This is a genomic window from Acetobacter garciniae (assembly GCF_017377735.1).
Lineage (GTDB): Bacteria > Pseudomonadota > Alphaproteobacteria > Acetobacterales > Acetobacteraceae > Acetobacter > Acetobacter garciniae.
The window spans coordinates 1-98,301 of record NZ_JAFVMH010000009.1; the positions used below are offsets into that span (position 1 = coordinate 1).

Annotated in this window: 93 protein-coding genes and 3 pseudogenes; 25 read left to right on the forward strand and 71 right to left on the reverse strand. The window is 58.2% G+C overall.

Annotation, left to right across the window (positions count from 1 at the left end; all coding sequences use genetic code 11):
• The coding region (locus J2D77_RS14160; RefSeq protein ID WP_407927104.1) for an O-methyltransferase at window positions 1-382 on the reverse strand (382 nt) is incomplete at its 3' end.
• Window positions 383-486: 104 nt separating this feature from the next.
• Here J2D77_RS14160 and J2D77_RS14165 point away from each other — a divergent pair.
• The gene (locus tag J2D77_RS14165; RefSeq protein WP_207846968.1) at window positions 487-1,122 is read left to right on the forward strand and encodes a TetR family transcriptional regulator; all 636 of its coding nucleotides are present in this window, start codon (window positions 487-489) and stop codon (window positions 1,120-1,122) included.
• A gap of 382 nt (window positions 1,123-1,504) precedes the next feature.
• Here J2D77_RS14165 and J2D77_RS14170 read toward each other — a convergent pair.
• Window positions 1,505-2,002 (reverse strand): annotated as a pseudogene (locus J2D77_RS14170) (DDE-type integrase/transposase/recombinase); the annotation flags it as partial.
• A 105-nt stretch (window positions 2,003-2,107) separates the two neighbouring features.
• Here J2D77_RS14170 and J2D77_RS14175 point away from each other — a divergent pair.
• The gene (locus J2D77_RS14175) at window positions 2,108-2,320 is read left to right on the forward strand and encodes an STN domain-containing protein (RefSeq protein ID WP_207846970.1); all 213 of its coding nucleotides are present in this window, start codon (window positions 2,108-2,110) and stop codon (window positions 2,318-2,320) included.
• Window positions 2,321-2,631: 311 nt separating this feature from the next.
• Here J2D77_RS14175 and J2D77_RS14180 read toward each other — a convergent pair whose 3' ends face one another.
• From J2D77_RS14180 to J2D77_RS14220, 9 genes are read right to left on the reverse strand one after another with little or no spacing between them, the layout of a single operon-like run.
• Window positions 2,632-4,116, reverse strand: a complete 1,485-nt coding sequence (locus J2D77_RS14180; RefSeq protein WP_331000135.1) for a carboxylesterase/lipase family protein — start codon at window positions 4,114-4,116, stop codon at window positions 2,632-2,634.
• A 31-nt stretch (window positions 4,117-4,147) separates the two neighbouring features.
• Entirely contained in the window at window positions 4,148-4,942 is a 795-nt protein-coding gene (locus tag J2D77_RS14185) for an ABC transporter permease (RefSeq protein ID WP_230975826.1), read from the reverse strand.
• On the reverse strand, window positions 4,939-5,793 hold the full coding sequence (locus tag J2D77_RS14190) for an ABC transporter permease (protein ID WP_207846972.1): 855 nt from the start codon (window positions 5,791-5,793) through the stop codon (window positions 4,939-4,941). The genes J2D77_RS14185 and J2D77_RS14190 overlap by 4 nt, the downstream gene beginning before the upstream one ends.
• 8 nt (window positions 5,794-5,801) lie before the next feature.
• Entirely contained in the window at window positions 5,802-6,878 is a 1,077-nt protein-coding gene (locus J2D77_RS14195; RefSeq protein ID WP_331000134.1) for an ABC transporter ATP-binding protein, read from the reverse strand.
• The gene (locus tag J2D77_RS14200) at window positions 6,871-7,932 is read right to left on the reverse strand and encodes an extracellular solute-binding protein (protein ID WP_230975828.1); all 1,062 of its coding nucleotides are present in this window, start codon (window positions 7,930-7,932) and stop codon (window positions 6,871-6,873) included. The genes J2D77_RS14195 and J2D77_RS14200 overlap by 8 nt, the downstream gene beginning before the upstream one ends.
• Window positions 7,929-8,933 (reverse strand): membrane dipeptidase, encoded by a 1,005-nt coding sequence (locus tag J2D77_RS14205; protein WP_207846974.1) that lies wholly within the window; start codon window positions 8,931-8,933, stop codon window positions 7,929-7,931. The genes J2D77_RS14200 and J2D77_RS14205 overlap by 4 nt, the downstream gene beginning before the upstream one ends.
• Window positions 8,930-10,387: an NAD(P)-binding domain-containing protein gene (locus J2D77_RS14210; RefSeq protein ID WP_207846975.1), complete on the reverse strand. Its 1,458-nt coding sequence runs from the start codon at window positions 10,385-10,387 to the stop codon at window positions 8,930-8,932. The genes J2D77_RS14205 and J2D77_RS14210 overlap by 4 nt, the downstream gene beginning before the upstream one ends.
• Window positions 10,374-11,351, reverse strand: coding sequence for a LysR family transcriptional regulator (locus J2D77_RS14215; RefSeq protein WP_207846976.1), 978 nt, complete (start codon window positions 11,349-11,351; stop codon window positions 10,374-10,376). Before J2D77_RS14215 ends, J2D77_RS14210 begins: the two co-directional genes overlap by 14 nt.
• Before the next feature lie 6 nt (window positions 11,352-11,357).
• Window positions 11,358-13,718, reverse strand: coding sequence for a TonB-dependent receptor (locus J2D77_RS14220; protein ID WP_207846977.1), 2,361 nt, complete (start codon window positions 13,716-13,718; stop codon window positions 11,358-11,360).
• A gap of 455 nt (window positions 13,719-14,173) precedes the next feature.
• Between J2D77_RS14220 and J2D77_RS14225 the strand changes: the two genes are divergently transcribed.
• The gene (locus J2D77_RS14225; protein ID WP_331000133.1) at window positions 14,174-14,827 is read left to right on the forward strand and encodes a 2-hydroxychromene-2-carboxylate isomerase; all 654 of its coding nucleotides are present in this window, start codon (window positions 14,174-14,176) and stop codon (window positions 14,825-14,827) included.
• Here J2D77_RS14225 and J2D77_RS14230 read toward each other — a convergent pair.
• A protein-coding gene (locus J2D77_RS14230; RefSeq protein WP_207846978.1) for an IS3 family transposase occupies window positions 14,813-15,849 on the reverse strand; the annotation gives its coding sequence in 2 pieces (ribosomal slippage) (window positions 14,813-15,678 and window positions 15,678-15,849; 1,038 coding nt in all). The genes J2D77_RS14225 and J2D77_RS14230 overlap by 15 nt on opposite strands.
• A 73-nt stretch (window positions 15,850-15,922) precedes the next feature.
• On the opposite strand from J2D77_RS14230, the gene J2D77_RS14235 reads away from it, so the two are divergent.
• From J2D77_RS14235 to J2D77_RS14255, 5 genes are all read left to right on the forward strand, one after another.
• The gene (locus tag J2D77_RS14235; protein ID WP_061490032.1) at window positions 15,923-16,165 is read left to right on the forward strand and encodes a hypothetical protein; all 243 of its coding nucleotides are present in this window, start codon (window positions 15,923-15,925) and stop codon (window positions 16,163-16,165) included.
• 507 nt (window positions 16,166-16,672) lie between these two features.
• A complete protein-coding gene (locus J2D77_RS14240) occupies window positions 16,673-17,209 on the forward strand; it encodes a sigma-70 family RNA polymerase sigma factor (RefSeq protein ID WP_207846979.1) in 537 nt (178 codons plus the stop codon).
• A 78-nt stretch (window positions 17,210-17,287) separates the two neighbouring features.
• Complete coding sequence (locus tag J2D77_RS14245; protein ID WP_207846980.1) at window positions 17,288-18,286, forward strand: FecR family protein; 999 nt, start codon at window positions 17,288-17,290, stop codon at window positions 18,284-18,286.
• Between the two features lie 229 nt (window positions 18,287-18,515).
• Entirely contained in the window at window positions 18,516-20,987 is a 2,472-nt protein-coding gene (locus J2D77_RS14250) for a TonB-dependent siderophore receptor (RefSeq protein ID WP_230975831.1), read from the forward strand.
• Window positions 20,988-21,303: 316 nt separating this feature from the next.
• The gene (locus J2D77_RS14255) at window positions 21,304-22,305 is read left to right on the forward strand and encodes a LysR family transcriptional regulator (RefSeq protein ID WP_207846982.1); all 1,002 of its coding nucleotides are present in this window, start codon (window positions 21,304-21,306) and stop codon (window positions 22,303-22,305) included.
• Here the strand turns inward: J2D77_RS14255 and J2D77_RS14260 are convergent.
• From J2D77_RS14260 to J2D77_RS14290, 7 genes are all read right to left on the reverse strand, one after another.
• Window positions 22,244-22,732: a hypothetical protein gene (locus J2D77_RS14260; protein WP_207846983.1), complete on the reverse strand. Its 489-nt coding sequence runs from the start codon at window positions 22,730-22,732 to the stop codon at window positions 22,244-22,246. The genes J2D77_RS14255 and J2D77_RS14260 overlap by 62 nt on opposite strands.
• Before the next feature lie 127 nt (window positions 22,733-22,859).
• Entirely contained in the window at window positions 22,860-24,629 is a 1,770-nt protein-coding gene (locus J2D77_RS17550) for a relaxase/mobilization nuclease domain-containing protein (RefSeq protein WP_331000132.1), read from the reverse strand.
• 536 nt (window positions 24,630-25,165) lie between these two features.
• Window positions 25,166-25,894, reverse strand: a complete 729-nt coding sequence (locus J2D77_RS14270) for a lytic transglycosylase domain-containing protein (RefSeq protein WP_407927105.1) — start codon at window positions 25,892-25,894, stop codon at window positions 25,166-25,168.
• Window positions 25,830-26,168, reverse strand: a complete 339-nt coding sequence (locus J2D77_RS14275) for a DUF736 domain-containing protein (RefSeq protein ID WP_207846984.1) — start codon at window positions 26,166-26,168, stop codon at window positions 25,830-25,832. Before J2D77_RS14275 ends, J2D77_RS14270 begins: the two co-directional genes overlap by 65 nt.
• Window positions 26,165-26,704: a S26 family signal peptidase gene (locus tag J2D77_RS14280; protein WP_207846985.1), complete on the reverse strand. Its 540-nt coding sequence runs from the start codon at window positions 26,702-26,704 to the stop codon at window positions 26,165-26,167. The genes J2D77_RS14275 and J2D77_RS14280 overlap by 4 nt, the downstream gene beginning before the upstream one ends.
• A complete protein-coding gene (locus J2D77_RS14285; protein WP_207846986.1) occupies window positions 26,701-27,168 on the reverse strand; it encodes a DUF2840 domain-containing protein in 468 nt (155 codons plus the stop codon). The genes J2D77_RS14280 and J2D77_RS14285 overlap by 4 nt, the downstream gene beginning before the upstream one ends.
• Window positions 27,165-27,413 (reverse strand): helix-turn-helix transcriptional regulator, encoded by a 249-nt coding sequence (locus J2D77_RS14290; protein WP_062106304.1) that lies wholly within the window; start codon window positions 27,411-27,413, stop codon window positions 27,165-27,167. The genes J2D77_RS14285 and J2D77_RS14290 overlap by 4 nt, the downstream gene beginning before the upstream one ends.
• Window positions 27,414-27,483: 70 nt before the next feature.
• Between J2D77_RS14290 and J2D77_RS14295 the strand changes: the two genes are divergently transcribed.
• Window positions 27,484-27,678, forward strand: coding sequence for a hypothetical protein (locus J2D77_RS14295; protein WP_207846987.1), 195 nt, complete (start codon window positions 27,484-27,486; stop codon window positions 27,676-27,678).
• A gap of 7 nt (window positions 27,679-27,685) precedes the next feature.
• On the opposite strand, the gene J2D77_RS14300 is transcribed toward J2D77_RS14295, so the two are convergent.
• The 3 genes and pseudogenes from J2D77_RS14300 to J2D77_RS17355 all read right to left on the reverse strand — a co-directional run.
• A complete protein-coding gene (locus J2D77_RS14300) occupies window positions 27,686-28,321 on the reverse strand; it encodes a DNA -binding domain-containing protein (protein WP_207846988.1) in 636 nt (211 codons plus the stop codon).
• A complete protein-coding gene (locus tag J2D77_RS17635) occupies window positions 28,263-28,424 on the reverse strand; it encodes a transcriptional regulator domain-containing protein (RefSeq protein ID WP_220556089.1) in 162 nt (53 codons plus the stop codon). Before J2D77_RS17635 ends, J2D77_RS14300 begins: the two co-directional genes overlap by 59 nt.
• Before the next feature lie 382 nt (window positions 28,425-28,806).
• A pseudogene (locus J2D77_RS17355) lies at window positions 28,807-29,265 on the reverse strand (DNA methyltransferase); the annotation flags it as partial.
• Window positions 29,266-29,628: 363 nt separating this feature from the next.
• Between J2D77_RS17355 and J2D77_RS14310 the strand changes: the two are divergent.
• The 3 genes from J2D77_RS14310 to J2D77_RS14320 all read left to right on the forward strand — a co-directional run bounded on the left by J2D77_RS14310 (window position 29,629) and on the right by J2D77_RS14320 (window position 30,349).
• A complete protein-coding gene (locus tag J2D77_RS14310) occupies window positions 29,629-29,817 on the forward strand; it encodes a hypothetical protein (protein WP_207846989.1) in 189 nt (62 codons plus the stop codon).
• A 63-nt stretch (window positions 29,818-29,880) separates the two neighbouring features.
• A complete protein-coding gene (locus J2D77_RS14315) occupies window positions 29,881-30,066 on the forward strand; it encodes a type II toxin-antitoxin system prevent-host-death family antitoxin (RefSeq protein WP_457851410.1) in 186 nt (61 codons plus the stop codon).
• Between the two features lie 25 nt (window positions 30,067-30,091).
• Entirely contained in the window at window positions 30,092-30,349 is a 258-nt protein-coding gene (locus tag J2D77_RS14320) for a hypothetical protein (protein WP_230975834.1), read from the forward strand.
• Window positions 30,350-30,533: 184 nt separating this feature from the next.
• Here the strand turns inward: J2D77_RS14320 and J2D77_RS14325 are convergent, their stop codons facing one another.
• Both J2D77_RS14325 and J2D77_RS14330 read right to left on the reverse strand, forming a co-directional pair.
• On the reverse strand, window positions 30,534-30,914 hold the full coding sequence (locus J2D77_RS14325) for a hypothetical protein (protein ID WP_207846991.1): 381 nt from the start codon (window positions 30,912-30,914) through the stop codon (window positions 30,534-30,536).
• Window positions 30,915-30,961: 47 nt separating this feature from the next.
• Entirely contained in the window at window positions 30,962-31,180 is a 219-nt protein-coding gene (locus tag J2D77_RS14330; RefSeq protein WP_207846992.1) for a hypothetical protein, read from the reverse strand.
• 322 nt (window positions 31,181-31,502) lie between these two features.
• On the opposite strand from J2D77_RS14330, the gene J2D77_RS14335 reads away from it, so the two are divergent.
• From J2D77_RS14335 to J2D77_RS14345, 3 genes are read left to right on the forward strand one after another with little or no spacing between them, the layout of a single operon-like run.
• Window positions 31,503-31,766: a type II toxin-antitoxin system RelB/DinJ family antitoxin gene (locus tag J2D77_RS14335; protein WP_207846993.1), complete on the forward strand. Its 264-nt coding sequence runs from the start codon at window positions 31,503-31,505 to the stop codon at window positions 31,764-31,766.
• Complete coding sequence (locus tag J2D77_RS14340; RefSeq protein WP_207846994.1) at window positions 31,759-32,103, forward strand: type II toxin-antitoxin system RelE family toxin; 345 nt, start codon at window positions 31,759-31,761, stop codon at window positions 32,101-32,103. Before J2D77_RS14335 ends, J2D77_RS14340 begins: the two co-directional genes overlap by 8 nt.
• Before the next feature lie 32 nt (window positions 32,104-32,135).
• On the forward strand, window positions 32,136-33,887 hold the full coding sequence (locus tag J2D77_RS14345) for a recombinase family protein (RefSeq protein ID WP_230975835.1): 1,752 nt from the start codon (window positions 32,136-32,138) through the stop codon (window positions 33,885-33,887).
• Between the two features lie 403 nt (window positions 33,888-34,290).
• On the opposite strand, the gene J2D77_RS14350 is transcribed toward J2D77_RS14345, so the two are convergent.
• The 17 genes from J2D77_RS14350 to J2D77_RS14430 form a co-directional block, all read right to left on the reverse strand.
• A complete protein-coding gene (locus tag J2D77_RS14350) occupies window positions 34,291-35,427 on the reverse strand; it encodes a recombinase family protein (RefSeq protein WP_331000131.1) in 1,137 nt (378 codons plus the stop codon).
• Window position 35,428: 1 nt separating this feature from the next.
• Window positions 35,429-35,656: a hypothetical protein gene (locus J2D77_RS14355; RefSeq protein WP_207846995.1), complete on the reverse strand. Its 228-nt coding sequence runs from the start codon at window positions 35,654-35,656 to the stop codon at window positions 35,429-35,431.
• Window positions 35,657-36,287: 631 nt separating this feature from the next.
• Window positions 36,288-36,725 (reverse strand): Fur family transcriptional regulator, encoded by a 438-nt coding sequence (locus J2D77_RS14360; protein ID WP_207846996.1) that lies wholly within the window; start codon window positions 36,723-36,725, stop codon window positions 36,288-36,290.
• Window positions 36,726-37,313: 588 nt separating this feature from the next.
• Window positions 37,314-37,919, reverse strand: a complete 606-nt coding sequence (locus J2D77_RS17555; protein WP_207846997.1) for a DUF2285 domain-containing protein — start codon at window positions 37,917-37,919, stop codon at window positions 37,314-37,316.
• On the reverse strand, window positions 37,882-38,094 hold the full coding sequence (locus J2D77_RS14370) for a transcriptional regulator domain-containing protein (protein WP_207846998.1): 213 nt from the start codon (window positions 38,092-38,094) through the stop codon (window positions 37,882-37,884). Before J2D77_RS14370 ends, J2D77_RS17555 begins: the two co-directional genes overlap by 38 nt.
• A 222-nt stretch (window positions 38,095-38,316) precedes the next feature.
• A complete protein-coding gene (locus J2D77_RS14375) occupies window positions 38,317-40,866 on the reverse strand; it encodes a TonB-dependent siderophore receptor (protein WP_207846999.1) in 2,550 nt (849 codons plus the stop codon).
• Window positions 40,867-40,997: 131 nt separating this feature from the next.
• Window positions 40,998-41,960, reverse strand: coding sequence for a FecR family protein (locus J2D77_RS14380; protein ID WP_207847000.1), 963 nt, complete (start codon window positions 41,958-41,960; stop codon window positions 40,998-41,000).
• A 97-nt stretch (window positions 41,961-42,057) separates the two neighbouring features.
• Window positions 42,058-42,561: an RNA polymerase sigma factor gene (locus J2D77_RS14385; protein WP_207847001.1), complete on the reverse strand. Its 504-nt coding sequence runs from the start codon at window positions 42,559-42,561 to the stop codon at window positions 42,058-42,060.
• A gap of 894 nt (window positions 42,562-43,455) precedes the next feature.
• On the reverse strand, window positions 43,456-44,283 hold the full coding sequence (locus tag J2D77_RS14390) for a hypothetical protein (RefSeq protein WP_039905403.1): 828 nt from the start codon (window positions 44,281-44,283) through the stop codon (window positions 43,456-43,458).
• Between the two features lie 68 nt (window positions 44,284-44,351).
• On the reverse strand, window positions 44,352-46,667 hold the full coding sequence (locus J2D77_RS14395; RefSeq protein ID WP_006559854.1) for an AAA family ATPase: 2,316 nt from the start codon (window positions 46,665-46,667) through the stop codon (window positions 44,352-44,354).
• A 277-nt stretch (window positions 46,668-46,944) separates the two neighbouring features.
• Window positions 46,945-50,184: an efflux RND transporter permease subunit gene (locus tag J2D77_RS14400; RefSeq protein WP_207847002.1), complete on the reverse strand. Its 3,240-nt coding sequence runs from the start codon at window positions 50,182-50,184 to the stop codon at window positions 46,945-46,947.
• 92 nt (window positions 50,185-50,276) lie between these two features.
• Window positions 50,277-50,795 carry a hypothetical protein gene (locus J2D77_RS14405; RefSeq protein WP_006559851.1) on the reverse strand — a complete coding sequence of 173 codons (519 nt, stop codon included), beginning with the start codon at window positions 50,793-50,795 and terminating at the stop codon, window positions 50,277-50,279.
• Between the two features lie 56 nt (window positions 50,796-50,851).
• Entirely contained in the window at window positions 50,852-51,724 is an 873-nt protein-coding gene (locus J2D77_RS14410; protein ID WP_407927106.1) for an energy transducer TonB family protein, read from the reverse strand.
• Window positions 51,721-52,212, reverse strand: a complete 492-nt coding sequence (exbD, locus tag J2D77_RS14415; RefSeq protein ID WP_207847003.1) for a TonB system transport protein ExbD — start codon at window positions 52,210-52,212, stop codon at window positions 51,721-51,723. The genes J2D77_RS14410 and exbD overlap by 4 nt, the downstream gene beginning before the upstream one ends.
• 5 nt (window positions 52,213-52,217) lie before the next feature.
• A complete protein-coding gene (gene exbB, locus J2D77_RS14420; RefSeq protein ID WP_207847004.1) occupies window positions 52,218-52,964 on the reverse strand; it encodes a tonB-system energizer ExbB in 747 nt (248 codons plus the stop codon).
• Window positions 52,961-53,212, reverse strand: coding sequence for a hypothetical protein (locus tag J2D77_RS14425; protein WP_006560046.1), 252 nt, complete (start codon window positions 53,210-53,212; stop codon window positions 52,961-52,963). Before J2D77_RS14425 ends, exbB begins: the two co-directional genes overlap by 4 nt.
• On the reverse strand, window positions 53,209-54,456 hold the full coding sequence (locus J2D77_RS14430; protein ID WP_006560045.1) for a PepSY-associated TM helix domain-containing protein: 1,248 nt from the start codon (window positions 54,454-54,456) through the stop codon (window positions 53,209-53,211). Before J2D77_RS14430 ends, J2D77_RS14425 begins: the two co-directional genes overlap by 4 nt.
• A gap of 467 nt (window positions 54,457-54,923) precedes the next feature.
• Between J2D77_RS14430 and J2D77_RS14435 the strand changes: the two genes are divergently transcribed.
• The 4 genes from J2D77_RS14435 to J2D77_RS14450 all read left to right on the forward strand — a co-directional run bounded on the left by J2D77_RS14435 (window position 54,924) and on the right by J2D77_RS14450 (window position 60,475).
• Window positions 54,924-55,430, forward strand: a complete 507-nt coding sequence (locus J2D77_RS14435; RefSeq protein WP_006560043.1) for an RNA polymerase sigma factor — start codon at window positions 54,924-54,926, stop codon at window positions 55,428-55,430.
• 85 nt (window positions 55,431-55,515) lie between these two features.
• On the forward strand, window positions 55,516-56,505 hold the full coding sequence (locus J2D77_RS14440; protein WP_006560042.1) for a FecR family protein: 990 nt from the start codon (window positions 55,516-55,518) through the stop codon (window positions 56,503-56,505).
• Between the two features lie 276 nt (window positions 56,506-56,781).
• Window positions 56,782-59,304: a TonB-dependent siderophore receptor gene (locus J2D77_RS14445; protein WP_039905641.1), complete on the forward strand. Its 2,523-nt coding sequence runs from the start codon at window positions 56,782-56,784 to the stop codon at window positions 59,302-59,304.
• Window positions 59,305-59,530: 226 nt separating this feature from the next.
• Window positions 59,531-60,475 carry a LysR family transcriptional regulator gene (locus J2D77_RS14450; RefSeq protein ID WP_207847005.1) on the forward strand — a complete coding sequence of 315 codons (945 nt, stop codon included), beginning with the start codon at window positions 59,531-59,533 and terminating at the stop codon, window positions 60,473-60,475.
• Here the strand turns inward: J2D77_RS14450 and J2D77_RS14455 are convergent.
• The 13 genes from J2D77_RS14455 to J2D77_RS14515 all read right to left on the reverse strand — a co-directional run bounded on the left by J2D77_RS14455 (window position 60,426) and on the right by J2D77_RS14515 (window position 72,828).
• Window positions 60,426-60,668, reverse strand: coding sequence for a DUF2274 domain-containing protein (locus J2D77_RS14455; protein WP_207847006.1), 243 nt, complete (start codon window positions 60,666-60,668; stop codon window positions 60,426-60,428). The two genes, J2D77_RS14450 and J2D77_RS14455, sit on opposite strands and share 50 nt — an antisense overlap.
• Window positions 60,661-61,860, reverse strand: coding sequence for a TrbI/VirB10 family protein (locus tag J2D77_RS14460; protein ID WP_230975836.1), 1,200 nt, complete (start codon window positions 61,858-61,860; stop codon window positions 60,661-60,663). Before J2D77_RS14460 ends, J2D77_RS14455 begins: the two co-directional genes overlap by 8 nt.
• Window positions 61,857-62,858 carry a P-type conjugative transfer protein TrbG gene (gene trbG, locus J2D77_RS14465; protein ID WP_207847007.1) on the reverse strand — a complete coding sequence of 334 codons (1,002 nt, stop codon included), beginning with the start codon at window positions 62,856-62,858 and terminating at the stop codon, window positions 61,857-61,859. The genes J2D77_RS14460 and trbG overlap by 4 nt, the downstream gene beginning before the upstream one ends.
• Complete coding sequence (trbF, locus tag J2D77_RS14470) at window positions 62,855-63,538, reverse strand: conjugal transfer protein TrbF (RefSeq protein WP_207847065.1); 684 nt, start codon at window positions 63,536-63,538, stop codon at window positions 62,855-62,857. Before trbF ends, trbG begins: the two co-directional genes overlap by 4 nt.
• Window positions 63,538-64,965, reverse strand: a complete 1,428-nt coding sequence (gene trbL / locus J2D77_RS14475; protein ID WP_207847008.1) for a P-type conjugative transfer protein TrbL — start codon at window positions 64,963-64,965, stop codon at window positions 63,538-63,540. Before trbL ends, trbF begins: the two co-directional genes overlap by 1 nt.
• A 5-nt stretch (window positions 64,966-64,970) precedes the next feature.
• A complete protein-coding gene (gene trbJ, locus J2D77_RS14480; protein ID WP_207847009.1) occupies window positions 64,971-65,753 on the reverse strand; it encodes a P-type conjugative transfer protein TrbJ in 783 nt (260 codons plus the stop codon).
• Window positions 65,750-68,182 carry a conjugal transfer protein TrbE gene (trbE, locus tag J2D77_RS14485; RefSeq protein ID WP_207847010.1) on the reverse strand — a complete coding sequence of 811 codons (2,433 nt, stop codon included), beginning with the start codon at window positions 68,180-68,182 and terminating at the stop codon, window positions 65,750-65,752. Before trbE ends, trbJ begins: the two co-directional genes overlap by 4 nt.
• A 13-nt stretch (window positions 68,183-68,195) precedes the next feature.
• Window positions 68,196-68,471: a VirB3 family type IV secretion system protein gene (locus tag J2D77_RS14490; RefSeq protein ID WP_207847011.1), complete on the reverse strand. Its 276-nt coding sequence runs from the start codon at window positions 68,469-68,471 to the stop codon at window positions 68,196-68,198.
• Complete coding sequence (locus tag J2D77_RS14495; protein ID WP_207847012.1) at window positions 68,471-68,839, reverse strand: TrbC/VirB2 family protein; 369 nt, start codon at window positions 68,837-68,839, stop codon at window positions 68,471-68,473. Before J2D77_RS14495 ends, J2D77_RS14490 begins: the two co-directional genes overlap by 1 nt.
• On the reverse strand, window positions 68,836-69,840 hold the full coding sequence (gene trbB, locus J2D77_RS14500) for a P-type conjugative transfer ATPase TrbB (protein WP_207847013.1): 1,005 nt from the start codon (window positions 69,838-69,840) through the stop codon (window positions 68,836-68,838). Before trbB ends, J2D77_RS14495 begins: the two co-directional genes overlap by 4 nt.
• Window positions 69,841-69,970: 130 nt before the next feature.
• Window positions 69,971-70,414, reverse strand: coding sequence for a CopG family transcriptional regulator (locus J2D77_RS14505; protein WP_207847014.1), 444 nt, complete (start codon window positions 70,412-70,414; stop codon window positions 69,971-69,973).
• A 2-nt stretch (window positions 70,415-70,416) separates the two neighbouring features.
• Window positions 70,417-72,417, reverse strand: coding sequence for a conjugal transfer protein TraG (locus J2D77_RS14510; RefSeq protein ID WP_207847015.1), 2,001 nt, complete (start codon window positions 72,415-72,417; stop codon window positions 70,417-70,419).
• A 120-nt stretch (window positions 72,418-72,537) separates the two neighbouring features.
• Window positions 72,538-72,828, reverse strand: coding sequence for a DNA -binding domain-containing protein (locus tag J2D77_RS14515; protein WP_207847018.1), 291 nt, complete (start codon window positions 72,826-72,828; stop codon window positions 72,538-72,540).
• 104 nt (window positions 72,829-72,932) lie between these two features.
• Between J2D77_RS14515 and J2D77_RS14520 the strand changes: the two genes are divergently transcribed.
• The 3 genes from J2D77_RS14520 to J2D77_RS14530 all read left to right on the forward strand — a co-directional run bounded on the left by J2D77_RS14520 (window position 72,933) and on the right by J2D77_RS14530 (window position 74,986).
• Window positions 72,933-73,184 carry a helix-turn-helix domain-containing protein gene (locus tag J2D77_RS14520; protein ID WP_207847020.1) on the forward strand — a complete coding sequence of 84 codons (252 nt, stop codon included), beginning with the start codon at window positions 72,933-72,935 and terminating at the stop codon, window positions 73,182-73,184.
• Window positions 73,185-73,292: 108 nt separating this feature from the next.
• Window positions 73,293-74,501, forward strand: coding sequence for an XRE family transcriptional regulator (locus tag J2D77_RS14525; RefSeq protein ID WP_006560425.1), 1,209 nt, complete (start codon window positions 73,293-73,295; stop codon window positions 74,499-74,501).
• On the forward strand, window positions 74,498-74,986 hold the full coding sequence (locus J2D77_RS14530) for a DUF4411 family protein (protein WP_006560424.1): 489 nt from the start codon (window positions 74,498-74,500) through the stop codon (window positions 74,984-74,986). Before J2D77_RS14525 ends, J2D77_RS14530 begins: the two co-directional genes overlap by 4 nt.
• 33 nt (window positions 74,987-75,019) lie before the next feature.
• Here the strand turns inward: J2D77_RS14530 and J2D77_RS14535 are convergent, their stop codons facing one another.
• The 12 genes from J2D77_RS14535 to J2D77_RS14590 form a co-directional block, all read right to left on the reverse strand.
• The gene (locus tag J2D77_RS14535) at window positions 75,020-77,056 is read right to left on the reverse strand and encodes a DUF3363 domain-containing protein (RefSeq protein WP_207847022.1); all 2,037 of its coding nucleotides are present in this window, start codon (window positions 77,054-77,056) and stop codon (window positions 75,020-75,022) included.
• Window positions 77,057-77,281: 225 nt separating this feature from the next.
• The gene (locus tag J2D77_RS14540) at window positions 77,282-78,007 is read right to left on the reverse strand and encodes a lytic transglycosylase domain-containing protein (RefSeq protein WP_230975837.1); all 726 of its coding nucleotides are present in this window, start codon (window positions 78,005-78,007) and stop codon (window positions 77,282-77,284) included.
• A complete protein-coding gene (locus J2D77_RS14545; protein ID WP_207847024.1) occupies window positions 78,004-78,345 on the reverse strand; it encodes a DUF736 domain-containing protein in 342 nt (113 codons plus the stop codon). Before J2D77_RS14545 ends, J2D77_RS14540 begins: the two co-directional genes overlap by 4 nt.
• A gap of 58 nt (window positions 78,346-78,403) precedes the next feature.
• Entirely contained in the window at window positions 78,404-79,033 is a 630-nt protein-coding gene (locus J2D77_RS14550; RefSeq protein WP_207847025.1) for a S26 family signal peptidase, read from the reverse strand.
• Window positions 79,030-79,518: a DUF2840 domain-containing protein gene (locus tag J2D77_RS14555; RefSeq protein ID WP_207847027.1), complete on the reverse strand. Its 489-nt coding sequence runs from the start codon at window positions 79,516-79,518 to the stop codon at window positions 79,030-79,032. The genes J2D77_RS14550 and J2D77_RS14555 overlap by 4 nt, the downstream gene beginning before the upstream one ends.
• Window positions 79,515-80,585, reverse strand: coding sequence for a replication initiator protein A (locus J2D77_RS14560; protein WP_207847029.1), 1,071 nt, complete (start codon window positions 80,583-80,585; stop codon window positions 79,515-79,517). Before J2D77_RS14560 ends, J2D77_RS14555 begins: the two co-directional genes overlap by 4 nt.
• Window positions 80,585-80,845: a helix-turn-helix transcriptional regulator gene (locus tag J2D77_RS14565; protein ID WP_207847031.1), complete on the reverse strand. Its 261-nt coding sequence runs from the start codon at window positions 80,843-80,845 to the stop codon at window positions 80,585-80,587. Before J2D77_RS14565 ends, J2D77_RS14560 begins: the two co-directional genes overlap by 1 nt.
• Window positions 80,846-81,116: 271 nt before the next feature.
• A complete protein-coding gene (locus J2D77_RS14570) occupies window positions 81,117-81,623 on the reverse strand; it encodes a DUF2285 domain-containing protein (RefSeq protein ID WP_207847032.1) in 507 nt (168 codons plus the stop codon).
• Between the two features lie 70 nt (window positions 81,624-81,693).
• A complete protein-coding gene (locus J2D77_RS14575; protein WP_207847033.1) occupies window positions 81,694-81,894 on the reverse strand; it encodes a transcriptional regulator domain-containing protein in 201 nt (66 codons plus the stop codon).
• Window positions 81,895-82,088: 194 nt separating this feature from the next.
• On the reverse strand, window positions 82,089-82,406 hold the full coding sequence (locus J2D77_RS14580) for a DUF736 domain-containing protein (RefSeq protein WP_207847034.1): 318 nt from the start codon (window positions 82,404-82,406) through the stop codon (window positions 82,089-82,091).
• Window positions 82,407-83,054: 648 nt separating this feature from the next.
• Window positions 83,055-83,471 carry a hypothetical protein gene (locus tag J2D77_RS14585; RefSeq protein WP_207847035.1) on the reverse strand — a complete coding sequence of 139 codons (417 nt, stop codon included), beginning with the start codon at window positions 83,469-83,471 and terminating at the stop codon, window positions 83,055-83,057.
• Between the two features lie 361 nt (window positions 83,472-83,832).
• Entirely contained in the window at window positions 83,833-84,513 is a 681-nt protein-coding gene (locus tag J2D77_RS14590) for a DNA methyltransferase (RefSeq protein WP_207847037.1), read from the reverse strand.
• Between the two features lie 277 nt (window positions 84,514-84,790).
• Between J2D77_RS14590 and J2D77_RS14595 the strand changes: the two genes are divergently transcribed.
• The gene (locus J2D77_RS14595) at window positions 84,791-86,230 is read left to right on the forward strand and encodes a DUF6880 family protein (protein WP_207847039.1); all 1,440 of its coding nucleotides are present in this window, start codon (window positions 84,791-84,793) and stop codon (window positions 86,228-86,230) included.
• Window positions 86,231-86,499: 269 nt separating this feature from the next.
• On the opposite strand, the gene J2D77_RS14600 is transcribed toward J2D77_RS14595, so the two are convergent.
• The 5 genes and pseudogenes from J2D77_RS14600 to J2D77_RS17365 form a co-directional block, all read right to left on the reverse strand.
• Entirely contained in the window at window positions 86,500-87,420 is a 921-nt protein-coding gene (locus J2D77_RS14600) for an S-4TM family putative pore-forming effector (protein ID WP_207847041.1), read from the reverse strand.
• Window positions 87,417-88,862: an SMODS domain-containing nucleotidyltransferase gene (locus J2D77_RS14605; protein ID WP_207847042.1), complete on the reverse strand. Its 1,446-nt coding sequence runs from the start codon at window positions 88,860-88,862 to the stop codon at window positions 87,417-87,419. Before J2D77_RS14605 ends, J2D77_RS14600 begins: the two co-directional genes overlap by 4 nt.
• A gap of 266 nt (window positions 88,863-89,128) precedes the next feature.
• Entirely contained in the window at window positions 89,129-90,604 is a 1,476-nt protein-coding gene (locus J2D77_RS14610) for a hypothetical protein (protein ID WP_207847044.1), read from the reverse strand.
• The gene (locus tag J2D77_RS14615; RefSeq protein ID WP_207847049.1) at window positions 90,597-95,606 is read right to left on the reverse strand and encodes an AAA domain-containing protein; all 5,010 of its coding nucleotides are present in this window, start codon (window positions 95,604-95,606) and stop codon (window positions 90,597-90,599) included. Before J2D77_RS14615 ends, J2D77_RS14610 begins: the two co-directional genes overlap by 8 nt.
• A gap of 176 nt (window positions 95,607-95,782) precedes the next feature.
• Window positions 95,783-95,966, reverse strand: a pseudogene (locus J2D77_RS17365) (transposase); the annotation flags it as partial.
• Window positions 95,967-96,363: 397 nt separating this feature from the next.
• On the opposite strand from J2D77_RS17365, the gene J2D77_RS14620 reads away from it, so the two are divergent.
• Window positions 96,364-96,561 carry a hypothetical protein gene (locus J2D77_RS14620; RefSeq protein WP_207847051.1) on the forward strand — a complete coding sequence of 66 codons (198 nt, stop codon included), beginning with the start codon at window positions 96,364-96,366 and terminating at the stop codon, window positions 96,559-96,561.
• A 95-nt stretch (window positions 96,562-96,656) separates the two neighbouring features.
• On the forward strand, window positions 96,657-98,301 hold a 1,645-nt coding region (locus J2D77_RS14625), incomplete at its 3' end, for a recombinase family protein (RefSeq protein ID WP_230975838.1).

Consider the following 98,301-nt stretch of genomic DNA (forward strand, 5'->3'; position numbering starts at 1 on the left):
CATGCTGCCGCGCACGGACGATCTTGGAAGGTTCGAACTCTGTGGTGATCAGCCTGCCACCCCCATTGTCGCGCAGGGCCGCGGCAAGATGGATTGTCGAGATCCCGAAGGATGTCCCAAACTCCATAATGTGTTGCGCCTTCATAGTGCGGGCCAGCATGTACAGAAGCCTGCCTGTTTCGCGTGAGACAGGAAGCCACAGGTCTTTTGCAAGACCATAGAACTGCACGTAGTCATCCCTACTGCCGACCAGACGCTGCAATTCTTCTGGGGCCAGATTAGAGATGGCAGGGCTCGTGGCTGCGTCCGCCTCGGCGAACAGCCGGTCGAGCAGCGGAGCAACAGGTGAACTCCTCAGAATGGGAGCTTTATCAGGGGTCATAATGTAATCTCTGTTCAGTAACGGGATTGCTGCGCTTTACCTTGCGCACCCCGCAAAAATACGATTGATTCATCGCGTTTCCTATTCGCATTCCTTGGAACACCATGACCGATCACCGCAACCCAAGGATTTCCGTCCGCAAACAGCCCGGCCAGGCGCGTTCGGCCGCACTTGTCGCCACGATTCTGGAAGCGGCTGTTCGTGTTCTGGCCGAGGAAGGCGCCACACGCTTCACCACAGCCCGTGTGGCGGAGAAAGCCGGCGTGAGCATCGGTTCGCTCTACCAGTATTTCCCCAACAAGGCCGCCATCCTGTTCCGGCTCCAGACCGACGAATGGCGTGAGACGACCGCGATGCTGCGCGATACGCTTGAAGATGCCGGCAAACCACCGCTGGCGCGTTTGCGAGTACTGACTCATGCTTTCATCCGTTCGGAATGCGCGGAAGCATCCGTCCGTATAGCACTCGACGATGCCGCTCCCCTCTATCGGGATGCACCAGAAGCCGCAGAAGTGCGACAGGCGGGGACTGAGATCATCGAGCGCTTTATGCGCGAAGTCCTGCCGAACGCCACGAACGACGAGCGCACCCTGGCAGGTGATCTTATCAGGACGACTTTCGGTGCCGTCGGCAAGGCATTCTCGGAAACACCCCGAAGCGATGAAGAAATCGCAGCCTATGCCGACGCCATGGCCGATATGTTCGAAGCGTATCTGCTCCGGCTCTCCGGAAACATCTGATCGGAATCTGTTATCCAGCCGTCGGCCGCTCTACGAGAGTCAGATCACCTTTCGGCTCAGTCAGGCGACGCCCCAAGCCAAACTCACACACATGTGATCTTCGACAAAATTACGCTGGATTACCTTTTCATCTGTTTCCTATGTGTTTCCTGCGGCGTGTTTCGGGCACAAAAACCCGCCTATTTAGGGCGGGTTTATCGTGTTCAATCACGGACTTGTGCCTGGTTGCGGGGGCCTGCGACCGCTGCCATCATAAAACGGGCTTCCCTCTGGTTTCCTTTGCCATGGGCGAGATCGAGGATACCCGTCAACTTGCCGCGTAGGGAGATATGAACCTCGCCTGAACAGCCCCGGTTTTACCGGAGAGCGATTTGTTCAGTAATCAGGCTGCGATATCAAGTCTGCTCTGATCTGCATAGAAGACCCGTTCGGCTTCGGCGGGCGGCCTGTAGCCGATTGGCGCCAGCAGGCATCAGTTATTATACCAGTCCACCAATCTGAGGGTTTTCCATTCGACCTGCGCCATGGATTTCCATGGCCCCAGATGATGGATGACCTCGGCCTTGTATAAACCGTTGATCGTCTCCGCCAGTGCATTGTCGTAGCTGTCACAGACCGTGCCGACCGAGGCGTCGATGTCAGCCAGCGCGGTATATCGGATCGACAGGTATTGTGATCCACGGTCCGAATGATAGATCAGCGCCTTGTTTCCCGCGGGCTTTCGTTGCCAGATGGCCTGTTCAAGGACGTGGAGCACAAACTGGGTGGTCATGGAAGTCGAGACTTTCCAGCCCACGATCCTGCGGGCGAACACATCAATGACGAACGCCACATAGACCATGCCATTCCAGGTCTGGACATAGGTAAAGTCTGAGACCCAGAAATGAGTCTGGGGGCATTTATGGTCGCTCTGGGAGGTGGGAGTACCACGGGGGGCGTCAAGTCGGCCTCTACCGCCCCTACGACAATGCAGAATACAGTGCATGTGGACATACCAGCAGGCTCGCTTGCCAGCGTGTCGCGGCAGTTTGCAGCCACGACCGGCACGAAGCTGGAATATAATTCCCGCATCGCGCAAGATTTGTCGCTGCCGGGCCTGCACGGAGACTTCTCGGTGCAGAGTGGTTTTTCACAAATTTTCGGTCGTCATGGCCTTGCGGTGTTGCAGGGCCGTTCGGGATATTTCACGATCGTATAATAATCTTTTGCTATTATGCTGGGGTCCGATCCGTGTCCAGAATACAGGTATATCCCAGCAGGATCTTGTTGGCGCTGGAAAGGGATATGTTGCAGACAACACGATGGCAGGAAGCGAGACCGATACCAACGTACGCGAAATTTCTGTTTCGATATCCATCGTGACCAGAACCCAAATGGATGATCAGAGAACCCGGACTGTAGACAGGCGGTTCGCTATACATCTGGTGTAGTTGCTGTCCCGTTCGGGCCCCTATCGTTCGGAACAGATAATATGTGGGTGAGAAGGTGCAGCGGCCGGGACGGCCAGGATCAGGGGTGCCACAAGGTTTCCCTGACAGCGAAGGGATCTTTTTTCTGCTGGAGTGCGTGGACTGAAAGAGACAGGATGGTCCGTTCCGAAAGACCATATGACGACCAATGGGAACCATCTGGGAGAACTGGCGTGGGATCGGCGATAAAGCTTCGCCATATCGCATGAACCTGCCTCGCAAACACTTCGTTCAACCCATGATAGCGCTGGGGCAGATTCTCCACATGCATTCCTTCCCGCCACCAGACTTCTGCCAGTTCCGCTCCATGCGCAGCGCCGGTTTCATCTGCCTGGATGTCACCATAGAGATATTTGTAAACAGGCTGGGTCTGACAGAGCAAAGATGCGTACCGTGTCGTCGGGTTTTGAAACACAAGATCACCGGCTATGGCGCGCCACAACCCGATCGGGCTGTGTTCGGGTAACGCCTGCCGGTAGCGTTCGACCATGATCTGCCCGCTTAGTCCTAACGGTCGTACACGCGGGTCCAACAGTGGGGCAAGGGCATTATATGTCAGATGTGGATGCATCCGCGAATGCGTAAGATACTCCGCCGACGTTGTGCCGATCATGACGGGTATGGGGGCTACGCCGCCCATGGTTACAGCCTGCTCGGGAGGATATGGCAGGGTATGAGGGTCGATAACGGGCTGGAAGGGAATGCCCACGACCGTGACGGAGCCGTCGCGGTGCCAGTCATGACTTTCATAGGATTCATCACATATCTGCTTTTGGGCGTTCAGGATATTCGCAATGTCCATCGTTTCCAGCGCAAAGCCCTTCCCTCCCAGACAGGACAGGAACCGTTCTGTCGTCCGCCGGGCGCAATGGATTGGCAGGACGGCGGGCGTCGCGCCGGACTGTATCAACGCGCGGGAAAAAAGTCCGTGCGCCTCGGGCATGGCCATCAGTGTCGCGACGGCGAAGCCACCGGCTGAACGCCCCGCAAGTGTCACACGCGCGGGATCGCCCCCAAAACTGGCGATGTTATCGCGCACCCATTTGAGTGCGCAGATGATATCGAGCAGCCCCCGATTATCCGGTGCCCCATCCAGGTGCAGAAAACCCAGCGCCCCCAATCGATAATTCAGGGTGACTTCCACAATCCCGTTGGCTGCGAAAGCCCCGCTCTGCAGAACAGCCTCATTCGCTGAACCCACGGCATAGCCACCCCCATGAACCCAGACAAGAACAGGTGCCTTGTCATGCGTATCCTGTGTGCGGATATTCAGTGTCAGGCAGTCTTCCCCCGCGTTCAGGGCGGATGTAGCACCCCGTCCCACCGGCCCATAGGTGGGAATCTGAGGGCATACTGGCCCATGGGCCAGAGCGGGACGCACACCCCGCCAGGGCTTGGGTTCCTGCGGCAGGGCAAAGCGCCTGCCGGCTGACAGAGGTGCCGCATAGGGCACCCCCAGAAACGTATGAATTCCATCAATCAGACGGCCTTCAAGACGACCATACTGCGTGCGAACATGTGTCACGTTAACCATATTCCCCGCGTTGTCCCCTGCTCTATCCTGCCAGAGCGCGGCGGATGTCTATGCCGCGTTCAATCACCACCACGGGAATCATGCTGGCCAGGACCACCAGTACAGACAGGGCTGCCACCTGCGGATCTGTCCGGAACTGGATGTAGTGGTAAATTGCGAGCGGCAAGGTTGTGGCGCGATGTCCTGCGATGAACAGGACGATAACGGCCTCGTCAAACGAGAATAAGAAGGCGATCAGTCCCGCTGCAACCAGCGTTGCGCGCAATGCGGGCACCGTCACGCGCCAGAATGTCTGCCACGGTGTGGCCCCATGCAGGCGCGCTGCTTCCTCACACGCGGGGTCCAGCCCTTTCAGCCCGGACAGCACGATCCGCACGACATAGGGCATGGTGATACCTACATGCGCAATAATAAGACCGCTGAGCGTGTCCAGAAGCCCCAGAGGCTGCAATGTCATCATCAACCCCACCGCAAGCACGATATGGGGTACCACCATGGGGGAAAAAAGCAGGGCCTGTATGACGGAACGGCCGGGAAAAACTTTTCGCCCCAATGCCAAAGCCGCCCCTGTGCCCACTGCCAGCGATACCCCGGCCGCCGCCGCCCCCACGAGGAGACTAAGCAGCCCTGCATGCAAAAACGCGGTATTGTGCAGAACCGCGGCGTAAGACCCCAAAGACAGATGTTCGGGAGGGAAACGCAGGTAAGGTCGGGTATCGAACGAAACCACCAGCACGACCACAAGCGGTGCCAGCAGAAAGGCGTACAGGGCGATAATCAGCCCCCTCCAGCACAACAGCCCCAGCGCGCGGTTCAAAACCGTTCCTCCATGCGTTGGAGAATACGCTGGTAGACAGAAATGACGCCTCCGAACAGCAGCAGCAACAGAATGGAGAGTGCCCCTGCTACCTGCCAGTTAAGGGTGAGCGTTGTTTCATTGAAAATTTCTGTGGCGAGCACGAACACCCGCCCTCCCCCCATGAGTTGGGGCGTGACCAGGGAACTGACAGCCAGGACAAAAACCAGCAATGCTGCTGTCATAAGCCCCGGGAGCACCAGCGGCAGGATTACACGTCGGAACACCTGCACGGGTGTCGCCCCCAGCAGGGCGGCCGCCTGTTCGATTTCCGTGTCCAGTCGCCCCAGATTGCTCAGGATGGATATGATGGCATACGGCATCAGGATTTCCGTCAGCGCGATCACTGTTGCCAGGGTGCCGTTGTCCAGCCTGACAGGCATGGCCAGCATCCCGGACCACAACAGCATGTCGTTGATCATGCCATGCCGCCCCAGAATGACCATCCAGCCATAGGTGCGGATGACGGTGGAGGTCAGCAAGGGCGCGATAGCCAGGGCGGCCAGAACCCCACGCCAGCGCGTGGTGGAGCGGGCCAGAAAGAGTGCTATGGGAAAGGCCATGGGCACGGCAAGACACGCCGTCAGCAATCCAAGCCACACAGTTTTCCAGAGCACCCACCAGTAGAAGCTATCCCCCAGCACGTGCTGATAGGCTTGCAGCGTAAAACCGGGAAGCGTCACACCATCGCCGCTTCTGGGCAGAACCGATATCCGCCCCAGCCATACCAGCGGCAGCAGAAACGTTACGGCCAGCGCCAGCAGCCCCGGCGCGAGCAGAAGCCCCCGCAACCAGCGAGGGGGTGCCTGCATGCTCCCGCTCACACCGTATCCTCCGCGACAAGGCGCATATCCCGTGGCAACCATGAAAGCTGGACATCCTGCCCGATGCTCACCCCGGCGGGTAGAGGCGCCCCCTGCTCCACGCACAGACGAAGCTGACCTGCTCTGGCGGCGACAATGTAGCGGTCCCCCGTATAGACAATGTCTTCCACAATTGCAGAGCAGGTGTAAGCATCTGCCTGTGGCGCGCCAAGCTGAACATGGTGGGGGCGTACAAGCAGAATGCCCGGGCCTTCCCACGGCGGGATATCGGCCGGCAGGGGCACCGGGCCCAACCCTTCGACCTCCGTGCTGCCGGAACCGCCATACCGGGCGAACAGAAAATTACTGCGCCCGACAAAGGAGGCGACAAACCGGCTGGCTGGACGGTCATAGATCTCGACAGGTGTTCCAATCTGGCGGACATGCCCGTCAGACATGACGGCCACGACATCCGCGATCGAAAGCGCTTCTTCCTGGTCGTGTGTTACGAATACCGAGGTAATGCCCAGACGACGCTGCAGGCTACGGATTTCATCGCGCATGATGCCCCGCAGCTTGACATCCAGATTGGCCAGAGGTTCGTCCAGCAAAAGGATATCAGGCTCGATAGCAAGGGCGCGAGCCAGGGCCACGCGCTGCCTCTGCCCGCCGGAAAGATCGGCAACCCGCCGGTGTTCCAGTCCCCCCAGATGCATGAGGTCCATCATGTCGCTCACGCGTTTGCGACAGGCGGCATCCTTTATGCCGCGCACCTCCAGCCCGAACGCGATATTGCGGGCGACATCCAGGTGAGGGAACAGGGCATAGGACTGAAACACCATGCCCATGTTGCGTTTGTGCAGTGGCACGCCGATCATGGAACGCCCGCCAACCAGTACCTGCCCTGAATCCGGCGTTGTCAGCCCGGCAAGCATTCTCAGCAACGTGGTCTTGCCACAGCCCGAAGGCCCGAGCAGCGTAAGCATGCGCCCACGTTCCAGTGTAAGGGTGGCATCCGCAACCGCGGGAGTAGTGGAACCCGGATAGGCTTTGCGCAGGTTCTGGACAGTCAGGTAGGACGCGGCATCAACCACTGATAACCTCCCGCTGGATACGCCGTACCCATTCGCTGTAATGCGCGCTGACAAACCGCCAGTCGAGTTGCATGGCCCGCGCTGCGGCCTCCGGCGGTCCTGATATGGCTGACTTCAGGGCCTCGGGCAGCACGACATGGTTGTTGACTGGCCCATAATAGGCTCTTTCCGCAAACGCTGCCTGAACATCGACAGAAAGGGCATGGTCGATAAACGCCTGGGCCAGTTCGCCCTGCGGAGCGCGCGCCGTCAGGTTCAGCGTGTTGATCTGCGCCACACTGCCTTCACGCGGGATAACCGCGGACAGCATCCCCGGATTAGCCTGCGCAATCATGCGCGCGCGTCCGTTCCAGCCCACACCCAGTGCTACGGTTCCAGCCAGCAGAAGGGTATAAATATCCGGCTGGGCGTTCCATGTTGCGACCAATGGCGCGAACCGACGCATTACGGCCAAGCCGGGCTCTATGCTCCGCCGGTAGTCACCGCCTTGCATACGCGTCAGCAAAGGCAGGAGAACGACGCCCCGCGTGTCTTCCACAGGCAGGCAGATCTGATCCGCCAGATCGGGGCGTGCCAGATCGAGCCAGCTACCTGGCGGGGATTTCAAAGCACGTGTATCGTATAAAAGGGTCAGATTATCTGTTGAAAACGCAACACCATACATGCCTTCGGGCCGTCCCCATGGGGGGATTGCCGCAAGGCTGGGCATGGCCTGCTCCGCCAGCGGTGCCAGAAGATTTTCCGCCGTCGCCAGAAAGGAGATCGAGATATCGGTAATGGCCACATCGATCTGGGGGGCTTGGCGTTCCAGTCGCAACATGGCCAGCATCTGGGCGGAATTCATGGCCGGTCTGTAAACAACCCTGACATCTGGCCGCTTGCGCTCAAACGTATCCATGACAACCGTGCGAAAAATACTCTGAAACGGGCCCGCGAAACCCGCCACCGTCAGCACGGTCGTGGCGTCTGCGCGGGCACCCGTCGCGAGCGTGGAGCCCGCTGCCGTAGCCCCGAGCAGAAAACCGCGCCGGTTCAGGAGGCGTGGCGCATTCATGTTTCTGTCGTCCATGTCGCGCGGAAAATACGGAGCCAGTTTTCTCCGAGAATTTTCGTGATCCGCGTTTCCGACCAGCCGCGGCGGAGCATGGCTGGCGCAAGGTTGGGTGTTTCGGCAATTGTTGCGATCCCCGCCGGTTTGCGGATAACCGTCTGGGCGAAATTGGTCAGTTGCCGGGCATAGCCCTTGTCCCGGTTCGCCCAGACCTGCCACGGACCGGGCCGGGGGTGACCCGTGCTGAAATCCGTGCCGATAGCCACGTGATCTTCCCCCACAAGGTTGAGAACATAGGCCATGGCGTCCAGATAATCTTCTATCGTGGCGTCGTTGCCGGCTTTCAGGCCCGGCGCGAACAGGCTGAGACCGATGACCCCGCCCTTGGCCGCGCAGGCCTTGAACAGATCGTCGGACTTGTTACGTTTGACATCATGCAACGCCCGGGGCAGCACATGGGAAATGCAGACCGGTTTGCTCGAATGCGCGATGACCTCTGCCGCGGTAAGGTCACCAACATGGCTGAGGTCGCACAGCACACCATGGCGGTTCATTTCGGCAATGACTTCACGGCCAAAACCCGTCAAGCCGCTGTCGCGTAGTTCCAGATATCCCGCGCCGGAATAGTTCTGTGTATTGTAGGTCAACTGCATGATGTTGACGCCAAGAAGCTTGAACAGCCGGATGTAGTCCAGCCTGTCTTCCAGGGGCGAGGTATTCTGCCAGCCAATGCTGATACCCGTCCGCTGTGTGTGCTTGGCCGTTTCAATGTCGTCCACCGTACGGACGGGCATGATCAGATCCGCATTATCCGCGAAAAGCTGTTCCCATGTGCGGATATACGCCATGCCTTCACTGAAGTTTTCCCACAGGAGAGAGGCCGCATTCACCATGGTCAGGCCGGCAGCACGCATTTCCTCGAAAACAGGCCGACTCCACGCGCAGGTCTGAAGACCGTCGATTACCACGCTGTTGCCGTAGAGAACCTGTGCATCCCGTGTCATGGTGTTGCCTCCTTTTTATTGCTGGTCGTTACAACCTGTTCAGGCGACCATTCGTTACCAAGCAGTTCTGAGCGGCTGTATTCACTGAACTGTGTCAGGACGATCTGTGCATCTTCGCGCAGCAGGGATGAGACAACGCCGCGCGCGAGACGCTGGGCTGCTTCGGTCAGCCCGGGGGCACCGCTGGTCAGTTTACCGTGGCTGAGTGTTGCATCGAAACTGAACGCGTAAACGTGCGAAAGATTAAGAGCATGTTGGTGGTTCTTGGCCCTGAATGAAAAATCGTCGGCCAGATCGGGCAGTGCGGCTAGCCCTGGGCAGTTTTCACCCAAGGCCGGGGTAAAGCTGTCCCGCCACAGGCGGATCAGGGGGGCAAGGCGGTGCAGTTCGGGTCTTTTATCCAATGCGCAGGCAAACCCGGTTGCGAAAATAAGGTAGTCCAGTTCCACCTCGTCATGGGGGGTGCGCACGACCAGCCCGTCGGAGCGTTCTCGTGCGTCCACTATGGGGCTGCCCAGATGCATGCGGGCGTTGGCATGACGGAAGACGCGTAAAACGCTTTCACGCGGGGCAGGAACCGGAAAATCATATCCCGATCGCATGATTTTCCATTTAACTTCATCGGGAAGTGTCACATAGCCGACAATCAGCCCCTCATGACTGATCCCGCTGAACTTGTCGATATCTGGCAGGCATTCACGCCTTACAAACAGATCAACCGCGCTGGCTCCTGCCTCCAGCGCGGTTGCCGCATTATCCATGGCGGAAGATCCCGCTCCGACGACACCAACCCGCTTGCCCTGCAGGGCTTCGAAATCGATCGGATCAGAAGAATGTGCATACAAACGCCGGGGAATTTTGCTGGCTACAGGTGGCAGGGCCGGCTGGCCAAGTCCGTCAATTCCGGTGGCGATCACTACCCGGCGGGTGGTCAGCGGCGCAGGATTGCCCGTGACCGAGACCGCAATCAGTCCATTATCACAAAAGGCAATATCCGTGACGTCAGTCTGATTACGTACAGGCAAGGCAAGAACCTTGCGATACCAGCACAGATACGCCATCCACAGAGGTGTCGGAATTTTATCCAGCTCGTTCCAGGCATCTATTCCATACTGTGCGCTGAACCATGCCCGGAATGTCAGGGCGGGAACACCGAGTGCGGGCCCCACGGCGGTTTTGGGGGTCCGGAGGGTGCGCATGCGCGCGTAATTCAGCCACGGACCTTCGCGCCCCCGCTCTGCTCGGTCGAGGCACAGTACGGATGTCACGCCCTGAAACTGCAGCGCCGCCGTGGCGGCAAGTCCCAGCATGCCACCACCGATGACAATAACATCATAATCCGGTGCGCCTTCGCCGCTTTTGCGCGATACCCAGGGGCGGGCGGGAAGATTCAGTTCTTCCAGTTCGCCCCTCAGCCGCTCTTCCAGCCCGACCAGTCCATTATTTTGAGCCAAGGGCTTTGTCCTCCGTGCCTGCTCTGAACAGCCGCTTTTGAAGTGTTTCCAGGTCTTCAGGCGGATGACGGGAAAAACCCGGAATCAGGTCTTGTGCAAGTTGGCCGATGCTTTCGATCAGACGTTCGACCTCTATGTTCAGTGGCCTGAAAACAGGCGTCAGCACACTCCAGACCCAAGGTATTATTTCGGCCAGGGGTCGCACAACCGTGCCCTGCACGGGAATACCATAGGCCGTGACCGGTTCGACCAGGGCAATGCCCAGATTTTCCCGTGCCGCCAGAACCGCGGTCAGGGATGTGTTGGTTTCAAGCCGGGCCTGGGTGCTGACGCCGCTGGACTTCAACGCCGCATCGACCACACCTCTGAGCCGGAAGGGGTTGGCCACAGTCAGCACCTGCCTGTTGTACAGGTGCTTGAGCGAAATGATGGCTTCTCCTGCCAACGGATCGTGTTCGGACAGGACCGCCACGCAGGGGGCTTCCCCGATCCAGTGCAGATGCACGTTTTCATGTTCCAGAGGCAGTGTGGCCAGCCCGAGATCAATGCCGCCATCAGCCACGGCGTGGCATACGCTTTCCGATGTCATGGCTGTCAGCGTCGTGGTGATGTCAGCATCCATCCGGGCTATCGCCCTTGGCACAATCCCGCTTGCAAGGGCGGGCGTCGCCCCAACCGTGATCCGCCTGCGGCCCGCGCCACTGGCAATTTCGCGCACCTTGTCCTCGATCGAGCGCAAGCCGATAAAAGAACGCCGGACTTCCTCATAAAGCAGCATAGCGTCTTCGGTCGCCCTGATACGCGTACCCGACCGCTGGAACAGCGTCAGGCCCGTGGCCTGTTCCAGTTCGAGTATCAGACGACTGACAGCGGACTGCGTTCTTTCAAGATATTTTGCAGCCCCTGTCATGCTGCCGATGGATACGACAGCATGAAACGCCTCGATTTGCCGCATTGTGAGCATAAGAGATCAAAAACCCGTGCTAATTCCAACAACAGTCGCAAATCCACCACCCAGGTAATAGGCCGGCGCGCTTCCTGCTATGGATGTACCATAGATGCCCCGGGTTGTCTTGGCGTTGGTTTTTGCCGTGTAGATACCCGACAGGTAATTGCTGTCCCCCACATTGATCAGGTTCACCATAATCTGCGGGCTACGCAGGAAGCCGATGGATTTCATGCGGTAGCCAAGCGTGATGTTGGCGGTCTTGTAGGCAGGAATGCTCTCGTCATCCATGAATGTGGAATACTGGGAATCAACATAGTTGAAGTATACATTCCCGAAAAAGCGCCCGTCATCATAGGACACACCGATTGATGCCGTGAACTTGGGGCTCATGATGGCGGTTTTACCCTTGGTCGGCAGGTAGTCATTCCCGACTGCGATATTGTTATCGAGGGTGGCATGCAGATACTGCCCCGACACATACGGGCTGAAATGGTGCCATGGCCGCAGGGCAATTTCAGCCTGCGCGCCCCGGGTTGTCTGGCCACCGGCATTGATGAAGTTCGTGGTCAATGCACCATCCACATAAACCGAACTGGAGACCTGCCGGTTCGTAAAATTATAGTTGAACAACCCGACAGAAATATTGACCAGTCCCGTGTGCCTGAAGCCCAGTTCCTCGCTGATCGCATATTCGTTCTTAAGGTCGGTCCGTCCCCGGGTGGCAAGCTTGCCGGTGGACATATTGAAAGCGTCAAAATACGGCACGTCCGACGCCGGGGCGTGGAAGCCGGTCGATGCATTGAAGAAGACCGTATCCTGCGGTGTAATTTTGTAACTTACAGACATGCGCGGCAAGGGCGTCGCCGTGTTGGTAGACCAATGATACGTCGACCCCGGGATAGCGTTGGTGCCCGAGCGGGACATGAGCACTTCCTTGAAACCGCCCGTGATATCAAGGCGGTTGTTCAGCAGGGAAAGCGTGTCCTCGATATAAAAGCCGTTTACCTGCTGCATCAGATGGAAATTCTTTGTCGCAAGCACAGCCCCGGATTGCGTGTGAATGGTGCCGTCCATAATGTTGCCCGCACTGCTGACAGGAGCATAATCGTACAGGGAATTCTTGTTCAGATTCCCATACCAGTAGCCCACGCGCAGCGTATTGATACCCGTGTGCAGTGCAAGATTGCCAGTAAACCCTGTATTATAACTGTTGGAACCGGCCAGGGCGGCAACGGCGGCACTGCCATTGTAAACTGTAGGGAAATCAATTGCCCCGGCAGACTGGTTTCCATAATAGATGTTGCCAGGGCTCAACGTCGTAGCACTGGGCACGGACCCGCTCATCCACTGATAATACGGCGTGAGATCAGCACTCAGGCTGTTCGTCAGCTTGAAGTGCGTGGGCACGCTGAGCATGAGCGACGTACGATCGTACTGGAATTCACGGTAATAGTCCGTAGACCCGGGCTTATAGCTGCCCGCATAATTGTAGGACCGGCCATATTGCTGCCACTGCGCCAATGACAGATAACGTGTGGGAGATTCATCCACTGTGTTCCACGTAAACACGGCGGCGGTATGGCTCCCTTCTCCCCAGCTTTTGGTCAGCTTGGCATCCACATGGTAGCGGCGGTTCGTGCCGGGACCACGCCAGTTGTTGTTGCGGGTGTAGGATCCCGAAACAAATGCGTAGATTCCTGAATGACCAAGTTCTCCAGTGTCGAAGCGCAGGAAGTCCTTGTTCGTGGCATGTGTCCCACCACTTAGTTCCAGAAAGCCGCCACGTTTGCTCGACGGGTTCCGAAGCTCCGCCGAAATCTGCCCGCCTACCGCACTGTAGGACGGGGTCGCGATGTCACTGCTGCCCTGTGTCAGGTCAATACGGGAGATGTTTTCCGTATCCGCCCATTCCGAAGTATCCGCAATGCCATAGACAGGATCGCCCGCCGGCATGCCTTCAAAAACAAGTCCGAGTTCAGTGACGTCCATGCCTCGCACGCTGATACCGGCATGGTCCGATAGTCCCAGGGGGTCTGCGCCGCCGACGACCGCACCGGGTGACATCTGTAAAAGGCTCAAGGCATTGGAGGTCTGGGCCTGCTTGGCAATGAAATCGCGCGTTACGCCACTTTGCAGGTGCGGAGTCGTCTGCGGCGGCAAAAGCCCGCCCCCAGCGGTAGTATTGCTGACCCCGTCCGGCGCGCGCGTAAAGACCACATCCAGTTCTTCTCGCTGACGTGCGCTGATCGGGCCAGTGCGCGTCTTCTTGTTGGCATCCGATGGTGCACCAGATCGTGTCAGCGCGGGCTTATGCGCCTGCGCCGCCTTGTTCGAAAGGGGCTTTTTCGGGGCCGGCGTGGTCGCCAGTGCTGTCGAGCTCATGCACGTGAGGACAAACGCTACCGGAATGAAACGCATTTTCGTGATCACGAAAACCATGACGAGAGCTCCAAACCACAGCGATTTGCCGTAGTTATATAAATAAACGAACCAGATGCGTTACTCGTTATATGATATTTGAGAATGACATTGCAATAGGAATTCTATAATATCATCACATAGACCCTCTGCAGGCAACCAAGCGCTCAAGATTCAAGGGAAAGGAATGGAAAAATATTAAATATTACCCTTAAATATCATATGGTTGTTATTTTTTATAACTAAACAGCGTGGTGATTTGCAGGCCGAGAAGTTGGCCAAAAATAACACGATAAAATTAATTATTCATCGCATGAATGGTTATAATTTTGATCTTAATTAAAAAATAAACGAACGTTCGCAGTTGTTTTTTGGTTGGGGCATCCAACCCTATCTTCCGTAGCGAAAGGGCATCACCAGTGAACAAAATCGACGCACCGCTCGTGGTCGAAGCATTTTACGGCATCTCCTCTCCCTGGGCGTATCTAGGTTTTCCCCGGCTAAGAGAGATTGTGGCGAAAGAAGGGGCCCGTTTAGTCCTGCGTCCTATCCGTATTATTCAAGCCAATGGGGGAATTCCCCTGAGAACGCGCCCCGTCGCCCGTCAGGCGTATCATCGTGTGGAATTGCTTCGGTGGCGTGAGTTTTTACGGCTTCCGTTGAATTTGGAGCCAAAATTTTATCCATGTCGGACTATAGAACCTGCCGCACGGTTGGTTATTGCAGCAGATCGTCAGGGCTTCGATGGAGCTGCGCTCTCGTGGGGGATTCAATCGGCACTCTGGTCCGAAGACAGAGATATTGCCGATCCCGCGACTCTCTGCTCGCTGGTGGAGGAATGCATCGGAACCGACGGGAAAGCTCTTATGGCGACATCAGACACGCCCGAAGTCATGGGGGCGTGGCTGGATAACCTTCAGGACGCCGAGCGTCTCGGCATTTTCGGTACTCCCACTTACGTTTTCGACAATGAATTATTCTGGGGACAAGATCGTCTGGATTTTTTGGAACGTAAATTACAGAGCGTAAAAAATTTTGACCCTGCGCCGAACGTGCCCTCAGTTTTGAGTTAGGGTCTGTGGGTTGCTGTATGCGTTGCCGGTGTGTTGAGCGAAAGCCTCTGGTGTCATGCCATTGAGGCTGGTGTGGGGCCTGACGGCGTTGTAGTCGGCTCGCCAGTCGTCGATGACCGTCCGAGCATGGCTGATGTTGCGGAACAGATGCTCGTTGAGGCATTCGTCGCTGAACCGCCCGTTGAAACTCTCGACGAACCCGTTCTGCTGCGGCTTTCCCGGTGCGATATAGTGCCACAGCACCGACCGCTTTTCATGCCAGGCCAGGATCGCATTCGAAGTCATCTCGGTACCGTTGTCACTGACGATCATCAGCGGCCAGCCGCGATGTTCCCCGATCCGGTCTAGTTCGCGGCCGAGCCGTTCGCCTGACAACGACGTATCCGCCACCAGCGCGAGGCATTCGCGCGTGTAGTCGTCCACCACCGTCAGCACGCGGAACCGCCGTCCGTTGTTCAGCGCGTCCGAGACGAAATCCCGGCTCCAGCGCTGGTTCGGCCCGTCGGGCAGCATCATCGGCGAGCGCGTGCCCAGTGCCCGTTTCCGGCCGCCACGCTTGCGGACCGACAGCCCTTCCTCGCGATACAGCCGGCACAGCTTCTTGTGGTTCATTGCTAGCCCCTCCCGGTCGAGCAGGATATGCAGGCGCCGATAGCCAAATCGCCATTGCTCCGCAGCCAGTTTGCGCAGCCGCCCCCGCACTGCGGCATCATCCGGGCGGCGTGACGCATAGCGCCACGTCTTCGGGTCCATGCCAATGAGCCGGCAGGCCCGTCGCTGCGAATAGTCTTTCGCCCGGATCGCCCAGGCCACGGCGTCTCGCCGCAAACCGGGCGTCACGAGTTTTTTACCAGCAGTTCCTTCAGCGTCGAGACGTCCATCACGCCGTATTTCGACCGCCAGGTGTAAAATGTCGCATCGCTGATCCCGTGCTTGCGGCACGAATCGGCCGCCGACGCACCCGCCTGCTGCTCTTTCAGTATCCCGATGATCTGTTCCTGGGTGAAACGCGCTTTCTTCATCGTCCGTCTCCAATGGACAGACCTTACTTCAAATCGAGGGCATTTCAGGGGGCAAGAAGGCTCTCCTTGCCCTTTGGCATTTCTGGCCACTGACGTTGCTAAACAGGAAGGCGAGATACGAGAAACTTATACGCAGGTCTATAAAGATATCGTCGACAAAGTCGGCGCACTTCCCACCATCAAAGATACAGATAGCGCTCTTGCCATTAGCGCGCTCATGATCGGAGGCGTAGCGGTTGCTCGCGCACTCAATGATGACGAACTTTCTCGTGACCTCTTAAAGTCGTGCCGTAAATTTGTGGAAGCTTTCATCTGACCGCAAAGAGACGGAGGTCTAGTGCTCTCGGGCCTCGGAACGATTCCAGACGATTGATCTTAAGGATCATCATCCCGATTCTCGCCCTTCCCTACCCTCCCGTGTCACGCCCCGCGCGTCCGGACACTACGCGAGATTTCTCTACCGACTGATTCCTAAACGCCAAAAGGCCGCTTGCGCGGCCTTTTAAGGTATTGATTTTGTTTGTGGATTTTGGTTGCGGGGGCACGGTCTGGCCGATACCGACATTCGTTGGAGATCGCAATTTGATCCCTTGTCTCAGAATATTAAGCACGAACCACTGCCGACACACAGCGCCGGTCATTGGGACGAACGACCTTCCTGTTTTTATAGAGCCGCCAGATCGCTACCTGCCATGCCCAAAAAACCGATCCATAACCCAGACTGCTCCCTCTCTTTCCTTGAAATTGAGAGCCATTCTTAATATTGTTTGTCGTGCTTTGGGAGGTCAGATTCGATTTCGGTGAGCACCTGGAACAGGATGCCGTGGCAAGCAACGAGACAATTCTTTCGATCTATCTGGACAACAGGCCCCGCTTTCTGAATCTCGCGGCCAGGATTGTTGGTTCCCGCTCAAAAGCGGAGGACATCGTGCAGGATGCCTTCGTCAACGTGTCCCAAGCTGTCGGTAGCGGCACAGTCATCATCAGTCCGCTTTCCTACTTCACACAAATTGTCCGCCGCCTTGCCCTGGATCATATCAAGTCAGGTAAGGTCCGATTTGAAGAAACGCGCAGCGAACAAATTCTTGCAGCACTTTCAACTGATTACAGAACCCCCGAAGATTCGTCTGTCTCACGGTCGCAGCTTGTTGTTATTGCGACCGTTCTGGACAAGCTGCCTCCCCGTACCCGCATAGCGTTCGAAATGCAGCGATTTGGCGGGTATAAACTGCGCGAAATCGCCGAAACTATGGATATATCCATAGGTCGGACGGCCCAATTGATTGCCGACGCATTCAAGGAATGCAAAGCGGCTCTGGACGAACAGGCGGTTTCAACCGAGAAAGACCGCGCTCCTTGAAAACAGGACATCTGGCTCGTCACCTTATAAGGAGCGCTGCACGAACGCGGCGCAAGATCATTCTTCAATGTGGATCTTATGAACACATCCCCGACCGACGATGATTCACAGGCGGTCTCGGAGGCTACCGATCTCCTCGTTCTTCTCGTGGATGATCCGACCAATGCATCGCTGCATGCCAAAATCCAGAAATGGCGGAAAGCAAAGCCCGCGCATGATGCGGCATGGCTGAGCATGGTCGATATCTGGCATCTGACCGGGGATATAGGGCCAGTCGCTCTCCCCCTTGATACCTCGACTGATAGTCAGATTAGCATAGGATTACCGAAGTCTCCGGCATCACCGCGTCGCCGCGCCATATTTCTGGCGAGCGCCTTGTGCATGATCGGTCTCGGTTTCCTGTTTGGTGATGATATCCGTCTTTCTCTTATGTCGGACTATCGAACTGGAACGGCTGAAAACCGGATTATCCAGTTACCCGACGGCAGCACGGCAACACTCGGCGCGCGCTCGGCCATTGCTCTACGCTATACGCCCCAAGCGAGGCAGGTCCAAGTGCTGGCCGGTGAGGTTTTTTTCAGTGTCCGCCACGATGACGCCCATCCCTTCACTGCCATCGCAGGTGGGGCAACCGTGCGCGATATAGGAACGCGCTTCGACATCGACAAAGAGAAAGATCGGATCGTAGTCGCTGTGAACGAAGGCAACGTCGGTCTCACCTACGGCACTGCAGCCCCCTCTCCTGAACGACACATGACAGCAGGGGACGTCATCTCGATCGACCTGCGGTCCAGGACTATGACAACATCCCGCATGGACCCCGGCGAGATCGGCTCGTGGCAACAGAAACGCCTGACTGTCAGCGACGCAAGTGTTCACTCCGTCGTGGAAACGTTCCGCCGCTATTATCCTGGGATCATCGTCTCCTACGGCGAAGACCTCAATGCGTCCCATGTCGCCGGAACATACGATCTGACGGATATACCGGGCGCGCTTCGGGCTGTCGCTGCACCAACGCATGTCGCCGTTCGGGAAGTTGGCTCCCACTTTCTGCTCATTGGCGGAAAGCTGTTTTAATCCCGATGACCGAACGAAGCCTGCCCCATCCTGTTCTCGATAGCCATCGGATACCCCACTTTTTTCGCGCAAGCCCCCTATAAAAACGCCTTCCTCATTCTTCTCATAATTAGGCGAATGCGAAGCGTTCGCATGAAATGCGGCGAAGAACGAGAAGGAGCGGTTGACAAGGATGTCACCCAACGAACCAAGAGCCACGTGTCACGCGCGGCGTTTTCGGCACTATCTGATGATCGGCATCGCGCAGGTCGCGTTATCGCAGGGGACTCCTTCTTTGGCAGCGGCGGAGGATGCGCCGCGACAAAGTGCCGAAATCAAAAGTTTCCATATTCCGGCGCAGCCGCTCTCCAGCGCGCTGGCAGCCTTCGGGCTGCAGTCCGGCCGACAAACATCTTATGATCCCGCCATTGCGAGAAATGTCCAAACCAGTGGTGTGTCCGGCGCGATGACGCCAGAAGCCGCTCTTTCCTCACTGCTTAATGGGACGCCTGTACAGTTCCATAGACTGAATGCTCACACGCTCGTCCTCGAACGAAAGAATGCTACCAACATCACGCTCGGCCCTGTCCGTGTGGGTGGCACTGTTGCGCACCAAGACCCAACCGGACCCGGTGTTGGTTACGTTGCTGAAAACACTATGGCGGGGACAAAGACTGATACTTCTATTACGGAAATTCCCAACTCTGTATATGTGATTACCAAGCAGTTAATGGTGGATCAGCAACCACAGAATGTTGCGGAGGCACTACGTTATATGCCCGGGGTATATGCGGAACAGGGAGGGACTACAGGTAATGGTGCTGCTCAAGCCAACGGTGGTGGCACGATTGTCCAACGAGGCTTCACCTCGTCTCAATTCATTGATGGTCTTATGGCGCATTCTGCAGCCGCTGGTGAAACTAGCTTTTTGGACAGAATTGAAGTTGTAAATGGACCCGCATCCGTGATGTATGGGCAAGTGACTCCCGGAGGAATGATCGGGATGACCTTAAAAAAGCCTACCAACACCCCGCTTCATCAAGTTTCAGTCGGCTTCGGAAACTGGGGACGTTATGAAGCTACGGTCGATGTCAGCGACAAGATAACAAAATCGGGTAATGTTCGATATCGTATTGCTGCCATTGGTGTTACTCAAGGAACACAAACGGACCATGTGGATTACCACAGAGTTGGTGTGCTTCCATCCATCACATGGGATATTGATCGCAATACAAATCTCACGCTTCTAGGTTCTTATATGTATACGCCCGGGGATGGTCTTGGCGCATACTACCCAGCACTGGGAACTCTTGTATCCAACGGAGAAGGGCGGATTGCCCGGCATACATTTTTGGGGACTCCCAATTGGAACACTAGTGGCGAAAAAGACGCTATGTTTGAATATCAATTTAGCCATAAATTCAATAAGTTCATCAACTTTAATCAAACATTCCGTTGGGAGAAATCCCAAAGAACAAGCAAAACATCTTATTTTGACTACATGTACAGTAAAGACGAAATCGCCATTCAGCCGTGGAATCAGTGGTCAGGGAGCACTCAGGCTGCGCTTGACACTCGGTTGCTTGGAAAATTCAAGACAGGTCCGGTCCAGCATACTTGGGTAGTCGGATCGGATTTTAGACAATACAATTATACCCTCGGTGACGATTTTGACTTTGCAAGCGAGCCAATAGTTAATGTGTACAACCCTCAACCAAACTACAAACCATGCTTTAATGCGAATTCAGCAGATTGTTATTTAGTACAAGGGAAAAATAATTACGGATATTTTCAAGAGGGAGTTTATTTTCGAGACCAAATTAAGTGGAGAGGGCTATCTGTAATTCTTGGCGGACGCGAAGATTGGGTAAACTATAGTGCTCATAGCTCAACAATATATCCAGGAAAAAATATTACAAAAGACACAGCTCCGCAACCTCAGACAGCCTTCACATGGAGAGCCGGAGTTGTATACAACTCCGATATCGGACTCTCGCCTTACTTTAGCTACTCAACGTCGTTCATACCACAGACGGGCACCAATTGGCTAGGTCAACCATTTTCACCCTTGACGGGTAAGCAGATGGAAGCTGGTTTAAAATATAAAGTCCCTGGGAAGGATATTCTTATTACAGGGTCGGCTTTTCATATATTAGAGAATCACTACTTAATATCAGACTTAGCTCACAATAGTAGCGAAGATGCAGGGACAGTTAAATCTCAAGGATTTGAGATGTCCGCGAATGCAAACATAACAAGAAATATAAAATTTGTAGGATCATATACGTATGAGGATGTTCGTTACGCGAATAGCAATTTGACTGCTCGGAAATACGATCCTGTTGCGATGTCGTATGTAGGAACGGCTATCAGCGAATCTGGCAAGTTCGTTCAGATGGTACCTCGGAATATGTTTAACGCATTTGTGGATTATACATTTAAGAACTCATATATGAATGGGTTCGGAATTAATAGAGGTATCCGATATATAGGCTTTACATATTCCACAGCAGTTGAGTCTTATAAAGTTCCAGCGTTCATGCTTTTCGATATTGGTGCACATTATTATTTCGCTGCATCCATTCCGTCTCTTAAAGGACTGAAAGCACAGTTGGCAATTTCCAACCTCACAAACAAATATTATGTTACGAGCTGTCAATCCTATCAATGTGAGCTAGGGCAGGGCCGAAAAGTTTATGGTAATCTCACGTATAATTGGTAAAATTTTACCGCCCGCAACTGCACCGACTTTCTTCCTTTAAAATCAGTGTGTTGCCCCTCGTCTCGAGGCCAAATTCGAGGGGCCGCCTCGCTGCAAGATGCGTGGGTTGCCCCTGGCAACATTCGGGGGGCGAGCCATGCCAAACTCATCGGGTGGCACCGTGCAACATGCGTAGTGCGTTCCTGCAACATCCATGAAGCCGATGCCCTGACATTTTTCTTCCGGAACATGCCCAGGTATTGGCCTCTTCTGTACGACGGAATACGAAAATGCCCGTTGTGATCTCCTTTTATCTCCCTTTTTCCGGCTCCGTCTCATGACTGACCCCGACACGCCGTTGCCCGGCGTCCCCGGCCCGTCCGGTCCCCTGACACGAGACCGGCTCTACCATCTTCTGGCGACTGGCCATATCGCGCTGCCCGCCCTGGTGCAGGCGCTGGTCGTCGCCGAACAACTCAACTTCCACCGTGCCGCCGAGATCCTGGGCATCAGCCAGTCCATGATCAGTTCCCGCCTGATGGTGCTGGAAGAAGCTCTCGGGGTGACACTGTTCGAGCGTCGCCGCTTCCAGTCCCTGCGCCTCACCCTGCATGGCCGGGCCTTTCTCGACCTGATTGCCCCGGCGCTACTCCAGATTGGCCGCGCGCTGGGCACAACGGACCTGGGCCGCGATGATCGCCGTGAAGTGCTGTGCATCGGCCTGCAATCGCCGATTGTCACGGGTGCGCTGGCCGACCTGCTGCGCACCTTTCATACCTCTTTTCCCGAGATCGCCTTTCGTCCGCAGGAGACCTCCCCGCAGGACGTGCTGGGCGATCTCCGCGCCCGGCGCGTGGATGTGCTGTTTGCCCCCGATTTCCTGTTCACGGAAGCCCCTCTGCACGACTTCCTCGAAACCTGCCCGCTCTGGACCGAGGAAATGGTCATCGCCCTGCCGCTGGATGATCCGCTGGCGACGCAGAACCGTGTGGGGTGGGCCGATCTCACGGGGCGGAAGTTCCTGACCCGCACCGATGGCATCAGCACAGGGCTGATGGAACTGGCGGACCGTTATCTACGTGATGTGGATGTGCCCCATGCAATCGAGACGCTGCGTGTCGGGCGGGATACGCTGATGGTGCTGGTGTCACTCGGTCTGGGCGTCGCGCTGACTACGCAATCGGCGCAGGGCCTGGCACTTGAGGGGCTGGTATACCGCCCGATCGGGGAAGAGCCCGTGATCCTGCCCTTTTACGCCGCGTGGTCACGGCACAACGTCACTCCACCCCTGACGGCCCTGCTTCGTCTGGCCCGCCAGATGGCCCCGCAGGCGGATTGACCGCGCGGTGTTCCCGAAACGCCGCAATATCGCGACTGCGTTCCTTGAGGAAACGGTCCCGTGTCGCGAGATTACGCAGCAGGACGGTCAGGAAATTCTGATACCGCTCGCGTCCGCGCGCCTTCGCGGCTTCCTGGGCATCTGGTGGCAGAGGAAGCTGGGCGTTCATCCATGCCCGCACATAGAGCGCCAGCGTTTCCCCCAGAATGGACAGATCCTCGTCCATGCCATCCATCTGTCGGGAGAGATGATCGAGACGCCGGATGAGTGCTGCTTCCCGCTGCCCCGCGTCATCGCCCGTGAGAAAGGACTGCACGGCCATCTCGACCACGGCGGATTTCGACACCTTCTGCCGGGCGGCCAGAAGGGAGACCTCGTTCAGCAGACCGGTCTCGAAATACACATTCATGCGACGACGGACAGGCATCACGACCTCCGGGATTGAGGGGTTCTGGCAATCGTGACGCTTTCCGTCACCGCTGCAAGCCGTAAACAGGGGCTGTCGTACAATCGGCGGTGTTTACGTAAGGAATAGGTATGGTCGCCTTGTTTCCCTACAGCCCCAGCCCGCGCGAGCGTCCGATCTGCCAGCCGAGTCCGCCGTCTTCACTCACCGAAAGCGTCATGTCCCGGTTGCGGTATCGCCCGATCTCGGGCTTCCAGGGCACCAGCGCCATCTCATAGCTGTTCTCCATCAGGGCATAGCTGCCGCTGGCCAGATGCACCGGCCCTGACAGCTTGCCGGAAATGCTCTCGAACGGCCCCATAGGCCGCAGGGCAAGATTTTTCCGCGCGGCCATCTCCTGCCCCACACGCTCGACCTCGCGCGCCTCCAGCGTCGCCAGCAGGTTGCGACGGTAGCGTGTGGCCCCGTCAGGATCACGGATGGCATCGCCCCGCTCGATATGGTGCGACTGACGCCGGGTCATGGCCTCCCCGACCTCGCGCCCGAAGCCCGCCGCCGCGCGGTCGCCGTCACGACCGGACACCAGCCTGCGGTCCAACCAGGTCGCGCCGTCCGAACCGATCTGGGCCTCCAGGTCCAGCGTGGACAGCAATCTGACCATAGCCTTCGGGGACCGCGCCGCGTCATAGGCGACAGCGCGTTGCGCGAAATCCTCGGGGATGTGCCAGTGATCCGCGTCCAGCCGCTCGACGATGGCCGCCCGACGCAGGGCCTCCAGCCGCCGGACATGGCCCTGCACCAGTTCCTCGGGGTTGCCTTTCCCCTGCCAGCGGTCAAGCTGCAACCGATCCAGATGCTCCGAAGGTCGGTAAATCCCCTCCCGCGCCATCGCGGCGATGGACCGGTCGGACGGACGCTCGCGGACACTGCCCGCACCAATGCTGACGATGGCCCCGTTGCTTATGTCCTCCACCTGCGCGGGATCGAAGCCGGGAACGTGATGCACACGCCCGTCGATCCCGTCCACGACAAGAGACAGTTTTTCCCCCAGTTCATCGCTGAGATGCCGGTCAATCAGCCGCCCCACAACGGGCGTGTCAGGCACCTCGCCATGCAGACGGAAACTCGCCGGATCGCGCTCCTGATCCGGGCCACGTGCCTTCAACGCGCGATGCATCTGCTTCGTGATATCGCCCTGCTCGCCCAAGGCTCGCAGGGTGTCCTCCAGCCTGTCCTCCAGTTCCCAGATGCCGGGTGAGGTCTGTTGCGCCAGCCCCATGCGTTCCAGCTTCGCCAGACGCGACAGACGCAGGCTTCTATCCACCCAATCGGACGATCCCACCTCAACGCCGGGCCGCATATCGACACGCCCCTCCTGTGTCTGCTCCAGCAGGGCGCGATCCAGCCGCGTGAAACGGTCCTGGCCGATCTCGGCTTCCAGCTTCCGGCGCTGCTCAATCTCGGTGACGGGGCCAAGTTCCAACGTCACCAGTTCGGAGGCGCGTTCGCGAATACCCTGGCCCATATACTGTCCGTTGATGACCAGATTTTCCCCGAGATCATCGCGGCCATTGATGACGACATGGACATGCGGATGGGCGGTGTTGAAATGGTTCACGGCCACCCAGTCCAGAGGGGTGCCGAGATCGGCTTCCATCTGCTTCATCAGGTCGCGCGTAAAGCCCGTGAGGTCCGATAGGCGCTCGGCGTCTTCGGGCGAGACGATCATGCGGAACTGATGTCGGTCGTCTGCCCCGCGTTCGAGAAATGCGCGGCCATCGGCGCGGTCGATATCCGCGCCATAGAGGACGCCGCGCTCGCCATCGCGGGAGGTTCCATCGCGCTGGATATAGCGCAGATGGGCGGCGGCCCCGCCGCCCTTTCCGGCCTGCCGCACCACCCGCGCCTTCACGGTCACCCGCCGGCCCCCCCGCTGCTAGTGCTTCCATCCCGCGACGCCACGGGCGCGGACAAAGGACGCGCCCCGCCCCCGTCCGACACCCTGCCGGATGGGTGCGGCACGCCCTGGACGACGGGGCGCTGGCGACGCCCCTCCCGCCTTCCCGGCGGGCGTCAGGGAGCGGGCACGCGCCTGCCCACGCCGCCTTTGGAGCGGATACGTCCCGGACGGGGGCGGAAGCCAGTTTCGTCATTCCGGTTCATGGAAATCCTCCCCCGACAGGGCGGTTTTCAGGAAGAGTGCCAGCGTGATGTCGGAAAACCGCCATTTCTGAAAGATCGCGGCACGCGGGCCTGTTTTGAAGAGTGCCGGTCGGAAATCCCCCAACCCCATGTGCAGACAGAGAAAAATCCGGCCCGCGACATCAGGAGTGCCGGATGCCTTTATCTTGCCCTCGCTCTTTCTGTTCTTACACTACCACAAAACGATCTTTCACAATACCGAAGAATCCACGCCAGACGCCGCACGAATACTACAAACCCACCGGAACCGCGTCAGCGTGCGCTCTTTTGCGAGAGGGGGACGAACAGGCTGGCGGGTGATGCGCTGGAAGGCATGGCGTGAACAAAAATCGGCATCACCTGCGCCGCGTCCTGGGCAACGCTTCGGGATGCAAAAGGACCGACGAAAATTGGACTCCCGGACAGCGTTTCGCGTGGCGTTCGCGCTGTAAAATCCACGCCGGAAATCGTGCCACCGATCGACTCTCCATGTAGCAGCCGGATGACTTTCGCAACGTATTTTCTCGTCTCGTCGGGCAGCGTTTTTCCTGATGTCAGAAGCTGTTCATACCGTCCGGGACCGGCATTGTAAGCGGCAAGAAAACCAGCATCGCCGTAGCGGTCATGCAGCCACCGGAGATACGCCGCACCTGCGACAATATTGTCGCGCGGATCGTATGGATCAGCTCCAAGATTCAACGCCGCACGCAATTCCCGCCACGTCTCGGGCATGATCTGCATGAGGCCCATCGCGCCCCTGGGTGATATCGCAGACGCATCACTCTGGCTCTCCGCACGCATCACCGCCGTGATCCATGCAGGCGGGATATTCGCCCGCGCGGCGGCCTCGGTAACATAGGTCTCGAATGGTGCAGCGCAAACAGTCTGCACGGGCATTGCAATCCCGCTGCAAACTGTCAGCACACCAAGCGTGTTTTTAACGTGACGCATGACGTGGATCAGGTCGGTTCCAGACCAGCCGGAAACTGTCGGAACCGTCACGCTCGGGCATCAGCCGGGCACGCAAGGGAGAAGCAAACAGCGGATCGTCGATCAGCACGGCCAGCCACAGGCCGATGCGCTCGTTCTGCCGTACCCAGGCACAGCCGACCTGCGCCGCATCGTCTTCCAGACCACGCAGGACGCGATAATCGGGCGCATTTTCCGACGTGCGGTTTACGTTCGGAACGATGGAGAGATCGTCGGCCATCAGGAAGGTGATGATCTGCCCGAAAAACCCGTTGGCCGTGTGCGTGAAGGTGCCGAGATGGATCATGACCGATCTCCTTTGGTGTGGGGAGCATGAGAAGCGGGAAGCCACAGCGGGACCGCGCGCCCGATCACCGATGCAGCAGGAAGCGGGCCGAAATACCGTCCGTCGAGGCTGCGCGGTTCCGCCGGGTTCATGACGAAAATCTCGTCCGGTCCCAGCCAGTGACAGCCCTGCCAAACGGGCAGCGGGCGTCCGCGATGGTCACTGGCCAGCGCGTCGCCAGCACGTTCGCCGTCGATCGTGACGCTGCCTTTTGTCCGGCACACGTTTTGTCCCGGCAAAGCCGCGACAGGCTTCAGGAGCGGGACGCCGAAGGGCAGATACCCGCGCGACGACAAGAGCAGCGCCAGCCGGTCGGGCAACCGGATCGCGGCCATATCTCCGACATGGAGCGCGCTGCCGGGACGCACCCGATACAGCCCCACCGGGACGCTGGCCGTCTCGTTCCAGAGCAGCTTGGGCGCGACATGCACGGCGGCGGACGCACCAACCACCAGCACGGCAAAATATGTGCCGAAGAACCAGGCACGCCGGGTCATGACAGAAGCCTCCTGCGCGCGAGCCACGCCTCATGGCGCTCGCGCGTATAGGGTGAAACCCGCTGTCCGGCGGCAATCCGCGCGCCTACCTGCCGCCAGTAATCGGGGGATATGGCGGACGGATCGAGGGCCATCGCCTCGATGGCGTCGATCGCTTCCAGCGCGCACCGGACCTTCGGCCAGCTGGACAGAGCGAGTAGCGATTCAGCGCCGGGACGGACGAAGGGAATGGTCTGGAACGGCTCTCCCGCGTTCACGGTCCGCACGATGTCGAGGCAGAAGATGACAGTGCCATAATCGTTGGCGGTCCAGCGGACGAAGGCGAACACGCTGCCCGGTGCGAAGCGCATCAGCCTTCGACGGCGGTCGAGGATACGATCCTCCACGGGATGGCCGAAGCGCAGCCATTGCTCGATGCGCTTCTCGATCCAGGTCAGTTCAACCTGGGCCAGCGCGGCGGTCATGGCGTCTCTCCCGTGCGCCGGGCGGGGATTTCACCCTGCGGGCCGCTGCACCGCCGCGCGCCCGCGTTCAGCCACGCGGTCAGGTCGGCGACGGCATAGACGACGCGGCCACCGATCTTGTGATAGATGGGGCCGGTGCCCATCGAGCGGTGCTTTTCCAGCGTGCGCCCGGACAGGCCCAGAAAATGCGCCGCCTCTGGGGTGCGCAGCAGGCGCGGCGGCATGGACTCAGGCAGATGAATCATGATTGTGTCCTTCTCGTGGGGGGGGGGGCGTCCGACAGGGACGGCCCGACACGGGAAGGCTGGCTAGGAAATGGCACTGTCGGCATGGTCGTTTTTGGGGGAAACAGAAAACGTCCATCACTCATTTGCCGCCGTCTGCCCGCTTAACCACGCGGAAATCACCAGAGATACGATCGAAAAACTGACGGTAAAATCGAAAGGTTTACATGTCAGACTGGATCACGAGCGGGTTTGCGCGGCGATGGCGGCATGGTCGGGGTACTGACACCCTGTCAGGGGCGCGAGCGGCGTCTGCTCCCGCCCGCCTGCCATGTCAGAAAGCGTCGATAGCCTCCTGCCAGTGTCCGCCGTCCGCGCGCCAGCGTGCGCCGCACCAGCCCGCGCGCGGCATTGTCGCTCCATTCGTCACGCGACCGCTGGTATCCGAAAAGGGTCTGGCCGATGTCCCATTCGCTGGCTCCCGCTGCCTTCGCATCCATCGCGGCGAGGGACTGGCGATACAGAAGTTCGGTGCGCGGTGTCATGGCGCGATACGGTCCCGGATCGGCCCGACCGGAAAGGGCGTGGCAGAAGCGCAGGAAAGCCCAGGCGCGCACGCTGCCCAGATCGTCAGGAACAAGTGCGGCGCTGTACTGCCGCCCGGCGACGGGTTCCTCGTCCAGCCAGAACCGATGCGTAACTCCCCGTTCGGTCCAGATCAGATAACAGCCTTCGGTGTCGAGGTAGCGTCGTGCGGCGCTAAAAACAGACCACGGCACCGTCCGGTGGCTGGCACCAAGACGCGCTGGTGCCGGTTCAAGGGGAATAATGAGCGGGAGAAACTGATAGAGCCAGAACAGACTGGCCTTCTCAGTTGAAAGGGCGGGATCGACCGGAACAAACCAACCCCCATTTATGCGCGAGCGCACGAAATTCCGGCGTGTCCGGCATAAGTCTTGACCAGAGTGCGTAATCATGCCGGTATTCAGGCATCCGGCGCAGATATTCCCAGGCGAGTTCTGTTTCCGGCATGAGGGACGCTCCTGCTCGGGCCGTAACGGCACGGAGAACGGGTCCAACATCATGATTTTTCGCGGATTCCGGCTGTAAAGCGCCATTTTCAGATCATTTGATTACGAAGCCAGATCGACGGGATCACGATAAATAACAAATGGAGGGGCCGCAGGCCCCTTCCGCTCGCGGCGCGGGAGTGTCGCGTTGTCACGGCAAAAAATGGGTCGTGGTGATGCGCGATATTGAGTGCGGATATAAAGAACAATCGCGAGTCGGGCTTGCCCGGCGAGCACCGCACGCGCGGGCCATCGGGCCGCGCGTCCCCGCCGCCGATCCGCCAGGATCGGCGGCGGGGCTGTCCCGCAGCGGGTAAGAGGCCGGAAAGAGAAAAAGCGGGGGCTTACGCCGCCCGCCTCTCGCCCCAGTAGGCCAGCCGCCGGGAGGCTGTGGCGGCGTGGGTTTCGTCTAGTTCCATGCCCAGCCAGTCGCGGCCAAGATGCTGTGCCGCGACCAGGGACGAACCGGAACCGCAAAACGGGTCTATAACCAGCCCGCCAGCCGGGCAGAACGCATGAATAAGGGGCAGCAACGCCGCGACGGGTTTTTGCGTCGGGTGCATTTTGTTGCCGGAATAGGGCATGTCGATCACGTCCGGGATGGGCTGGCGGGGGAGTTTCGCGTCGCCCTTGGCCAGCAGGTAGGCCGCTTCGTGGGTGTAGCGGACAAAGCGGGCAGATGACGCATAGGACTTGCGGAAAATGATATGTCCCACGGGCCGGAAGCCTGCCGCCTTCCATGCCGCCATGAACAGGTCAATCCGGTTCCAGGCATAGAAAGACGCGGCAAAGCCGCCATCTTTTTGCATTGTCGGTCATGTCCCTGACTCCTTGGCTGGTAAAATCGCCGGTGGAAGCACCCTGCGTGCTTCCCGGAGGCGGGTGACCGCGCGGGAGAGTTGGGGACAAATGACAGCGGGAGTGGCCGGGGTGCGCGCCAGCGGGGCAACGCCCTGCGCCGTCGCGCGGCCCTGCTACTCTGTAGGCGGCGTTTGGGGGAAGAGAGGCGAAGGGCTTTTCTTCCCCGTCTTTTCTTTGTTTTGAGGTCGCTGTTTTTACGAATGCGCCGATAATATCCGCATGGCACCGCACGGCATCTTTCGCGTGCGTCCAGTCCTGACCATGCTTGTCCTGAACGGGGTCAACCGACCGGACGGGACATGCCCATGCGCGCGCCGAAGCAAAAATTGCGGATCACGGTAGTGCCGCGCGAGGCACCACCTGCCAGCATGTCGGCGAATGATGTTGCGTTGCTGCTCGCCCGCCTGATCGGACGGCAGATCGCCCGTGAACAGGCGTCACAGGTAGCCGTGAAGCTCCCTCCCCCGTCCAGTCAATGCGACAATTCTCGCTGAAAGACGGTTTATACGTATAATACGAGCATCGTCATTCCAGCAGGATATCCGCCAATGCCCACCGTGGGTGTCCTCGAGTTCCAGCGCAAGTTCGGCGAGTTCCAGCATCAGGCCCAGCGTGAGCCGGTCGAGATTACCCACCACGGTCGTCGCGAATATGTACTGTTGTCCGCCGATCATTATAACTGGCTCCGCGCGGGGGCAGGATCAGGACAAGGATCGTCCCGCCTGTCTCGTCGCGGCCAGTGATAGTCTCCAGCGACCCCGCTATGTTGTGCTCCTACCAATCACCCACACGCCGCCTTCGGGCGATACGGTTGGGATCGAGATACCGGCGGAGGTCAAGGCGGCGATCGGGCTGGATGATGCGCCAAGCTGGGTGATTGTCTCGGATTACAATGTCGACGAATGGCCGAGTGATGGCGTGTCGCCGGTTCCCGGCAAGCCGGGCAGCTTTGCCTATGGCTTTATCCCGCTGGATCTGTTTGCCCCGATCAAGGCGGAGTTCGTCGTCCTCCCCGTCAGAAGATAAAGTCTTACCTTACGTCTCTGACACTCAGAATACCGACAAAAAAGATGATTACACCCATTGTGCCCACAATGGGTGTAAAAAAATGAAATACGCTTGACAATATAAAATATTATATTTTTATGACAACATTATAAAATAAATATATCATATTTCTCATATAAAAAAAATTTATATAATTCTTTATTTATGACCGACCCATTGAACTAAGGGGGTAATTACTTCCATTTTCTTTAACGCGCACTTCAGTTTCAACTTTTGCCCCAAATTTTATTTTCTCACCAACAACCTTGCCAGTTTTTACATCCCATTCATCAATCAAGCATTCTAGCATTTCCCTTTCCAAAATACTTTCCATTTCTCTCCATTCCCGATTGCCACCTTTGTCCTCACCCAATCGATAAATATCAAAACTTGATATTCTATTATCGTTTTCATTATCTCTAGAAACGTCTACTATAACAAGTTTATTGTACCACTTCACCACATCGGAAGTATCAAATTTGGGCTGCATTTTTTCCTCAAAAATTCTATTGAAGTCTGTATCCGGAAAGAAAATCTTATCCACAGAAATATTAAAAAAAGCCCGTTAAATAAACGGGCCTTTTTTTGCGATTAAACATTACGCCAATGATCCGGGATTCTCTTATCATCCAAATGACGCACACGTGCTACATGAGGCACATAGCCACGTGCTTTCGCCCACTGAATTCCCTCAGCTTGAGTATTAGTAGAGTGTAAAACGCTACTTGCTTGATCCTCAACTACATAATGAGAAATTGGATCACCATCACGTCCGCGAGGACGAGCCTCTACGTAAACAGATTTCGACATAATAATCTCCTTCACAAGCAGACATGGTATTTGTATCTGGTCATTTTAAGATCTGTAGGTATAAATAAATTGCAATGCAGTAAATCATATAACGCATACCGTGCCATTTAAATTTAATAACTGAAATATAGATATCCACGGTTACGATAAAAAAGCAGCCACTAAGTTGTCCGCACATTGATGTCGGCCTAGCTTTCGTACACCTGACCCACCGCCAACTTTCATGTCGCAGCAAAACAACGAAGCCGTGTCGTAGTTAACGTTTTTTCTTCCAATTGTCGCACAAATGTATTACGTTTGTATTGACATTAAGGAGGTAACTATGTCTGCCGTGACGTTCCGCGTCGATGATGCTCTCAAATCCACTGCCGTTGCTAAACTGGCCGCGCACGGCCTGTCTCTCTCCGATGTCCTGCGCGATACGCTGGCCTATATCGCCGAGACCGGCCAGCCGCCGGTAAAGCGGCGGCTTGTGACCGACGAAGATGCAAGGCTGATCGAAATCGTCCGCGAACGCCTCACCGATCCCGCCCCCCGCCACCGCATGACGCTGGCGGAGCTCAAGGCCCGCCATCCCGATGACTGAATACGCGATCGAATTCGATGATCGTGCACTTCGGGAGTGGGACGGGCTGGACGGAAGCATTCGCAGGAAATTCGAGAAAAAACTCGAAAAACTGGTTCTGAACCCGCATTCTCCCAGCAATGAACTGCACGGCGATCTTGCCGGATTCTACAAAATCAAGCTGCGACAGGCCGGCTATCGCCTTGTCTATCAGGTCGTGGAACAGCGGATCGTCATCTTCGTCATCGCTGTGGGACGCCGCGAGGATAATGAAATTTACACGGCGGCAACCGGGCGCGTCCCAGAGACGCCAGCCGATCGGACAAAGCCGCCCAGTGGTAAACGTCGCAAAAGATAAACCATACGCAATTACACGCCAGGAGACCCGCCATGACCCGTGTCGCGCTCTATGCCCGCTATTCCTCGGACAACCAGCGGGCGGCCTCGATCGAGGACCAGTTCCGGCTCTGTGAAGAGCGCGCCACACGCGAGGGCTGGCAGGTGGTGGATTACTATCGCGACGCGGCCATCTCCGGGGCCAGCATGATCCTGCGCCCCGGCATCCAGACCCTGCTGCGCGACGCCCAGGCCGGGCAGTTCGATGTCGTGCTGGCCGAAGCGCTGGATCGTGTCTCCCGTGATCAGGCAGACGTCGCCACCCTGTTCAAGCGCCTGCAATTCGCAGGTGTCCAGATCATCACCGTGGCGGAAGCGGAAATCTCCGAACTGCATGTCGGCCTGAAAGGGACGATGAACGCCCTGTTCCTCAAGGATCTTGCCCTGAAAACCCATCGCGGCCTGCGCGGGCGGGTCGAGGCGGGCAAATCTGGTGGCGGCCTGTGCTACGGCTATCGCGTCATCCGGCAATTCGATGCACATGGCGAGCCGATCCGGGGTGATCGCGAGATCGACCCGGTGCAGGCGGAGATCGTCCGCCGCATCTTTCGCGAGTTCGCAACCGGGCGCAGCCCGCTTTCCATCGCCAGCCGCCTGAATGACGAAGGTATCCCCAGCCCCACGGGCGGCAAGTGGAACAACACCACGCTGCGCGGCAACACCCTGCGTGGGACCGGCATCCTCAATAACGAGTTGTATGTTGGACGGCTGGTGTGGAACCGGCTTCGCTACCTGAAAGACCCACAAACTGGTAAGCGCGTCTCGCGGCTGAACCCGCAATCGGAGTGGATCATCACCGACGTTCCCGAACTGCGGATCATGGACGACGATCTGTGGCAGTCCGTTCGTACCCGGCAGGCGAAGATCACCGAGAAGGGGGCGGTCATCAGCGCGGGCATCCGCGCTTCGAACAGTCGCCTCAATGGGCAACGTCGCCCGAAGTCCCTGCTGTCGGGGCTGGTGTTCTGTGGTATGTGCGGTGGTCCCTGCTCCATCCGGGGTGGCTACCGCTTCGCCTGTTCCAACCACATGGATAACCGCTCCTGCACCAACAAGGCCACCATCCGCCGCATGGAACTGGAAGAGCGGATGCTGTCCGGTCTGAAAGACCGGCTGATGACGCCGAAAGCGGCGGCGGAAGCCATGCGCTCCTATGTCGAGGAAACCAACCGCGCCAATCACGAACGCCGCGCCAGCACGGCGGGATGGCAGGCGGAACTGACCAAGCTGCGCAAGGGGCTGAAACAGATGCTCCAGGTCATCGAGGACGGCGGCTACACACGCGGCATGGTCGAGCGCATGCGCGAGATAGAAGCCCGCGAGGACGAACTGGTCGCCCTGCTCGCTGCCCAGCCTCAGGACGTGCCGGATATCCATCCCAATGTCGCGGCGATCTTCAAACAGAAGGTCGAACGCCTGACCGAGACGCTGAACCATCCCGAGGACCGGCAGGAAGCGTCCGAGGCCATCCGCGCGCTGATCGAGAAAATCATTGTCACACCGGGCAAGGTTCGGGGCGAGATACACGCCACTCTGCATGGCGAGCTTGGCACGCTGCTCGACTTTGCGGCTTCTCGTGGCAACGGAAAACTGGCTCAAAAGAAAAACACTCCCGAAGCCGAGGCTTCGGGAGTGTCGGTATCGGGTATTGCGGGGGCCTGCGACCGCCGCCGTCATAAAGCGGATTTCCCTCTGGTTTCCGTTGGCATGGGCGAGATCGAGGATACCCATCAACTCGCCGCGTAGGGAGATATGAACCTCGCCCCGCTTGTCGCCGGGGTTGAGCACGATCCCACCAATCAGCGAGCGGATGGCCTCCGCCGCCTCCCTGCCCCCGTCCGGATCGTCCAGCGCCTCGGTGAACCGCTCCACGTTGCGCCGGTAGTGCGTGGCAATGTTGGGATGCACGTCGGGAATATCCGCCGGGGCCTGCGCCAGACGCTCCATGATCTCCGCCTTCTGGCGTTCCAGATCATCCATGCGGGCCTTCATGGAGGGCTGATACATCCCGTCCTCGATGGCCGTAATGATAGCCCGTATTGACCGGTCGATCTTGTCCAGCACCTTGCGGTCCGCAATCGCCTGGCCCCGCCGCTCATGGTTGAGGCGGTTCACTTCCTCTGCAAACGCCCGCACCGCCTCGGCCACGCTATCGGACGACACCAGCCGGTCTTTCAGCCCTACCAGCACCCGCCTCGATCCGCTGGCGCGGGATGGTACGGTTATTGGCGCAGGTGCCCCGGCGGTGGTGGTTCAGGCAGCCAAACCGGCTGTTGACAATCATGCCCACCTTGCCACCACAGCAGCCACAGGTGAGCAGCCCGGAAAGAAGGGAGACAGGCCGGTTCGCCAGATGCAGCTGCCTTGCGCGGCCTTCCAGCGTGTTCGTCGGGCATGGGCCGACCTTCGCCGCGATGGCCGCCTGACGGGTTCTGACGGCCTGCCACAAACCATCATCCACGATTTTGAGATGTGGGACTTCGGTCCTGATCCACTGGCTTTCCGGGTTGGGACGCGAGACCCGCTTACCAGTGCTGGGGTCTTTGATGAAGCGTTGGCGGTTCCACACCAGCACGCCCGCATAGAGTTCGTTATGGAGGATACCCGTCCCCCGCGAGACATGCCCCCGGATGGAGGTATCGCCCCAGGCGCGACCCAGCGGGCCGGGCACCCCCTCCTTGTTCAATTCCACCGCAATGGAACGCGGGCTTTGTCCGGCGGCGAAAGCGCGAAAAATACGGCGAATGGTGTCAGCTTCCTCGGGGATGATCTCACGATCCCCCCGGATCGGCTCGCCATTGGCGTCCAGCTTTTTGACCACGCGATAGCCGTAGCAGAGGCCACCGCCCGCCTTGCCCTTCTCCACCCGGCCCCGAAGCCCGCGATGGGTTTTCATTGCGAGGTCTTTGAGGAACAGCGCGTTCATCGTGCCTTTCAGGCCGACATGCAGTTCCGAGATTTCCCCCTCGGCCAGCGTGACGATGGAGACACCTGCAAAACGCAGATGTTTGAACAGGGTCGCTACATCGGCCTGATCGCGCGAAATGCGGTCCAGCGCCTCAGCCAATACCACATCGAACTTCCCGGTCTGCGCATCCCGCAGCAGCGCCTGGATGCCGGGCCGCAGGATCGTGCTTGCCCCTGAAATGGCGGCGTCCTGATAGGTCTCCCCAACCCTCCATCGTTCCCGCGCTGCGTGCTCACGACAGAGGCGAAACTGGTCCTCGATCGAGCTTTCGCTCTGGTTGTCCGATGAATAGCGGGCATAGAGCGCAACACGGGTCATGTCAGCTTTCTCCTTCCGGCCTGTCCGTCCCGTCCGGGCCATCGCCGGGAGGGGGATGATTGTCGTTGGCGGCGACATGCGCCGCGACATACTCCCGCGCCATGCGGCGACCGATCAGCCGGGCGATGCTGAACGCCACCCGGTCGAGTTCCTGCCGGGCGTCGATCGGCCTGTTATCGTTGGCCGGGACACCGGGTGCGCGGCCTGGCGCGTCGTTCCTGTCTCCCATTGGTTGCGTCCTTTCCGTGCGGGAAAGGGAAAACCTCGGGGATACGGCCAACTTACCGCAAGACCTCATGCAACACATAGAAAAACCGTGCGGCCATAGAGAAGAATTACTTACATGAGCGTAAACGGATTTCTTGCACGAAAGCAGCACCCAAAACGAACAGTGCCAGCACAGAATGCGCCTTTCCGCCATTTCTGGAAACGGCTGGCTCGTGTCTTCAAAAAGATGGCACTCTACGGAAACTCCTCAACCTCATGTGCAGACAAAGAAAAATCCGGCCCGCGACGTCAGGAGTGCCGGATGCCTTTATCTTGCCTTCCTCATTCTTCCTCTTTCCGGCCTAGGCTTTCCAGATTCGATGCCCTTCACAAGCTGGACAATCCACCTTCCACCCGATCCATTTTTTGCCAGGACAACGCGACACTTCACGCCGCGAACGGAAGGCGTCGGCTACGCCGCCGCGTGTCCTGTGTTGTCCCTTTATGGGGCGCATTCAGCCAGTGCTCCGGCGTCCAATGGACGGCCTACGGCGCTCCCGCGCTGCGCTCGCCCAGAGCCAGAAAAGACAGCAGAACCGGGCATGTCCGCATAGCTCAGGACGCAAGGAGCCGGAGAGTTCCCCCGCACATCATCAGGCACGTGCTTTTCCCGTTCGCCCGTAAATTTCCAGTCGCGTCGTGACCAGATCATATCCCATCCGCTCCGCGATTTTCTGCAAAAGCGCGTCCAGTTCCTTATCGTGAAATTCCTCCACCTTGCCGGACTCAACGTCGATCAGATGGTAATGCTGTCCATGATCGGTGGCCTCATAACGGGCGCGACCCGTGCCAAAATTCCGACGCTGGAGAATGCCCCGTTCCTCGAAAATCCGGACCGTCCGATAGACGGTGGCAACCGAAATTTTCGGATCAATCACGATGGCCCGACGGTACAGTTCCTCGACGTCGGGATGGTCATCGGCCTCGGACAGCACATAGGCGATCACACGCCGCTGGCCAGTCATTTTCAGGCCCTTCTCGCGGCATCTTTCCAGTAGCGGCGAGTCAATGTCATCGTGCGTTTTTGTCATACCCAGAGCGTAACCGTTGCCCCTGTTTCAATCCACGTCCAATGATGCAGACACCCCGCCACCGAATGACAAAATCCGTGCAGATCAGCGGCAGAACGAGCACATATTGGCCGATCTGTCAGAGATAGAAAACCAACCAGTTCCCGTCAGAAATTTTGCACCCAACCTCCACACCGAACGCTGTTCGGGAGTTAGGTTTCGCACATCTGACGAACACGAAAACGGGGAAAAAATTACACGGTCTCTTGCATCCCCGAAGCGGCCCGATACGCAGTTTTTCGCCCGCGATCCGGTCGATTTCCGGCCAGAACGTGAAAGAGCATATTCCAGCGCTCCCGGTCGCAGGATCATGCTATCGTGGCGCGGTCTTTTCGGGGTGATTTCAGGTATTCGATAGATACAGGGAAGAGAAGAAAGAGGAAGGCAAGATAAAACGACCTGCCACGTCGGGCGACAAAGCGCGATCGCGCCTTGTCTTCTTGTGTGCAGGTCTGGTCGGTCGTGTGCAGGATTTTCAGTTCTCACGCAGTTTTCTGCTTCTCTGATCTGCACAGAGGCTATTTTTAGCACAAAACGTCTTTTCCCTGATCATCCTTCCGTACGGAGAGCAACATAACCCCCTTCGACCAGACGCAGCCCTTCCGCCGTCCAGTCTCTGGCGGACCGTCGCCAGCCATGATCGATCCATTCATGATTGGAAAGTGTCAGCGCCCGTGGGTTGATCAAACGGGCCGCAATCTGGCGCTTACCAAAGCCCGCGCGGTCCATATCGAACGCATGCAGACAGCGGATCAGATGCAGGGACCGGAACGGCGTAATGACCGGCGGAATACGGTGAGGAATACTGAACCCGAGATATCGGAACATGAAGCGTCCCGCCTCGTAATAACGGCTCCTGAACAGGGGATCGAGCGGGATCACCACCGCAGGCCGTTTCATGACGTCAGGGCTATCCATCAGGAAGGAGAACGTCCCGAAGGGTCCAGCCACGGTCACGCCGCGTCCGGCGTCATCTTCATGATCCAGCAGGACACGACCCAGAGCTTCGAAATTCAGCGACAGGAAATCGGAAAAGCCACGTGGTGCTTCTGTCAGACTGATGATGCGCGTTGTGTCTTCCCTGCGCCAGATCACAGGCTTGCGGGTGATGGGAATGTCAGGATCGTGGACAAAAACGCAACCCCCATCGGTCACGGAAAGCCGCCCACAGGAGAGAGGGATTGTCACTCGCCCCTGCTCGTAGGCCGGTATCGCGATAGTCGCTGACATAGCGGGACCAGCGGCGCATGAAGGCCCCGGCAAGGGCGGAGGCTGACAGAGTCCTGAGGATGGCCAGATCGGCCTCGGAATGCCAGATGTCCAGTGGCATGGGAGACGTCCCTTATCGGCGGGAGAGCCACCGACCGGGCGCGACGAACCACGCCGCGCACATCAGGCAGCCCCGCGTTTTTGATTACATGCAGACTTCACGCGTGTTGCAGCGTGACCTCACGGATATTGCACACCCTCGCCCGCCGAATTTGGCATGGGCGTGCAATATAAAGTGTTAGAATTTCAGGCGGAAATCGCGTGGGTTTTGGCGGGAGAAATTTCACCAGTTGTAAGTCAAACTACCATAGAGGCGCCGCCCTTGACCAGTATAACAAAATGAATCGTCGCATCTTGTTAGATAATACTTATTTGTTAGATTTGAAACTGCGAGTTGTGCTTTCAATCCTTTAAGAGTCGAAAATTGTTGACCAAAATCATAATGCGCGCCGATATCAAACAATATATAAGAAGGGCTTTTGAACGACTCAACATTATCTACGTAATTCGACCCTACATATCTCATACCCCAATTGATACCAAGTCCTTTAGCAATTGTGGTAGGAACTGTATAATCCGCAAATACCGAGAACATGTTTCGTGGCATTTGTGGCACGACTTTACCTTTTTCAGAAATGGCGTCACCGTAAGAATTTCCGTAAATGTCTACTCGTTGCGCCGTCTTATTCGTCTTAGCGAAACGAATATCAGTATAAGTATAGGATGCCACGAGCCGAAGGTCTTTAGTGATATTCGCATTTGCAGAGACCTCAAATCCCTGAGAGCGCACTTTACCAACGTCTGAACTAAATCCAGAGTGTTCCAGATCACTTATAAGATAGTGGTCTTCGTCAATACGAAAAGCAGACGCTGTAAGAAGAATATCCTTACTTGGTACCTTATATTTCAGTCCAGCCTCCATCTGCTTCCCCGTCATAGGAGAGAAGGGTTTTCCCAGATAATCTGTCGATCCGCCTTGAGGAATAAAAGATGTCGAGTAACTGAAATAGGGCGAGAGGCCAAATTTAGTATTATATATCAAACCAGCTCTCCACGTGAACGCATGTTGCGGCTCTGGTGCTTTCCCTAGGCTCGATTTTGTTATAGTGTGAGAAGAATTATCGTTATTAACAGAATATCTCTTCTGGTTATAATTTACCCAGTCTTCACGCCCTCCAAGAAGAACAGATAAGCCTTTCCACTTAATTTGGTCCTGAAAATAAACTCCCTCCTGAAAATAATTATAGGGCCCCGTGCTTCCATAGACTTCACACGCGGCCGAGTGAATATTTACACATACAGGGGTATTCGTCGTTGGGTTATATAAATTTTGAGTATAATCTTGCGTCCAATCATAATATGCATTCTGCATATATTCTAGTTGCCTGAAATCAGAGCCAACAACCCAAGTATGTTTTATTTCTCCTGTAGAAACGTTTCCATAAATACGTGAGTCCAGCCCTACAGTTGTTGATCGTGAATGAATTGACCACGGACGAAGGCCTACATCGGAGCCGTCGTATCCGGTAGTATAAGTATTTTCCGTATTATTCTCTGATTTTTCATACCTGAACGTCTGAGAAAACGAGATAAATCTATTGAAGTCATGCTTGAACATATATTCAAACATCGCTTCTTTCTGGCCTTCTTCATTGTAGCTTTTATAACCAGTAAACGTACTTCGTGGAATACGACGACAATTTCCATTCTGAATTAAAGTGCCGCAGATAGGATACTGTAAGTAATTCGTGCCATCCCCTGGTGTGTACATATACATACCAAGTAAAGTCAGTGAGGTCTTCGGATCAATATCCCACGTGATTGATGGCAAAACTCCCACCCGATGATAATCAATGTGGTCAACCTGTGTTCCGGAGGTTACGCCGATTGCCGCCACACGATAGCGTAGATTGCCACTTTTTGTGATCTTGTCGCTTGTGTCTACTGTCGTTTCATAGCGTCCCCAACTTCCGAAACCCAATGAAACCTGATGTAACGGCGTATCAGTTGGTTTTTTGAGGCTGATCCCTATCATTCCGCCTGGATTGGTCTGTCCGTACATCACAGACGCTGGACCATTCACCGCTTCGATCCGTTCTATAAAAGCCGTTTCGCCCGAACTTGCACTATTGAGTGCCAAACCATCGACAAATGATGTTGTAGAAAATCCTCGCTGCAATATTCCGCCAGCGCTTCCTATAATTCCTCCACCATTACTGTAATTTCCATCTGCTTCTGAATATACACCAGGTGTATAGCGGAGCGCTTCAACCACATTCTGAGGCTGCTGGTCCTGCATCAGTTGCTTTGTCACGACATAAATCGAATTGGGAATTTCCGTGAGTGGTGTATCGGTTTTGGTTCCGGCCATCGTACTTTCTGCAACATAACCCACACCAGGGCCGGTCGGATCCTGATGCGCAACAGTGCCACCCACGCGGACAGGACCGAGGGTGATATTGGCTGACACTTTCTTAATAATAACGCTATGAGAACCTGAAACCTGATAAGTAAGACCTGTTCCAGCCAGCAAACGAGAAAGAGCGACATCAGGCGCAAAGTTACCAGCCACACCCGGACTGTTCATTTTTGCTGTGAGAGTATCGGGGACTGATATTTGCCACCCACTTTGGATACCAAAAGTGGTTAAAGCGTTCGCCAAAGGCTGCGGGCTGATTTGAAATGACTGTGTGGCAGCAGATACAACCGGCGCTGCCGTGGCGGATACCGTCCCGATGGCTACGCCACCCAACATAGTCGATGAAGCAAGAAATAAAGCTCTTCGCGCCCAAAAAGCTTTGGAATAAGAAACTGTCCAACCTGTCCGCGCCATAATCTGCGTGCCCCTTCGGCCATGTCCATCCTATTGAGGCTGCGATCACTATATGAGAATGACACGCATTTTCCTCGTCATTGTGAACACGAACGAGGAGGCATTTTTAATCGCACCGGGGCGAAAAAAAATTAGCGATTAAGGATAGTCATCCAGGGTGTGACATTCCAGATACGCGCATTCTGGCCATCTGCCAGCGTCTGGAGGGCTGATCGTGCGTCAGAAAGCTTATACAACCCGCTTACCTTCTCAGCACCAAGATCGTAGCCATGCACCAGGACAGTCCCACGCAGATAGTGACTTAACACCCCGACCACTTCGGAAACAGGCTGACTATGAGCAACATAGAACCCCTGCGCCCATAAACCGACTTCCTGCGGAACGATAGCGTCCGTTACACCCTTCCCGGCCTTCACTTGAAACATCTGTCCAGCATCAAGCTGCACCGGAGCGTCATGAGAGGCGACATTCTCAACCGAGACGCGACCTTCGCGCACCGCGACAGCTTCTGTTACGGTTCCGCCTGCTTTCACATCAAACACGGTGCCAACATCTGTAATCGTTAATTGACCAGCAATCACCCTAAAAGGATGGGCCGAATCATGCCTGACGGTGAACAGCGCTTCGCCCTTCACCAGGCGCACTTCACGCTGTCCTTTCGTATAATCTGTATCAATGGCGCTCTCTGGAGCCATGACAACCTGGCTGCCATCAGCAAGGACAACAGTGCGAGTTTCCGCCCACCCGGTCACATTGTCCGCCCGCAAACGCAGGAGTGCATCCGGTCCCCAGATAATACCTACCAGAGCGGCAGCCGCAGCGAATGATACTGACGCGATAAACCGCCGACGAACAGCGGCTGCGCGATATTGCAGAACAACGGGAGACGTCGTGTCCTGAGTTGGTTCCACTCTGCGTAGAACGGACATGGTATGCGAAATCTGCGCCCATTCCCGTCGGCGCTCAGGCTTTTCCTGAAGCCAGGCCTCAAAGCGCGCCTGAAGGTGCGCGTCATCAGGGTCGTCACGCAATACAAGAAGCCATTCCGCTGCATTGGAAGGCTGAAACTCATTAACCTCATCCTGCACGTTCATGGACAGATTCCTTCCGGGTAGCCATTGCCCCTTGGAGCATTGCAATAGGCCCCAACAAGAACACGTTCATGGATAACTGTTTTCGTCCGATAAACAGTCATTCAGACGAATAGAGGTGCTTGCGGCAATGCTCCAGCCCCTGCGCGATGATGCGATGTACGGACCCAATAGGAATATCAAGCTCAACTGCAATTTCTCGCAGCTTCCACCCCTCGAACCGACACAACAAAACAGCTCGTTTTGTTTTCTCAGGAAGCCCGTCAAGCGCAGCCATAACTGCTTCTAGTTCCTGACGGCCAGACATATTCGTCTCCGCGTCGGCTGTAGGAGCCGGAACGGAATCTGTGGTGCTCTCATCCGCCTGCACGAAGCATTGCCGCTCACGCCCCTGCGCCCGATACCTGTCCACGGCCAAGTTGCGCACAACACGATATAGAAAATGCAGAGGTTTCTCGGGCTTCTCAGAGGACTGGCACCTGATCCAGACCTCCTGGAGCAGGTCTTCGGCATGCACATAGTCGCCCGTTATCCGGGCTGCGTATTTCAACAGATCACCGCGATTGGCGAGGTAGCATGTCAGCAGGTCACTGTTGCCCGCCACCGAAACACCTTTCCACACTCACTCCGGCCCAGCTACACGGAGCCGCCCTCTAAATAAGAACCGTTCGCATTTTAATTACGCGAAGGTTGCTCTGAGGGCAAGGAGAACAGATAGAGACCCGCTGCCATAGGCCCGATAGGGCTAACGGCAGCGGGTTCTACACGTCTATGATGAGGGATTTATGATGGAAGTGGTTGCGGGGGCACGCAAGCACCGATTCCCACATTCACTTCAGGCAGCAATATAAACCAGTTATATCAGTCTTTAGGACTTTTATCGATTAGCGAGGCATGCACGGATGCTCCAAGCTCGCTCTTCTGGCGATGAGCAGTGGCTTCTACTATGACAAACAGAGGGCTGTCCACGACTGCTACGCGACGCTCGAACTTCTTTCACGTACCCTCCCGGTGAGTGGGCGGCAAACGTTCCCAGCCTTGCTCGCCTCAGCCAGAAGGAAGACCATACGCTGTTGGGCAGAAGGCTCTCCCTTTGACACGAAGGATGTTCTCAAACAGCGCGGATATCGCTGGAGCGGCGGAGAGAACGGCACGCCGCGCTCATGGTGGATTGATGTCCCCGATGCAGACTTCCTAACTGAAAAGGCATTCTTATGTGCCGAGATATATAAGCGCGATGCGACGTTTCCGACCGCGGAGATCACGGCATTCAATAGGTATTCCGAACGGGTTAGACCGGTGACATGATTGGTGCGATTTGAACCGCTCCGCTTTTCCCAGAGCCTTCAAATCTGCAGTGGCGGGGGATGTCCGCTCACGCCTCTTCGCAGACCTTGCCGGCTAAATCTTCGATTCCAGAAAGCGGACATGAACGCACGAATTACGAACGTTGGTCTATGCCGATCCCGGCGCGGTGCAGTGCTCGGCGGGTGTAAGACTAAATTCGACCTGGGCGAACGAAGCGCCGTGCACCCGACCTCAAGAGGCCCGTTACCGGATCAACCCTCTGCCCAAGCTGGTCTCGCCATTCGACCGCATTGAGCATTGGCGACACCTCTACCTCCAGCCCATTGAGGAACCGACGTTCTCCGATGACGAGGCCGATTTGTTCGGGCGGACCACGGGTGTAAAGCGCCGCCAATTGGGGCGCGCCTCCAGACAGGGGATCGTCGCCCGAGATGATAGCATCTTGGAATGCGGAAAGGATCGCCCGACTGCGGTTGCCGATATCGGAGACCAACCATTTGATCCGATGCTCTCTTGCTGCATCCTGACCTGTGCCGAAAGACTCAATAAGCCCGGTAGTCGCCGGAATGGCGATAGGCGACGACGTGCACTGCCGTTCGGTGATATTGTAATCAATCCTCCATGCACGAAACTCCGTATTCGGCCAATCAGCCGAGCGCATCAGGTGGTGGATGGTGAAGTCGAGGGAGGGTGTCGCAACAGTCGTCGCTACGCAGCGCCGAACCGCGCCGAGCACCGCTTGGTGCTGTTCGTCCGCCGTCGCAAGTGGATCGATCAAGATGCCCGCCTCAATCGCCGCCGACACCTGGCCTAGGATAAGACTCGGAAGGACAACATCGCCACAAAATCCGAAGAGATGTGGCGCGGTTGTTACCGCGAATACCTTGCGACCGCTGTCCCATCGACGGTCGGCGGTATTCCAAGTGATCCTACTGTCAGACGCGAGATAGACAGCGCGGGGCTTGTCGGGGGATTCTCCGGTGTCGCTGAAAGACACCCAGGAAAGGAGTGTGGTCAAACTGTGCCTCTCAGGACGATGTCATATAGTGACGTACAACAAAGTATCTAATGACCTGTTGCACAATATCATACGGCACCGCGCGTAAGATCACGGACCATTCGGCAGTAGATTTTAAGCTCCTCAACGTTCGTTTCCTCGTTCACGCTTCCAGATACCGGGGCATGATGGAAATTCCTGGTATAAAAATTGATTTCTTCTAGTGTTTCTAAAGCTGCCTTATAAACATAATCTGCCTGAGCACTCTTCATAATTCGGATGATGCCGTCCAGCGTTTCGCTCTGCGTAAAGCTCTGCGGGTCTGCCTGTCTATAGAAATACTCCAATACCTTGCGGAGCAACGCGCGGATTTCGGGCGGATCGCCAACAGTGTCGTCGAGAAAGTCGAGCATTTTTGTACGCTCGGTTTCGTGCCGCGGCAGGGTCGAAGTCTCTATATCGAAGCGCGTTAACGTTGAGATGCCCGGCGCGCCGGTCTGAACGGCAACACATGTAATAAGAGCATGATCGATGCGTTCCCACAGGAGCCTAAGAAAGGCTTTGTCGTGGGAGAGGACAATGACCTGTTTGGATTTAGAAACCAATTTCTTGATTTCGTTTGCCGTAAATGTTCGGCGGAATTCATCAAGGCTTGTAAACGGATCGTCCAAAACGACAATCGTTTCCGCAAGACGTGAGTCCGATGCTAGTGATGCCAAGAAAAACGCGAGAGCCAAAACCGATTTGTCACCCGTTGACAGAGTGTTCCGGAAACTTGGTTGAGCAATATTGTCGTCACCGCTTCGTGGAGGAACACGTACATTCTTTATCAAAATGTGATATTCTGCAGCCGGTTCTTTGCTCCGGAAATTTGGCTTCTGGTAGTCGATTTCAAACCCAGCTCCCAGTCTATGTAGATAGGTGTTAATATTTCCACCTAAGGTCGTCGCTACGGTATTAGAATATGTAGTTAACTCGGCTCGACGTCTGGCACGCTCGTTTGTGTAACGGGTCTTATTCTCATCCGCCTTCTGTCGGCTAAGAACGGCCGTTTGAATTGTCGCGTCGGCCCGGAGGCGCCGCGCGTTCAAGAGTGCAAGCTGGGCTTTCAGGTTGCCAAGATTACCCGCCGCGTATTTTGCACGCAAAGCATTGAGCGTTGTACGATGGGCCTCAATTTCTTCGTTTAACGTGAGAATACCTTTCCTTCGCTCGCTCCAGATCGCAAGTGTATTTTGCAAATCTGGATGCGCTACTGGCTCAGCTAGATCTTCTTGTTTCAATTCAAAAAAACGGTTGAGGGCGCGTGCGCACTCCTCCAGCTCTCCTATCAACTCTTTGACTGTATCGCTGTTGTCTTCTGGCGCCAGTACCCCTGTGAGGGTACACCAAGCCTGCCAACGGCTCGCGTTCTCTGCCAGCTTACCCAGCACCTGTTTTTTAAAATCTCCATTAATATAACGCTGAAGCGTAGCGCGCCGCTTGCGAACCTCAGCTGAGAGGAGTTTGTATTGATTGCTAAAGAATACAGTATAGGTATCTATAAGCGTACGATCTGCCAAAAACTGGCCACAAAAGGCGCATTTATCCGAGTTCTGATATTGTAGCCCAGCTTCAAGCCATGCCTCTTGGGGCAAGACAAGTTCATCACCCTTTGCAAGCTGCCTGCTATGCTTTGCAATGTGATCATGAAGCGCCTGATGAGCGCCAGTGGCCATGTCGTCAATTCCACGATCAAGGACATTCTGAAAGATAGCGGCCTCAGTCGGCACGTCCAAGGCGTCAGGAAGCGTTAGTCGGGCGATCTCCGCCGATTTCTCAACGATCCCGATTTCGGTTGTCTTCTCGTCGATTAAGCGAATGATTGCATCGTCGGTTTCGAGAGCAACAAAGGCTGGGAGCTTCAATTGAACGTTGTGCGTTCGCAAAGCCGCATTTATAATCGCCTCGGCATCTCGGAAAGCTTTATCGAATTCATTGACCTGATCGGTCAGTTGGTCGATAGCTCGAACCAGCAAAACTCCGGTCGATCCAATCACGATACCATATTGTCGCTTGAGATGATCCAAGGACACTGCATCGCCGGAATAGACGTTATCGTTAATGAAACATTGGTCATACACCGCTATCATCGGCCTGTGACCTGTCCATACTCCTAAAGAATATTCTGCTGGCAGCCTTTCGAAAAGAAGACGGACCTTCTGAGTGCCGGCACTTGCAAGCGTCTCCCGGCCTTCTACGATCGCGGCAGACCCGGTCGCGGCGGACCGCAGGAGATCCGCCAGTGTAGACTTTCCCCAGCCGTTTTCGCCGAAAACAAGCAGGACTTTCGTGAACGTAATCCGCGACGCCTCAAGGCGTTCAAACCGACCGACCTTTTGAACTTCCAATATCTTGCTGAGCATCGCGTAATCCGGCACATGGTTCGGCCGGTTGCACGTTCATCGTTTCAGTGATGGACCCGAAGCGGCAGTCCACTATGGCTTTAACCCGAATTCGTTCGCAAATCGAGCGGAAACAGAGGCACGTTCCTTTACCCTTCGGACTGTCCGCGTCATCAGGTTTGCTGGACAACGAAGCAGTCCGGGCTTTTGAATGAACCCCGCCGGTATTGACGGAGACGTCCGCTTTCACGTGTTTTTGCCTCGAAGAAGACAGACCGCTGCCCTCCTATGGCTGCCATCAGAAACTTCTATCTTTCCTCCACTGCGCGAGGCGCTCCACCAGCAGATAGAGCGCAGGCGTTGTGAACATGGTCTGCGCCTGGCTGACGAGCAGGCCACCGATCAGCGCGATGCCCAGCGGCTGGCGTAGCTCCATCCCGTAGCCCCCCATCAGCACGAGCGGGAGGGCGCCGAGGGCTGCGGCAAAGGTGGTCATGACGATGGGCCGCAGTCGCAGCAGACAGGCCTCCCGAATGGCATCCCGCGCTGTCATGCCGTGTGCGCGTTCGGCATGGACAGCAAAATCCACCAGTAGGATCGCGTTCTTGAGGGAGATACCAGTCAGCAACAGCATGGCGATCACCGCCATGCCCGAGAACGGCAACCCGAAGAGATCGAGGGCCATGATGGCCCCGATCCCGGCCGAGGGAATGGTGGAGAGAATGGTCAGCGGATGCCACACGCTTTCATAGAGCATGCCCAATGTCAGATAGACGGCAAGCACAGCGCCGATGATCAGGATCTCGCTGTCATGGGTGCTTTTTCCAACATCCCCTTCATCGCTCTGCAACTCTCCGGTGATGGTTTCCGGCAGATGCAGGCTGCGCCATTCCTGATCGATAATGGCCTGTGTCTGCGACAGGCTCACACCGGGAGCCAGTTCCAGCGCCAGAGAGGCGGAACTGGCGTAGCCGATATGGGTGACGGCCACCGGATCGAGGCTTGGGGTAATCCGGGCCACCACCGACAGCGGCACCAGCGTTTCCGCTCTCGTCGCCACGGCCGATCCGGTGGACGCATTCGCCCCGCCCGCCAGAGAATTGGCGATCTGGTTTCGAAACGCCGTGGCACTCGTCGATGCCGTGGTGCTGGCTGTGGCTGATGTCACCACCCGGATGGTGTTGGACGCCGAACTGCCCGAAGCGGAGCCTCCCGAGGGGCTGATCCAGAACTGTTTCAGGATCTCGGGGTCGCGCTGGAAGCGGTTTTTCACAGTCAGCACCACGTTGTATTGCCCGTGTGTCGTGTAGACGACCGAGGTCGTGGTCTGGCCCAGCGCGTCGGACAGGGTGTTGCCTATAACCTGCGGCGTGACACCAACGCGGGCGGCGGTGTCACGGTCGATCGCCAGCGTGATGCCCTGCCCAGGCGGATCGACGTCCGGGTCCACATCCGTGAACTCCGGATGATGCCGCAGGGCTTTCGCCAGTCTGCGTGTCGCCGGTCCCAGCAGCCGGTCATCCTCGCTGCGCAGGATGTAGCTGACCCCGCTGCTGTTCGAGCCGACCCGCATCATGATGTTACCCGGTGCCTGGGCATGGTATTCGGCGTGGATATCTTTCCCCATCTGGGCCACGACGCGAGCGGCCACTTCTGTTCCCGACGCCCGCCCGTTGGACAGATCGCACAGCGTGGCGAACACCATGCCATGGCTGGAACCCTCGCCGGTATCGAGATAGGCGATGACATGGCTAACAGCGGGATCGGACAACAAGACCTGACTGAACCGTTCCAGCCGGGCTTTTGTCCGCGCCAGTGAACTGCCGCTGCCGCGCGACCCGCCCGAAACAATGCCGATATCCTGACGCGGGAACACAACCTTTGGCATGCGGGTGAACAGGAATACCCCCACCAGCAGGGTCAGTGGCAGCAGCAAGGCCGTCTTGCCGGGATGGGTCAGGCAGATTTCCAGAATGCGGCGATACCGGCTGCCGCTGTGTTTTTCATGGGCCAGAAAATCTGGGGCAGACATTTCTGGATGAACGGCTGTTCTGTTCTCAGAAAACCGCATGCACAACGCCGTCAGACAGGGCGTCACCACGCAGGACAGAACCAGCGACACCGTCACGGCGATCCCCACGGTGCCGGCAAATTCCCGGAACAGCCGCCCCGTCAGACCGGAGGCCAGTCCGATCGGCAGAAACACTGCCAGCACGGAGACGGTGATGGAGAGCAGCGTGAACGCCACCTCACTGGCCCCGGCAATGGCGGCCTCGTTGATGGAAAGCCCCCGCTCACGCATGCGGATGATGTTCTCGATCACCACGATAGCGTCATCGACCACTAGGCCCGTGACAACCGTCAGCGCCATGAGCGAGAGATTGTCCAGCCCGAAGCCCGCCAGATGCATCGGCCCGAGGCTGGCGATCAGGCAGCACGGCACGATGATCGCCGCCGCCACGGATGCCGTCCACGAGCGCAGGAACACCCACACCACGGCCAGCGCCAGAACACAGGCGGCCAGCAGCGTGACCAGCGTATGATGCAGCGAGGACCGGATCACCGCCGAGCCATCCCGTGCCACCGCAATGTCCGCGCCCGGCGGCATGAGCGTGCGCAGTTGTGGCAGACGGGCCTTCACCGCATCGACTATCCCGACCAGATTGGCTCCCGGCTGGGCACGCACCATCAGCGTGAGGGCGGGTTGCCCGTCAAAGAACGCGGCGGCGTTCACGTCCTGCATGCTGTCCGTGACGGTCGCTACATCGCGCAGCCGGATCGGACGCCCGCTTTTGTAGGCAATCACCAGATCCCGATAGGCATCGGCGTGTTCGGCCTGATCGTTGACCGCCAGCTGGTAGCGCCGGTCGCCCATATCGATCACACCTTTGGGCGTATGCGCATTGGCCGAAGCGAGTGCTGCGCGCAGGTTCTCGAACCCCATGCCGTATTTGAAAAACAGCAGCGGGTTCATTTCTACCCGCACCGCAGGCGCGGAACTGCCCATGAGCGCCACATCGCCCACACCCTGTACCTGCAACAGCATGGGCCGCAGCGTCGTGTTCACCAGATCATACAGCTTCGCCATGGACTGCATGCCCGGTGTCACCGCCAGGATCAGCACCGGTGTCGCATTGGGGTTGGCGCGGTGATAGCTGGGGTCAGATCCCGGTGTGGTCGGCAGATCCCGTCGGGCGGCTCTTATGGCCGCTTCCACGTCACGGGCCGCGCCATTGAGATCACGGCCCAGCTCAAACCCCAGCGAGATGGAGGTCTGCCCCCTCGTGGAGGTGGACTGCATCTGCGTCACACCGGCGATATTGCCCAGATGCCGTTCCAGCGGGGCGGCCACGGTGCGGGCCATGACCTCGGGCGAACCGCCGGCATTCGACGCCGAGACTGAAATCACCGGCAGATCGACATCGGGCAGGTCCGAGACCGGCAGGAGGGGCAGCGCCATCAGGCCTGACAGCACGGCGGAAAGCAGCAGAAGGAGCGTCGCTACCGGGCGACGGACAAACCAGGCGATGAATTTCAAGGAAGATGTCCCGTCCCTGCGGGAGGGCTCACTCTATAAGACGATCGATGCGGGCATTTTTTCAGAGAAAGACGAAAAATATCCGGCGTCTGTCAGCGGGCCTCCAGATCATGCCCGGCTGACGGTGTGACCGTGATGGCGGCGGCCTGCACCGCCAGACCATGCTCGGCCGCGACCCGGCGCAGCACTGTGGCGACTTCCGGCGCGTTGCAGGCGATCTTCCGACCCGTGCCGGCTTCCACGAAGGTGATCGCAAGGGCTGCCTTGCGTTCCGGCGCCACGCTGTAGAGCCACTGCCGGTCGGGTGTGACATCCCGGCGCAGGATGCCCCGCTCTACGAAGAGATTGAGATTGCGTTGGATCGACCCCTGCGAAGGCGCGTGACCATCCTCCATCATCTTTCCCAGCGTTTTCCAGATTTCCACCGCCGTCGCGCGTGGCCCGGCTTCGAGGATGCCGTGCAGCAGGATGCGCCGCAGATCGGTCATCTTGATGCCGACCTCTTCGCAGCAGTCTTCCAGCCTGCGCACGGCGCTGCGGCTGGCGCCCATGCCGGGGCGGATCTCACTCAGGGACGGCGAGGAACGGCGGTATTCGGAAAAGGCAAGCATGGGTTTGATCCTGTCACGATCAGGGAAAGGGAATGAAAACCGAAACGGCGAAAAACTCAGTTCCCACCGGAATGGATGTAGAATTCGACGGGAACCGTCAGGGTGATGGGATCCCCCGCGACACTGTCCGGTGGAATGGGCAGAGGCTGGGCGCGTTTGGGGAGCGCCACCGCCTCCTGATCCAGCAACGCATGGCCGGAGCTGCTGGCGAGTGTGACCGAGAGCACATGCCCTTTGCGGTCCATGGAGAACGTCACGGTGGGCACACCTTCCTGATGGTCCGCCATGGCGTCGGACGGGTAGCGCTTGAATTTTTCCAGTTGCGCCAGCAGCGCGCCCTGCCAGGTGACAGGATCATGCGACGCCTTTAACGACGAGGCACCCGGTGCCGGGGCTGCCTGCGTGGGCGCGGGCGGCGCTTCCGACGACGGTGGCGCGGTGGTCGCCTCGGCGGGTGGCGTCTTGTCCGGGATCGGCTTTTTGAGCATCGGCACCGGCTTCTGCTTCTTCACCAGCTTCTTTGGCTTCTCGGGCTTGGGCACCGGGATCGGCGGATTGGGCGCGGGTGATGGAGGTGCGGTGATCTTGGGTGGTTCGACTGGCGCCGGATCAGGGATGGACTGGGTCTGTTGTGGTCCTGGCGGCAGGTCCGTGGGCGGGGTCGGTGTCGAAACCGGTTCCGGAGCCATGTCGATGGCGATGGCCGCAGGTGGTGGTTCGGGCACCGCCATGACCGGCGGTGGCAGGCGCATGATCCACCACACGGCTCCGCCACCGACCGCCAGCACGGCGAGGAAGGACAGGGCCCAGCGCAGGGCGTCCTCACGCCGGGCCAGACGAAGCTGCCCGCGCTGCCAGTCGGCAAAGGACATGACCGAGTTTTCGACAGCCTCACCCTGCCCCTGCATCATGTCTGCGGTGCTGCTCACGGTGTCCCTCCGGATGCTGCGGTAGGAGGCGCATTGCTGGGCGGCACGGGCGTTGAACCGGCTTCGCTCCCTTCTTCCTGTCCCTGAAGGTTGACCAGAGCGACCTTGAGGTATCCCGCAGTGCGCAGCTTATCCATCACGCCCATCAGCGTGCCGTAATCCACCGTCTTGTCGGCCCGCAGGAAGATGCGCTCATCCTTGTTGCCCTTGGTCGCAGTTTCCAGCGCACCGGGAAGAGCATCGGTGCTGACGTCAGCCTCCCCCAGCGCGAGACCATGATCGGCTTTTACTGTCAGGAATACCGGATCATCGGGGCGCGGTGTGGGTTTCTCCGACGAGGACGGCAGGTCCACCGGCACATTCACGGTGGTCAACGGAGCCGTGACCATGAAGATCACCAGCAGGACCAGCATCACGTCGATAAACGGCGTGACATTGATCTCGCTCGCCTCATGCGGGTTCTCATCTGTGTGACGGATACGGATCATGCCGCTTACTCCCCGGCGACCGAGCGGCTGTCGCGCGATGCGCCAAGCCGCACCACCTGCCCGCTGGCGGTCAGGGCCTGCATGCGTCCGAGATCACGCGAGACAAGGCGCATCACAAGGGACGTCAGGTCGGCGACCTGCGCGCGGCACGACGCCGTCTGGCGGGCCAGATGGTTGTAGATCACCACCGCCGGGATCGCGGCCACCAGACCGAGGGCCGTGGCCAGCAGGGCCTCGGCGATACCGGGGGCCACGACGGCAAGGCTGGTCGCCTTGCTGGCGGCAATGCCGGTGAAGGAGGTCATGATGCCCCAGACCGTGCCGAACAGGCCGATGAAGGGCGAGGTCGCGCCAATGGTGGCCAGCACGCCGGTGCCGCGCAGGAGCCTGCGCCCCTCGGCCGCCTCCAGCCGTTCGAGATGCAGGACGATGCGCTCCTTCAGCCCCTCGCTGTCATCAGGGATGTCGGCAGAGCGTTTGCGCTCGGTTTCGGCCGCCATGACCAGCGTGTGGGCAATGCCGTTCTGGCGCGTGCCTTCCTCGCCGAGATCCAGCGTGTTGGCCTGTTCCAGCGTCTGCTCGGCTTTAGCCAGTTTCATGCGCACACGCAGCAGTTCGACCGACTTGGCGATGAAGATCGTCCAGGTCAGCAGCGAGGCCACGGCCAGCAGGATCATCACGCAGCGGACTACAGGCCCGGCATTGAGAAACATGTCCCACGGGGAGAAGGAAATGGGGGCAAGATCGGTCATGAGAGACCTCCTTTGGAAGACGGTCTGCGCCACGCCCGGATCAGGCAGATGACCGTAACAATGAGGGGAATGGACAGGGCGGCCCACGACAGGGCCAGCCAGATGCCCTGCTGGCCCAGCAGGGCGGACAGCAGGCCGAAGATGGTGAGCAGGCCCAGCGCGATCGGCCACGGCCAGACGGCGACGGGGTAACGGGATGCCGAAACAGGCCGGGATGGCATGGGGATTTCGGGAGAGACGGCGTTCATCGTGCGTCCCCCGCCGTTAGGACAGGAACAGCCGCATCGTCCGGGTCATCCAGTTCATACCCCAGCGCCCGCAGACGGGCATCGGTGGCGATCCTGCGCTTGCCCGCCCACAGCACCAGACCACTGACCAGCACCCCGATCACCACCACATCGAGCAACGCCCAGAGGATTTTGAGCGGCATGCCGCCATAATCGCCGAAATGCAGCGGGCGGGAGATTTCGAGGAAGCGGAGATACCATGGCATCGGATACGCCCCGGTCAGTTCGCCCGTGCGGGCATCGACCAGAACCGGGGTAAACAGACGCGCCCGCAGGGGTGTGTTCCCACGGGTCCAGAGCACGTAATGCACCGGGCTGCCAAAGGACGCGCCGGGGAATGACAGGCCCGTGACTTCATTGCCGGGGGCGGCTTTGGCCGCCGTGTCGAACGCGGCCTGCACCGAGGACAGATGATCCTGCGCCGGCACGGGCAGATTGGCATAGGGTTTGAGTATCTGCCGCACATCGGTCACGCGCCACAGGCCGAACAGTGGCGTCTGGAGTTCATTGACCAGCCCGGTAAAACCCACGACTGTCGCCCAGACCAGTGTGGCGGCCCCCAGCAGGTTGTGCAGGTCCAGCCATGTCAGGCGTGAAGCGCGATCCCTCCTGACCGAGCCGAACGGCAGCCGTTTCATAAAGCGGCCATAAAGCACCGTGCCGGACACCAGCGAGGCCACAAAAACACCGCCCATCGCGCCAAGAAACAGGCGACCCGGCAGATAGGCGAACAGGCTGGTATGGAGCCGATTGCAGATCCCCATGATGATGCCGGTCCAGGTGCGTGGCTCCTTCGGGGCATCCGCCGGGCGCGACTGCTCCAGCACTTTCGCCGTGCGGGCGTCGAACTTGATCCAGTGGCCGGAGTGCCGGTCCGGGTAGTTCTCATCGTCTTTCAGGGCCTGCCAGCTTGGGGCCATGGAGACCAGAACAGCGGGTTCATCATCATCCGGATTGACGCTGGTGATGATCTGGCCGGGATAGAGCGCACGCGCCTTGTCCACGATGACATCCAGGCTGGCGTTGGGCGTTCCCGGCGGCAGAACCTCGTAAGGCGGGTCATCGTCGCCGACGAACGTGTCCCAGATCTGCTCGGAAAACAGCAGCGGCAGGCCAGTCACGCAGACGATCAGCAGGAACAGCGTGCAGACCAGGCTCGTCCATTTATGGACCACGAACCAGCGGCGAAGCGCACGGGTGGTCATGGAAACCGCACGCTCACAAGTGCGTGTAATAGTGAGTCGCAACTCTGTTTTGCGTAAAATTCTGCCGGGTCCATTACATCTACGCGCCTTCGCATGCGTCGGAAATCGGGAATATTTCGCTGATGACCGGCTGATCACAAACGGTCCGCGACAATTCCCTCACCTAACAAAGACGATCAAAAAACGGCTTTTTTCTCGGAGCCCTGAAATTTTTTCAGATAACATATTGAAACGCCTGCCTGTCACTTCCTCGAACAAGTGGATCATGTCGCTTGCCGCTCCGTTCCACAGCACCAGGACATTCTGGTTTATCCCAAGCCACGGCCATTTCCGGCGGCACTGTGGAATGTGAAAATATTGCGACTTTTTCTCATTTGCGTTACAGGCATGAATCGCATTGACATGCTGTCCGTCTCTAAGGATCAACCCCAACCCGTCATGACCGATGACATGAATGGACCAAGCACGTGACGTCCTGGAGCACACTTCTGACAACGCTTTTCCGATCTGAACAACGGAAGGTCGAGGCGCTTGCCAGGAGGAAATGTGCGGATCCGGAACAGGCTGCGGACGTGGTGCAGGATGCGTTCATGCGGCTCAGTCGGCTGGCTGAACCTGAGGCCGTCAACAACCCGGGACATCTCCTCTTCACCACGGCATCCAACATCATGCTGGATTATAACCGTCGGATCAGACGTGAGCGAAACCGGGATGGAGGAAGTGTAGCCCCTGACCTCCCCTGCCCCGTTCCCGATGCCGAGGTCCAGCATGCTGAAAAGCAGCGCAGGGCCATTCTGCGGGAAGCAATCGCCGCTCTCCCCGACGAAACACGTGACATCTTCATCCGCTTCCATCTCGAGGGACGCAGTTACCGTCAGATCGCGGAAGAAAAAGGGATGGACCTGCGCCGTGTGGAATATCATCTTCGTGACGCCATGAAAGCCTGCCGCCAGTACGCCAGCGACCATCAGTGACAGTCATTTACGCGTCACCGCAAACAGGATCATGGTATCCTGACCTGTCGCCTGTTACACCTGCGGAAACGATAAACGAGACAGCATGTCCGCCTTCTGGGCGGCTGGATATCTGAACGTGCAGAACAGGAATGAACCGTCAGGTGACGCATTTGATGCGGCCAATGCCTGGTATCATCGTTTGCAAGGGGACAATGTCACTGAGGCAGATTGGGATGCTTTTCGTAGATGGTGTGCACAGAGCCCTGACCATGAGGCAGCCTGGGAAGACGTCCAGACTTTTGCATCGGACATCAGGATAACGCTTGCACAAAAACCACCAGTGCCCGCGCGCAGCACCATCCGACGCCCCCGAGGTTCACGCCGTTCGGTCCTGGCGTTAGGCAGCCTTGGTCTGGCCATCGCCTGTATCGCCATGCTGTCCAGCGGTTGGAGTGACTGGCTTCAGGCGGATTACCGCTCTGGCCAGGGCGAACAGAAAACGGTGACATTGGCGGATGGGTCTGTTGCAACGCTCAGCCCGAATAGCGCCCTGAAGATCCTGCCTGACACACATGGACGAGGCCTCGCCCTGCTCCATGGAGAGGTATGGTTTTCTGTCCGTCACGATAGTGCGCACCCGTTCTACGTTCTTGCCGGCAAAGGCCGAGTGACCGATGTCGGCACGCGCTTTGATCTCAGATATCTGGACGGACAGACAAACGTCACCGTGGAAGAAGGCGTGGTTGACGTTGCCTATGGCCCCCCTCCCCCCGATCACGTCAGGCTGACGGCAGGACAGGATATCTCCTACGGCACAGGCGGTCTCGGCGGCATACAGGCAGTTGATCCTGATGACATTGGCGCATGGCGCAAGGGGAACCTCGTTTTCCGTCAGAAGCCGCTTGTGGAAGTCGTCGCGGAACTCAACCGGTATGGCAGCACGAAGCTCGTGCTCGCCAGCCTTCAGGGGCGTAACAGGCCCGTTTCCGGCACGTTCGTCATCGGTCAGGAAGACACAGCCCTAAACGCCCTTCACGAGGCCTTTGGACTCAGGATTCTACGCTTCACGCGTTATCTGACCGTCCTCTACTGATCCTTCATCCAGCTTTGACACGATCAGCGATGACCTGATCCAAAGAGCAAATACCGTTTCTGATACCGGCCAGACCTCTCAGACAGCACTCTTTTTCACATCACAAAAAATAAATTCATAAAAATTTTCCGAAAGTGCCGGGTTCCGTCGTCTTCACAAACAAGATGCAAGTGAGAATGCTTCTCATATCAGAAAGCATTCCCGGAAGATGACAGGGAACCAGAACAGGTGAGCGGACTTCATATACACTCCAGATGCCTCCCCTCGCGATGCGGAATGGCGCGACTGCTGCTAACAACGTCTCTTTGCTGCTCGGTCGGCATTGTCGCCAGCATCGGGCAAGCCAAAGCAGCAGCTACCGTCAGCCCCACCGAACAAACTTTTTCTTTTTCCATTCCGGCACAATCGCTGGATGGAACACTCGCCGCTTTTTCAAAGATCACGCATGTCCAGACTGTCGCGGCCGGTGAATTAACACGTAATGTACGTTCCCCAGGTATCAGCGGCACTCTGACGCCTACCGCAGCCATGAATGTCCTGCTCGGTGGCACTGGCCTAAGACCCCGGATCAGTGGAAATGTCATTATTATTCAAAAAGAAACTGCTAATATCACCCTTGGTCCAGTGCGTGTCGGTGGCACCGTTACGCACCAGGATCCGACCGGACCCGGTGTCGGATATGTTGCCGAGAACACGATGTCAGCAACAAAGACCGACACGCCAATAACTGAAATCCCGAGTTCGATTTACGTTGTAACTAAACAGCAGATGCTCGACCAAGGCGCACAAACAGTCATGGACGCGCTGAAATACACAGCGGGCCTTTATGCTGGCGCTTCTGGCACTTTCAATAACGGTAATGCAGCAGCGGATAGTATATCGTTTTATCAAAGAGGCTTCTCTACAAACCAGTTTGTCGATGGTCTTTTAAGCAACTCGCAAAGTGCAGGCGAAACAGCTTTCTTGGAGCGTATTGAGGCCATCAATGGGCCCGCGTCAGTTATGTACGGCCAGACGACACCGGGTGGCATGCTTGCCATGAGCCTCAAGAAGCCAACTGACACGCCTTTGCATCAAGTTTCTGTCGGTTTTGGTAATTGGGGACGATATCAGTCTACGGTTGATTTTAGTGATAAACTCACCAAATCTGGCAATCTACGATATCGGGTCGCTGCGATTGGCGTAACCCAAGGGACGCAAACTGACCATGTCGATTACCACAGGGTTGGTGTACTGCCGTCTATAACATGGGACATCGATCATAAAACGTCTCTGACCCTTCTCGGGATGTATATGTATACGCCAGGGACAGGCATCAGTCAGTCTAATGACTATCCTTTGAAAGGGTCATTAATTACGGACGGATATCGTCGAATTCCACGAAGAAATTTTCTTGGTGCCACTAACTGGAACACGCAAGCAGATACAACCGCAATGTTTGAATACCAGTTTCAGCATAAGTTTAATAAGTATATAAATTTCAGCCAAACATTTAGATACGAGCAAAGTAGCATGAATGATAAAGATTCATACTACGATGGTTCTGTAAATTCCGAAGAGGTATATCAGGCGCCAGAATGGGCTAAAGAGACTTTCAAAACTACCGCTCTTGATACCAGAGTATACGGAAAATTTCAGACAGGACCGTTACAACATACATGGGTTGTTGGCTCTGACTTTAGATCTTATCATTATAATTGGTATTACCAGAGAGACAAAACGACGGGGGGGGATTTTATTGTAAATATGTACAACCCGGGGGCAAGCTATACCCCTTGTTTTAGCACCTCTGTTTCAGCTGGCTGTAAAGGATCATTCGGCACATCGCGGTATGATTATTTTCAAGAGGGTATATATTTTCAAGATCAGATCAAGTGGAAGCGCTTATCAATCCTGTTGGGGGGTAGGCAAGATTGGATAAATTATAATGGGCACGCTTTGAGCCACACCTACAACAATACCAATGGACAAAATATTACAACAGAGACCCCAGGAAATACGGCACCACAACCAGCGAGCGCTTTTACCTGGAGGGCGGGTATCCTTTATAATTTCGCTTTTGGATTAACTCCTTATTTTAGTTATTCAACATCCTTCGTTCCTCAGACTTCAACAAACTATCAAGGGCAGCCGTTCGCACCATTGACTGGGAAGCAACTGGAAGTTGGTCTAAAATATAAAGTTCCTAACAGGGATATTCTGTTGACAGCTTCAGCTTTTCATATCGATGAAGACCATTATCTAGAGCAGGACCCGGTCCACACTAATTACAGCCTTGATGCGGGAAGAGTTAAGTCTCAAGGTTTTGAAGTCTCAGCGAATGCGAACCTTACGAAAGATCTGAGAATGATAGCCTCGTATAGTTACGTGGATATCCGGTATGCAAAGACAAACAAAACAGCAAAGCGGTATAATCCTTATACAGGATTAACTTATGGTGACGCCATTTCTCAAGAAGGAATGTTCGTTCCCTATGTGCCACGCAATATGTTTTCATTATTTTTGGATTACTCTTTACCTCGAAGCGTTTTCAACGGATTTGGTGTGAACGGCGGCTTGCGTTACGTTGGTTTTACTTATGCTGGAAATGTGGAGTCGTTTAAGTCGCCTGCATATTTCCTGTTTGATATTGGCGCCCACTACGATTTTGGTGCATCCATTCCTGCCCTGAAGGGTTTAAAAGCACAGCTAGCAATTTCCAATTTAACGAATAAATATTATGTCACACGATGCAATAATAGTGATTGTTATGTGGGTCAGGGACGGCGAGTGTATGGAAATTTGACGTATAATTGGTGAAATTTCCCCGCCCGAAACTACAGCGCTTTTTTTCAGTAAGTTCAACACGTTGCCCCTCGTTTCCATGTCAAACTCGTGAGACGCGCCTGAGCAAGATCCGTGAGGTTACACGGCAACAGGCGTGGAATACGCTCCCCACCCCAAAAACTTTCGCGAAACTGGAGAAACCTGTTCGGAGACACGTCCTGTGGGATCACACCAGAATGATGCGCAGAACGACAGGAACATGCTCTTCCGCCTGATCGTCAGCGGTCAGATATCCCTTACCTCACTGGTTGAGGCTCTCGCGGTGGCAGAACATCGTAATTTCCGAAAGGCCGGTGAAACCTTACGGATTTCACAATCTTCTATCAGCAACCGGATCGCCACCCTTGAAGATATTATCGGTTTCCGCCTGTTTGAACGCCGCAACGGCGTGCATGTCACCTACGAGGGGCAGCAGTTTCTCTCCATCATCAATGAAGCCGTCAGTTTGATTGACCACGCACTCCGTCCCACCCGCCTGCTTCCAGTCACCACTGAAAGCAGGCTTATGGTCGGTGTCCAGTCCTCAAGCGCGGGAGGATTTCTGCGCAATATTCTCGACCGTTTCGTAAAACATTCGCCTTATGTTCGGCTGATCTCGGGCGAATTCGCCCCTGATCTTCTGATCTCCGGACTGCGACGACGCGAGATCGATATTGCCTTTACCCCTGACGTTCCACCACCTCGGACACTGGCCCATGATATCCTGTGCGTCATGCCATTATGGACTGAAACCATGATGGCGGCACTTTCCGAGCATGACCCCGTGGCGATGCAGGAGGCCGTGACATGGAACGATCTTGCGGATCATACCTTTTTGGTTCGCCGGGAAGGCATGGGATCATGGCTTATGGCGCAAGCCCTTCCCTATCTCGAACAACATGGCGCACCACCCCGGATCGAACGCATGGTGGTTGGGCGAGACACCCTGCTGGCCGATGTCGTGCGCCGCCAGGCAGTGGCCCTCACCTCGGCCGCCACAACAAGCCTGTCGGTGCCGGGCGTGCGTTTGCTCCCCCTTGCAGGTGATCCCATCCTCCTGACATTTCATGCCCTGTGGTCACGCCAGAACCACAATCCAGCGCTCCAGACGCTTCTTAAACTGGTGAGGACGGTGAAGCCCCCGAACGCTTCTGACGCCACCTGAGAAAAGCCCTGTCGGAGAGAATGAATTTCTCGATCATTGGTGCTATCAATTTCTGTGGCGTGACACTCTGCTGGTACAGGGCGTTCATGGCTTCCGCATAAGCCAGAAGATCACGATGCACAGGTGCGGGCAGATCGATTGTAAGCCGAACCGGTTTTTCATCGGGCAGAGCACTGATTTTCAGATCACTCATGATCCGTTTCTCCTTTTACATGCCATGGGCGGACGACCAGATCCCGATTCAGGATTAGGGTGAACGGCAGGCCCGGCCGGTCGGTCAGGGTGGGCTGGACGTTGAGGCTGCGCTCGATGAGTCGGTTGCCGACCATGGAGAAGCCGTTGCTGGCACCGGAGCGGATGGCCTGCATGAGATTGTTTTCATTCCACGACGTGCCCGCCTCCGAACCCACGCTGAGCAGGGTCGTGACCAGAGCCGCCTTGAAAAGCTGCCCCCAGTGATTGTTCACCTCGTCGGACAGTCCAGACTGGCCTATGGCGTCGCCGCCGGGGAGCTTCTCCAGTACGAGGCTCTCGCCATCGGGGAAGATCAGCCGTGTCCAGATGATCTGGGTGCGCTGCTGCCCGAAGGAAATTCCGCTGTTATATGCCCCGAACAGAGTGCTGCCCTGGGGGATCAGCAGGTAGCGACCGGTCGGGCTGTCATAGACGTTCTGGGTGACATGGCCGGTAATCTGACCCGGCAGGTCGGAACTGATCTTTGTGTTCAGTGCGCCGGCGATCACCGTGCCCGCCTGCAGGACATAAGGTGAGGCCGGGGGCATGACGCGGTCGGGGCTGACGGTCATGCGGTCCGGCTGGCCCGCCAGAAAGGCACGGTTGCCAGATTGTGCGTCGGTCGCAGGGGCCGGTGGTCCCTGAGAGGCAGGAGCGCCCGAGGCGGGCGGCATCGTCTGTTCGTCGGCGCGGTCACGTTCCCCCGTCTGCACGAACAGCCGGCTGGCGATCGCGGCCTCGACTTCCTGCGCGGCCCGCCGGTTATCTCCACCTGATGAGGCTTTCCCCTGCCCCTGTGCTTTCAGGATGGTGTGTCCCAGATCGCCGGGCAGCGCGGGACCGAGCTTCGGGACGCCATTGCCGACATAATCGGACGGCAGCCCCGCCAGCCCGTCGGCGGACGGACGCACATCCGTGTCCTGGCTGGCGGCCGGTGGCGCTTTGTGGCTGCTGTTCTCCAGCGCGTAGCCAAGTGCCAGACCAATGGCGAGCATCCCTGCCCCGCCGAGCGCCCAGACCACGGTGCGGTTAAGACGCACCACGCGCGGCCGTTCCGCCCGCAGGCGCAGGTCGGGCAGTGATGATGCGGAATTTCCCCCTGTAGTGGCGGCCGCTGGATTTTCTCCCACTGTCGGTGCTTGCCCGCTCATGTTCGACGTCCGTCAGTGCGTACGATGCGCACCCGCTGCTCGGAGTGCTTATCCCCCAGCCGCAGCTCGGCGGCAGCGAACAGCCGGTCCACGATCATCCAGTTCTGCCGCACCCGGTAATTGACCAGTTCCGGACCGCCATCGGCTCCCAGCACGAAGAGCGGGGGCAGTTCCCCCTGCCCGATCCCAGCCGGAAAGGCGATATAGACTTTGTGGCCATCATCGAACGCCCGGCCGGGCAACCAGGGTGGTGTCCCGCCTTTCACCGGCTGGATGGTGTAACGGAAATTCAGCGCGGCCAGATCCAGCCCCGTATCCACCGGCGCTGTATCATCGGCCGCATTGTCCTGCCGATGCAGGGCGATCAGACCATCCTCGGGGTAATCCCACGACACCGACGCCATGTAGGTCGCGGGCGTGGAACGCAGTTCCGCCAGATAGGTCCGCCGGTCGGTGTTGACGATCAAGTTGGTGGTCAGGTCCGGCCGCGTCGGCTTGACCAGGATATGGATGCGCCTCGTTGCCCCCGCCCCGCTTTCGGTATCGCCAATGATCCAGCGCACGGTGTCACCGGCCGCGACGGGCCCGGTGCCGACCAGCTTCTCCCCCTGCTGAAGCATGATGTCGGTAATTTCACCGGGCGAGGTATAGACCTGATAGAGGGCACCCGGAGAATAGGGATAGACCTGCACCGCGTTGATGAACCCGGCCCGCGTGGGCTGGATGCGGGCCGCCAGATTGGCCTGCGTCACGCGCGCTGTGGGGTCAGCGACTTCGGGGGCCGGATGGACCGCAAGTCGTGAGGGCAACGGCTTGAGCTGGCCCGGCAGGGGAAGCGGTTTCGGGACTTCCACCACCCGCACCGGCTTCGGTGGGTCCGGCAGACGTGTTGCCTGAACAGCGTCATCGTAGCGGATGACGGGCGGATGGTAACTGCCCGCGCAGCCAGCCAGAGGCAGGATCAGCAACGGCAGGACACGAAGAGCGCGACGGATCATTGGCCCAGCTCCTTTGACCAGTTGATGGCGGAGACGTAGATGCCCAGAGGGTTTTTCCTGAGATGGTCGGCATCGCGTGGCGTGCGCAGAACGATCGAGACGATGGCGGTCCAGCGTTCGGTGCCGCTGAACGCCCCGTCGCGGTAATGGCGCTCGGTCCAGGCAACCCGGAAGCTGCCGGGCGAGGCCCGGATCACTGAAGCGATATCCACCTCGACCTGCTCGTGCCCGATGCGCGAGAACGGATCGTTGAGGCGGGCATAGTCGTTAAGCGCCTGCGCGCCTGACGTGGTGGTGAAATCATAGGCACGCAGCCAGTTCTGCCGGACCACCACGGCGTCCGACGACAGGGCGCGCACGTCATGGACAAACTGCGCCAGATACCAGGCGATCTGCGGATCGGCGGGCATATAGCCCGCTGTCGCGGGGGCCACGACCTGCGCCTGCCCTAGCCGGTCCACCTGCACCACCCACGGCGTGATGGTGCCGTGCATAGACTGCCAGACCAGGCCAGCCCCAAGACCGGCGGACAGGAACAGGGAACCGAACGCCATCAGCCGCCAGTTACGGGCCTGGATGCGGGCGGAACCGATCCGTTCGTCCCAGATCTGGGCCGCTTTCTGATATGGTGTCACGGGTTCGGGCGTGGTCCCGTAGCGTGTGGTCGAGCGACGGAACATCATTCTTTCTCCGAGAGATCAATGGACGCCGAGCCACCGCCGCCATCGGCGGAGCGGATAATATGAGCGGCTTCAGCAGCATGGGCTGCGGCATTGCGGCGCTTCATCTTCTGCGCCCAGCGGGGCGGTTCGCCAGAACCGCCACCATCGCCACCAGCCGGACCCTCACCGGTAGGGCCGCCACCCCTGGGGCCACCCCCTTCTCCGGCAGGACCACCCCCACCTGATGGAAACGGCCCGCTGCCACCAGTTTCGTCACTCTCTCCACCGCCCATCCCGCGTGCGGCCCAGCGTCCACCGGCGGCGTAGCTTTCTTTGAGGGATGAACCGGCACGCGAGGCCGCTCCTTTGACGGCATTCGCGACGTTCCCGCCGACGGCCCGGCCTATGCCTCCGATCCCGGCGGCCATGCTGCCCGCACCACCTGATGCGCCTGCGGCTCCAGCCGAATAGGCGGACGTGGCTGCCCCGGCAATCGCGGCCCCACCCCGCGCCGCAGCAGCGGTCGCACCAAGGGCGGCGGCACCACCGGAAGCGACAGCCCCGACACCGGCCGCAGCAGCAGCACCCATGGCACCCACCGCCATGCCGGTGCCAACAGCCGCGCCCGCGCCAAGCTGCGGTGCGCCGGAGATCAGCCCGTTGGCGATGCTGCCGCCAAAAATGGACAGGCCGACAATTGCAAGCGAGGCCAGCACCACCGAGACGGACTGCCCGATCGTGGGAACGTCGCTGCCGTAGGAGGTTGAGAACTGGGCGAACAGAACCGACGCGATGGCGGAAATGACCGCCAGCACCATGATCTTCACACCCGACGAGACGACATTGCCCAGCACCTTCTCGGCAAGGAAAGCCGTGCGATTGAACAGGGCGAACGGGATCAACACGAACCCTGCCAGTGTGGTCAGCTTGAACTCGATCAGCGCCACGAAAAGCTGCACGGCCAGAATGAAGAACGCCGCCAGCACGATCAGCCACGACAGGCAGAGCACGAAGATCTGGATGAAGTTCGTAAAGAAGGCGACCGGACCAAGGAGATTGTGGACTGAGTCCAGAAGCGGCTGGGCTGCATCGAAACCCGTGGATGCCAGTCGGCCGGGCCGCAGGAAGTCTCCGAGTGCCAGATTGCCGCCACCGGCTTTCAGGCCAAGGGCCGCGAAACTGTCAAAGACGATCTTCGAGAGCGCATCGAAATCGTTGATGACCCAGGCGAAGAAGCCGATATAGAGCGTCTTCTTCACCAGACGCTGGATGATGTCCTCATCCGCCGCCCACGCCCAGAACAGGCCAGCCAGCGCCATATCCAGCACGGACAGTGTTCCGGCCAGTGAAATCACATTCCCCTTCACCAGACCGAAGCCGCTGTCGATGGTGGTGGTGAAGGTATTCAGGAAGGAGTCGATAACGCCCACATTGCCCATCGCCATGGCGGTCAGTTCCCGCTGCTGCCGAACATCGACACCGTGCCCGGCACATAGGCGTCATGCTGGGAAAAATGCTGATACTGGGCTTCACTTTCTGCTTCCGTCGCCGCATCGCGCGCCTGTTGCAGGGCTGTGGCGCGGCCATTAGCGGCAAGTTCGGCCTGAATGTCGGACAATTGGCGGGACTGTAGTGCCAGAAGCTGGTTTCCCGCCTGCGCCGCCTGCAACGCCCCGGTCGATGTCTGGCTGGCCGAAACCAGTTGCGTCATAGCCGAACTGTCGCTCGGGATGTTTCCTACTACCCGAGCCTGCAATTTCAGGGCGTCCTCAAACCCGCCGACGGAATTCTGCCACCGCGTCTGCGCCTGGCTGAACAGGGAGCTATCGGACATGCCGGACGAAATTGAGGTGTAGGCCTGCTGGTACTTCTGCTCGACGGACTGGACGCTGTAGGCGATGTTCTGCGCCTGCGCGAGCAGCGCCGTGGTCTGTGAAATCGTCGATTGCAGCGTCGACAATGTCGACAAGGGCAGCAGAGCGAGGTTCTTCGCCTGGTTGACCAGCATCTGCGCCTGATTGGCGAGAGACGTGATCTGGTTATCAATCTGCTGCAATTCCCGCGCTGCGATCAGCACGGTCTGGACATGCGCGGCCCCATCGTAGACCGCCCATTGCGCATGGGCGGATTGCACCGAACTGACGCAGGCACCAACAGCCAGGGCCATGACGGATGCCAACAGGTTTGCGCGACGGAAAAGTTTTGCCCGGATATGGAAAAGTTTTTCCATCATGACACGTCCCCTTCCCGCAGAAGGTCCGCCGCCCATATGACACCCCGCGCCTCGAACCAGGCTGGGAGAAAGCCATCTCGTCCATGTTCCGCCAACACGTGATCGATCAGCCGGTGATCGTCCTTGCCTGATGCCGCGCACAGCGCCAGGGCAACAGGACCGAGGCCCAGTTCGAACAGGCGATTGCCGCGTTGCGTCTGGCAGTAATATTCCCGTTTCGAGGCTGCACGCGCGATGATGGCGATCTGGCGGTCGTTGAGCCCGAAGTCCCGATAGAGCGCCATGATCTGCGGCTCGATCGCCCTCTCGTTTGGCAGGAAGATCCGCGTGGGGCAGCTTTCCACTACCGCCGGGGCGATCGGCGAATTGGCAATGTCGGACAAGGACTGCGTGGCGAAAATGACGCTGGCGTTCTTCTTGCGCAGCGTTTTCAGCCATTCCCGGAGTTGGCCAGCGAAATCGCCGTCATCCAGCACCAGCCAGCCCTCGTCGATGACCAGCAGCGTCGGACGCCCATCCAGACGGCCCTCAATGCGGTGAAACAGATAGGACAACACGGGAGACGCTGCACCGGAGCCGATCAACCCCTCGGTCTCGAACACCACGACATCGGCATCACCCAGCCGCTCGGTATCTGCATCCAGCAGGCGACCATAAGGACTACCAAGGCAATAGGGAGCCAGCGCCTGTTTCAGGGCGTTGGATTGAAGCAGCGCCACCACGCCTGACAGGGTCCGTTCATGAGCGGGCGATGACGCCAGGGAGTTCAGGGCCGACCAAAGGTGAGACTTCACCTCCGGGGTGAGCGTTACACTCTCACCGACAAGAATCTGCCCCAGCCATTCACTGGCCCATTTGCGTTCGTCGGGATCATTAATCCGCGCCAGCGGCTGCAGGGCAATCCCGGGAATATTCACCTCACTTGTCGACAGGTTTTCACCCAGATCGTGCCAGTCGCCTCCCATTGCCAGCGTCGCCGCCCGCATCGACCCGCCAAAGTCAAAGGCGAAAATCTGCGATCCCGCATAGCGCCGGAACTGCAACGCCATAAGGGCCAGCAGGACAGATTTGCCGGCCCCTGTCGGGCCGGCAATCAGGGTATGACCGACATCCCCGACATGAAGCGAAAACCGGAACGGTGTGGCACCCGCCGTCCTGCCGTAGAACAGCGGCGCGGCCCTGAAATGCCCGTCCTGCTCCGGCCCGGCCCACACGGCCGAAAGCGGTATCATATGCGCCAGATTCAGGGTCGAGACCGGGGGCTGGCGCACATTGGCGTAGACATGCCCTGGCAGAGATCCCAACCATGCCTCCACCGCGTTCACGCTTTCCGACATGCAGGTGAAGTCGCGCCCCTGGGTGATTTTTTCGATCAAGCGCAGTTTTTCAGCTGCGATGGACGCGGATCCATCCCAGACCGTCACGGTCGCCGTGATGTAGGCCTGCCCGACATCATCCGCGCCCAGCGACTGGAGCGCTAAATCGGCATCCGCCGCCTTGTTGGCGGCATCGTTATCCACCAGAACCGACGCCTCATTGGTCATCACCTCCCGGACAATGGCTGCAATGCTCTTGCGCTTTGCGAACCACTGCCGTCGGATCTTCGTCAGCACCTTGGTGGCGTCGGTCTTGTCGAGCAGGATCGCGCGGGTGGACCAGCGATAGGGCATCGCCAGCCGGTTCAGGTCATCCAGGATTCCGGGAAACGTGCGGCTCGGGAAACCCGTGATGGTCAGGGTTTTCAAAAACGCATCGCCGAGTTTCGGCTCCAGACCACCCGACAGAGGCTGATCCACCAGCAGGGCATCCAGATGCATAGGAATTTCCGGCACCCGGACCCGCTGGTTCCGCGTCGAAATGGTCGAATGCAGGTAGGTCAACGTCTCGCCGTCATCGAGCCACGCGGCCTCGGGCATGAACCCATCCAGCAACGCCAGCATCCGATCGGTGCGGTCGACGAACGCATGGAGTATTCCGTGTGGATCGGGGCCGTCCCGTTCCCTGCCCTCATAGAGAAAGCGTTCGGCACGGCCTGATGATTCCGCTGGCGGCAACCAGACCAGGGTCAAGAAATACCGGCTCTCGAAATGCACGCCCTCATCCTCGAACTGCTCACGGCGCTCCAGATCGACCATTTGACTGGCGGCATCGGGAAAATCACTCTCGGGGTACACTGTCGCCGGGACGCGCTGCGCTTCCACGAACACCGCCCATCCAGAGCCCAGACGGCGCAGGGCGTTGTTGAGACGGCCGGTCACACCCACCAGTTCCGCTGGTGTGGCGCTATCCAGATCGGGACCACGAATTTTTGCCGTGCGCTGGAAGCTGCCATCTTTGTTCAGGACAACACCTTTCTCCACCAGCGCAGCCCATGGGAGAAAATCCGACAAAAGGGCGGCACGGTTGCGATACTCGCCAAGGGACATCATCGCCCTGCCCTCCCTACGCCCGGAGCCAGGCGGGATAGCGCAGATGCCGCCGTCCCACCTCCACGAACAGCGGATCGCGCCTGGCACCCCAGACCGCGAGCCCATGACCCACGATCCAGAAGGCAGTCCCGATCAGCCACAGGCGCAGACCGAGGGCGATCGCGGCAGCCAGCGTGCCGTTGGCGATGGCGACGGCACGGGGCGCCCCACCCAGCAGGATGGGGTCGGTCAGCGAGCGATGCACCGGGACATGGAACCCCGGCACCGCGTCATCCTCATATCCCGCCATCAGATCAGTGCCCCTCCGGAGAAAGAGAAGAACGACAGGAAGAAGCTCGATGCGGCAAAAGCGATGCTGAGTCCAAAGACGATCTGGATCATCTTGCGGAACCCGCCGGATGTTTCGCCAAAGGCCAGGGTCAGGCCGGTCACGGTAATGATGATCACCGAGATGATTTTGGCGACCGGTCCCTGCACGGATTCCAGAATCTCGTTCAGGGGCGTTTCCCACGGCATGCTGGATCCTGACGCCCATGCCGACGACGCGAAAACAAGCGACAGCAGCATGGACGCTCCAAACACACGGGGATCCGGCACATGCCGGTCAGGACGTGCGACAGCGCACACGATGGCGCGCAGACGTGAAGGCGGCCTCATGATGATTCTCCATTGGCAGAGCGGGATGTTTCGGGAGAAGAGAGGCTGACCGGACGGATGCGATAGGCGCCCGTCACAGGATCAAGGCCGTCGATTTCCGCCAGTTCGGACAGGCGGCGGAAATTGCCACGTCCGGACAGGACCGCGATAACGTCGATCGTTTCGGCGATCATGGCGCGCGGCACTGTCACCACCGCCTCCTGGATCAACTGTTCCAGACGATACAGGGCAGCGAGCACCGATCCGGCATGGAGTGTACCGATGCCACCCGGATGCCCGGTACCCCATGCCTTGACCAGATCAAGGGCTTCGGCCCCACGCACCTCACCGATGGGAATACGGTCCGGACGCAGGCGAAGGCCGGACCGGACAAGGTCCGAAAGGGTAATCACGCCTTCACGGGTCCGCAGGGCGATAAGATTGGGTGCCATGCATTGCAGTTCGCGCGTGTCCTCAATCAGCACGATGCGATCACCGGTTTTGGCCACCTCGGCCAGCAGGGCATTGACCAGCGTGGTCTTGCCCGTGGATGTCCCGCCGGCAACCAGGATGTTTTTGCGCGCAGCAACAGCGCGGCGCAGAAATACCGCCTGCCCCTCCGTCATGATTCCGGCAGCGACATAGTCATCAAGGGTGAACACGGCCACGGCGGGCTTGCGGATGGCGAAGCTCGGGGCGGTCACAACGGGCGGCAGCAATCCCTCGAACCGTTCGCCGGTTGGCAACTCGGCCGAGACACGGGGTGCTGCCTCATGCACCTCAGCCCCGACATGGTGGGCCACGAGACGCACGATGCGCTCGGCATCGGCTGGCGTAACCCTGTCGCCGGTATCGCCCAGCCCCTCGGACAGACGGTCGATCCACAGCCGCCCATCAGGATTGAGCATGACCTCGACCACGGCCGGATCGGCAAGGTGCCGGGCAATCGCCGGTCCCATCGCCGTGCGCAGCATGGACATGCCACGCTGTCGGGCACCACTTTCAATCGGTGTAACCGCCATGGGAATCCCCGTTTTTACGGATCATCCGGCCTCTCCGGACGACGACGGGGATCATTAGAAGGGAGCGGATTTATCTGCTGGCAACAAGGATTTCGGGGGATGCGGTAAAAGCGTATGTAATTGGGAGCATTCAGGCGGGATCGGTGCCCGACGGATCCTGCCGTGCCGCGACATCGCGCTGACGGTCGCGCAGGAATCGATCCCCCGTCGCCAGCCGGCGTTCCAACGCGGTCAGGAAGCCTTCAAACCGTTCAAGCCCCATGGCGCGGGCGGATGCCCGCGCGTCCTCCGGAAGTGGTGGCGTGCTGGTCAGCCAGAACCGGACGAACAGGCTGACCGTCTCCGCCAGGATCGAAAGATCTTCCTCCAGCCCGGCCATCTGGCGCGACAGCCGGTCGAGGCGGCGCGAGGTCGCCGCCTCCTGCCTCTCAGTGGCATCGTCCGTCAGGAACGACAGCACCGCCGTCTCCACCAGGGCGGACTTTGAAATATCCCGCCGCACGGCACGGGCCTCGAGCTGCTTATGGATGTCGGGGTCGAAATAGACGTTCAGGCGTCGGCTGCGCTTGTGCATGGTCAGTTTCCTCCCAGTTCCAGCCCGTCATTCCGATCCATGCCGGCCTGGCGGATGATATTCCCCTGTCGCCGCAATTCCGCCGCGCGCTGCGCCTCGACCTCAGGGTCGCTGTCAGGAATTTCGAATTCGGCGGCCGGATCAGGCCGCTCAGGCGCAATATCCTCATGCTCGGGCAACTCTGGCTCCCGACGGACGCCACTGTTGGCGTCGTCGGTATCGGATCCGGCATCCGGGGGCGACGGCACACTCGGCGCGTCATCTGCGACCACTCGTGCAGACCACACGTCAATCATACGATCCTCGTCACACACGAACGCTGCCGGATCGGGTGGCGGCAGGATGCGCGTGGTAAAGCGACGATCCTGATAATAACGCACCTTCAGGGCGCGGATCGGCGGGCAGCCCGACAGCATCACCAGTTCCTCGTGATCGGGGAGTTGCTGGACCTCGCCCACGGTCAGGAGCGGCCTGGCGGTTTCCTGCCGGGAAACCATGAGGTGCCCAAGCCAGGGCGACAGGCGATGCCCGGCATAATTGGTGGAATCCCGCTGCTCCGTTGCCGTGCCCAGGGCATCCGACACCCGTCTGGCGGTCCGTTCGTCATTGGTCGCGAAGCTGACGCGGACCTGGCAATTGTCGAGGATCGAATTGTTCGGCCCGTATGCCTTCTCGATCTGGTTCAGCGACTGGGCGATCAGGAAGGCCCGGATCCGGTAGCCCGCCATGAACGCCAGCGCGCTCTCGAAAAAATCCAGCCGCCCGAATGCCGGAAATTCGTCGAGCATGAGAAGCAGCTTTCGCCGTCTGGCCGCCGCCTCCAGATCTTCCGTCAGACGGCGTCCAATCTGGTTGAGCATCAGCCGGATCAACGGCTTGGTGCGGCTGATATCCGAAGGCGGCACGACGAAATAAAGTGAGGCCGGTCGCGCCGAGGATACGAGATCCTCAATCCGCCAGTCGCATTTTCTGGTCACCATCGCTACCACGGGATCACGATAGAGCCCAAGAAACGACATGGCGGTGGAGAGCACGCCTGAGCGTTCGTTATCCGATTTGTTGAGCAGTTCCCGTGCGGCGGACGCCACGACGGGATGTGGCCCCTTCTCCCCCAGATGATTCGTCCGCATCATGGCGGACAGGGTCGTCTCGATGGACCGTTTCGGGTCGGAGAGGAATTTCGCCACACCGGCGAGCGTCTTGTCGGCTTCGGCATAAAGCACATGCAGGATCGCGCCGACCAGCAGCGCGTGCGAGGTTTTTTCCCAGTGGTTGCGTCGCTCCAGCGCGCCATCCGGATCGACCAGGATATCGGCGATGTTCTGCACATCGCGGACTTCATATTCCCCCAGACGGACCTCCAGCAGAGGATTGTAGGCGGCCGATGCCGGATTGGTCGGGTCGAACAGCAGCACGCGCCCGAAGGTCGCGCGAAATCCCGCCGTAAGCTGCCAGTTCTCACCCTTGATATCGTGGATGATTGCTGAGCCGGACCAGGTCAGCAGGGTCGGAATGACCAGCCCCACCCCTTTGCCCGAGCGGGTCGGCGCGAAGCACAGCACATGCTCGGGACCGTCATGCCGGAGATAGGCCCGGCGGTATTTCCCAAGAACGACCCCGCTCTCGCCCAGCAATCCCGCTGTGCGGATATCGCGAGAGGTGGCCCAGCGGGCCGAACCATAGGTTTCGGCCCGACGCCTTGCCCGCGCCCGCCAGATCGACAGGGCGAAGGCCACGATGACGGCCAGAACAACGCCTGCAACACCAATCCGCGCGCCATGCACGAAAATGCCGGGCGCATAGGCATCGAACTCATACCACCACCAGAAGAAAAGCGGCGGCGCGTAGACAGGCCAGCGGTGAGCGAACATGAACCAGGGCCGCCCGAGTTCAGGCTGGAACCCCAGACGCCAGGCGGTCCACTCGGTTGCGGCCCACCAGAACAGCGACATGATCGTGAGGACCAGGATCACCTGGCCCCAGGCCACACGAGACGCGGACATGAAGACCTCCGTGACAGGATGATGATCCGTCCGTCAGGAGGAATAACCACGCGCGGGGCAAGATAATTCAGGAGCCGTGCGGTAATCGGCGGTCTTTGTGTAAGAAATCGGATGGAGCGTTCAATGCGGCGTCTTTCCACCAGGAATGGTCAGGAGCTGACGATAGCCGGTGTCACGCATCCAGCGCGCCCGCGCCATATGCGAGTCCCAGCATCGCCGCGCGCCGTCCCTGTCGATTGCCGGATCACGGCCGAGCACGATCCGCGCCACCTCGCGCCAGTCGGCGCCTGCTTCCTTGGCATCAAGGAGGCGGAGATAGGTGATATGATGGAGATGGTCATACGCCGTCAGCAGCGGACAGTCCGGTGCCTCATCAGCTGGAATGGCTCCGTTCTCGGGTTGGGACGTCATGATCCTGCCCTTTCCTTCAGGTCCGCAGATCATATCCTGAAATGGGATAATCCCGATACGGGATTATTGGGACGGTTCCTCAGTTTCAACTGGAACCGCACCCTATGCCGAAATCGCTGCGCTCTCCGCGACAGCACCGTCTCATGGAATTGCTGATCGCAGCAAGGCGCGACAAGGGACTGACCCAGGCCACACTGGCGGAACGGCTCGGCAAGCCCCAGTCCTATGTTGCAAAATACGAGACCGGCGAGCGTCGGATCGATGTGATCGAATTTCTCGACATCACGGATGCGATCGGGATCAATGGAAACGTCATCCTTGCCGCGCTGGACGACGCATCCAAGATGAACCATTAGCTCACATGAGAGCGGCAGCCGGCATCGCACGCATTCACCGCTTGGCAGTACTCTTCGCACAAGGTACGATCATCCAGTCACAACAGACGGCATAATTTTTGAGAGTCAATGGCCCACACCGTGCAAATCAATCCTGGGATGATGACCTGGGCGCGGGAGACCGCAGGGCTATCCCTTGAGGAGGCAGCGGAAAAGCTTGCGCTGAAGGACAGTGCGAAGCTGACAGCCGTCGAGAAACTGCGCGCAATCGAAATGGGCGAGCGCCCCCTGACTGAGACACTTCTCCAGAAAGCGGCTGCGGCATATCGGCGTCCGCTGGTATCGTTCTACCTTCCCCATCCTCCACAGCGCGGAGAACGGGGCGAAGATTTTCGTACAATCGCCGGGAGTCGCGGATCGGTTCGAGAGAATGCGTTGCTCGACGCTCTGGTTCGGGACGTAAAAGCCCGCCAACAACTCCTCCGCGAAGTGCTGGAAGACGAGGACGAAGAGCTACGTCTCCCATTCGTTGGATCGGCGACCATGAAAAGAGGCTCCCAGCCAGTCGTCTCTTCGATCCGGGCTGCACTGGCCGTCACTGTAGATGAGCAGCGGGCGGCGAAAGATCCGGTAGCACTATTCACGTTGCTCCGCGCGGCAGCGGAAAAGACGGGGATTTATGTCCTTCTGCTGGGCGATCTTGGTTCTCATCATTCCGATATCGGTGAGAACATCTTTCGTGGGTTCGCCCTGGCGGACGACGTCGCACCTTTTGTCGTCATCAACGACAATGACGCGGCTCCTGCTCGCGCCTTCACTCTGATGCACGAACTCGCACATCTCTGGATCGGTGAAAGTGGTATCAGCGGACCACTTGGAAGCGTATCTGAAAACGCGATCGAGCGGTTCTGCAACAAGGTTGCGGGGGAGTTTCTCCTGCCGCGAGAAACCGACCCGCTCCTCCCCGATCTGAACAACGCCGATGTAGCGGAAGTTATCACGGCGACCGCCCATATCGCCCAGACATGGAATGTCAGTCAGGCGGTGGTCACCTACCGTCTCGCGAGCACGGGCAAGATTTCCGATGAACTTGCGGCAGCTGTGTTTCAGGCATTCGCCGCACGTTGGCGGGAACAGAAGCAACGGACGTCGAAATCAACTGGTAGTGGCCCTTCGTATTACATGGTTCGTCGCCATCGCCTGGGAACAAGCCTTCTGAATGTGGTTCGTCGTGCGCTCCAGGGTGAAACACTGACCCACACAAGAGCTGCGAAGATTCTGGGCGTGCGTCCGACGTCTGTCGACACCCTTCTTCAAGAGCGAAGCTTCGCTGCATGACGCTCTATCTGCTCGACGCAAACGTTCTGATTCGTGCTCACGGAGACTACTATCCGATCGACCGAATTCCTCAGTTCTGGGAATGGCTTCTGGAAATGGGAAGCCAGAACTGCGTGAAAATACCCCTGGAAATCTATAATGAAGTCACGCCTTCGAACGGGCCGCTCGCTGAATGGCTAAAACGGGCAGACGTAAAGGAGGCTTTAGTTCTTGAGGAAAGCCCTGATCGCGCCACTGTGCAGCGTGTATTAGCTCTCGGATATGCACCTGATCTGGATGACGTTGAGATGGAACAGATCGGCCGCGACCCGTTTCTTATTGCCGCAGCTATGGTCAAACCAGATCGCATCGTCGTCACAAAAGAGGGTTCCAAACCAAGCGCAACACGCTCGCGCCGAAAAATACCCGATATATGCAAGACATTTGGCGTAACGTGCATTAATGATTTCATCCTCTACAGGGAATTGAATTTCTCAATCAAATAATCCTGCACAAAGTCAATGTAGGATTACGTATCGTCACAATCCCAGCCCCCGCTGCCGTCCGAGTTGCCAGTCCATGGCGCCCCCGCGCATGACGCCGGTGATCTCCTGGCCGATCCGGTTGTCGATGACAGGCTTCCAGGGCACTAGCACGAACTCCTGGGCGTTCTCGACCAGCGCGTAGGTGCCGCTGGCCAACCGGACCTTCTCCTTCAGCGTGCCGCGCATTTTCTCCCCGTCCGACATGGTGCGGTACGACGTCCCGCGCGACGCCCCCAGCTCCTGGCCGACACGGTCCAGTTCCCGCTGCTCCAGCGTCGCCAGCAGGCCCTTGCGGTAGCGGACATGCCCTTCCCTGTCGCGCCATGCATCGGCACGCTCGATCAGCATATCCTGACGCTGCTTCCGGGCCTCGGTCACCTCATGACCGAACCCGGCATCGACCACATTCGACCTGCCGCGCGAGACGAGCCCCCGGTCCAGCCATGTCGCACCATCCGCCGTGATCTGGGCCTCGAGATCGAGACTGGACAGGACGCGCACGGACATCTGTTTCGCGCGGCTCGTATCATACGCCGCAGCCCGTTCCAGATAGTCACCGGGGATCTGCCACCTCCCGTCCTCGATACGCTCGACAACGCCAGCACGACGCAGGGCTTCCAGGCGGCGCACGTGGGAAGCGACATAGGTGTTGGCATCGCCCCCGGGAATACGTGGCATGGACCGCGCATGCGCAAGATGCGCGTCCGCGCGATAGACACCGTCACGGCTCGCGACCGACACGATTTCCCGGTCAGCGGGACGGGGGCCTGCGACCTCTGGGCCGACCGCGACAATGCTCCCGTTTCGCACCTCTTCCAGGGAAACCGGGTCGATCCCGGCGACATGATGGGTGCGCCCATCCACCCCGTCGATGACCAGCCCGATCTGCTCGCCCAGTTCGTCGGAGAGATGGCGGTCAAGGATCCGCCCCTCCACCGTGTCGCGTGAAGCCGGGCCATGGAACACGAACAGGCCGGGATCCGGCGCACGCCCCTGCTCGCGCATCGCCCGGTTCATGGCGCGGATGATGTCGCCCCGCTCCCCGAGTTCGCGCAGCGTTTTCTCCGTCTCCGGCGCGAGCGTCCACACACCTGGCTCGGTCTGACTGGCGAGGCCCATCCGCTCCAGTTTCGCAAGCCGCCGCTGCCGCAGGACATGATCGCTCCCCTGCTCGCCACGCATGTCGATCGGACCATCTTCCGCCAACGCCAGCAACTGCCGGTCGATCCGCGTGAAGCGGTCCTGCCCGACCATGTTCTCCAGTTTGCGACGTTGCTCCAACACCGTTTCCGGACCCAGCTCCAGCGTCACCAGTTCGGTCGCCCGTTCCCGCACGCCCTGGGTGATGTAGTCGCCATTGATGACCAGATCCTCCCTCTGATCGTCGCGGCCATTGATAACGATATGGACATGAGGATGGCCGGTGTTGAAATGATTGACGGCAACCCAGTCGAGTTTTGTGCCGAGGTCCGTCTCCATCTGCGTCATCAGGTCGCGCGTGAAGGCACTCAGATCCTGCATCTGCTCGGCATCCTCCGGCGAGACGATGAAGCGGAACTGATGCCGGTCGTCATGCCCGCGTTCGAGGAAGGCATCGCCATCGGCACGATCGGCTTCCGGGCCGTAAAGCTGCCCGCGCTGCCCCTCGCGGGACGTGCCGTCACGCTGGATGTAATTGAGGTGGGCGCGCGCCCTGCCATCACGGCCCGGCCCACGGATCATGCGCGACTTGACGATAACGCGGCGTCTGCCGGATTTCGCATGCTGCCAGCCCGCGATATGCCGTGCCCGCGCGAAGGCGGCACCGCGTCCTTTCCGGACGCCGGATCGCCCACCGCGACGTGGGGCGGTGCCGCCGGAACCACCGGGCGCATACGGGCCAGAGGTGGCATGATTTCGCAGAGAACGGGACGTGCCCGACCGCCGCACGGTTGCGCGCATCCGCGAGAGAAAACTTCTTGTCTTTCCGCCCCCCTTGCCCCGGATGCGGCCCGGCCGGACCTGAAAGCGGCTATCATCGTCAGACGACATGGCCAGCACCGCACTTCACCGCCGTTTCCCGCACAGTGCCGTCAAGACTGGCTGGATACGGCCCGTTTCCGGAAAACCGCCGCACTGCGGCCTGAAAATCGACAGTGCTGCAAAGCGGGACGCCAACCCCATGTGCAGACAGACAAAACCGCAGGTTTGGGCCGGACGGAGTGCCGCGCCCTTTAATCTTGCCGTGCCCCCATTCCCCTCTTCCCTTTCCTGATCTCATGGTTTCATGACCTCTGCCCGCACATCGCCTTCCTGCTCTGGCACAAAGCGAGCGACGAAAAAATCGGCACGCAGCAAACCATCCCGCGACGGTAAAAATTCCACTGGAAAGGGATGGAGTTGGACAGCGTTTTTCTCCACGGAATTTGGGATCTGCCGGCTAGATTGTTGAGCCGTTTTTCTTGCTCCGATAAAGAGTGATCCGGCTCGCCAGTCGGCCACGATTTTCGACAGAACTCCGGCGGAGGAAATGATCGGGTTTCTGATCAAAGTCCGGACCTGCGCGACATAGGAAACCGTCTCGGCCGGCAATGGCCGGCCAGTCGCCAGATGATCATCATAGCGACCAGGTCCGGCATTGTAGGCGGCGAGGAATCCCGCATCGCCATAACGGTCGTACAGCCATCGCAGATAGGCTGCCCCGGCCGCGATATTGTCATGTGGATCGAAGGGATCGGCACCCAGGTTAAGTGTGCGCCGGGCATCCCGCCAGGTGCCGGGCATGAGTTGCATCAGGCCCATCGCGCCGGCGCTGGAGACCGCATGTGGATCGCCAGCACTTTCGGCACGGAGCACCGCCCATACCCACGTTGCCGGGATCGCGTTTTGCTCCGCCGCCTGACGCACCAGATCATCAAAATGCTGGGCGCGGGCGATGGTCGGCGAGAGCGGCAGCGTGAGCAGGGCCAGCACGCCGGCGGACATAAAAAACCGGGTGCTCATTCCCGGCCTCTTAGGCGTTTTGTGGGCCGGTTCCAGACTAACTGCCACTCCCGTCCGCCACGCCCAGCCTGGAACAGCGTAGCGCGGATTGGCTGCATGAAAGTGGGATCGTCCAGAAGCACAGAAACATACTCGCCGGCACGTTCCCCGGTGCGTTTCCATCCCGCGCCCAGCTCGGGGCCAGTATCCCCGTCGCCCAGATGGATGCGATAATCCGGAGCATGCTCCGCGCCATTGTTTTCCGCTGGCACGAAGGTCAGTTCGGCGTCCAGCGACAGGGTCCGCACGCGTCCGGCAAATCCATCGGCGGTGCGGGTGAAAAATCCGATCTGGCTCATGGGAAAAATCCTTTCGTAAATGGTAGGGATGACGGAAAATCCGACGACCATGTCACCATCATTGAATGGGCGGTTCGCTCTGTTTCACGGGCATCATTGGCGGTCCCAGAAGCGGCCGTTCCCGCACCGGATCGCGCAGATCCGGGAGGGGATCGAAATGCGGGAGCGGTTGCTCCGCCTCGCCCGTGCGGACATAAACCGGCACGGCACGCCCGATGACGGTGTCCATCGACAGGACGCCGAAATACCGCCCGTCCAGACTGGTTGGCACGGCGGCGTTCATGACGAACACCTGCCCCGGCCCGAGGCGTTGGCAGCCCTGCCAGACCGGCAATTTTCGGCCCCGATGATCGACGGTCTTCGCATCGCCGACGGGCTTGCCGTCGATGGTGACGTGGATGCCGATGCGGCAGACACTCTGGCCCGCCAGCGCTGCCACAAGCTTGAGCAGCGGCACGCCGAACGGCAGGTAACCGCGTGACGCCAGCAGCGTCGCTTCGCGCTCTGGCAGACGGATGGCGACAATGTCGCCGACGCGCACCGGGACTGTGGGCTGGATGCGATACAGGCCCACCGGAACGCTGGCCGTCTCGTTCCAGACCCAGCGCGGCGTGGGATGAAACGCCAGTGAAGCGCCCACGCCGAGCACGGCGAGATACGTGGAGAAGAACCATGCGCGCCGGGTCATGACGCGGCCCTCCGGCGTAGCCACGCCTCGTGGCGTTGGTACGTGTAGGGACGCGGCTCCTGCACCGCTGTGAGGCGGTGATGCAGGTGCCGCCAATGATCGGGACAGGCAGCCGCAGGATCAATTCCCAGCGCCTCCACGCCGTCGATCGCCTCCAGCACCCGACGTACCTTGGGCCAGCCGCTCTGCCGCAGCAGGCTCTCACCACCGGGGCGTACAAAGGGCACGGTCTGGCAGGCTTCCTGAGCCCCGACCGCCCGCACGATGTCGATGCGGGACACAACGGTTCCGAAATCGTTCGCAGCCCAGCGGATGAAGGCGAACACGCTGTCCGGCGTGAAGCTCATCAGCCTGCGCCGGCGATCCAGAATGCGATCCTCGACAGGGTGCCCGAACCGGATCCAGTGCTCGATACGCTTCTCGATCCAGGTCAGTTCGACGGTGGTGAGCGCATCGCCCTGCGGCGGAAAAGAACGGGCGATCATGGGACACCTGCCAGGCGATCCGCGACCGCTTCCCGAGCCTTTTTTCCATACCCCGATCGAGCTATCGGGAAGGGGTCCGAAAGACCGAAATCCCCTACATAATAAGTTATTATATTAGTTATATAAGTTACGGGTCCATTTTCTCCTTTTGAATCAGATGCTTCGACGGGTTTTTGCACCTGTAGCAACGGTAATTCCGCACCTGCACCAACGGTATGTTCCGCATCTGAAGCAACGGTAGAATCCACATGGTTTTCCCCAGGCACTGTGGATCGACCCGTTGGAACAATGCGCAGGACTCCCGGTTTTCCGCCGGAAACGAGCTGAAAATCGTATCCTGGAATACTCTGGCGGCGCACGATGGTGCCGATATCGATCATGAAATTGCGCAACGGGGTGAGACTGCCGGAACGGGCATGAAGCTCCCCCACATCGAACGTCCACCCAGCCTTCTGCCTACCCGCATGGCGGCGCGCCAGACGGTAAAGCCAGCGTTCCAGACCACCGGCCAGCCGGAAATAGGCGGGGTCGAGGGTGAGGACGCGGGAGCAGTCGCAAACACCTTCCATGAACCAGATCGGCAGGGTCAGCGACACACCCTCTGTTCTGGAAATTCCCAGGTCACTGATCCAGGCGAAGGATTGCGCTGGCCAGTCGGCAGGGTTGCGTAGGCTGGTGGCGACCCGCGTGGTCTCCAGACGCACCAGAGCACCGCGAAGACGGCGGTACTGGTGTGCACCGTCTGCCCAGCCAAGATCGTGGAACAATTGCCACGGCGTGAAGCGGACATGGCGTGACACCCAGCGGCCATGATTGAGAGCCTCGACAATCTGGCCCGCGAGCCAGAGCAACACGTCGGCATCCCAGATTGTGGCCATACCTTCGTCCGCCGATGCCCGGACGATCACATCGATCTGTCGGGACCGGTAACGGACTGGCTCGAAGCGCGGACGCCTGGCCAGCGCGAAGAACGGTCGACCCATCAGATCGCGCTGATCACGGGGCCGGGCAGGACCGCTGACCACGAAGCGGCGGTCTGGCTCCCGCCAGCTTTCATCGGCGGCCATCACAGGCTCTCCCGTTCTTCGGGGGTCAGCGGGCGCGCCGGAAAGACACGGCTCGACGTCGCCTCCGACGGTGAATGGCGCGCGCCCCCGGCGGTCCAGGCCATCATGTCCTCGACGGAATACAGAACCCGCCCGCCGACTTTCCGATAGAGCGGCCCGGTGCCGTAGGTGCGGTGTTTTTCGAGCGTGCGGAGCGAGATGCCCAGAAACCGGGCCGCCTCACGAACACGCATCAGGCGTGGTGCGATCGCCATGACCATGTCTCCCTTCAATGCAACACCCGGCGGAGAGCGGGGTGTATGGAGGGACGCTGGTGGATAATCGGCGGCTCAGGGAATGGACGTTTTTATCGACGACAAAAGCGTCCATGAAATGAAACAAGAACCAGTCCTTTTCACCACCCGAACACCGCCATTTGCCGCACGCCTTCGAAAATACATTCAGGCAAAACAGCTTTTTGTGCTTCTCTGTGATCAGGGAGTCGTCATGAAAATCAGGGGCAAAACAATGCGGACGGATGCGGCCCTGCACTCACCTGCGGCGCGACAATGGATAACCCATGAGATCGCGGTAACCGCCTTCAATCAGCCGGTCCGCCAGATTCTTGAGACGACGGAACCGCCCGCGCCCGGAAATATCCGGCCAGTCATAGGCGCGCGCCGTCGGTTCACCGAGAAGGCGATCGGCGATCACCCTTTCGCTGACGCCCATGGCAAGAGCGTCTTTGACACGAAGGGCGAGAATGTGGCGCGCAATGGACTGCGCCGACATCCTGTGCCACGGACCGGGATCCGGGAATCCCGCGAGCACCCGCCAGAAGCGGATTGTCTCGTGAGCCCGCAATGGCGTGAAGCTGTCGTATGCCTGCTCGAAAACATAATGGTGCGGCCCCGGCCATTGGTGTTCCATCCAGAGCTGCCAGGTCACGCCAGCGCAGACACAACAAATGTAGATTCCGTCGTATGTTTCGACAAAACGCACATCGGACAGCGCCAGAAGATCGAGACGACGCGGGGTCAGCGTCTGGGCTAGTGGCAATGGCCGGATGACCAGGATCGTCGGCAGGGCCAGACGCGACCAGAGCGCGGTCAGCGCGCTGAAGCGCTGATCAGGATCGGCGGCGAAATCGCGGTCCCCAGCGTCGGGCGAATTCCTCCTGGGCCGGATCGTCGGGAGACAGGTCCGCGCAGGCGCGCTGTTCGTCGCGATAGCGACGATTGCGCCGAAGATATTCCCAGCCGAGTTCCGCCGGGATCGCGTTGCGCAGATACTCGTACCGCGCCTGGTCGTGCCAGTGTGCTCCGGGCATGACGCCCTCCCTCGTTTGTCTGAGAACGGGTGGCGACGCCTGCCCGGACGTTCAGTATCCACGGCGCGTCATCCAGTGAGAAGCCGGCAATTGGAGATCATATGATCGCGCAACATGAACGGTATTGATGCCATCGCGTAACCCGTGAGCAGCAACCCTTCCCGGCTGAGCCGGGAAGGGCCAGTGTGGGGTGGTCAGTCCCCGTTGCGCGGGCGCTGGCGGCTCCAGACCAGGTTGTAGGCACCACCTTCCTCTTCGAAGAGGCTGGCAAAGATCGGACCGGAAAGAGTCGGATCGTCCAGCTTCACGCTGAGATATTCGCGCCAGTCCGTGGTGTGCTTGATCCAGGCCGCCCCGGCTTCGAGTTTGCCGATCTGCACCCGGAAGTTGGGAACATTGTCGCTGGCCCGGTTGGCTTCGGGCACGAAGCGGATACCCCGGATTTTCTGTGTCAGGGTGACGATTTCGCCTTCGTAACCCTCGCCGACCTTCTTGAATGAACCGATGATCATTGTCCTGTCTCCTGGCTTGTATCGGGCCGCGACCACCACGGCCTCGATGGCCATCGTCAGCCCGGAGACGACTGGCGGCGCACCTGCTTGCAGGCCGGAGCAACGCGGAGGACGGCGGCACGGAATTTTTTTGGACCGCGAGGAATGGGCGAAGCCCAGGGGAAAAAAGTTGCGAGCCGCCGTTGCGCCACAGCCGGGCGAGGCAAAGCCGGTCTTCGGGCAGATCGGCCATATCGAGAGGCCATGGTGTGCGGCGCCGTCAGCCCTGTGGAGAGACAGGTCAGTTCGTCGTGTTCCGTGACAGGGGCGCGGGTTGTCGGGGGAACTGGCTGACCTGCCGCAAGATACATCGGATGATATCCGCCGCCCGAACGAGGGCTCAGGCAACACCATGTTTCCGGCACCTCTGGGTCGCAAACCTGAAAGGGATGCTGCCGTATCATTCACGTCAGCAGGGCTGGCCGCTCATGTCAGTGCCTGCTCTGGTGTCCGTCACGCTGTCCGGTCGTGTTCGTGTCGCCTGCCACGAAGCGGGAAAGTCCCTCGCCTGACTGCTCCGGAGCCGCGTTCATGCCTACGATACGGACTGATCTCACCGCGCTGGCCTTTCCGGCCCTGGTCGAGGGGCGCCACCCGGCAACCCGCTGGTCATGCGGGCTGAATGGCGCAGAGCCGTGCCCACGCGGCCCCGCCGACACACAGCGCCCCGAAGGTCGCGAAGAGGTAGGCCGGAATGGTGCCCATATCGCCCATACCGCTGAAACCCAGCGTGGTGCCGAACCCCGCCAGCGCGGCCGGCAGGGCAAGCAGCGCTGACACCGCCACCCGCAGGGCGGGATCACGCGAGGAGGCGAGGATCGCCTGACCGAACGCCAGAACAAGAATCGCGGCGGCGATACCTGTAAAAACGGCATGGGCGCCGGACAGCACACCATGGTCGTAGAGCATGGTGTAGACCATCGCCGCCACGAACAGAGGGGCAGCATAAACCGCGCACAGAAACAGTAGCCAGCACAGAAAGCCGATACTAGCGAAGCCAAGGACAATACCGAGACCGAGCAGCATGGATCGTGTCCTTTCCACAAGGAGGAACACCACACACATGCCGCGACGTTTCAGGAATATCCATGAAATAGCATCGGACTTTCCTACACTGGTTTCACGATCAGGACAGCGCGCGGAGCGCGCCGACTATGACCGAGGCGCAACCTGTTGGCGCCTTCCGCTCGCGCCGTGGACGCGGCGTGTTGTCCTGGCAGCGTTGTAGCCCCGATGCCAGAAACGTTCTCTTTCCGGCCATACTCTCCGCGAGCCGGCCCCGCCGGCGAGCGCCGCACGTGCAGGGTTGCAGCGCGTGCCCGCCGCCGGTCCTGATGGACCGGCGCGATTTTCCGGCCGTGTCCAGTAATGGGAAGAAGGGGGCGGCTTACGCCGCCTCCCTCCCTGCCCCGTGCCAGGCCAGCCGGCGGGTTGCCGTGGCCGCGTGGTCCGGGTCCAGTTCCATTCCCAGCCAGTCGCGGCCAAGATGCTGCGCCGCGACCAGGGACGAACCCGAACCGGCGAACGGGTCCAGAACCAGCCCACCCACCGGGCAGAAAGTTTCCACGAGGGGAAGGAGCGCCGCTACCGGCTTTTGCGTCGGGTGCAGTTTGTTGCCCGAATAGGGCATGTCGATCACGTCCGGGATGGGCTTTGCGGGCGGTGTCATGTTGCCCTTGGCCAGCAGGTAGGCGCTTTCGTGTTCATACCGGAGAAACCGGGAAGAGGACGAGTAGGACTTGCGAAAGACGATATGCCCGACCATGCGGAACCCCGCCGCCTTCCAGGCATCGGCGAACAGGTCGATACGGTTCCAGCCATAGAACGAAACAGCAAACCCGCCCCATTTCAGGACACGGTGCATCTGGTTGAAAGCGGGCCGGAGCCAGCGCGCATTGTCATCGTTGCGCACCTTCCGCCCATCCCTGCCCTGATAGTTCACAAGGTAAGGCGGGTCTGTCAGGATGAAATCCACCGCATTGCGGGGGAGTGCGCGCATAAGCTGCACGCTGTCGCCGTTAAGAATGGTATTGCGGAAATCGGTCGCCGTGTTGGTGTTGCCGGTCATGATCTTTGCCCTTTGTTCCGCGAGGAACAGCCCCCGCTGTTCCTCTGCCTCGCGGCGAGCAGCGGGGTAGCAACGGCAAGGGCGACCGCTGGGGAGGGGTATCTCCAGATCTGCACGGAGCGCAGCGCAGGAAGATCGGGGACACCCCATCGGGCGGCGTCAGCGCGCTGACGCGAACCCTTGCCGGCGCGAGGGCAGCGCCATTAGCCCTTTTTCCTCTTTTTGATGGCAACGACATTTTCTTGCGTCCCTGAGGGCACGGTCATAATCTGTATTCATGGCCCGCACTCCTTCTACAAAACCTGTCACCCGCAAATTCGCCGCATCCGCGAAAGTCGGCACGACCGTCACGAAAGAAAATCTGAAAGCCCTTGGTGCGGATCGGCTTGCGGACCTTCTGGTCGAGTTGTCGGAACAGGATGCCGTGCTCACCCGAAAGCTGCGCATGGCGCTGACAGCTACCCATGCGAAAGACAAACTTGGCAAGGAGATCGAGAAAAGACTGCGAACGATCCAGCGTTCCCGTGGATTCCTGCCCTGGGATCGGATCAAACCCCTTGCGACCGAACTCGATGCCTTGCGCCAATCCATTCTCGATGATGTTGCAACGACGGATGTCGGACAGGCCATTTCCGCGATGCGTATTCTCGTGGAACTTGCTCCTTCCGTCTATGAGCGCTCTGATGACAGTTCCGGTTACCTGTCAGATGTGTTTCGCGAAGCGGCCTCCGACCTTGGTACCCTCTGGGGACGACAGGCTGGCCGGGATCCGGCTGTCACCGTCAGGGATCTGCTCACGCTTCTCGATGCGGATGGGTATGGCACCTGTGACCAGCTGATCGCATCGTGCGGCGAGGCACTGGGGACTGCGGGCGCGGCCATACTCAGAAGCACGCTTCTTGCACGACTGTACGACCTTCCCGCTTCAAAAGCGAAGGGAGACTATCGTACCGACATCGGGCGGATGCAGACCCTCGGTCACCTGAAGGATCTGGCCGACGCGATGGGTGACGTCGATGCCTATATCGAAGCAGTCAGCCTGAGTGAACGTCAGTCCGCCTCTATCGGCGATGTTGCACGCCGACTGCTGGACAAGGAGCGCTCCCATGAGGCGCTCGAGTGGCTCGACCGGGAGACCGATGAGACATCCCGGTTCCGCTGGGAAAACGATGACCTTCGGATCGAAGCGTGCGAAGCCGTGGGCGACCGCGACCAGGCCCAGTCCCTGCGATGGAAAGTCTTTCAGCAACGCCTGAGCCTGCCGCACTGGCGGGCGTACCAACGCCATCTCAGCGATTACGATGCGATTGATGCTGAAGAACAGGCACTCACTCACATCCGCAATTTCCCGGTCAGGAGCGTAGCCCTTTCCACTTTTCTTGAATGGCCAGCGCTCGACGCTGCTGCCAATCTCGTGCGGGAGCATACGACAGAGTTGGACGGGCGTGATTACGGGACACTCCGTCCGGCTGCCGATCGTCTGTCTGAATCATATCCCAACGAGGCGACGCTTCTTTACCGCCTGCTGGTCGAGGCCGTGCTGGATAAGGCGCTTTCCCGCTATTATTCCTATGCAGCCAAGGATCTCGCCTCCTGTCGGCTGCTTGCGCCAATGCTGACAGTGACAAGCGACATGGAAACCCACAAAGCTTTTGTGACCCGCTTAAAGACGCAGCATAAGCGCAAGCTGGGATTCTGGACGCTGGTCGGTGAATAGTTAAAGGCGGCAATGCGGGGGGGTAACAGGTCGTCGGGTATCGGTTGTGGTCGTCGACAAACGATCGTGGAGAGAACTATCAAAGACGACTACCAAGACCCCATTACTGTATTCAGTCTAGCAGTCGCAGCATCTCAGAATTGAATATTTATTTTCATGTAAATATAATATATCATTATTTCTACATGAAGCGTTGAAAGAAATTCCTCTTCAACCCAATATAATGGAGAAATTTTCTGCGTATAGAGACAGGAAACTGATCATTTCAGTCAACTTGGTGGCGATGCCACTATAGTTATCCCGGCTTTTCTAAGTAAATCTTCCGCACCCAGATTCATGTCAACCTCCATTCCTGCTCTCAGCCAATTATAAATCAGAGGAAAAATCAGTGGGTTGGAAACGCGCCTTTGAAAGATAGTGTTTTGAAACTCGCGAGAACGTCGTGCACATTCATCTTGGCAGCAGCCACCCGTAATCGCTAACTCCCAAAGCGATTCAGCCTCGGAGCGTGCCATTTTTTGAGCATCTGCCGCATCACGTTGTTTGAAAAAATCGCGTAATGCCCAAGAAAGTAGTGGGGCACACGGGGCAAATATTGTCACTACAAAGTCATCAACGGATAGATTAACTACCAGTCCGGCCACAACGAACATGATGGTGATTAACAGCGCACCAGAAAGCAGAAAACTTCCGTATTTTTCACGTAACGTAGCATCATACCAAAGATTAGTTCTCTGGCAGACGATCCTAGCCAAATACATAGGCGCCCAAGCCACTACTTTAGGGTACCAGTTGACTAACTTGCTATCTCCACTAGACCAATGCCGGTCGGCTTTTATAATTGTTTCAGGTTGGAGACACTTGCCTGCAGTGAAGCTGTCCCATGGGATATCAAGTAGCTGGCAATCGAACTCCTCGCAAATTAGGGCAGCGATCTTTAATTGCCGCTTCACAGCGCGATCTAAGATGGCGATATCGAGAAGTGTGACTGCAATCGCGATCATAGCAACGTACGGACGAGTCTGTGTAAAAAGGAGACCAGTAATCGCACAACCCACAGGTACTAGCACTGTAAAAATAAGTTGGACAATCTGCCAATGAACTGCACATCGGTAGGTTTCCGAACGAGCCCGCAAAAGCCGTATGAATTTTGGTTGGTTCTGCTTCTCAGGAATAGCGTTGAGAGTCATTCTATCACTACATTAAAAGGTGGACTTTGCCCGACTAACACATTGTCGCTGCTGCGTATAATAAATGCTTCAGCAATATGAACACCACGATACTGTAGCTCTTCCCATCGACGGTTACCACGCTGGGCAACGTAAAATTCACCCCGACCGCTATTCCGTGCAAGCGCGACTACACCCGTGTTAGTAATTCGCCACTGAACTCGAAAACCCGCAGGAAGAGGTAGACCACCGTTCACTCCCACGTCAAACCAAAGTCCGCCTTGCCTCGACAGAATGTCACCAGATTTTACCGCTCGACCTTGAATGGCATTTTTACTGATCTGCCAAGTAGCAAAAACTTGGACATTCTTGTTTAATGTCGTAGCTTGAGGCCAAGTCGGTTGCCGCATATGTGGAATACGGTAAAAACTTGCTGGCAAAATAGACACACCAAAATCACGTACTGCATCCACCAGTTCGTCTACATGCGCTGCTGTGCTGACTAATAAAGATTGGATACGCGATATTCCTTCTGCAAGATGCGTTGAAGCTTTCACCGTTTCGCCTTTGGCAAAAGCATCACCGAAAATCCTGCGCCAAGCGACTACACTGTCTGTCTTTCCTTCAGCGTTATAAGCATCATCAACCCAACCACGGTATTTGTGGATAAAACTCCGAAAATTGGAGTACTGTGTGTCTGTCCAGGACGCCGCGAAATCTTCACTAGGTAGGTTAGGATTTTCAACACGTGGTTTAATTGGACGCAATTGAAGCCATTCGTCTAGACGACGCATTAAAGTGCGAAGGCTCGTAGGTACGTCAGAAAACTCTTCTGTGTCTTTGTCGAGCCAATTGATTTGCATACCTAGAAGGGTCGTAAGCAGTACGGAAGGACAGGTGAAAGTTCTCTTGATATCACGAAGATATTTCAAAAGCCGGGTCACCTTACGGAATGAATTGGAACCCGAAAAATTATTCCGCTCTCTCATCCATTGAGTGTAGGCAACAGGTTCACTCCGTTCAAATTGATCGGTAGCACGATTACAAACCTCTATCTGGTCACGAACTAGACGACTGACAACACACGGTGCGATATCAACCTTTCGTTCACCTTGGTATGTAATCGTGACGCAGTAGTCCCAAATCTTGGTCTTCTCGCCATAAGTCGCACTGTCGGAGAAGACCTCTCCAAGGGCTACAATATAGTCCTTCGCTGTCCAGCCCTCAACCGGATCAACCATCACAAGTAAGTCGGCGTCGAATTCATCGCCATCAACCGGCCGAATGATGGTGTTATGCGCCCATGACCCCTGCTCATAAAATTTACATATCTTGGGCCGCCATGTACTTTGTCGAATAAAACTCTGTATTGCTTTAACATTCCCATCAAGAAGGTTGATGCGAGTCTGATTAAGATTGACGGTTTCTTTTAGAAATTCAGAGAACTGTGGTATTAACTTCATAAATACACACCTATTCCTATAACAATATTATTGACACAAATAAAGTTCTGAGCCACTAGACCCTGTAGATAAGCTCCACAATTCCTTCATCTTCTTTACACACGCATTCCGTAATACGTTGTGATAAAATACATTGCGGCTCTTCGTAGTAAGAGTGCCTATAATTTGCTCACGGCTATCTGGCTCTCTTTCTACCTGCTGGCCGATCTGTGGATAGACACAGCAACGACTATAGGTCAGTCGATCCCTTAGGTTACCTGCCTTTGTTATTCACTCTCTGGTCGGGAATGAAGCGCGTGAATGAGGCGGCCATGTCGGTTTGGTTCACGCACAAAAGAATAAAACCTTTCCGTTACGAAGGCCTGCGTGCGGGCAACCACGCTCTCGTCAAACGATGCCCAGCCCAAAGGCACGGCGTATCCCGACGCAGCGCCTATAGGTGCGTGGACAAGTGCTGCCACCGCAATGTGCGGAACGATCATGATCTCTAGAGCGGGCGGCAAATCGCTGTAATCCGCACCGAGCACCTCGTCAAAAGTCCGGTCGATAAACCATGCTGCCTTTCCGGGAAATAAACAGACGGTCCGCAGTTCATTCGTGCTTGCCGGAGCAGCAGCCGCAATCCTACGACGGAGATAGGAAAGCGTGTCCCTTTGCTGAGTGCTCGCCCCCCAAAGAGGGGTCTGCGGAGCGACGGAAAAGACGAACTCCGGCCGCTCCGCGTCGCCCCGCAAACCATAATCGACCACCTCAAGAAATCGCCGTGCATTTGCTTCGGTGTAGAGCGGGCCGATGATAGGCACGGTCTTGCGGTCTGCGCGCGGCTCACCAGCCCGACCGACTGCATCCCGCCAGTAGCGGTTCACGTTCAGGCCCGCCTTTGTGACGAACTCCTTCAGAAAGTTAGGCGCCAGTTCCACGAGCACCTCGTAGGCTTGCGACGCACTGATCTGGTTGCCATTGACTTTCAGGTCGTCGACCAGCATGGCGGCGGCGCTTTCAATTTGGGGCCGGTCGGAGATTTCATGCTCGGCGCGCCAAGCGCTAAGGTCTATTTCTGGGAGGCTGGGTGCGGACGCTTGAGCAAACACCTGTACACGCACCGGCACCTGAAAACGCTCCTTCGGAACAACCCTGTCCACCGAGTAAAGGTCGCGCTGCTGAATCTGTTCGCGATCTCGCCGGTCGACAAGTTCATAAAAGAACCTGTTAAAACGCTCGAATATCCTGTTCCCTACCCTTCCTGTTCCAGCAGGGTCCGTTATTGGGAGTTCTGGCAGCGTCAACTCTACGGAGTCGATAGCGCGCGGCGCTTGGGGAGCGATAGCCAGCAGGTCGAATCCTAGGTCGCGGCAGCGCTCTTCAACGGTATAGATGACAGGATCATCAGTCCCTTCCCTAAAGAGCATCTCGCCTGCGGACGTAAGCCAGAGACGGCCTTCGCGCCACTCCACAAATCCCGGCCCTGTCGCCTCGTTAAGAACGTAGCTGATCTCGGCCTGCTCGAACCCAAAGAATGCTGCTGCGGTTTCTTCGGTAATACCGGGTACAGCCTTCACCAGCCGCAACAGGAATTCAAGGCTCTGACTGACCTTGCCGAGAACGGCAACCTTATACGCGACCTCGTACTTGCGACAAGGCAGAAGCGCATCATAAACGCCAACTTCCATCTTTCGGTCTTCGTCCGGCGAGAGCAGTTCATGCTTCTTCAAACGCAGCAGCGGGCGTGGATGATTAGACATGCGCACCTCCCTCGGCCCGCACCTTGTGTGGATGGGACGTCCCTTCCAACCCAGACCTCTTACCCGTGCGACTGATGATATCCTCAGCACTGATCACGCGCGCCTTCTCCTCCGCAACCTGCTGCCCGAATGCTTTCACCATATGTCCCATCGGGCCCTGCGCGGACCATCGTCCCCGCACACCCACGATGACCAGTCGGTCCATGGCGCGGCTCACGGCCACGTTGATCCGGTTGGGCGTTGTCAGGAAGCCCTCCTGTACGCGACGAAGGCCCTCCTCCATCGGCCCATCTTCGTTGTTCCTCACCAGCGAGAGAAGAACCACCGGGTTTTCTTTGCCTTGGTAACTGTCTACGGTTCCCACCTTCAGATGACGATCGAGCAGATAAGCGAGGGCCGACTGCCGCAGTTTTCGACGAATAAGATCCCGCTGTGCGGCGTACATGCAGATCACGCCGATGCCGACAGGATGTTTCTGCTGTGTGAGCAACCAGGTCCGGAACGGCTCGTGGCTGTGCCAATCCTCAAGTATGGCCACGATGGCGTCCGCTTCTACCCGGTTGATGCGACTCTTACCGCCTTCTTCCGGCCGTTCGGCCGCCGCTTCGCCCATGCTATCCGTCTCAATCCACAGTAGCGGGACGTCAAGTCCTACCGGGAGAAGCGCTGGATCGATTTCCGGAGTCTCACGCCCGGGATGCAGCGGCATGTCAGGATAGAAGGCTTCCGAAACGACCTGCCCGATGGGTGCGAGCATCCGGTACTGTGTCTTGAGCCGCGCACCGGCGGCGGCGCCGTATGGAGTTGTGAAGACGCGCTCGAAATCGCTACGTTTTATGTCTCGCTTGGCAACCCCTGTGCGTTCGGCGACAGCGTTGACGACCTCCGCTTTGTGCTGCGGCTCCAACTGCGCATGGTCCCCGACTAGGACTGCCCAGCGCGCCGCTTGCAACGGCACCAGAAGTTCGCTGGCGGTGCAGCGGGCCGCTTCGTCGACGATGACGAGATCGAAAGCCGTGGCGGTCAGCCCCAGTGCCGTGCGTCCCAAGCCCACGCAGGTTCCGGCAACGATTTGCCGCGTTCCTGCAAGAAAGCTCTCAAAGCTGCGCTGCGTGCGCGAAACGCTTCCCACGAAATCCCGGCCGATGGCCGCAGTTCTATATAGCCTGCCAAACCGGTCCGCACCGGTGCTGCGTGCGTGACGCTTCAGGACCGCCTGCGCGACCTCCTCTGGGAAGGATGGCCATTCCCGCGGTCCTTCGCCATCGAGCAGCGTTGCGGCATCAAGCCTTTCGAGGTGTCGGCGCATGGTTTCCAGCATGCTGTTCAAGCGCTGCTGATCCACTCCCTCCTGCTGCGTTAGCTCGGCAAGGCTATGCGCAAGCGGCCGGATCGTCGTCTCAATCACGGCGATTTCGTCGGCGGCGCTGTCGGGAAGCCCAAGGGCACTGGCGATCTCGGCCAGACGGTCGCGGAAAGAAGCCCGGAAACGGTCCTTGAAACCCTGCTCGACCTTCGGCGTGTGATAGGCGCGAAGCGGCAGGGAGACCTGCTCCTCGTCCCACCCGATACGCAGCAGACTGGGCTGGATGCCGCCGTTTCGGAACAAGGTGAGCACTGCCTCGGCCGCCGTATTCACGGCCTCGTGGGACTGGCTCGCAAGCAGCACGTTGCGCACCAGCCCTTTCGTGAGGGCATAGTGCGCAAGCGCCGCGATGAAGCGGGTCTTGCCGGTTCCTGGCGGTCCCTGCAACAATCCGACCGGCCGGTTCGCGACAATTCGCGCGAAAGCCGCCTCTTGGTCTCGGTTCAGCCCGTATATGTCGAGCGAACCCGGGGCAGGACGGTGACCGACGTCCAGAGGAAGGGCACCTGTGTGTGGGTCGAACACACCTAAGAGGTCAAGGGATCGCCCGTTGCCGGCCAGTATCCGGTCTACGGCGTCGGTTCGGCGCTTCAGGCTCTGACGTTCCAGATGACTCCAGAAGCGCAGGCGCTGCCCGGCATCGACGAGATGCGCTTGTTGCGCCATGTTCGTGTCGCTGGCGTCGATGACCGCAAGGTCCGACCGCGATGACTGGACGTCGAGCTGACCGATGCGGCGCCACCCGCCCTTCCTGTCCTGCCGCTCCACGCCGACAGTATCATGGCGTGCAAACTCAAACGCCCCGCTTTCAAGCTCTATGGGCACTCTGTGACGGTTTGATCCGCGATCGAAGACGCTTTCGAGCTGCGCGATACCCTCGATGGTAAGCTCGTTTTCAACATCGATAAGCGCACGCCATAGCGCCGGAACATCAATGAATGTCGGCGTAGCGACCGGCCGGGCGGCAATTTCCTCAGCGAGAACGTCCTCGGCCGCCTCTTCTGCGACTGGGGCGGTGACAGGATCTTCGACTTCGACCGGCGCAGGAGCGAACCCCGTTCGTTCCGCCGCGATCCTTTCCTGCACTTCAGGGACTGCCAGAAGAGGCACTAGCGCGGAAAGATCGTTCACGGCGGCGTTTTCGACCGTAAGGGTAGCCTCGACCATGTGGAATTCATGGGCGGCGCTGCGCCTGATCTGCCGCTGCTCCAGCTTGCGGCGCCGTGCGAAGACAGGTTGTCCGTCGTTGTCCAGCCGGATATCGAGCTCCTCCGTAGCGCCGCGCAGCACGAGGAACAGCGTGCCACGTGCAGTATCGCGGCGCACGCGCAGGAAGAAGTAGCCCTCATCCGGCTCGATCGGACCAGTGACCGCGCCGAGAACGCTGACAGCATACGGGGCAGCAGCGGAATCCGGATCATCGGCCGCCGGCGCATTCAGCCGCGCAAGTGCAGCCTCGACCTGATCGAGGAGAGGCAGGAGCGTGGAAAGGCTGGGCTCTTTTTCCCGGCAATCCTTGATGGCCCGCGCGATCTCGCGCGCATCGCGCTCTGCGAGCAGGGAGCACGCAAACACTTCCTCCGCAATTCTTGTGACAGCAAACCTGTCACGTTCAAAGAGGCTTCCCGACAAAGGAGAATATGCCGATGTGATGCGTTCTCCGTCAGCGCGCGGCGAAAAATCAAGCGCGTCTATAAGGACGGGAACGTTTTCAGAGGATACAACAATATTGGCGGGAGATATGTCGCCATGCCCACGACCGCCCTCGTGAAGTGCTTCAACAGTTCTCGTCAGTTGCTCCACGAATCCCAACGCTGCTGCGGGCATACTGAAGTCATCTGGTGGCGCAGCTAGAACCGCCGCGAGTGTCGGCCCTTCGACCCAGTCCTGTACGATAGCCATGGAGTCGCCAAGCCACAACACCTCCCGGACTGCCGGCAGGCCCGCTGGACGGTCAGCCTTCGCCGCTGCTGCCTTTTCAAGGAAACCCAGTATAGCAGCCCCCTCCCGGGCTGTGTCGCCCCAGGAACCCTGTTTCCACAACTTTACGACAACTGAGGCGTCGCCATTCTGGCTCCGCCACATTTCCACACGATCGTTTTCGACGATGGTATCTCCCGTTTCGGGAAATGCAGCCACCAGTTGCCGAACCGATCGAAGGATGCCGCGATGTCGCTCAAGTCCGGAGATGACCTCCTGCCGGGTCGGGCGCTGCGCGGTCGCGCGGTTGAACCCCTGCAAGGCATGGATGGCATCCGGGTAACGGAGAGATGGATCAAGTTCCAGCGCCTCGGCGAACCAGTCATGAAGCAAGCGAAACGTCCCAACTTCGTCGACCCCTGGATTCCATTCCGGCGGATTGCCGCTGGGAATTTTTCCAAATAATAGCTGGTGGACGGCGACGGCAGCGAGGAACACGTCACGGCACTGGGGCCCACGCTCCACGCCCAAGTGGTCTTCAGGCACGTCGACACTCGCGAGAAATTGGTAACGAGCGTCGCCAAGGGATTTGGCCTCAGGAAAGCGCGCAGCCATCAGATGCGAAAACTTGACAGTGGTAGGTGCCTCAAGCCAGACGCTATGGCCTCCAAGGTCAAGATGAGCGGCACCTTGGTCATGAAGATTTGCCACTGACGCGAGAATCTGTCGCGCCAGTTCGATTCTCTCGGAAGGCGCGAGACGCCCCGCTTCAGTCTCGGCAAACACGCCCAACCTCTGCATGCGCCGGCGGCGATCATAGACTTCCCAGTAATGGACGCCCAACTCCGGATCGTCGATCTTCGGTGGAAGCAGGGTTTGCTCCACCGCGCTACTGCGATCCTTTAGCCAGTGATAAACGATGTGCTCGCGCCCCGCGATTTCGCGCCGTCCCTCCTCATTCTGAAAACGAGTATCCGGACATTTAGTAAAATCCCAAAGGCGCAGCGTGCCAAGGTTATTCTTGTTGCCTTCCTCGGCCGCTTCATACTCGCGATATATGTCTAGGGGGTGCGAAAACGAGGGCACATCATCTGCGGCAAACCGCTCGAAACGCCGCCGCCCCGGCTGGAACGGAGAACTAGGACCGGCGTTGAAGAAGCGGTAAAGGCGCTCTTTCCAGAATGCGTCAGTCAGCGGCCTAGCAAGATAAGCGCCAGGGACATTCCCGAACGCCGCGCGCTCGCGGCTGCTATCTTTTACAATGTTCAAGAACTCGTCTGCGGTCAAAACCTTTGCTTTTTCCGTCTCGGCTATGTCCGTGCGGGAGGCCTTTCCCGTCAAGACAACCAGCCCCTCTATCCGAGGAAGGGGGAAGCTCTTGGTTTCAGGCCTTTTCTTAAATTCCGCGCTGAGAAGAGGAAGAATATCCCGCGTGATCCCCGCGATCTTAGTAACGGGAGAAGGGTCTCTGTCGACTCCATTTAGGTACCAGCGGCCATCCACACTAGAAATATTTCCGTACCAGTCTTTCAGGTCGATCAAAAATATCCGTTTATCAGATACGATCACGACATCAATTTCTCGCGCCCGCCCCACGCCGAGAATGAGGTCAAGGTTTGTGAATGCATACCAATCGGCAGGTAAGCTGGACCTTAGGCGGTCAATGCCTTTGATTTCGCGCTTGTGCACGCCACGGCCAGCATTCGTTATTTTCATAAAGTCGCGCTCCCAAAACGCTGCCGAGTTATAATTAGGCTACAATGGAACATTGAATTCAATTTTGATCGCTTATCGCAGAAAACCTTTAATGAGCTTCGTGTTAATTGCGCAGCACAGGGTATCCTGAAGGAGGAATGTCTAAGTAAGGAGGCGCGAAGCTGGCATATGATGGCCGCGTTCTTGGAGAACGTCGCAGCCATTCCCTCAATTACCTGACATTTCCACTGGGCAATCATCGTGTAATGCACGCCATGTTTCGACACCAGTTCTGCCAGTGCCCGCTCACCGTGGATGACCTCCAGCGCAACTCGCGAACTTGAACTCAACCGAATACCATTTCCGTGTAACCTTCCCCATAAATGCCGTCCTCTCTTAAGCCGGATTATAGCTTAACCACCTGTCCAAAAAAACGGGGGCGCCTCTGCCGGCGGGTGGCTACCGAATTTGATCGTTCTTTAACTGTTCACCGCTTCAATGCTTTCGAATGGGCTCGAATTTCAGGCAATCTACGTTGAGAAGTATCCAAAATTCTTCATTGTTCCCCAACCAGGAAACGAATCGCGACTGTAATGCCAAACAGAAAACATTGCCCACCGCGCCATACTGTTCCTCCGCCTGCCCATTGATGTTGATTCATCCATCCTACATCCTATTACTTACGCAAACACCGCCGATGACCGCATGGGATGATTTTGTTCTTTCCCATGACGCATGACCCTGTCCAATGGCTCCAGTATCGTCTGGAGAAACCGTCATGGACGCACGAGACAGGCTGGCACGGATCGAGATCATTCTTCCCGACGGCGAGGCCGCCGCACCTTATGTGACGGACGCCACCGTGCTCCGCCTGGCGCGGCTCATCGGTCGTCAGATGGCTCGCGAGGACCATGAGCGTCAGAAGCGCCGCCGACGCCCGCCCCGACATCCAACAGCGCCTGACCGAAAAACGTGATGGCAACGCCAACGAATTGACTACCACTCGGTGGGCAGAACCAAGGTAAGCTCTGACACCCTCTCTTTTTGGAAGATGATGCCCGGAGTCCTGCCATGGTCCGTGTCGCGCTCTATGCCCGCTATTCCTCCGACAACCAGCGGGCCGCCTCAATCGAAGATCAGTTCCGCGTCTGCCGCGAGCACGCCAAACGCGAAAAATGGAAGGTCGCCAGCGCTTACAAGGACGCAGGCATCTCCGGATCCAGCATGATCCTGCGTCCCGGCATCCAGACCCTTTTGCAGGACGCGCAGCGTGGCGAATTCACTGTCGTGCTGGCAGAAGCGCTGGACCGCATCAGCCGCGATCAGGCAGACGTCGCCACCCTGTTCAAGCATCTAAAGTTTGCAGGGGTCAAAATCGTTACCCTGGCCGAAGGCGAGATCAGCGAACTGCATGTCGGCCTCAAGGGCACAATGAACGCCCTCTTCCTGAAAGACCTGGCGCAGAAGACCCATCGGGGCCTGCGCGGTCGGGTCGAGGACGGCAAGTCCGGTGGCGGCCTATGCTACGGCTACAAGGTGATCAAGAAGCTGGACGCACGAGGCGATCCGATCCGGGGCGACCGGGAAATCGACCCGAACGAGGCCAATATTATCCGGCGCATCTTCAAAGACTTTGCGGCTGGCATCGGCCCGCGTGCGATCGCGCGCACACTCAATGATGAAGGTATCCCTGGTCCGAACGGCAAGCTGTGGATCGACACCACGATCCGGGGGCATGTCCAGCGCGGCACAGGGATCGTCAACAACGAACTCTATATCGGCCGCCTCGTCTGGAACCGGCTCCGCTATATCAAGGATCCCTCAACCGGTAAGCGGGTGTCTCGGTTGAACCCTGAAGCTGAATGGATCATCACCGAGGTACCCGAGCTACGGATCGTCGATGATGCGCTCTGGCAGGCCGTCCGCGACCGTCAGGCGAAGATCGCTGCGCAATATGTCAATGTCATCGCGGCCGTCCGGACATCGGCCGCAAACCGGATGAACGGCATGCGCCGTCCGAAATCCCTGTTCTCAGGGATGATTTTCTGTGGCGTCTGCGGCGGCAGCTACTCGCTCCGCGAGAAGGACCGCTATGCCTGCTCAAACCGGATCGCTAACCGTTCCTGCCATAACAGGGCGACGATCCTGCGCCCCGACCTTGAAGAGCGCGTGCTGGCCGGCCTCAAGCACAAACTGATGACACCCGAAGCCGCCGCTGCAGCCATGAAAGCCTATACGGAAGAGACCAACCGGCTAAATCATGAACGCCGCGTCAACAGCGCCGGCTGGAAGGCCGAACTGGCTAAAGTCGAAAAGGGCATCGCCGGCATCATGACCGCGATCGAGAACGGGATGTTTGACCTTCATATGAAGGCACGCATGCAGGAGCTTCGTGACCGCGAGGTTGAGCTGAACGCCCTGCTCTCCTCAGAACTGGAAGATACCCTGGACATTCATCCGAATGTCGCGGCGATGTTCAAGAAGAAGGTGGAGCGTCTGACCGAGAGCCTGAACCAGCAGGAAGACCGTGCCGAGGCGTCCGAGGCTGTCCGCGCGCTGGTCGAGAAGTTCGTTCTCTCCCCGGGCGACAAGCGCGGCGAGATCTTCGCAACGCTGTATGGCGAGCTCGGCACGCTGCTGAGATTCGTGAACCAGAAGGACACGAAATCAGGCAAGCCCTTGAAAGGACTTACAAAAACGTCAATGTGGGAATCGG

Coding starts and splice junctions, on each gene's coding strand:
- J2D77_RS14165 (WP_207846968.1), top strand. CDS start 487: ATGACCGATCACCGCAACCCAAGGATTTCCGTCCGCAAACAGCCCGGC.
- J2D77_RS14190 (WP_207846972.1), bottom strand. CDS start 5,793: ATGCAGGCACCCCCTCGCTGGTTGCGGGGGCTTCTGCTCGCGCCGGGG.
- J2D77_RS14200 (WP_230975828.1), bottom strand. CDS start 7,932: ATGAATGCGCCACGCCTCCTGAACCGGCGCGGTTTTCTGCTCGGGGCT.
- J2D77_RS14205 (WP_207846974.1), bottom strand. CDS start 8,933: ATGACACGGGATGCACAGGTTCTCTACGGCAACAGCGTGGTAATCGAC.
- J2D77_RS14215 (WP_207846976.1), bottom strand. CDS start 11,351: ATGCTCACAATGCGGCAAATCGAGGCGTTTCATGCTGTCGTATCCATC.
- J2D77_RS14220 (WP_207846977.1), bottom strand. CDS start 13,718: ATGAGCTCGACAGCACTGGCGACCACGCCGGCCCCGAAAAAGCCCCTT.
- J2D77_RS14245 (WP_207846980.1), top strand. CDS start 17,288: ATGAACACATCCCCGACCGACGATGATTCACAGGCGGTCTCGGAGGCT.
- J2D77_RS14250 (WP_230975831.1), top strand. CDS start 18,516: ATGATCGGCATCGCGCAGGTCGCGTTATCGCAGGGGACTCCTTCTTTG.
- J2D77_RS14255 (WP_207846982.1), top strand. CDS start 21,304: ATGACTGACCCCGACACGCCGTTGCCCGGCGTCCCCGGCCCGTCCGGT.
- J2D77_RS14260 (WP_207846983.1), bottom strand. CDS start 22,732: ATGCCTGTCCGTCGTCGCATGAATGTGTATTTCGAGACCGGTCTGCTG.
- J2D77_RS14275 (WP_207846984.1), bottom strand. CDS start 26,168: ATGATCCATCTCGGCACCTTCACGCACACGGCCAACGGGTTTTTCGGG.
- J2D77_RS14280 (WP_207846985.1), bottom strand. CDS start 26,704: ATGACCCGGCGTGCCTGGTTCTTCGGCACATATTTTGCCGTGCTGGTG.
- J2D77_RS14285 (WP_207846986.1), bottom strand. CDS start 27,168: ATGACCGCCGCGCTGGCCCAGGTTGAACTGACCTGGATCGAGAAGCGC.
- J2D77_RS14290 (WP_062106304.1), bottom strand. CDS start 27,413: ATGATTCATCTGCCTGAGTCCATGCCGCCGCGCCTGCTGCGCACCCCA.
- J2D77_RS14295 (WP_207846987.1), top strand. CDS start 27,484: ATGGCACTGTCGGCATGGTCGTTTTTGGGGGAAACAGAAAACGTCCAT.
- J2D77_RS17635 (WP_220556089.1), bottom strand. CDS start 28,424: ATGCCGGAAACAGAACTCGCCTGGGAATATCTGCGCCGGATGCCTGAA.
- J2D77_RS14310 (WP_207846989.1), top strand. CDS start 29,629: ATGCGCGCGCCGAAGCAAAAATTGCGGATCACGGTAGTGCCGCGCGAG.
- J2D77_RS14330 (WP_207846992.1), bottom strand. CDS start 31,180: ATGTCGAAATCTGTTTACGTAGAGGCTCGTCCTCGCGGACGTGATGGT.
- J2D77_RS14335 (WP_207846993.1), top strand. CDS start 31,503: ATGTCTGCCGTGACGTTCCGCGTCGATGATGCTCTCAAATCCACTGCC.
- J2D77_RS14340 (WP_207846994.1), top strand. CDS start 31,759: ATGACTGAATACGCGATCGAATTCGATGATCGTGCACTTCGGGAGTGG.
- J2D77_RS14345 (WP_230975835.1), top strand. CDS start 32,136: ATGACCCGTGTCGCGCTCTATGCCCGCTATTCCTCGGACAACCAGCGG.
- J2D77_RS14350 (WP_331000131.1), bottom strand. CDS start 35,427: ATGACCCGTGTTGCGCTCTATGCCCGCTATTCATCGGACAACCAGAGC.
- J2D77_RS14355 (WP_207846995.1), bottom strand. CDS start 35,656: ATGGGAGACAGGAACGACGCGCCAGGCCGCGCACCCGGTGTCCCGGCC.
- J2D77_RS14360 (WP_207846996.1), bottom strand. CDS start 36,725: ATGACAAAAACGCACGATGACATTGACTCGCCGCTACTGGAAAGATGC.
- J2D77_RS14370 (WP_207846998.1), bottom strand. CDS start 38,094: ATGCCACTGGACATCTGGCATTCCGAGGCCGATCTGGCCATCCTCAGG.
- J2D77_RS14375 (WP_207846999.1), bottom strand. CDS start 40,866: ATGGCGCGGACAGGTTGGACAGTTTCTTATTCCAAAGCTTTTTGGGCG.
- J2D77_RS14380 (WP_207847000.1), bottom strand. CDS start 41,960: ATGAACGTGCAGGATGAGGTTAATGAGTTTCAGCCTTCCAATGCAGCG.
- J2D77_RS14395 (WP_006559854.1), bottom strand. CDS start 46,667: ATGCTCAGCAAGATATTGGAAGTTCAAAAGGTCGGTCGGTTTGAACGC.
- J2D77_RS14405 (WP_006559851.1), bottom strand. CDS start 50,795: ATGCTTGCCTTTTCCGAATACCGCCGTTCCTCGCCGTCCCTGAGTGAG.
- exbD (WP_207847003.1), bottom strand. CDS start 52,212: ATGATCCGTATCCGTCACACAGATGAGAACCCGCATGAGGCGAGCGAG.
- exbB (WP_207847004.1), bottom strand. CDS start 52,964: ATGACCGATCTTGCCCCCATTTCCTTCTCCCCGTGGGACATGTTTCTC.
- J2D77_RS14425 (WP_006560046.1), bottom strand. CDS start 53,212: ATGAACGCCGTCTCTCCCGAAATCCCCATGCCATCCCGGCCTGTTTCG.
- J2D77_RS14430 (WP_006560045.1), bottom strand. CDS start 54,456: ATGACCACCCGTGCGCTTCGCCGCTGGTTCGTGGTCCATAAATGGACG.
- J2D77_RS14440 (WP_006560042.1), top strand. CDS start 55,516: ATGTCCGCCTTCTGGGCGGCTGGATATCTGAACGTGCAGAACAGGAAT.
- J2D77_RS14445 (WP_039905641.1), top strand. CDS start 56,782: ATGGCGCGACTGCTGCTAACAACGTCTCTTTGCTGCTCGGTCGGCATT.
- J2D77_RS14450 (WP_207847005.1), top strand. CDS start 59,531: ATGCTCTTCCGCCTGATCGTCAGCGGTCAGATATCCCTTACCTCACTG.
- J2D77_RS14455 (WP_207847006.1), bottom strand. CDS start 60,668: ATGAGTGATCTGAAAATCAGTGCTCTGCCCGATGAAAAACCGGTTCGG.
- J2D77_RS14460 (WP_230975836.1), bottom strand. CDS start 61,860: ATGAGCGGGCAAGCACCGACAGTGGGAGAAAATCCAGCGGCCGCCACT.
- trbG (WP_207847007.1), bottom strand. CDS start 62,858: ATGATCCGTCGCGCTCTTCGTGTCCTGCCGTTGCTGATCCTGCCTCTG.
- trbF (WP_207847065.1), bottom strand. CDS start 63,538: ATGTTCCGTCGCTCGACCACACGCTACGGGACCACGCCCGAACCCGTG.
- trbL (WP_207847008.1), bottom strand. CDS start 64,965: ATGGCGATGGGCAATGTGGGCGTTATCGACTCCTTCCTGAATACCTTC.
- trbJ (WP_207847009.1), bottom strand. CDS start 65,753: ATGATGGAAAAACTTTTCCATATCCGGGCAAAACTTTTCCGTCGCGCA.
- trbE (WP_207847010.1), bottom strand. CDS start 68,182: ATGATGTCCCTTGGCGAGTATCGCAACCGTGCCGCCCTTTTGTCGGAT.
- J2D77_RS14490 (WP_207847011.1), bottom strand. CDS start 68,471: ATGGCGGGATATGAGGATGACGCGGTGCCGGGGTTCCATGTCCCGGTG.
- J2D77_RS14495 (WP_207847012.1), bottom strand. CDS start 68,839: ATGAGGCCGCCTTCACGTCTGCGCGCCATCGTGTGCGCTGTCGCACGT.
- trbB (WP_207847013.1), bottom strand. CDS start 69,840: ATGGCGGTTACACCGATTGAAAGTGGTGCCCGACAGCGTGGCATGTCC.
- J2D77_RS14505 (WP_207847014.1), bottom strand. CDS start 70,414: ATGCACAAGCGCAGCCGACGCCTGAACGTCTATTTCGACCCCGACATC.
- J2D77_RS14510 (WP_207847015.1), bottom strand. CDS start 72,417: ATGTCCGCGTCTCGTGTGGCCTGGGGCCAGGTGATCCTGGTCCTCACG.
- J2D77_RS14515 (WP_207847018.1), bottom strand. CDS start 72,828: ATGACGTCCCAACCCGAGAACGGAGCCATTCCAGCTGATGAGGCACCG.
- J2D77_RS14520 (WP_207847020.1), top strand. CDS start 72,933: ATGCCGAAATCGCTGCGCTCTCCGCGACAGCACCGTCTCATGGAATTG.
- J2D77_RS14525 (WP_006560425.1), top strand. CDS start 73,293: ATGGCCCACACCGTGCAAATCAATCCTGGGATGATGACCTGGGCGCGG.
- J2D77_RS14530 (WP_006560424.1), top strand. CDS start 74,498: ATGACGCTCTATCTGCTCGACGCAAACGTTCTGATTCGTGCTCACGGA.
- J2D77_RS14535 (WP_207847022.1), bottom strand. CDS start 77,056: ATGTCGTCTGACGATGATAGCCGCTTTCAGGTCCGGCCGGGCCGCATC.
- J2D77_RS14540 (WP_230975837.1), bottom strand. CDS start 78,007: ATGAGCACCCGGTTTTTTATGTCCGCCGGCGTGCTGGCCCTGCTCACG.
- J2D77_RS14545 (WP_207847024.1), bottom strand. CDS start 78,345: ATGAGCCAGATCGGATTTTTCACCCGCACCGCCGATGGATTTGCCGGA.
- J2D77_RS14550 (WP_207847025.1), bottom strand. CDS start 79,033: ATGACCCGGCGCGCATGGTTCTTCTCCACGTATCTCGCCGTGCTCGGC.
- J2D77_RS14555 (WP_207847027.1), bottom strand. CDS start 79,518: ATGATCGCCCGTTCTTTTCCGCCGCAGGGCGATGCGCTCACCACCGTC.
- J2D77_RS14560 (WP_207847029.1), bottom strand. CDS start 80,585: ATGGCCGCCGATGAAAGCTGGCGGGAGCCAGACCGCCGCTTCGTGGTC.
- J2D77_RS14565 (WP_207847031.1), bottom strand. CDS start 80,845: ATGGTCATGGCGATCGCACCACGCCTGATGCGTGTTCGTGAGGCGGCC.
- J2D77_RS14575 (WP_207847033.1), bottom strand. CDS start 81,894: ATGCCCGGAGCACACTGGCACGACCAGGCGCGGTACGAGTATCTGCGC.
- J2D77_RS14580 (WP_207847034.1), bottom strand. CDS start 82,406: ATGATCATCGGTTCATTCAAGAAGGTCGGCGAGGGTTACGAAGGCGAA.
- J2D77_RS14585 (WP_207847035.1), bottom strand. CDS start 83,471: ATGCTGCTCGGTCTCGGTATTGTCCTTGGCTTCGCTAGTATCGGCTTT.
- J2D77_RS14590 (WP_207847037.1), bottom strand. CDS start 84,513: ATGACCGGCAACACCAACACGGCGACCGATTTCCGCAATACCATTCTT.
- J2D77_RS14595 (WP_207847039.1), top strand. CDS start 84,791: ATGGCCCGCACTCCTTCTACAAAACCTGTCACCCGCAAATTCGCCGCA.
- J2D77_RS14600 (WP_207847041.1), bottom strand. CDS start 87,420: ATGACTCTCAACGCTATTCCTGAGAAGCAGAACCAACCAAAATTCATA.
- J2D77_RS14605 (WP_207847042.1), bottom strand. CDS start 88,862: ATGAAGTTAATACCACAGTTCTCTGAATTTCTAAAAGAAACCGTCAAT.
- J2D77_RS14610 (WP_207847044.1), bottom strand. CDS start 90,604: ATGTCTAATCATCCACGCCCGCTGCTGCGTTTGAAGAAGCATGAACTG.
- J2D77_RS14615 (WP_207847049.1), bottom strand. CDS start 95,606: ATGAAAATAACGAATGCTGGCCGTGGCGTGCACAAGCGCGAAATCAAA.
- J2D77_RS14620 (WP_207847051.1), top strand. CDS start 96,364: ATGGACGCACGAGACAGGCTGGCACGGATCGAGATCATTCTTCCCGAC.